Consider the following 113971-nt stretch of genomic DNA (forward strand, 5'->3'; position numbering starts at 1 on the left):
CCAGGAACAGGAGGAGCTGGACGCGATCCGGCCGGACCTGGACGGGAACGACATCATGCGGACGCTGGGGGTGGGCCCGGGGCCGGTGATCGGCAAGGCGTACCAGCATCTGCTGGAACTCCGGCTCGAGCACGGGCCGATGACGCGGGAGGCGGCCGTCGCCGAGCTGGAGAAGTGGTGGGCCGCCCAGCAGTAGACCGGGCCGCGGACGCAGAAGCGGGGTGGTGTTTCACGTGAAACACCACCCCGCCTCGCGCTGCGCCGGCGGACGACAGCGCGGGTACGGCGACTACGCCTTGTGCGGCGACAGGCACAGCGTGAAGAGGGTGTCGCTGCCCTTGGTCTCCGAGTACTCCGCGTACTTGTTGCGGTCGCACTTGCCCTGGCCGTCGTGCTTCTCCGCGACCTTGTACTCGGCCTCGGACGAGGTGCAGTCCACGACCTCGACGTCCGGCTTGAAGTCGGAGCCCTTGTTGACGACGCAGTCGCCCTTCTTGGCCTGGTCCGCGTCGTCCTGGCTGGATATGTATCCCACGATGCCGATGGTGACGGCGGCGACCGCGGCGATGCCGATGAAGATCTTCTTCATCTTCCCGCCACGCGCCGGGGCGGGCGCCGGCGGCACGGGGGCGCCGCCGCCCGGGTAGCCGTATCCACCGGGGCCCGGCTGGCCGGGACCGGGCTGGCCGGGGGGCTGCTGACCGTAGGGGTTCTGGCCCTGTGGCGGAGTGCTCATGGGGGTACCTCTGGTTCGGGTGGTTCGGATGAGTGGCACAAGTCGCACGGCGTACGACGTGACGCGAGTAAGCTATCGATAAAGGAGTGAACTTGAGAGGTCAGGGCGGGTCCTGTGGCAGCGATGTGACAGTTGTGACGTTCAGGCCACGGTTTACTTCCGCTGAAAACGGGTCATAGCGACGGCTACGGCGAGATAGACGCACGCCACGGTGGCTACGAGAGGGACCGAACGGCCGTCCGTCGGCAGTATCAGGGCCGCGACTCCGGCGGCGCCGACGAAGGCGACGTTGAAGAGCATGTCGTAGAGCGCGAACACCCGGCCGCGGTAGGCGTCGTCGACCGACGACTGCACGGCGGTGTCCGTCGCGATCTTCGAGCCCTGGGTGACCAGGCCCAGGACGAACGCGGCGATCAGCATCGGCACGGGGGCGAAGGTCAGCCCCAGCGCGGGCTCCAGCACGGCCGCCGCCCCCGCGCAGCAGGCGATCCAGCCCAGCTGCCCGGCCCGGCCCACCGCCCAGGGGGTGAGGACCGCGGCGGCCAGGAAGCCCACGGCCGAGACGCCCACCGCCAGTCCGAGCCACCGCAGCCCCTCCTCCGAGTCGCCCGCCGCGGCGCTGCCCGCGTCGCCGCCGCCCCAGGCGTACCGGCAGAGCATCAGCAGCATCACCGTCAGGGCCCCGTAGCAGAAGCGCATGAGTGCCATCGCCGTCAACGTCCGCGCGGCGGTGCGCCGTTCCGCGAGGTGGCGCAGTCCGGCGAGCAGCCCGCGTGCGGTGCCGGCCACGGCGGCGCCGAAGCGGGGCTGCACACGGGACGGTTCGGGGCCCAGTACGTCGCGGTGCATCCGCAGCGAGGCGAGGCCTGCCAGCAGGTAGATGACGGCACCGACCACCACGACGAGCGCGTCCGCGCCGTGCCCCGCGGGAGCGAGCAGCCGTACGAGGAAGGCGACCCCGCCCCCGGCGGTGGCGGCGATCGTTCCGGCCGTCGGTGACAGGGAGTTGGCCATCACGAGCCGCTCGTCGTCCACGACCCTGGGGAGGGAGGCCGAGAGGCCGGCCAGGATGAAGCGGTTGACCGCGGTGACCGAGAGGGCGGAGAGGTAGAAGAGCCAGTCCGGCACGGAGCCCAGGATCAGGGCCGCCGTGCAGAGCGCCATCCCGGCCCGCAGCAGATTGCCGAACAGCAGCACCTGGCGCCGGCGCCACCGGTCCAGCAGCACGCCCGCGAACGGGCCCAGCAGCGAGTACGGCAGCAGCAGCACCGCCATCGCACCGGCGATGGCGGCCGGTGACGTCTCCTTCTCGGGCGAGAAGACGACGTAGGTGGCCAGGGCCACCTGGAAGACGCCGTCGGCGAGCTGGGAGAGCAGCCGCACGGTGAGGAGCCGCCGGAAACCCGGGAAGCGCAGCAGCGTGCGAAGATCACCGACGAGTGGCATGGGGTCCACCCTCACACACGTTTCACGTGAAACACGTGCCGGGCCCGTACGCCGGATCTCATCCGCTCGGCGGCGTACCCCAGTGCACTTCGGGGGCCGGGTCGTCCTCCGGTACTGCGGCCCGTCCGCGGCGGGCAGCCCGGCCGAGCACGAAGCGGTCCGGTGCCTGGTCGAGGACCCCTCCCGCCGGGTCGTCGGAGCCGTCCTGCCGTACGACGTCCCGCTCGGGCATCAGCGCGTCCCGGACGATGACCGCGCACAGGTAGAGCGTCCCGGCCAGATGCACGAGGATCACCAGCTGGTAGCCCTCCTGCGGCAGCCCCTGGTGGTCGTCGCCGCTGCTGGTGTAGCCGAGGTACATCCAGATGCCGAGGAAGTACATCACCTCGCACGCCTGCCAGATCAGGAAGTCACGCCACTTGGGACGGGCCAGCGCGGCCAGGGGGATCAGCCAGAGCACGTACTGCGGCGAGTAGACCTTGTTGGTCACGATGAAGAGCGCGAGGACGAGGAAGGCCAGCTGGGGGAAGCGCGGGCGGCGCGGGGCGTACAGCGCCAGGGCGGCGATCCCCGCGCAGCCCAGCAGCATCAGCCCCGTCGCGTAGGTGTTGGCGTCCTCCAGCGGGTTGCCCGTGCGCTGGGAGATGACCAGCCAGAACGAGCCGAAGTCCACCGGCCGCTCCTGGCTGAAGGTGTAGAACTTCGCCCAGCCCTGCGGGGCCCACAGCATCACGGGAAGATTGACGCACGCCCAGGAGAACAGCGAGCCCAGCAGTGTGGCGCCGAACGCCCGCCAGCGTCCCGCCCGCCAGCACAGGAGCAGCAGCGGGCCCAGCAGGAGCAGCGGGTAGAGCTTGGCGGCGGTGGCGAACCCGATCAGCACACCGGCGGCGAGTGGCCGGCTGCGGGACCACAGGAGCATCGCGGCGGCGGTCAGGGCGACGGCCAGCAGGTCCCAGTTGATGGTCGCGGTGAGCGCGAAGGCGGGCGCGAGCGCGACCAGCAGCGCGTCCCAGGGCCGGTTGCGGTGGGTACGGGTGACGCAGACGGCGAGGACCGCCACACACACCATCAGCATGCCGCAGTTGACCAGCCAGTACGCCTGCTCCTGCTCGACGATGGAGCCGCCGCCGGGCGTCATCCAGGCGGCGACCTTCATGAACAGCCCGGTGAGGACCGGGTATTCGAGGTACTCCATGCCGCCGGAGGTCTCCTGCGGGATGCGGTCGAAGTACGGCACCAGGCCGTCGGCGAAGCCCCGCCCGGCGTACAGGTGCGGGATGTCCGAATAGCACGCGTGTGCGTATTGGGCGCCCTGTCCGAAGAACCAGCCGCCGTTGTAACAGGGCAGCTTCTGCACCATGCCCAGCGCGAACATCCCGAGCGACACCAGCACGATCACCCGCACCGGCGTCCACCAGCTGAGCCCGACCGCGGCGCGTCTGCCCGCCGGGCCGCCGATCAGCTCGCTGCCTGCTGCGGCGACCTCGTCCTGCTCGGTGGGACGGACGACCCCCAAGGATGCCCGCGCCGCCGACTGCCGCTTCGGGTGCACGCTCGTCATGGCTCACATCCTGCCGCATGGACGGGGGAAGCCCCGCACAGTGGCTGTGCGGGGCTTCCCCGGTATCCGCGGGCCTTCGGCGAGGTGTTCACCTCGCGCGGCGCCCAGCTCCTCGTTGCGCCTTGCGTGCGGCGTCTACTCCTTGCGCCGCTCGCCGGACGGGCCGCCGAAGATCGTGCCGTTGTCCGAGCCGCCGTCGGCGCCGCCCTGGTCGGCGCCGCCCTGGTCGCCGCCGCCGCCGTCCTGGCCCTGGTCCGTCCCCTGGTCGGTGCCTTCCAGGGTGCCCTGGTTGTCGCCGGTGCCGTTCGTCGTCCCCTCGTCCACGCAGCCCCAGTCGTAGCAGCTCTCCGACGGGTCGGGAGAGGGCGGCGGCTCGGAGGTGGGCGGCGGTTCCGTGGTGGGCGATTCCGAGGGCTCGGGCTCCTCCGTGGTCGGCTCCGGGTCCGGCTCGGGGGTCTCACTGGGCGAGGGGGAGGGCTCGGGGCAGGTGGAGTGGCTGCACACCTTCTTGCCGATCGGGCCGGGCTCCGGGAAGGGCAGCTTCTTCTTGCCCTTCATCGCCTTCTTCATGTAGTCCACCCACACGTCCGCGGGGAAGGACGCTCCGTGGATGGTTTCCTCGCCCGCGGTGCCGTACATGGGGAGGAACTCGGGCTTCTCCGCCTGGTCGTCCATCCGCCACATGCCGATGGAGGTGGACAGCTGCTTGGTGTAACCGGTGAACCAGGCGGTCTTGTTGTCGTCCGTGGTACCGGTCTTGACGGCCGCGGGGCGGTTCAGCGCCTCGGCCTTCGAACCGGTGCCGCCACGCTTGGCCACCGTCTCCAGCATGCTCGTCACGTTGTCGGCGACGTTCGCGTCGAAGGCCCGCGAGGTCGTCTTCTCGTGCTCGTAGATCGAGCGGCCCTTCTTCTTCACCTCGGTGACCGAGTACGCCTCGGCCCTCTCACCGCTCTGCGCGAAGGTCGCGTAGCTGTTGGCCATCTCGATGGCGCTGGGTGCCGAGATGCCGAGCGAGAAGGAGGGGGTGAGCGTCTTGTGCAGGCTGTCCTCGCTCACGCCCGCGTCCAGCGCCGCCTGCTTCACCTCGTCCAGGCCGACGTCCATGCCCAGTTGGATGAACGGGGTGTTCGCCGAGTGCTTCATCGCCTCGCGGAGGGTGATATCGCCGTAGCTCGCGCCCTGGTCGTTCTTCTGGTGCCACTCCTCGTTGTCCTCGTTGAGCCAGGTGTCGCCGTTGTACTTGAGGAGCTTCACCTTGTCGTCACCGTTGTACATGCTGCTCGGCGACACGAGGGTGCGGGTTTCGTCCTGCTCCTCCGGCCCGTCCGGGTCGCGTACGCCGTCCCGCATCGCCGCGGCCATCACGTACGGCTTGAAGGTGGACCCGACCGCGGCACCGGTCCGGCCGGCGTTGCTGGTGTAGTGCGTGATCGCCGACTCGCCGCCGTAGATCGCGACGATCGCGCCGTCCCCGGGCTTCACCGAAGCCCCGCCGAACTGCACGTACTTGTCCTTGTCCCGCTTCTTCGGGTCGAAGCTCTCCTTCTTGACCTTCTTGACGCTCTCCTCCAGCTGCCGCGTCTTCTTCTTGTCGAAGGTGGTGTGGATCTCGTAGCCGCCGCGGTCGAGCTCCTGCTTGGTGATGCCCGTCTTGTTGATGATGTCCGCGTTCGCGCGGTTCACCAGGTAGCCGATCTGGCCCTTGAGGTTGGTCGCGTTCCGGGGCCGGTCCGGCTCCGGGAAATCCTTGATCTTGTCCCGGTCGGCCTGGTCCAGCCGGCCGACCTCCACCTCGCGGTCCAGAATCCACTTCCAGCGGGCCTCCGCCCGCTTGCGGTTCTTCTCCGCCGACTGCAAGGAGCCGCCGCCCTCGCCGCCGTGCGGGTCGTAGAGGTTCGGCCCGTTCAGCACCGCCGCGAGCAGCGCGCTCTCGCTGTCGTTCAGCTTCGCGGCGTCCTTGTTGTAGTACGCATGCGCCGCCGCCTGGATGCCGTAGGCGCCGCGCCCGTAGTACGCGGTGTTCAGGTACCCCTCAAGGATGGTGTCCTTCTTCTGCTGGGCACCCACCTTTATGGAGATCAGCAGTTCCTTGGCCTTACGGGTCACCGTCTGGCTCTGGTCCAGATAGTTGTTCTTGACGTACTGCTGGGTGATGGTCGAGCCGGACTGGGTGTCGCCGCCCGTCGCCATCTTGAACATCGCGCGGGCGATGCCCATCGGGTCCACGCCCGCGTCCTTGTAGAACGACTCGTTCTCCGCGGCGATGACGGCGTCCTGCATCGACTTGTTGATCTGCGACAGTTCGACGATCTGGCGGTTCTGGTCGCCGCCGCCCGCCGTCACCATGTGCGTGCCGTCCGCCCAGTAGTAGACGTTCTTCTCGGCGCTGGCCGCCTTGTTCTGGTCCGGCACCTTGACCATCGAGTACGCGACGCCCACCAGCCCCATCAGCAGGGCGAGGAAGCCGACGCAGACGCCCAGCACCTGCTTCCAGGACGGCAGGAAGCGGCGCAGGCCGTCCTTGTCCGAACGCGGGTAGTCGATGAACCGCTTCTTGGCCCGCGCCTGCGTACGCCCGCGCCCGCGCGCGGCTGCGCGCCCACCGGTGCCGGACGCCGCCGAGGCCGTCGCCGCCCGCCGCCGGCCGCCGCCCGCCCCCTGCGGCGAAGCCGCCCCGCGCGACTCGGCGCGCGCCCCGGGGGGCCTGCCGGGGGGCGGCGGAGCCTGCCCGGACGAGCCGGCTGAGCTGGCGCTGGCGTCACGCGGCGGTGCGGCCCGGCGGCCGGACGGCGGCTGCTGCGCAGCGCGCCGGCCACGGCCTTGCGGCTGCTTACGACGGTGGTCGCTCATTGGAAACAGCTACTCCTCGGGCAGGCGACACGTGCGCCTGAAGGCGGCAGTTGATTTCTGGTCCCCCCCGGGGCGCGTTTCCCGACGACCGGAACACGCCCTAGTACGTCCCTCCGCAGATCCGCGTCGAGCCGCACTGCACCCAGGACGATGACGCATGGGAGAACCGTACGGTTCCCGCTGTGTGTCCCGTCTTGTGGTCTGCACAGCGGACACACTACGCATCTCCAAAACGCCCCTTAGTGAACATTCAACTCATCCAACGCAAGCCGCACAGGTGAATCAGTGATGTGAGTCCCTTCACTTCTCTCCCCTGCGGCCCCCACTTGTCGTCGGCGAGCAAAGCGTTCTATCGTCGGGATGTATCGCGCCGATACATCGACTCGGTACATCGAGTCGCTACATCGGCCCGATACAGCAGTAGCAGTCGTTCAGTTACCCGCGGTCCAGGGCAAGCACAGGAGGTGACGGCCGAGTATGAGCAGGCGTTCCGGCATTCTCGAATTCGCCGTCCTGGGCCTGCTCCGCGAGTCCCCCATGCATGGTTACGAGCTGCGCAAGCGGCTCAACACCTCACTGGGCGTCTTCCGTGCCTTCAGCTACGGCTCCCTGTATCCGTGCCTCAAGACGCTTGTCCAGCAAGGGTGGTTGATCGAGGAGCCGGGGAATCCGCCGGAGGAGCCGCTGGCGGCACCGCTGGCGGGACGCCGGGCCAAGATCGTCTACCGGCTGACGGCCGAGGGCAAGGAGCACTTCGAGGAGCTGCTCGCCCAGACCGGCCCGGACGCCTGGGAGGACGAGGACTTCGGCATCCGCTTCGCGTTCTTCGGGCAGACCTCGCGGGATGTCCGGGTGCGCGTGCTGGAGGGCCGCCGCAGCAGGCTCGAGGAACGGCTCGCGAAGATGCGCGCCTCCCTCGCCCGCACCCGGGAGCGGCTGGACGACTACACCCTCGAACTGCAGCGACACGGCATGGAGTCCGTGGAGCGCGAGGTCCGCTGGCTCAACGAGCTGATCGAGAGCGAGCGGGCAGGGCGCGACCGGCGCGACGACGCGTCACCGGAGCGCCGGTCACCAGACACGGGCGGTCTGCCCCGGCACCAGGGGGGCACCCCGCCGGATCCGTCCGACGACACCACATGAGACCCGCTTCCCGCGGGGCTCAACGAGTACACAGGGAGTAACCGGAATGGGTTCGGTTCGCGTAGCCATCGTCGGCGTGGGCAACTGCGCCGCCTCACTGGTCCAGGGCGTCGAGTACTACAAGGACGCCGACCCGGCCGCCAAGGTCCCGGGTCTGATGCACGTCCAGTTCGGCGACTACCACGTGCGTGACATCGAGTTCGTCGCCGCGTTCGACGTGGACGCCAAGAAGGTCGGGCTCGACCTCGCGGACGCCATCGGTGCCAGCGAGAACAACACCATCAAGATCTGCGACGTGCCCAGCACGGGCGTGCAGGTCAAGCGCGGCCACACCAACGACGGCCTCGGCAAGTACTACCGCGAGACCATCGAGGAGTCCACCGAGGAGCCGGTGGACATGGTCAAGGCGCTCAAGGACAGCGGCGCCGACGTCCTCGTGTGCTACCTGCCGGTCGGTTCGCAGACCGCCGTCGAGTACTACGCACAGGTGGCCATCGACGCCAAGGTCGCGTTCGTCAATGCGCTGCCGGTCTTCATCGCCGGCACCAAGGAGTGGGCGGACAAGTTCACCGAGGCGGGCGTGCCCATCGTCGGCGACGACATCAAGTCCCAGGTGGGCGCCACCATCACGCACCGCGTGATGGCCAAGCTGTTCGAGGACCGGGGCGTCGTCCTGGACCGCACGATGCAGCTGAACGTCGGCGGCAACATGGACTTCAAGAACATGCTGGAGCGGGAGCGCCTGGAGTCCAAGAAGATCTCCAAGACGCAGGCCGTCACCTCCCAGATCCCCGACCGCGACCTGGGTGCCGACAACGTGCACATCGGCCCGTCCGACTACGTCGCCTGGCTGGACGACCGCAAGTGGGCGTATGTCCGCCTGGAGGGGCGCGCGTTCGGCGACGTGCCGCTCAACCTCGAGTACAAGCTCGAGGTCTGGGACTCGCCGAACTCGGCGGGCGTCATCATCGACGCGCTGCGCGCCGCGAAGATCGCGAAGGACCGGGGGATCGGCGGCCCGATCCTCTCGGCCTCCTCGTACTTCATGAAGTCGCCGCCCGTGCAGTACTTCGACGACGAGGCGCGGCGCAACGTCGAGCTGTTCATCGAGGGCAAGGAAGCCGGCTGACGGTAGGGCGGCCACGGCCGTGACCATGCGCGAGGCCCCGGACAGCCTGACCGTCCGGGGCCTCGCGCGTGCTGCCCGTCCGGGCCGCCGCCTCAGCGGTCGACCGTGCGGTCCACCGTCGTCGTCGTGTGCCGCAGGTGCGCCACCAGCTCCTCGCCCACCTTCGGCTCCGGCGCGTCGTCCGGCACGAAGAGGATCGACACCTGCATGTGCGGCGGCTCCGCGAACCAGCGCTGCTTGCCGCCCCACACGAACGGCGAGAGGTTCCGGTTGACCGTCGCCAGGCCCGCCCGCGCGACGCCCTTGGCCCGCGAGGTCATGCCGTGCAGCGCCTTCGGCGCCTCCAACCCCACCCCGTGCGAGGTGCCGCCCGCGATCACGACCAGCCAGCCCTCACCCGCCGTACGCTGCTGCCGGTAGCCGAAGCGGTCGCCCTTGGCCACCCGCGTCACGTCCAGCACCGAGCCCCGGTACTCCGTCGCGTGGTGGTCGCCCAGCCACAGGTGGGTGCCGATCCGAGCGCGGAACTTCGTCCGCGGGAACTGCTGCTGGAGCCGCGCGAACTCGTTCGGCTTGAGGTGGCTGACGAACATGGTGTCCAGCGGCAGCCGGGCCGCCCGCAGCCGGTCCATCCAGCCGATCACCTCGTCCACCGCGTCCGAGCCGTCGGTGCGGTCCAGCGGCAGGTGGATCGCGAAGCCCTCCAGCCGCACCTCGTCGATGGCGGCGTGCAGCCGGCCCAGGTCCGCCTCGGTGACGCCGTGCCGCTTCATGCTGCTCATCACCTCGATCACCACCCGCGCGCCCCGCATCAGGCTCACGCCCTCGACCGAGGAGACCGAGCGGATCACCCGGTCCGGCAGCGGCACCGGCTCCTCGTCCCGCCGGTAGGGAGTGAGGACGAGCAGGTCGCCGCCGAAGAAGTCCTTGGTGCGGGCCGCCTCGTAGGTCGTGCCGACCGCCAGGATGTCCGAGCCGAAGCGGGTGACCTCCTCGGACAGCCGCTCGTGGCCGAAGCCGTAGCCGTTGCCCTTGCAGACCGGGACGATGCCGGGGAACTGCTGGATCACCGACTGCTGGTGCGCCCGCCAGCGGTCGGAGTCGACGTAGAGGGTGAGCGCCATGGTGGTCGGGTGCCTTTCGTTCCGTTGGGCGGAGGGGCGGAGGGGGACGTACGGGAGCGGCGGTGCGGGCGGGGCGGCGGTGCGGGGCGGCGGGCGCCGGACGGGCTCAACGCCGGGACATGTACATGTCCAGCGCCTTGTGGAGCAGCTTGTTGAGCGGGAAGTCCCACTCGCCGAGGTATTCGGCAGCCTGCCCGCCGGTGCCCACCTTGAACTGGATCAGGCCGAAGAGATGGTCCGTCTCGTCCAGCGAGTCGCTGATGCCGCGCAGGTCGTACACGCTGGCCCCCAGCGCGTACGCGTCCTGGAGCATCCGCCACTGCATGGCGTTGGACGGCCGCACCTCGCGCTTGTGGTTCGCCGAGGCGCCGTACGAGTACCAGACGTGCCCGCCCACGATCAGCATCGTCGCCGCGGCCACCGCCTCGCCCTCGTGCATCGCGAAGTAGAGCCGCATGCGGTTCGGGTCCTCGGCGTTGAGCGTCTGCCACATGCGCTGGAAGTAGCCCAGCGGGCGCGGGCGGAAGTGGTCCCGCTCGGCGGTGATCTCGTAGAGCCGCTGCCACTCGGCCAGGTGCTCGTAACCGCCCTGTACGACCTCGACGCCCGCCTTGTCGGCCTTCTTGATGTTGCGCCGCCACAGCTGGTTGAAGCCCTTGTGGACCTCCTCCAGCGTGCGGCTCTCCAGCGGGACCTGGTAGACGTAGCGCGGCTGTACGTCCCCGAAGCCCGCGCCGCCGTCCTCCCCCTGCTGCCAGCCCATCTTGCGCAGCCGGTCCGCCACCTCGAAGGCGCGCGGCTCGATGTGGGTCGCCTCCACCTCGCGCAGCCGCTTGACGTCCGGGTCCTGGATGCCGCGCTTGATGGCGGGCGCGTCCCAGCGCCGGATCACCACGGGCGGGCCCATCTTCACGGAGAACGCGCCGTGCTGCTTGAGGTGCGCCAGCATCGGCTTGAGCCAGTCCTCGAGGTTGGGCGCGTACCAGTTGATCACCGGGCCCTCGGGGAGGTACGCCAGGTACCGCTTCAGCTTGGGCAGCTGGCGGTAGAGCACCAGCCCGGTGCCGACCAGGCGGCCCTCCTTGTCGAACCAGCCCAGGTTCTCCGACCGCCACTCGCTCTTGACGTCCGCCCATGCCGGCACCTGACAGTGGCTTGCCGACCGCAGGCTCTGGATGTACGCCAGATGCTGCTCGCGACTGATGGTCCTCAGGGTCAGGCTCATGCGGGACGCTCCTCCGGCGACGGGGGTACCCCCAGGCCCAGCTCTGGGGGGATGCTCGCCGGGAAGCCTACTGCGCTGCGGGGCGCCCCGTTTCGGCGCAGGCCCGCGTGCGGGACCGCCACGGCCGCGCGCGGGGGGCGCGTACGGCGGCGGTCCGCACCGGGGCGGCACAGCGGCGGAGGCGCGGTGGAGGCGCGGCGCTCCGCGGCGGTCCGTCAGCCCACGAGGCCGCCGTACGCGACGCCGAGGAAGAACCCGACGCTCGCCGCGCCGAGTCCGATGACCAGCAGGAAGCGCTCGGCCGTCGTCGCCGAGATGAACTGCCCCCAGCCGCCGACGACGATGCCCACCAGGCCCGTCCAGGACGCGATCAGATGCAGGTTCGCCCACTCGCGCTCCGTGATGACGGCGGTCACGAACGCGACCGCCCCCAGCAGGACCGTCGCCGCCACGAAGCTGTTCTCGACCGGGTGCGCCTTGCCGTCGGTGTTGAGCCGGGCGGCGAGACCGTGCGAATTCCGTGCTGCCTGCGCCATGAGGCACCTCCGTAACCGCGGATCGGCGGCGGCCGGTATGGCGCCGCTCACACCGAGGAGCCTCCCGCCGGGGAGCCGGACGGCCGCTCCGGCGGGCGACACCTCCAGATTGCGGGCATACCCACCCGGATTTCAACCGGAAGGCACCGGGCGGGTACTCTGGACGGTCTGCACCGGTGCCGCCCGACTCGGGCCGGCCACCCGGTGCGGTACGCATCACGACCCTCCTGCCACGGATCGACCGTGGCCGCTGAGTCCAGAGGAGGTGGGTTCCACATGCGTCACTACGAGGTGATGGTCATCCTCGACCCCGATCTGGAGGAGCGCGCTGTCGCCCCGCTGATCGAGTCCTTCCTTTCCGTCGTCCGTGAGGCCGACGGCAAGGTCGAGAAGGTCGACACCTGGGGCCGTCGTCGTCTCTCCTACGAGATCAAGAAGAAGCCCGAGGGCATCTACTCGGTCATCGACCTGCAGGCCGAGCCCGCTGTCGTCAAGGAGCTCGACCGTCAGATGAATCTGAACGAGTCGGTTCTCCGGACCAAGGTCCTCCGTCCCGAGATGCACTGACCGCGCTTCCGCGCCGGTCGGTACTCGGGCATCTGAGTAGCAAGCAGCCAGCACCCCGCCGAGAGGTTCACCCATGGCAGGCGAGACCGTCATCACGGTCGTCGGCAATCTCGTCGACGACCCCGAGCTGCGCTTCACCCCCTCGGGTGCGGCGGTCGCGAAGTTCCGTGTCGCGTCCACACCCCGCACCTTCGACCGGCAGACCAACGAGTGGAAGGACGGCGAGAGCCTGTTCCTGACCTGCTCGGTCTGGCGGCAGGCGGCGGAGAACGTCGCCGAGTCCCTCACCAAGGGGACGCGCGTCGTCGTGCAGGGCCGCCTCAAGCAGCGGTCGTACGAGGACCGCGAGGGCATCAAGCGCACGGTCTACGAGCTGGACGTCGACGAGGTCGGCGCCAGCCTGCGCAACGCGACCGCCAAGATCACCCGGACCACCGGTCGCGGTGGCCAGGGCGGTGGCGGCGGCGGTGGCGGCTGGGGTGGCGGCCCCGGCGGTCAGCAGGGCGGCGGCGGTGCTCCGGCGGGCGACCCCTGGGCCACCAGCGCTCCGGCCGGCGGCGGCCAGCAGGGCGGCGGCCAGGGCGGTGGCGGCGGCTGGGGAGGCAACTCCTCGTCCGGCGGCTCCGGCGGCGGCTACTCGGACGAGCCCCCCTTCTGACAGGTGGGCTCTTCCCGCACCACTTCTTGAACACACTGGAGAAAGACAATGGCGAAGCCGCCTCCCCGCAAGCCTAAGAAGAAGGTTTGCGTGTTCTGCAAGGACAAGATCACCTACGTCGACTACAAGGACACGAACCTGCTGCGGAAGTTCATTTCCGACCGCGGCAAGATCCGTGCCCGCCGGGTCACCGGCAACTGCACCCAGCACCAGCGCGACGTCGCCACGGCCGTGAAGAACAGCCGTGAGGTCGCGCTCCTGCCCTACACCTCGACTGCGCGCTAAGGGAAGGGTGACCGGAAAATGAAGATCATCCTGACCAACGAGGTCTCCGGCCTCGGCACCGCGGGCGACGTCGTCGAGGTCCGCGCCGGATACGCCCGCAACTACCTGGTCCCGCGCGGTTTCGCGATCCGCTGGACCAAGGGCGGCGAGAAGGACGTGGCGCAGATCCGCCGCGGCCGTAAGATCCGCGAGATCGCCACCATCGAGCAGGCCAACGAGGTCAAGGCCAAGCTCGAGGGCGTCTCGGTGACGCTGAAAGTCCGTGCCGGTGAGGGCGGGCGGCTGTTCGGCTCGGTGACTCCGGCGGACATCGCCGGCGCCGTCAAGGACGCCGGGGGCCCCGACCTGGACAAGCGCCGGGTCGAGCTGGGTTCGCCGATCAAGACCCTGGGCGCGCACCAGGTGTCGGTGCGCCTGCACCCCGAGGTCGCCGCCAGCTTCGACATCGAGGTCCAGGCGGCGTAACGCCGCCTCGGCCCGTACGGCACGACACGGTAGGCAACGACCGGGGCCGCATCCCTCAGCAAGGGGTGCGGCCCCGGTCGCGTGCTGTGAGGGCGCGGTCGCGTGGCCGCCGGGCGCTCAGGCCCGGACCGCGCCGGTGACCAGCCAGCGGCCGGACCGCGCGCGCAGCCACAGCGTCGCGAGCCGTACGGTCATCATCAGCCCCGCGACCATCCACCACAGCGTGGTGAGGCCCCCGCCGAGCGTCGGCACCAGCAGCGCCGCGGGGGTGAAGAGGGCCAGCGTCACCAGCATCGCCCCCGCCAGGTACGGCCCGTCCCCCGCGCCCATCAGCACGCCGTCCAGCACGAAGACGACGCCCGCGATCGGCTGCGTCACGGCTACCACCAGCAGGACGGCCGACAGTTGCGTGTGCACGCTGGTGTCCGAGGTGAACAGCGGCATCAGCAGCGGCCGGGACGCAGCCACCGCCACACCCAGCACCACCCCCGACACGATGCCCCACTGCACCATCCGGCGGCAGACCGCCCGCGCTCCCTCCTTGTCGCCCGCTCCCAGGTAGCGGCCGATGATCGCCTGTCCCGCGATCGCAATCGCGTCCAGGGCGAAGGCGAGCAGCGACCAGACGGTGAGGGTGATCTGGTGCGCGGCGATGTCCGCGTCGCCGAGCCGGGCGGCGACGGCGGTGGCGATCAGCAGCACGGCGCGCAGCGAGAGCGTACGCACCAGCAGCGGCGCCCCGGCCTGTGCGCAGGCGCGGATTCCGGCGGCGTCGGGGCGCAGCGAAGCGCCGTGCCGCCGCGCGCCCCGCACGACCACGGCGAGGTAGGCGGCGGCCATCCCGAGCTGGGCGAGCACCGTGCCCCAGGCGGACCCGGCGATGCCGAAGCCGAGGCCGTAGACGAGGAAGACGTTCAGCGCGGCGTTCGCGGTGAAGCCGCCGACGGCGACGTAGAGCGGGGTGCGGGTGTCCTGGAGGCCGCGCAGGACGCCGGTGGCGGCCAGCACCACGAGCATGGGGGGTATGCCGAGCGCGCTGATCCGCAGGTAGGTGACGGCGTGCGGGGAGGCGGTGGCGGAGGCGCCGAAGAGGTCGACGAGCGCGGGGGCGGCGGGCAGCACGACGGCGATGACGGCGGCGCCGAGCAGCAGGGCGAGCCAGATGCCGTCCATGCCCTGCCGGATGGCGGCGGGCAGGTCGCCGGCGCCGACGCGGCGGGCGACGGCGGCGGTGGTGGCGTAGGCGAGGAAGACGAAGACGTGGACGGCGGTCTGGAGGAGGGCGGCGGCGACGCCCAGGCCGGCGAGCTGGGCGGTGCCGAGGTGGCCGACGACGGCGCTGTCCACCATCAGGAAGAGCGGTTCCGCGACGAGTGCGCCGAAGGCGGGGAGGGCGAGAGCAAGGATCTCCCGGTCATGTCTGCGGGCGCGTGCGCGGGTGCTGGTCACGGGTTCGATTCAAGCATCCACAGGTAATGGTTGCAATCCTCGGGTGTCTATTACCGACCGTCGCACGCAGTGAGATCGTCTGTGCTGTTTGTCGCGATCTTGGGCCAACTGGTGAAGTTTTTTTCCCGCACAGGCGGTGGACGGTGTTGTGCCAGGTCAGAGGGGGTGTGATCGCGACTTCGCCGACTCCTCCACAGGGTCGTCCACCGAGTCGTACACAGCTTGGGGCGAGTTCTCCACAGGAAGTCGCCCACTGCCCACAGCCCCCTGTGGATAACACGATTGGCCGGGCGCACCCCGCCCGCCTAACGTAGTCCGGCGCCTGCCTGTCGTTCCCCTCGTCTTCACCGCGGCCTCGACGTGCCGTAAGCGGAGCCGGGCGTCGTCGATTGTCAGAGCTGTGCCGTAGGAAAGAGGCACCGCGTAGGTGCGGTCCCGGCTCCGTCAGCGGGGGGAGGAGGTGGCGGGTGACCCAGCAACCGGAGCACGTCGAGGACCCCTGGGCGGTGGACGTCGCGCAGGGTGCCCGGGTCGCCGCGGTGTCCCCGCAGCGGCGCAACGGCACCTCCGGCGGTGGCGGCGGCGAGCAGCACGAGCGTGGCCGGGAGAGCGGCCCGTGGTCCGGTACGCCCTTCGAGCGCGTCCCGCCGCAGGACTTGGACGCCGAGCAGTCGGTGCTGGGTGGCATGCTGCTGTCCAAGGACGCCATCGCGGACGTCGTGGAGGTCCTCAAGGGCCACGACTTCTACCGCCCGGCGCACGAGACGGTCTTCCAGGCGATCCTCGACCTGTACGCCAAGGGCGAGCCCGCCGACCCGATCACCATCGCCGCCGAGCTGACCCGCAGGGGTGACATCAGCCGGGTCGGCGGCCCGGGTTACCTGCACTCCCTGGTCCAGTCGGTGCCGACGGCGGCCAACGCCGAGTACTACGCGGAGATCGTGCACGAGCGCGCCGTCCTCCGCCGCCTCGTCGAGGCGGGCACGCGCATCACGCAGATGGGATACGCGGCCGACGGCGACGTCGACGAGATCGTCAACTCCGCCCAGGCCGAGATCTACGCGGTCACCGAGGAGCGCACCAGCGAGGACTACCTGCCGCTGGCCGAGATCATGGAGGGCGCGCTCGACGAGATCGAGGCGATCGGCTCCCGCAGCGGCCAGATGACCGGCGTCCCCACGGGCTTCACCGACCTGGACGCCCTGACCAACGGCCTCCACCCCGGCCAGATGGTCGTGGTCGCGGCCCGCCCCGCGATGGGGAAGGCCCTCGCTCTCGACACCCCGTTGCCCACCCCCGCGGGCTGGACCACCATGGGCGAGGTGCGGGTGGGTGACTTCCTGCTCGACGCACAGGGCAAGCCGACCCGGGTCACCGCCGCTACGGACGTCATGACCGGTCGGCCCTGCTACGGAATCACGTTCGACGACGGCACCCGTGTGGTCGCTGATGCCGATCACCAGTGGCTCACCGAGACCCGTGCCTCCCGCCGCTCGGCCCAACAGGCCGCCACCGGACCACACGCATACCAGAACGAGCGCACGCTCGCCGCTGTCCGGACGACCCGGGAGATCGCCGGTAGCTTGCGCTGCGATACTGCCGACCAGCGCCTGAACCACTCCGTCAGGAACACCGCTCCGCTGGAACTCCCGGCGGCGGAACTGCCCGTGCCGCCGTACACGCTGGGCGCGTGGCTCGGAGACGGTCACAGCGCGGCGGCGCGCATCACCAGCGCCGACCCGGAGATCCTCTCGCATATCGAGAAGGATGGATTCGAGATTCGCCGGGTCGGCGGCACGACGACGACCTACGACCTGCGCTGGGCCGTCACTGAACCGCAGCGCTTCGAGCGTCGCTGCGTCGTGTGCGATCAGGTCTTCGTGCCCAAACCGGCACACGTACGCACGTGCGGCAGGTCGTGCGGCGGAAGGGTGCGTGGCCTGTCCGCACCAGTGCCGTACATGACGTGCACCGACTGTGGGAAGCGTTGCAGCTCGCCCTTCTCGCAGCCGCGGTGCAGCGCCTGCACGAGACGGCACGGGAGCCTTCTGGGGACGCTCAGCGCCATGGGCGTGCTCGGGCACAAGCACATTCCCCAGGAGTATCTGAGGGGCTCTGTCGCTCAACGGCGCGCGCTGCTGGCCGGCCTGCTGGACACCGACGGGACGGCGACCCGCACCGGCTCGGTCACCTTCGCGGTCACTGGTCGGCGGCTCGCCGACGACTTCCGTGAGCTGATCACCAGCCTCGGCCACCGGCACGGGGTATCCGAGAGGAGGGTCAACGGGCGCGCGCACGACTCGTCCACCTTGTACAGCATCACGTTCACCCCCGCCGAGGACGTCTTCCGGCTGGAGCGGAAGCGGCGCGCTCACGAGGAGCACCGGCGTCCGGGCACTCCGAGGCTCACACAGCGGTTCCTCACGGAAGTCCGGCAGACCGAGAGCGTTCCGGTCCGGTGCGTGCAGGTCGACAACGCAGATCACCTGTATCTCGCGACGAAGTCGATGGTGCCGACACACAACTCGACGCTGGCGCTGGACTTCGCGCGCGCCTGCTCGATCAGGAACAACCAGCCGAGCGTGATCTTCTCGCTGGAGATGGGGCGGAACGAGATCGCGATGCGGCTGCTGTCCGCCGAGGCGCGGGTGGCGCTGCACCACATGCGCTCGGGCAACATGACGGACGAGGACTGGACGCGGCTGGCCCGCCAGATGCCCGCCGTCACGGACGCCCCGCTCTACATCGACGACTCGCCCAACCTGTCGATGATGGAGATCCGCGCCAAGTGCCGTCGGCTCAAGCAGCGCAACGACCTCCAGCTCGTCGTCATCGACTACCTCCAGCTGATGCAGTCGGGCGGTTCGCGCCGCCCGGAGAGCCGCCAGCAGGAGGTCTCCGAGATGTCCCGGAACCTCAAGCTCCTCGCGAAGGAGCTGGAGGTCCCCGTCGTCGCGCTGTCCCAGCTCAACCGCGGCCCCGAGCAGCGTACGGACAAGAAGCCGATGGTCTCCGACCTGCGCGAGTCCGGGAGCATCGAGCAGGACGCGGACATGGTGATCCTGCTGCACCGCGAGGACGCGTACGAGAAGGAGTCGCCGCGCGCGGGCGAGGCGGACCTCATCGTCGCCAAGCACCGCAACGGCCCGACGGCCACGATCACCGTCGCCTTCCAGGGCCACTACTCCCGCTTCGTCGACATGGCGGGCGGCATGTGAGAGCCGAGCGACGGCCCCCGCGCTCGGCATCCACCCGGACCTATCCCAACGCGGAGGCGATGCGAGAGAACATCACGTCCCGAACATAGGTTTCCAGTCGTTGCTCCGCCGGTCTGTCCTGACCGAGGTCGGACAGCACGGCTGCAAACAACTGTTCCCGGTAGTCCTCAAATGATCCCTCAAACGTTTTGCTCATTCCAGGCTGCAATTTCCCTGAGAATAGACCCCCGGGGTGCCCGGGATCGTACAGAACATCGTGATCGGTAATCAGCTCTGGCAGAAGTTCGTGAACCTCCGCCTGCCCGTGCTGCGCGGACAGTTCGTGGGCAGCAGTGACCCAGATGGCGAGATCGGCTTCGGGGTGGCAGGCCCCTTCGGCCACCGTGAGATTCAGGAACATCGCAAGTTCCGACTCGGAGACGGCGCGCCAGGGTTCACCGGCGCACAATCGTTCCACAATGCTGATGAATACATCTGCCGGAAGAAAACGAGACGCGCCAATCACCGATGACAAGAACAGACGTTCCGGAGGAGTTTCCGTGGAGATGCACCATTTTCCGTCGAGCTCCCGCCAATAGCTGGGGTTTCCAGGCGTGACGATAACTCGACGCACCTGGTCGACGCGCATGTCCTTCCCCATGCAGTAGAAACCGGGAGGCTCCTCACTACTTGCCGTGACGAGCGCCCGGGAATATTCGTGACGAATCTCCTGGAGCCTGGTTTTGGCCAGATCCATCCAGTATTCTGCGTCCCCCACACCCATCCTTCACGAAAATCTCGTCTTTTCCCTCAAGAGCATGGGCAGATATTTCTCGTGGTCCGCCTGCTCGTTCTCCGAGAGCTTGTCCATTTCTACACGAGCCTCCCGTTCGTACCATACTCTAGATCGGTTACCTTCAGGGGAGGCTGAGGTTGTCCCTTTGGCCAGTTCTGTTGCAGGTCCTGGTCTCGTGGAGCGTCCTGGTTGTCCGAACCGCCGCGGGTCAGTCGGCGACTGTGAAGAGAACCTTTCCCGCGACCTTGGCATTCATCAGTCGACACTGGTGATCCAGATCAACCGTTTGAAGCCGACCTTGGACAGCCTCTCTTCGTTCGGGCCGAACGGGCGCGGTCATCAAGGTGACTCGATTCGGCAAGCGCGTCGTCGCGGCGGCTCGGCAGATCCCAGCTGAAGGGGCGCAAGGGCACGAGATGATCGAGTCATGACTGAGATCGTTCTGATGTCCGACCCGAAGGTCGCAGCCGTTCCTGTTCAGGAGTGCGGTGAACGGCTCGTGGATCTGCGACGAGAGGGTCGCCTGATGGTCGACGAGCGCAAGTGGCAGGACTCCGCCGGTGCCTTCGCCTACCTGCGCGAAGGAGTGCTCGATCGCCTCCTCAAGGCACAGACACAGCTTCCCCAAGGGGTGCGGCTGCTGTTCGTCGAGGGGTATCGCCCGCCGTCCCTTCAACGCCACTACTTCGACGAATACGCGGCTCAACTGCGTACGGAGCATCCGGGATGGGCCGCAGACCAGGTCCGTACGGCGGCCAGCCGCTACGTGTCCCCTCCTGAGATCGCACCGCACAGCGCCGGAGCAGCTGTTGACCTGACGCTTGCCGATGACGACGGGTGTGAACTCGACATGGGTACGCGTATGAACGCGACTCCGGAGGAGAGCGCGGGCGCCTGCTACACGCAGGCTTGCAACATCAGCGACCAGGCTCGTTCTCATCGGAACATCCTGAGCACCGCCCTCACCGCTGTCGGCATGGTCAACTACCCCACGGAGTGGTGGCACTGGTCATACGGAGACCGCTACTGGGCCTTGGAATCAGAGGCGGCAGTCGCCCGCTACGGGCCCAAGGAACTCGACCAACCGCAGATTTCGCGCCCGCACCAGAAGTAGCCCGCCACCGGGTGCCGGCCGACGGCCGCGGACGGCACCCGAGGAGCTGACATGTTCGTGAGACGAACTCGGCATGACATGGCGTGAGGCAGCCTGAAGAGCCGCAGATCGCAGCGAGTCCCTAAGGGCTGTCCCGTAATCCGCGGTGGATCAGCGCACGGCGTCAGATGCGGTGCCCTGCAAGGCGGAGGGTCGTCCTCATACCGGGCCGTATTCGGACGATCCGACAACGCGGCAGGGGACCGTAGCTGGCGTCGTGCGCCCGCCGGGGATTACGGGACGGCCCTTAGGTCATGGATCGCGAGATCCTGCGCGGGGGGCGGGTTCACCGGGTCAAGGCGGCCGCCTTCCTGGCGCGCCGGGCGAAGACGTCCGCACGGCGCTCCTCCATCTGCTGCAGCGCGTCCTTGCGGTCGCGCTGGGAGAGCCGGTCGAGATACGTGTGACCGAAGAGGTGGTCGGTCTCGTGCTGCAGACACCAGGCGAAGTAGCCCGTTCCCTCGATGACGAGAGGGCTGCCGTCCTTGTCGACTCCGCGGGCGACAGCACGATCGGTGCGGGGAACCGCCATGGCGGCACCGGGCACGGACAGGCAGCCCTCGAAGTCGTCGATGAGCCGGCGGCTTCCCGCATCGAGCAGGTCCAGAACGGGGTTGATGAGGTGGCCGACATGCCGGACTCCCTCGTCGTCCGGGCAGTCGTACACGAACAGACGCAGGTCGACGCCCACCTGGTTGGCGGCCAGACCGGCGCCGTCGGCCACGTGCATGGTCAGGAACATGTCGTCGATCAATGCCGACAGCTCCGGAGTCCCGAACTCGGTCACTTCCCGGCACGGACGGCTCAGCACCTCCTCACCCACCACCGTGACCCGGCGAACCGCACCCCGTCGCGCTGGCCCGCGGGCTGGAGGACGAGAGCTGGCAGCGATGGCTGACCCAGCGGGACGAGGCGCCGACCGAATGGCGCCACGACGAAGCCTTCAGCGCCGTCGCCTACCTGACACCCGAAGAGTTGAGCCGGGTCGCGGACGTGAGCCGACGGGCGCTCCGGCCCTACCAGGACCGCGAACAACGCTCCCCTGGCCCGGCCCGACGGCGCTCGACCGGTGGCCCTCAGCACCCGACTGTTCCCGATGCTTCCCCATACGGCAGATGGCTCGGACCAGGAGTGAGGAGTCGTCGGCCGCTCCGCGCTCACTTGGGGAATGACATGAGGCTGAGTCAGCAGGGCAGGCGACACCACGTGAGACAGCCTGAAACGTCCAGGTCACCGCGTCGCTACAGGACACAGCGGCTGAGAACCCACAGGGGCGGGTTCGCTGACCCGGTGCCCGGACGGCGCAGATCGGCCCCGGAATCGCTTGTCCCGTGCTCGGTGGAGAGATCATGATGGGGGAATGTCTGAGAACCAGGTCTCTGTGGAACCGGCTGTGGTGCGACTCCCCCGGTACACGGAGGCGGACCAGCAGGAGATCCTCGGCAGCGGCGGCGATCCTTTCGGTGTTGCCTCGACCGGTCTGACCTGGCTGCCGAAAGAAGAGCACTTCGGCATCAGACGTGACGACCGGCTTGTGGCACACGCCGGCCTGCGGCGGCTTCCTGTCGTCATCGGCGGCACCGAGACAGAGGTGGTGGGCGTCGGCGGGGTGGCTGTCGCGCCCGACCTGCAGGGTCAGGGGCTGGCGCGGCTCGTCGTCACAGCGGCACTGGAGCACGCCCGGACGATGGGTCCTCAGCACGCACTCCTGTTCTGCCGATCTCCCCTCGTCCCGCTCTACCAGCGCCTCGGGTGGCACCCGCTCGACAAGGAGGTGCTCGTCGAACAACCCGGAACCCGCCTGGTGACCATGCCGCTGCGGACGATGGTCACGCCCCTGCGCGACGACGCCCGCTGGCCCTGCGGGCCGGTGCGACTGCGCTCGCTCCCCATGTGACGGGCCCCTTGAGGGAGGACTGCCCGGCGCATTCCTCGAACTCCGGGCTGCGGAAATGACACGTTGCTGAGGCAGCGGCTCGGCGACATGACCTGAGACAACGAGAAAGCCTCAGTTCACAGTGCTGCCACCTGACTGCGAAGCTGAGAACCCACATTTTTTGCAGGGTCTCAAATTTCGCGACACAATCTCAGATCCGATAGCACATCGGTGGCACCTATGCCGTATTCGTGAGAATTGCCGGCCTGGGCTCTTATCCTTTCGGATGATGCAGGTTCTGGCTGTCCCGGGTGATCTCGAGTGGTGTGGCTCGCCGCCACGTCTTCGAGCACATTCTCGGAACCGCTGATGTGGGCGATCTTGGTGAACCACTCACTGCCTTGAGAAGGCAGGGCTCGCGGAGCTGGTCGAGGAGGTGGCCTCGGTGAGCCGGTGCCCCCACGCCCTCATGTAGTCGACAGCCTCGTCCGGTCCGTGCACGACGAACGGGGCACCGATCGCGACGAGGCAGAACGCCGCCCAGTCCAGCGACTCGGCGGCGATCTCCACCTGGCACGAGGTGTCGTCCTCGGACCGGACGGTTCCGTAGTGCACGATCTCCGCCCTGATCCGTTCGGCGGGTGCGTGCACTGTCGCCCGCACCCGGTAGCGCGACGGCAGGTCACCGATCCGCGTGCGCACGTAGGCGACCGGATCGTCGTCGGGCAGGCGGCGCGGCGCGAACCTGTTCCCCGTCCGGCGCGGCTCCGTGATGCGGTCGATCCGGAAGATGCGCCAGTCGGCACGGTCCACGTCCCAGGCCACGAGGTAGAGCCGGTTCTCGACGTTCACTATCCGGTGCGGTTGCACCGTGCGCCGGGACGGTTCTCCCGCGCCGGGCCGGTAGGCGAACATCACCGCCTCGGCGTCACGACAAGCGAGCGCGAGCGTCGTCAGTGCGGTGATGTCGCCGATGGCGGCTCGGTTCCTGGTCCCCTCGACAGGGACTGCCACGGCCCGCAGGCTGTCGATCCTGCCTCGGATGCGCGACGGCAGGACCTGCACGAGCTTCGCCATCGCGCTGACCGCCGCCTCCGCCGAGGCCGGGTGTGCACCCGTGGCGATCTCCTTCAGTCCGAGCACCGTCGCAGCGGCCTCGTCCTCGCTGAGGACCAGGGGAGGGAGGGCCGCTCCCGCGCTGAGCTGGTAGCCACCACCGGTTCCTCGTGTCGTGACGATCGGGTAGCCCAGTTGCTGCAGTCCGCCCACGTCCCGGCGGAGGGTCCGCTCGCTGATGTTCAGCCGGTGCGCGAGCTCGGCCCCTGACCAGTGGCGACGGCCCTGGAGGAGCCCGAGGATGTCCAGTGCTCTGGTGCTGGGCGACATGTTCCCCAGGTTAGTGGACTAGTGGCCAGATACTGACCGGAAGCCGAGCGAGGGTGGGGTCACCAGCCGAGCACCAAGAAGGAGAAGAACCATGTCCGTCTCTCAGCCCTCCGCCGTCCCCGCGGCTCCCGCGGGGTCCGCAACGGTGGACCCGTTCATCTGGACCGACGACGCGCCCGGTCTGATCAGCTTCCTGGCCGACGTGTTCGGCGCGACCGAGGTTCCCGAGGCCAGGACGTCCGATGCCGATGGCCTGGTCCTGCACTCCGAACTGCAGATCGGCGACTCCACCCTCACCATCGCCGACCGCAAGCCCGGCTGGCCCTACACGCCGGCGTTCGTACGCGTCTACGTCGAGGACCCGGCCGCGACCCTGAAGCGCGCCGTCGCAGGCGGTGCCCGGGTCGTCACCGAGCCGACGGACTTCTGGGGTGACGTGCTCGCGCGCTTCGCCGATCCGTTCGGGCACCTGTGGTGGGTCTACAAGCACAACCCGGGCGCTGCGACCTGGGACGAGGCCGGGAGCGACGCCGCAGCCGATGCTGGGGACTCCGCGGGCGAAGAGTCCTGGGAGTCGTTCGCGACGCCGGAGCTGACGTACCTCCACACCACCCTCATGGACGCGATGGCCTCGCTGCGCGACCCTCGCACACGCTGACCACCCCCGGAGAAAGGGCCTGACAGCATGCGCGTTCTGGTTACCGGCGCGACCGGACGGGTCGGTCGACACCTTGTCGCAGAACTTCTCCAGGGCGGGCACGAGGTTCGTGCCCTGACCCGCGATCCCGGCACAGCACACTTCCCCGAGGGCGTACAGGCAGTAGGCGGCGACCTCGCCAAGGTCGAGACCCTAGGCTCCGCCTTCGACGGCATCGACGCGATCCACTTCATCACCTTCGGCGGGGAGGACTACGCGGACCTGACCAACGGCGCAGACCTCGTCGACCTGGCCGAGCGGAGCGGAGCCCGTCGCGCGACGGTGCTCGGGAGCTGGTCCTCGACCAGCGTCGATACCGAGGTCCAGCGCAGCACCATGGGATGGACCCTGCTGCACCCCGTCGAGTTCATGGCCAACATGCTCGACTGGGCCGACGAACTCAAGGCCAGTGGCACGATGTCCGCCCTGGCCGGCTACCCGAGCGCGATGATTCACGAAGCCGACATCGCGGCAGTCGCGGCCCGCGCCCTGACCGAGACGGGACACACGGGACGGACCTATCCCCTGACCGGCCCCGAAGCGCTCACCCCACGGGAGCGCGTCCGCATTCTCGCGGAGGAGACCGGTCGGGACCTCTCCTTCGTCGAGCTGACCGTGGATCAGGAACGCACACGCCTGCGCGGGTACGGGTACGACGACGACTATGTGGAGTTCGGCATCCACCTGGCCACGAGTCCGCCCGCCGAAGCAGGAGAGGTCCTGCCGACCGTAGAGACGGTCACGGGCTGCCCTGCGCGCACTTTCGCCGAATGGGCGCACGAGAACGCGGCACGATTCCAGCCGGTCGACGGGATCGGCTCGGAGCCCCGGGACTGACAGCGCCCGGCACGGGTGTCGCCCCTCGGCCCTGTCCGAGGGCGACACCCGTGGAATCGGCTCCCTCCCCCTCCCCGCAGGCCGCAGTCCGGCGGTGGCGCTGACCCGTGCTGGTGAAATCTGCGCAGCCAGGGCTCGCGGGAATACCCCCTAGGGGTATATGGTTGTGATCGTTGTCCTGCACGGGCGACGACGCCGCAAGGCGCAGCACACCCAGGGAGACGTCATGACGAACCACTCCGGCCACGGCCCCAGCGACCACGGCAGCCACGGCGGCCACAGCGCCCACGGCGGCTCCCGCCCCGGCGGGCTGGCGGTCGCCGAGCACGGGTACGCCCTCGAACTGGACTCGCCCGTCCGCGCCGCCGGCGTGCAGCCGGTCAGCTTCCGGGTGACCGGCCCCGACGGGCAGGCGGTGACCGAGTTCACGCCCGAGCACGAGAAGGAGCTGCACTTCATCGCCGTCCGGCGCGACACGGCCGGTTTCCAGCACGTGCACCCGGTGCGGGACGAGAAGGGCACCTGGAGCGTCGAACTGGCCCTGGACCCGGGCGACTGGAGGTTCTTCGCCGACTTCCACCCGGCCGGCCACGACGGGACCCTGACGCTGGGGGCCGATGTCGCGGTCGCCGGGCCGTACGACCCCCGGCCGCTCCCCGAGGCCACCGGGCTCGCGCGGATCGGCGAGTACACCGTCGCGCTCGAGGGCGCGCTCCTGCCCGGCGAGGCGAGCGAGCTGACCCTCACCGTCAGCCGTGACGGCCGCCCCGTCACCGACCTCCAGCCCTACCTGGCCGCGTACGGGCACCTGGTGGCGCTGCGCGTCGGCGACCTGGGCTACCTGCACGTCCACCCGGAGGGCGAGCCCGGCGACGGCGTCACCGCGCCGGGGCCCGGGATCGCCTTCATGGCCGTCGCGCCCTCGGCCGGCACCTACCGCCTCTACCTGGACTTCCAGCACGACGACGTCGTCCGGACGGCCGAGTTCACGGTCCGGACCACGGCAGCCCCGCCCGCACCCGGGCACGCGGGCCACGACCACGGCGGCCACGGGCAGCACGGCGGCCCCGCACACCCCGCACACCCCGGCCCTCACGGCCACCACTGAGCAGCCCCCGTACCGGAAGGAAGGCGCGCCATGCCCCGCCTGACCCGACTCACGCCCGACACGGCCGTCGGCGCCTCCCGCGACCTCCTCGCCGACCTGGCCTCCCGCCACGGCCGGCCCGGCGACATGGTCTCCACGATGGCCCACTCGCCCGCCGTACTGGGCGGCTACCTCCAGCTCAGCCGCGCCATGGGACGCGCCAAGCTCCCCCGCGCGACCAGCGAGCGCATCTCGATCGCCGTCCAGGCCCGCCTGGGTTGCGGGCTGTGTCTCGACGCGCACGTCGGTGCCGCCCGCGCCCTGGGCGTGGACGAGGAGGAGATCGAACGGGCCCACGCGGGCACCTCCGCCGATCCCGCGATCGCGGCGATCCTCACCCTCGCCCTCCAGGTGCACCGCGAGCCCGCGTCGATCACCGACGCGCAGGTCAGCGCGGTGCGCGGGCACGGCTACAGCGACCGCGCGATAGCCGACGTCGTCGGCATCGTCGCACTCAACGTCCTCACCGGCGCTTTCAACCTGCTCGCCGGTCTCACACCGGGGAGCGACGCCGGTGCGTAGGAAGACCCCCGCCTGTGCGCGCGGGGCACGGCCGCCGCCCCGGGGCCGTGCCCCGCCGCAGGGACACGAAGGAACCCGCCATGCGCCTCTTCGCCCTCCGCGACTACCGCCGCCTCTTCGGTGCCCAGGTCATCGCCCTGTTCGGCACCGGGCTGACGACGGTGGCCCTCGGCCTCCTCGCCTACGACCTCGCCGGTCCGCGCGCCGGACTGGTCCTCGGCACCGCCCTGACCCTGAAGATGGTCATGTACGTGGTCATCGCCCCGCTGGCCGCCGCGTACGTCGACCGGCTCCCGAGGAGGATGTTCCTGGTCCTCCTCGACGTGGTGCGCGGTGCGGTCGTCCTGGCACTGCCGCTGATCACCGAGGTCTGGCACATCTACGTCCTGATCGCGCTGCTCCAGGCCGCGTCCGCGGCATTCACCCCGACCTTCCAGGCCGTCATCCCCGACATCGTCACCGACGAGGCCGACTACACGCGCGCCCTGTCCGCCTCCCAGGTCGCCTCCACCATGGAGAGCCTGCTCAGCCCCGTGCTGGCGGCCGTCGCCCTGACCTTCCTCAGCTTCAACTGGCTGTTCCTGGGCACCTCCGCCGGATTCCTCCTCTCCGCCCTGCTCGTCCTGGCGACGCGTATCCCCGACGCCCGCCCCAGCACCCGCACCGGGGCCTGGGCCAAGGCGACCTCGGGGATCAGGACCTTCCTGCGGACACCGCGGCTGCGCGGCGTCATGGCGCTCAACCTGGTGGTCGCCGCGGCGGGGTCGATCGTCGTCGTCAGCACCGTCAACTACGTCCGGGACGAACTGGGCGGCGGGCAGTCGGACGTCGCCTGGATGCTCGCCGCCTCCGGCACCGGTACGCTCCTCGCCGCCCTCGTACTGCCCCCGGTGCTGGACCGGATCGCCGCCCGTACCGTCATGACGACCGGCGCCGGAGTCCTCGTCGGCGGCGCGGCGGGCGCGGTGGCGCTCGTCGCGGCCGGAGCGGCCACCCGGACCGGTACGGCGCTCGTGTGGGCCGTGATCGGTGTCGGCATGGCGCTGGTCATCACCCCGACCGGCAAGGTCCTGCGCGCCTCCGCCGGTCGGCACGCGATCCCCGAGGTGTTCGCGGCGCAGTTCTCCCTGTCGCACCTGGCCTGGCTGCTCACCTACCCGATCGCGGGGTGGCTCGGCACCAGCGGGGGCTTCACCCTCACCTGGTCCGTGCTCGCGGCCCTCGCCGGGGCGGGCACCGTCGGCGCCCTCGCGCTGTGGCCGCGCCACGAGGGGGCGGAAGCCGTGACTGTCCCGGCGACGCCCCTGCGGCAGGCGTCGCCCGCGGACCGGTCCACCCTGTCCCGGGCCGCGTGAGGCGCGGGGCCGCGTGCAGCACCGCGCCGACGTGGTCAGCGGCAGGTACCTGCCAGGGGCCTTCTTGACTTGAAGTTAAGTTGAGCTTCTAGTGTTTCCCCCAGTTGGCCACCTGACGACGGGAGAAGGCGCTCATGATTCTTGTGACGGGAGCCACCGGGAACATAGGAAGTGCCCTGCTGAAGGAACTGCACGCGTACGGTGCCGGTCCGCTGCGGGGTCTCACCCGTGACGCTGCACGGGCCTCCTTCCCCGAGGGGGTCGAGGCAAGCGAGGGCGACTTCGCTGAGACAGCCTCGCTGAAGCCCGCGCTGGACGGCGTGCGCTCGCTGTTCCTCGTGTCGGGCATGGGCTCGGATGCGGACATCCTCGACGCTGCCCGGCAGGCAGGTGTGGAGCATGTGGTGCTGGTGTCGTCCATCACTGTCCAGACCCATCCGCATCTCGGCCCTGCCGGCGAGAACCTGGCGGTCGAGCGGCTGCTCAAGGACAGCGGCATGGCCTGGACGATTCTGCGGCCGACGCAGTTCGCCTCGAACGCCCTGTGGTGGGCGGAGTCGATCCGTGAGCGTCAGGCGGTCCGCGTGCCCTATGCGGACACCGGGCTCCCCACGATCCATCCCGCGGACATCGCGTCGGTGGCGCGCACCGCGCTGACCGAGGCCGGTCATCGGGGGCGGACCTACGCCCTGACCGGTCCGGAACGGGTGACCGCCCGCCAGCAGGTCGAGGCCATCGCGGCAGCCGTGGGCCGGGACGTGCCGTTCGCCGAGATCAGCCGTGCCGAGGCCCACCGTGACATGGCCGCGTTCCTGGGAGAGGAGTCCGCCGATGCGGTGCTCGATGTGACGGGCGGGGACGTCAACGACGAACTGCTGGCGGTGCGTGACACGGTTTCACAGATCACTGGAACCCCGGCCAGGCCATTCAGCCAGTGGGTGTCGGCGAACGTGGCCGCCTTCCGTTGAGCCGCCCGCCGCCGGTGCGGTCAGGAAGCGGAGTCCGTCACCGTGCCGCTCGCGGCGGAGACGGCGTCCCGCATCCTGACCGCATGACAAGACCACTGGACCGCGCCCTTCGTGCTCTTGACCGGTTCAACGCCGCGCACCCGTGGGACCACAACGCCCACTACCACCCCTGGATGCTGCGGCAGCTCCCGCGACGCGTCGGCAGCGCCCTGGACGTCGGCTGCGGCAGCGGTGACCTGGCCAGGCTGCTGGGCGGGCGCGCGGAGAGGGTGTGCGCCCTCGACTCCGACCCGGAGATCATCGCCCGGGCACGGGAGGCGACTCCCCCGGCGGCTCCCGTCGTGTTCACCACCGCGGACGCGCTGACGGGGATTCCCGCGGGCTCGTACGACGTCATTACGTGCGCCGCCACGATCCACCACCTGCCGTTCACCGACGCCCTCACCGTCCTCCGCCGGCACCTGGCGCCCGGCGGGACGCTCGTGGTCCTCGGGCTGGCCCGCCCCGCGACCCTGGGCGACCACCTGCTGGCGGGCGCGGCCAGCCCGCTCAACGCCGCCACGGGCTGGCTCAGGAACCGGGGCCGCACCGCGCCCCGCCCGGTCGCGATGACGGCCAGGACCCGGCCGGCGGAGATGAGTTTCCCCGAGATCGTGCGCGAGGCCCGCGCCGTCCTGCCCGGTGTCCGGCTGCGACGCCGGCTGTTCTGGCGCTACACGCTCGTGTGGCAGCACCGTTGAGCGGCCTCTCCGTCGGGCTCCGCGGGCCGGGGTGCCAGGATCGGGGCATGTCTGGGCCGGTGGAGCTGTGGGGGAGAGAGTCGGAGACGGACGCGATCGCGGCCCTGCTGGCCGGGGCGCGTCGCGGCGAGAGCGCGCTGCTGGTGGTGCGCGGGGAGCCCGGTATCGGCAAGACGGCGCTCCTCGACCACGCGGCGGGCACGGCCGTCGGGCTGCGGCTGATCCGCGGTACGGGCGTCGAGTCCGAGGCGGAACTGCCGTTCTCCGGACTGGAGTCGCTGCTGCGCCCGGCGCTCGGCCGCCTCCCGGCGCTGCCCGCTGCGCAGCGCGCGGCGCTGGAGGCGGCGTGCGGACTCGGCGCGGGTGTCGGGGCGGACCCGATGCTGGTCGGGCTCGCCGTACTGTCCCTGCTCACGGAGTACGCGGACGAGGACGGGCTGCTGTGCCTGGTCGACGACGCGCAGTGGCTGGACCGCGCCTCGCGGGACGCGCTGCTCTTCGCCGCCCGGCGGCTGCGCGCCGAGGGCATCGCCATGCTCTTCGCCGCGCGGGACGGCGAGGGCTCCTTCCTCGCCCCCGGCCTGCCGGAGCTGCGCCTGGCCGGCCTCCTCCCGGCGGCTGCCGCGGCCCTGCTGGACCGGCACCCGCTGCCGCCCGCGCTGCGCCTGCGGCTGCTGGCCGAGGCGCAGGGCAACCCGCTGGCCCTGCTGGAGCTGCCCGTCGCGCTGGGCGCCGAACCGGCCGGGGCGTCCGCCCCCGGGGCGCTGCCCCTGACCGGGCGGCTGCGGCTGGCCTTCCACGGCCAGATCGGCCGGATGCCCGAGGCGTCGCAGACCCTGCTGCTGGTCGCCGCAGCCGACGAGGCCGGTGAGCTGGCCACGGTCCTGCGGGCCGCCGAGTCCCTGGGCGCGGGCGTCGCCGACCTGCTGCCCGCCGAGCGGGCGGGCCTCCTCGTCCGCACCGGCCCCGCGGACGACCTCCGCTTCCGGCACCCCCTGCTCCGCGCCGCCGTCTACCAGCGCGCGCCGGTCGGCCACCGGCTGGCCGTCCACCGGGCGCTCGCCGAGGTGCTCGACACCGCCGAGTACGCGGACCGCCGGGCCTGGCACCTCGCGGCGGCGGCCACCGGGCCGGACGAGGAGGCGGCGGACGCGCTGGAGCGTGCCGCGTCCCGGGCCCGGGAACGCAGCGGTCACGAGGTCGCGGCGGCGGCGTACGAACGTGCGGCCCGCCTGAGCGCCGGGCCCGGGGCGCGGGCGCGGCGGGAGGCCCTGGCCGCCGAGGCGGCCCTGGAGGCGGGCGACCTGGCGCGGGCCGGGGACCTGGGGCGCCGCGCGGCGGCCCGGACGGGCGGGGTGCCCGCAGGCGGAGTTCCGGCGGGCGGTTCTCCGTCGGCGGGCGCCCCGGCAGGCGCCCCCGGAAGCCCGGCCGTGCGCGCGCGGCTGGCCCAGGTCCAGGCGCTCGCGGACTTCTGGCAGGGCGCCTACCCGGCCGCACACCGGCGGCTGCTGGAGGGGGCCGCGCTCCTGGGGTCCGCACCGGACGGCGCACCGCAGCAGGCCGCCGAACTGCTGATCCAGGCCGTGCACACCTCGTGGTACCTGGGCGAGCAGCACCTCGCGGCGACCCTGGAGCGGCTCGCGGCGCTGCCGCTGCCGGACGCCGACCCGCTGGCGCCCGTCGCCCGCTTCCTCGTACGGCTGCTGAACGTCGGCGCCGCCGCGCCGCCGCCGCCGCTGGGCGAGACGCTGGAGGCGGTGCGCCGGCGCGGCGAGGCGCCGGACCAGGCGCTGCTGATCCTGTGCGGCGCGGCGCTGGCCCGGGGCCAGGACGCCGACGCCTACCAGCTGGCCCGCACCCTCGCGGCGGCCCACCGGGAGAGGGGCGGGGCCGGGCGGCTGCCCACGGTGCTGTTCTTCACGGCCGAGGGTGAGCTCTTCACCGGACGCCACCTCGACGCGCTCACCACGGCGACCGAGGCGCTCGGCCTCGCGCGGGACACCGGCCAGCGGCAGTGGGTCAGCCAGTTCCACAGCGTGCTGGCCTACCTCGAAGCCGCCAAGGGCGCGGAGGACGCCTGCGGGCGGCACGCGGAGGCCGGGCTGGCGGGAGCGGCGCCCGGGGTGATCTCCCCGGGCGCGCCCTGGGCGTACTGGTCGCTCGGCCTGCTGGACCTGGGCCTGGGGCGCGCCGAAGCCGCCCTCGCCCGGTTCGAACGCCTCACCCGGGAGCCGGTGCGCCACCACCTGTGCGCGCTGCGGTCCACCCCCGACCTGGTGGAGTCGGCGGTACGGGTCGGGGCGCCGGAGCGCGCCGCCGAGCCGCTGGCCCGCTTCGCGCGGTGGGCGGAGTCGGTCCGGCAGCCGTGGGCGGACGCGCTGGTGCTGCGCTGCCGGGGCCTGCTCGGCACCGACGACCGGGCCGAGGAGGCGTACGCGGCGGCGCTGCGGGCGCACGACCAGGACGGCCGCCCGCTGGAGTACGCCAGGACGGCGCTGCTCTACGGCGAGTGGCTGCGCAGGGCGCGCCGCAAGACGGAGGCGCGGGGCCTGCTCGGCGGCGCGCTGGAGGTCTTCGACCGGCTGGGCATGGCGCCTTGGGCAGACCGGGCCCGCGGCGAACTGACCGCGACCGGCGCCCCGGACCAAGGCGCGCGCGCCGGGGAGGGCGCGGCGGCGGCGCTCACCCCGCAGGAGTTGCAGATCGCCCGGCTCGCCGCGCAGGGCCTCTCCAACCGGGATATCGCCGCACAGCTCTTCCTCAGCCACCGCACGGTCGGCTACCACCTCTACAAGACCTATCCCAAGCTCGGCGTCACCTCCCGCGGCGAACTGCGGGACCTTGCCGCCGGTCTGGGGCTGTGAGTACGTTGGCCCGGTGAGCACACCGGCCCAGGTCCTGCCGGGACAAGTACTCCCGGTGGACGTCGACGCGGTCCCCGCCGTCGAGATCGGCCCCGGCATCCAGGTGCGGCTGAGTGGCCGGGGCCGGATGTCCACGAGACGTACGGCGAGGCGTACTTCGTGGTCCGGGGCGAGCTGATCGAGGGCGACCGCACGCACGGCCCGGGGACGTATGTCGCCTTCGGGCCGGGGACCAGGGGCTGTCCGGTGGGTCTTTGAGGAGCAGCCCGCGGCGTCCGGTGCCGTGCATTGCGAGGCGGAGGATCGCCCTCGTACTGGGCGTACTCGGGCGGCTCCGACAACGTGGCAAGGTGCGGTGCTGGGCGTCGCGGGCCCGAAAAGACCCACCGGACAGCCCCTGGCCACCGTCCGCGTACGGAGACCGGAGTGCGCGCCTTCGGCTTCAACTACGACGTGTGAGCGGCCGGGGCGAGCGCGGCGGCCGTCGCGGCGGCGTCGTAGCCGGGGGCGACGCCCTCGAAGATGATCAGTTCCCCCTCCAGGTGGTCCGTGCGCAGCGGCAGGATCTCCTGGTAGGCAGCTGACCGGTAGAAGCCGCGGGCGTGCTCCATGGAGGGGAACTCCACCAGCACGACATCGCCCGGCCAGTCTCCCTCGCGGACCTCGACCGTGCCGCCGTGGACGAGGAAACGGCCGGAGAAGGGGTCCAGTGCGGACTGGATCTTCGCCATGTACTCCAGTACCTCGGGGTGGAGCGCCTCGGGCTTGCGCAGGTGGGCGAGCATGTACGCGGTCATCGTCCCTCCACGGTGCTTCGGGTTTCGGGTTTCGGGCTGCGGGCTGCGGGTGGGGAGCGGGCGGGGGCGGACGTGTCCGGGCGTCCGCCCCCGCCGGTGGGGGTCAGGCGCCGGCCGGCACCTTGTCGAGAAAGCCGAGCACCTGCGTGATCCGGCCGTCCTCCCCGACGACGGCGACGTCGAACCCGACGGCGACCGGCTCGGCCCCCTCCGGGCCCAGGTGCCAGGTGAACCGGGCGATGTCGTGGTGCGCGTCGACGGCACCGGCGAGGCTGAAGACCAGCCCGCCGAACTGCCCCTGGACGGCGGCGATCGTCGCGCCGAGCCCGTCCCGCCCCTGCACCGCCACCAGCGGATCGGTGTACGTGCCGTCCTCGGCGAAGACCTCAGCGAGGGTCGCGTTCCGGGCCTGTGCGTCGGTCTCGTTCCAGGCGGCCAGGTAGTTCCGGACCAGTTCGTCGATGTCGCTCATGTGCGTGCTCCTTCGCGGTCGTTCCCGGTCGTTCCCGGTCGTTCGTCCTGACCACAAAGCTAGGGAGCCGTCGGCGACGGGGAATCTGTCGTGCTTAGGTACTTCGCCCGCACGCGCGCCGCGCCATTGTGTCAGCGCTGTTATATTCGCGCTGTTACATTAGCGCTGTGACATCTCCCGACCCCACCACCGACCCCACCACCGTGCCCGACCCGTGGCAGGCGCTGTACGAGCTGCTGGCCGCCCTGGACGCCGAGATCGAGGAGGTGTACGCCTCGCGCGGCATCAAGGGCGTACGCCCCCGGTTCGCGTATCCGCTCATCCGCCTCGCCCACACCGGTCCGCTGACCATCCGCGCGCTCGCGGAGTCGCTCGGCCGCTCGCACTCCGCCGTCAGCCAGACCGTCGCCGCCCTGCGCCGCGAGGGCCTGGTCAGCTCCGTCCCGGGGCCCGACGCCCGTACCCGGCGGATCGAACTCACCGAGCGCGGCCGGTCGCTGGTGCCGTTCCTGGAAGCCGAGTGGCGCGCCACCCACGCGTCGATCGCCGAACTGGACGCCGAGACCCCGCACCCGCTGGCCGCCGTCGTCGAGGAGCTGCGGGGTGCGCTGGAGCGGCGCCCGATGCGGCAGCGGATACTCGACCACCTCGTCGAGCCACCTCGGTGAGGGCGCGCGTCCACTTCCTCGACACCCGTCCGCTGCGCGGCAGCCGCGCCTTCCGCGACCTGTGGATCGGCAACTCGTTCGCCGCGCTCGGCGGGCAGATGACCACCGTGGCGGTGCTGGCCCAGGTCTGGGAGCTGACCGGCAGCCCCGTGGGCACCGGCGCCATCGGGCTCGCCACCGGCCTGCCGATGCTGCTCTTCGGCCTCATCGGCGGCACCCTGGCCGACACCTTCGACCGCCGCGCGCTGGTACGGGCCACCACCGCGGGCCAACTGCTCGCTGCCGCCGGGCTGAGCGCCCAGGCCCTGGCGGGTAACCGGAACGTACTGCTCCTGTTCGCCCTGGTCGCCACCGGCAGCGCCTGCCTCGCCCTGGGCGCGCCCGCCCGGCGCACCTTCCCGGTCCGGCTGCTGCCGCCCGACCAGGTGGCCGCCGGGCTCGCGCTGACCAACATCTCCTTCCAGGCCGCGATGCTGGCCGGGCCCGCGCTGGCCGGGCTGGTCATCGCCCAGTACGGCCTCCCCGTCGCGTACGGGGCCCAGGCCGTGGCCGCCGCGGTCTCACTGCTCGCGGTGCTCCGCCTCCCGGCCATGCGGCCCGAGGGCTCCGGCACGGGGCGCGGGGCGCGGCGCCGGCCCGAGCGGGGCGGCTGGCGGATCGTCCTACGCCGGCCCACGCTGTGGGGCTCGATGGCCACCGACCTGGCCGCGACGCTGCTGGCCATGCCGATCGCGCTCTTCCCGCTGGTCAACGAGGTCCGCTTCGACGGCAATCCGCGCACCCTCGGACTCTTCCTCTCCGCCGTCGCGGTCGGCGGGATCACGGCCGGGCTGCTGTCGGGCACCGTGACGCGCTGGCGCCGCGGCGGCCTGGTCCAGCTGACCGCGGCGGGCGTCTGGGGCCTGGCGCTCGCGGGTTTCGGGCTGGCCGGGCCGCTGTGGCTGGCGCTCACCTGCCTGGCGGTGGCCGGAGCGGCCGACACGGTGTCGGTGGTCACCCGCAGCGCACTCGTGCAGCTGGAGACCCCGGACGCGTACCGGGGGCGGGTCTCGTCCGTGGAGCACGTGATCGGCGGGGCGGGGCCCGAACTCGGCAACTTCCGCGGGGGGTTGGTGGCATCGGCCACCTCCGCGCCCTTCTCCCTGGTGACCGGCGGCCTGACCGCCGCCCTGGCGGTCGCCGCCGTGGCCGCGTCCAACGGCCCGCTGCGCGCCTACCGCACACCGGCCCCGGCCCCCGCACCGCCACCGCCCGGCCCGCCCGTGCCCGGCCCGCCTGCGCCCGGGGCAGTCGGCATGGCGAAGAGCGCCGACCAGGTGTATTGATCACGATCGGAGCGCCGGCAAAGACTGACCCTCGCCCTTTCGCCCGAAAGACAGCATGACAGCGGGGCTGGCTACTCTTCGAACATGACTGACGGTTCTGGACAACTGTCCTTCGACGCAGGTGACGAGGCGCATACCGTCCTGGTGCCGGGACTGCGCTACATCGCCAACTGGCTCGACTCCGACGCGTGCCAGGAGACGCTTTCGCAGATCGAGGATGCGGAATGGTCAGCGGAGCTCAGACGGCGGGTCCAGCACTACGGCCACCGATACGACTACGGCCGGCGCAGCGTGACAGCTGGTCCTCAGACGACAGCCGGTGCCCCGCCACTGCCGCCGTGGGCACTCCAGCAGGCCGCACGTCTGGCCCGGGAAGGATTCATGGACCAGGAAGCGGACCAGGTCATCATCAACGAATACCAACCAGGCCAAGGCATCAGCCCCCACGTCGACTGTGTGCCCTGCTTCGGTCCGGTCGTCGCCGCGATCTCCCTGGGCTCCGGCTGTGTCATGGACTTCACCCACCCCAACAACGGCACGAAAGTCGAGGTCTATCTCGCTCCCGGCAGCCTGTGCGTGATGACCGGCCCAGCCCGGTACGACTGGCGGCACAGCATCGCCGCTCGCAAAAGTGACCCAGGACCTGGGGCCAGAATCCCCCGCAGCCGACGCGTATCACTGACGTTCCGCACCGTCCTCAGCCCTGCCTGACAACGAACCTCAACACACCGCCTCCACCACCCAGCCCCACAAGCCGTCGCTCAGGAGCGATGCGGGCATCCGCGGTGGTGTCAGTTCGCAGCGGCATTTTCCAGCCCTGCGATCGCCAAGCGCTGCCCGCTGCGCTCTCCTCAAGGGCTGCATACGTTCCCACTCGGCATCGGACAGCTCATGGCGACGTATCACGGCACCATGGTCCACGATCACGCTGGGCTTCCGGCCAACGCGGCGAAGCGGGGACTCCCCAGGCCCGCCAGGGCGGCTCGCGCGGTGAACCTTGCACCCGACGCGCCTCCGCCCGCCTCCGGCACCTCCGGAGGCGGGCGGGTGCGCGTGAGGCTCAGTAGCTCGGTTCGAGGTCCGGCAGGTCCGGCAGGTCCGGCAGCTCCGGCTCGGGAAGGTCGAGGTCGTAGTCCCCGAGGCCCTTCTCGATGACGAATCCGCACAGGGTGTAGGTGTAGTTGGGGTCGATGCGGGTCGAGTCGGTGCCCGGGCTGGTCGCGCCGGAGCCCTTCGAGCGCTGGAGGAAGTAGCTGGTGCCCGCAGGCAGGTTGAGCGTCTTGCGGGCGTAGCTCTTGCTGCTGTCCTTACACGCGCTGTCCTCCGCGTCGGCCCGGCTGGAGTAGGCCGTGCAGCCGTCGCACGCGGCGAGGGTGAAACGGCCGGTGACGGGGCCCGTGTAGAGGATCTCCATCTCGTACGGGCTGTCGTTGCTGACCGTCATCGGGATGCTGCCGCCGGAGGCCGTCGTCGGCACGCGCTTGCCCGCGGCCGGTTCCTCCTGGGCGATCTCCGCGGCTATGGCGATCTTCTTGGCGCGCGGGATCTTCTTGTCGCCCTCGTAGTCGCCGACGAAGTCGTCCATCGTCGACTTGGCGCTCTTGAAGTCGCCGTCCTTGTACTGGTCGAGGCCGCAGGCGTAGGTGCCGGAGCGCACCTTCCCCTTCGCCCGCCCGGCGGCGTCCTCCAGCGGATCGGCCACCTTCGGCTCGTCCTTGGGCAGGGTGCTCGCCTGGGTCTCCAGGAGGCGCAGGTCGTCGACGGCCGGGCAGGGGTCGCCGCCCCCCAGCTTCTCGCCCGCCTTGTCGATCGCGCTGCTGAAGGCCGGTGGGACCTTCGCCGCCTGCGCGGACTCGGGGAAGAGGGCCAGCAGTTCGTTGAGGTCCCCGCCGTCGGCGGTGACCTCCGCGTCCTCGCCGATCCGGGGGACGCCGCACTCGTAGAGCGAGGTGGCCAGCCGGTCGTCCGGCCAGGCCGCGAGCTTGCCGAGGTCCTTCCTGCCGAACGTGTCGGGCACCTCGCGCAGGAACTTCAGCGGCTCGATCGCCCCGCAGTAGTCCTCATCCGCGTAGGGCGCGCCGACCGCCTCGTAGTACGCGTCCAGCCGGCCGGGTACGCGTTTCGCGGCGCGCGAGCCCGGGTGGTCCTCATGGAGCGCGTGGTAGGCGGCCAGCGCGGTGCCGTAGTCCTTCTCGCCGGACTGGAACGAGGCCTTCCCGGCGCTCCGCACCAGGCTGTCGGCCTCCTCCAGGCGGTCGAGGAGCATCTGCTCGGTCGCCTCGTCCCGCGCTCCGTCGTACAGGACGGCGCTCCCGGCGGGCGCGGCGAGCAGCACCAGGCCCAGCAGCACGGCGACGGGCGCCCGCGGCGGCCAGGACAGGCGCGTGCGCAGCCCGCGCCAGGCGCCGTGCACCGCCGCGAGCCCCAGCACGGCCAGGTAGGCGACGAGCAGGCCGCCCGGTACGCCGTCGGGGTCGGCGGGCAGCGAGACCAGCAGCAGCACGGCGGTGGCCGTCAGGGCGGCGGCGAAGGCGAGCCAGCGGCGGATGAGGGCGTAACCGAGGCCGAGGCCGCTGAGGTTGAGCAGGGCGACGGCGGCGGCGCGCAGCGGGTCCGCGGGCGCTGGGGGCGCGGGAGGTGCGGCGGGCGGCGGAGGCGGCGGCCCGGCGGGGGCGCCGAAGGAGCCCAGGGCGTATGAGCTGGGCGGGAAGGCGCTGGGCGGTATGGGCCCGGTGACGGGTGGCGGCGTCGTCGGCAGCGGCGTTGTCGGCAGCGGTGTCGTCGGCCGGTCCGGCGGCACGGGCGGTGCGGGCGGCGCCGCTGGCACGGACGGTGACGGTGTTGTCGGCGGAGCGGGTGGCGCGGGCGGAGCGGCAGACGCCGCCGCGTCGATCTCCGCCTGGTCCCGTATCGGAGGCCGATCCTCCGGATCGTGCCCGTTCTGCTGGTCTTCGGTCATCGCGGTTCCCCCCAGAACACGGTAACGAATGTCTCACCCTATGTTACCGGCGGGCCGCGAACCAGCCTCGAACTCCCGCGAATCGGCCCCACGGCCCGCCGCTCGCGCGGCCCCACGGCATCGCCGCTCAAGCGTTTCGCGACGAACCGCCGCTCACACGGACAGACCGGCACGTTTCACAAGGCTGTTGAGCGTGGGATTGCTCCTCCGGTGGAGAGAAGTCAGAACGCGCAGGACTTCTTGGCTGTGAGGATGAACCCGTGCCATTTGCGGCGCTGCACCCCAAGCTTCCTGGAGTGAATCAAGTGCACCATCGCGGTCACCGAGAGCGAGCTTCGCCCTCGACGCATTCATGTGAAGTGGGCCGATCCGTGTGGCGGGAAGGTTCAGCGGAGTACGTTCTACGGCTTCCATGGTATCGAGCGCGCTCCTGTAGTCCTCCATATCCACCGCTGTTGCGATGACATGCGTGAGCGTGTTCTCTGGGCCGAAGTGAATTCCGTGACCGTTTACATCATGCGAAAAAGCTCCGGCAGCACGCCAAGCTGATTCCCTGTGTCGAGCTGCTTCGTTGCCTTCCTTCGCCCGTCCGGCCAGGGTCATGCCTCGCAAGTGCAGGAGACCCAGGCCAAACGCCCTGTCATGGCCTTCCAGGAGGCGCTCGGCGATAACGACGGCTCGATCGACGACAGCCAATCCGCCGGAGAAGTCTCCGGAGTTGAGAAAAGTACCGGCTTCGTCGCGGGCAGCAATCGTCGCGGCCAGCGGACCGGCACGCTCCCCTGCCATTCCCTGCTTCGTCACGGCAAGGTCGGCCAGGTCCATCCACCGGTGGCGGGCGGCGAGCCAGTAAACGGCACTGTACGCGTCCGCCACCATGGACCACTCTTGGGCTCCGCCTACGGCGTGTGCGTGATTCGTTGCATCGGAGAGGAGACTCGGTAGCTTTTCCAGCACGCCGGAAAGGTCGGCGTCTCCGCGCATGCGGATGACATCTTTGAGCGTGTCGGAAATCTCGTCCGGTTGCCGGAGAGGTTCACCCGGAAGCTCGAAGTGGCGGATCACGCCCCGCAGCTCCCTGGCCCTTGCCTCATCGGCGGGTTGTGATGATGCTTTGCCCAGAACTTCATCGAGCGTGTACCCGAGAGCGTCCGCGATGCAGGCGGCAACTCCTTGGCTGAGTGCCCGGTCACCAACTTCGATCTTGCTCAGCAGAGACACCGAAATGCCCGCCCTGCGGGCTAGCTTCACCTGTCCCATGCCGCGTGCCTTGCGGAGGCTGGCGACGTTCCGGCCTGGCCCTTGGACTCCTGTCGTTCCGGTCATGACTCTCAGTCTCTCGTCATCGACTGCCGTAATTCGATCCTGACACCAATGCCTGCCTGACGCACGCCGAAGTGTGCAAGAGCTGTGCAAGTGATGCCTTCCGCACCGTCGTTGGATGAATACAGGGGCGCGGCAACCATGCCAAACGGCCCCAGCGCGTGGCCGATCGCTTGAAGGGGTGGACCGACATGAAGCACCGCACGCGTCTCACTGTGATCCGAGTGAGGCAGATGTTCGCCTTATCTGCCGCCTGTCATCGAACTGACGCAGGTGAGGCACGGCCAGTGCTCATCGTCCTGAGCACGGAGGAGCGGGTCTGATGATGGTGCGTCGTCCTGTGGGTTGGCGTATTGACCGGATTCCGGGCAGGCCGGTGTTGCGGCAGGTGGAGTTCGGGAGGTGTCTGCTGCCGTTGTGGCTGGTGCACAACGGGCGGCCCGAGGCGGACGTCAACCTCCACCTCTCCTCCGCTGAGGCGGAGTTGGTGCATGCGCAGTTGTGCCGGGCGCTGCGGGATGCGCCGCTGCCGCCGCAGGCGCCGGATTGCCGACAGCCTGTTCAGGTCGCCCGCCCAGCCCTGCACAAGGAGGGCTGTTGATGCCTGTGGAGAGTTTCCAGGGCGGTCCTCATGTGACCGTGTGGTCGGTGCGGGTCGGCGATGTGGTGCATGTGCGGGGTGGCTGGCGCACGGTGCGGGAGATGCGTGCCTGCTCGGGCGGGGACCGCCTTTTGATGTTCGAGGGCGGCATCACCTACCGGCTGCTGAAAGACGCCTCGCTGCGGGTGCGCGCCCACACCAGCCCGGCGCCGTCGCCGGTGATGTGGCGTGCGGCTCCCGACCCGCGCCGGGACGCGGTGGCCCGGCAGGTGATGCAGTGCCTGGCCTGCAACCAGCAGTCCCACCCGGCCAACTGTCTGGACACGTTGCGGGAGTGGGTGACCTCCCATGCCCAGGCACACCCATCGCACCGCAGCTACCGCCACCTGACCGTCCAACCCTGGCACGCCACCCCCACCACGTCCGCCGGGGAGGCCGAGTGAGCGGCGGCAGTGGTCCGCGTGACAGCCGTCTGCGCAGCCTGCACTGCCCGCGCTGCAAACGCCACATCAAGATCAACGTCCCCGAGGCCCGCCTCGAAGCACACAACCGCCACGGCGACGTTCCGTGCACGCTCTCGGGTGCGCTGGTCGAGGACCGCACCGGCACACCGATATGGGCCTTCCCGCCCACCGACGACTGGACCCCCTGACACTGACACCGGCCTTTTGGAGAACCGCTGATGCTCCAGTGCACCGCCACCCACCACCACCCCGACACCACCCCACACCCCTGAACCACACCACCCCAGAATTTGCTGGCGCGTACGGAGTAACGGGGAGCTGGGCACGGCCCTTCAGGAGTATCATCCTCCTCCCGGAACCGCCCTGGTGCGACGCGAAGTTGGGTTCGTCGCGGTGCGCGTTCGCGGTGCTCCGGGCCGAGCATGTCGAAGGGGAGTTACTTGCGAATCAAAAGAGTTGTTCGCGCAGCTGCGGCCGTGGGGATACTGGCCGGACTCACCGCTGTCGCGGCGCCCGCCATCGCCGGGGAGGACACTCCGGCTCCGAAGGCACAGAAGGCCCAAAAGGCCGGTACGAACTCGACGAAGGCCGCAGCGGTCCCCGGCGCCTGGAAGCTGGAAGCCCTCGAGCCCACCACGGCGCGCAGCTACAAGCAGATCGAGACGACCAGCTCCGGCGACGTCGTGGCCCTCTACGAGGGCGAGGTGATCCGCTGCTGGAACGGCACCGCGTGGAAGAACCTGCCGGTCCCGAACGTCCCTGACGACGGGGGGAGGCTCTACGGCGCGGTCGGCGGCGTCTCGTGCACCAACCTCTACCTCTTCGACCGCCAGGACACCCCGCAGCGCTGGCACTGGAACGGCAAGACCTGGTCGAGCACCGCCACCGGTACCAAGTACGCGGTGGACACCTTCCGCGCCTTCGCCTCGAACGACATGTGGGCCTTCGACTCCATCACGAAGGGGGCCGTGCGCTACGACGGCACCAGCTGGAAGAAGGTGACCATGCCCGACGTCGTGCCCGACACCGTCGTGGGCACCTCCGGCAAGAACTTCTGGGTGCTGGGCAACGCCGCGAGCAGCTACGGCACCCAGGTCGCGTACCGCTGGAACGGCACCTCCTTCTCCAAGGGCACCCTCCCCGCCACGTACAAGGGCTACGTCAACGAGGGCGTGACGGTCTCCGCGAACCAGCTGTACGTCTTCGGCTCCAAGACCAAGGACGGCTACCTGTACTGGAACGGCACCTCCTGGCAGCACAAGAGCCTGCCCGCGTTCCCGAAGACGGAGTACGTGCACGGCGCGGCGTACGCGGCGGGCACCCTCTGGGTCGGCCTGTACGACGAGTTCCTCCGCCTGGACGCCGGCAAGTGGACGGTCGAGCAGTTCCCCGCGATCGACAACCCCGACGGTCAGAGCATCACCGACCTGACCACCGACACCCGCACGGACACCGTGCTGGCGAGCGGTTTCCAGGGGCACCCCGAGATGAACCGCAACCGCGCGGCGCTTATCTACCGCAACCACACGGCGGGCTGACCGCCCGTACGGTGGCTGCGCCCCCGACCGCATGACCGCGTGGCTGAAATGACCGCGTGACCGAATGACCGCCCGGCCGACCCCCCCCGTCGGCCGGGCACTCGGCTTTCCGGGGGCGGGGCGCGGTCAGGCGTGCGCGCCCACCGTGACGGGGCCGACCGTGACCTGGACGGTCCCCTCCATGATCTCGCCGAGCCGCGCGGCCTGTACGTCGAGCGCTTCGCGCCGGGCGCCGTCCAGCTCCGTCAGCGGCTCCACGGTCAGCCGGATCGTGCGTCCCGAGCGGCGCTGGTGCCAGACACCGGCGACCGTGCCGTCGATCAGGAGCACGGGGAAGTTGCCCGCCTGGCCCCGGGACAGGGCGCGTTCGGCGGCGCGGCCGGGGAAGACGCGCTCGCGCGGGTGGCTGCCGACCGCGTAGGCGTCGAAGTAGGGCAGCAGCCGCAGTCCGCCCGCGCCCTCGCCTGGTCCGCCCGGTCCGGGCTCCGGCGCGTTCCCGAACTCCGGCTCCGAGGCCAGCGCCCAGGCCGCCGTCCCCGCCAGGTCCACCGGCCGGATCTCGCCCCGCCGGGCGAGCGCGTCGAACACCCGCGCCGCCCAGTTGCGCGGCGCGGCCATCCACCGGGCGAAGTGCTGCGGCGCGGCCGGACCGTAGGCGTACAGGTAGCGCCGTACGACCTCGTCCGTCGCGGCGGGCCCGTCCTGAGGGGTGAAGCCGGGCAGCCAGCGGTGCGGGTTGGTGTAGGTGACGCGGCGGCCCCGGTCGGGGCCGAAGCACAGAGCGCCGCGGTGCGCGGCCACGGCGGTGGCGCCGCGCCAGCGCGGCCACTTGCCCTGGAAGGCCTCCACCACCGGGTCACCGGCCCAGGCGCCGATGCGCGCGACGACCGCCTCGGTCAGCTCGTCGGCGGTCAGTTCGGCGTCGGCCAGCGCGTCGGCCACGGCGTCGACGACCGCGTCCGTCTGCGCGTACGTCAGCACTCCGCCGGTCTGCGGGTGCGGTGCCCCGCCGTCCGCGGGGGCGGCGGTAGCGCCGGCGGGCGCCTGCAAGGCGCCGAGGGCCCCGGTCCACAGCGGCAGGTCGCGGCTGGGCAGCAGATGGACGGTGCCGCGCGGGCCGTATGTCTTGACCAGCGTCCGATCCGTCCACAGCGCGCGCCGGACGTCCGTACGGGTGGCGCCCGTCAGCCGTACGCACAGGGAGATCTCGGCCGCCGACAGGACCTGCGCGTGCGCCCCGCACAGCGCGCCCGCGACCGCGGCCGGGTCGCTGTCGCGAGCGGGGGCGTCCAGCGAGTGCCGGGCGAGCCGCCGGGCGCGGGCGGCGGGCCAGGAGACGCGCTCGGCGGGGGTGTGCGGCAGCTCGCTCATCGCGGGCGGGGCTCCTTCGGGGCGGGGGCAGGAGGCCGGGGGCGCCCGGCACTCGGAAGGAGCGTAGAAGGGGTTGAGGTCCGTCCCGGTCCTCAAGCGGCGGAGCCCTGCCTCCCGCTGTGCCTCCCGCCGTGCCGGGCGGTCGTCGGTGCGGGCGGGGTCTCACCCCTCCTGCAGGCGAACCCCGGCGTCGGCGGGGCGGAACGTGCGGTGCCGGTGCGGGTCGAAGCCGTCCTTGCCGCCGCGGAGTTCGATGAACAGGCCGCGGCGCTCGTCCATCAGGGGATCGAGGATGATCGCGTCCTCGTAGCCGTCGTTGTCGGTGTCGAGGAGGGCGAGGTGGTTGAAGGCGTTCCAGCCGTCGCGGTTGGGGGTGGGCGGAAGGCCGTCGGCGAGCGCGTCCATCTCCTGGAAGCGGGTCCAGTCGGGGCGGGAGCCGGGACCGCCGGGGACGAAGACGATCTTGCCGTTGCGGTGCTGGTAGCCGGGTGTGTCGAGGAGGAGGTCGGGACGGCCGTCGCCGTTGATCTCGCCGACGGTGGTGGGCTGGCCGAAGGTGAGGTGCCGGGTGCCGCCGATCAACTCGTCGGGGCGCCCCTTGCCGAGGCCCTCGCGGGAGCCGTGCCGGACGCGTACGCCGCCGGTGTTGGAGCGGCCGTGGTCGGCGACGGAGGTGATGAGGTCGTCGATGCCGTCCCCGTCGACGTCGCCGCTGTACGCGCTGCCGAGACCGTCGTGCGAGATCGAGTGCAGGTCGGCGGCGACCTTAGCGGCCGGGGCGGCCGGGTCGACGGCCATGCCCTGCGGGGAGCCCCGGTGGAAGCGGACGCTGGGCGGGCGCACGGGGGCGTCGTCGTCCTGCTCGTCCTCGGGGTGCAGGTCGTAGGTGAGGAGGGCGTCGTCGTGTCCGTCGCCGTCGAAGTCGCCGACGACGGAGCCGTCGGCGGGCGCGCTGCCGGAGGCGCCGGTGACGCGGGCCGGCTTCCCGCTCCGGCGGTCGAACGGGCCGTGCGCGACGGGGCCTGCCGGTGCCCGCGGGCCGGGCGTCCCGGTGGCGGCCGGGAGCGGTTCGCCCTCGCCCTCCTCCCGGGCAGCGGGGGTGAAGCGGAAGGACGGCGCGTACAGGTCGGCGTGCCCGTCGCCGTCGAAGTCCCCGAGGGAGAGAGCGGACGCGGTGAAGTCGGCCGGGAGGGAGGTGCGTCGGGGTGCGGAGACGCCGTCGGGGCCTCCGTACAGGACGACGGGCGCGGAGTCCCCGCCTTCGGTGCGGCGCGCGAGGAGGTCGGTGTAGCCGTCGCCGTCCAGGTCGGCGCGGTGGGCGGCGCCGTACTGCTCGACGTCCTTGAACCGCCGGGTGTGGCGCGGGTCCAGGCCGTCGGGGGAGCCGGGGACGACGATCAGGGTGCTCCGGCGGATCTGGGTGCCGGCCGTGCCGGGCTGGACGGTGAACGCGAAGTCGCCGTAGCCGTCGCCGTTGAAGTCGTCGGGGGAAGGGTGCTCGGAGGGCCTGCCCTCGGCGGGCGGGCGGCCGTCTCCGCCGCCATCCGTGGTGCAGCCGGTGAGCGGCACGGCCAGCGCGAGGACGGCAGCAGCGAGCGTACGGCCCCGCCGCCCGGCCCCCGCCCGCTCCGTCAGGCGCACGAATGCCACCGTGTCCTGCCGGTACGCGTCCGGGTACCGCTTCGTGTCCGTGACTGCCACCTGGTCGCCTCCTCTGAACGTCTCGGAGCACAGTCTCCAGCCGTGCACCACCGAGGGGAAGCGTCGCCGGGCGGGACTGGCGCAACCCGCCCGAGCCCGCGGGGTTCAGGGGACCGGACGCAGTGCAGGGGCAGGGCCCTCAGAGCGACATCTTGAACCCCAGGTGCGAGGCCTCGAAGCCGAGCCGCTCGTAGAAGCGGTGGGCGTCGATGCGGGTGGCGTCGGAGGTGAGCTGGACCAGGGCGCAGCCCTGGCGGCGGGCCTCGGCGACGGCCCACTCGATGAGCAGCGTGCCCAGGCCGCTGCCGCGCTCGTCGCCGTGCACGCGGACGGCCTCGATCAGGGCGCGGGTGGCGCCCCGCCGGGACAGTCCGGGGATGACCGTCAGGTGGAGGGTGCCGACGGTCCGCGCGGGATCTCCCCGCTCGGCGACCATGAGGTGCTGATGGGGATCGCCGCTGATCCGCTCGAACGCCCGCTCGTAGGGGGCGAGGTCGCCGGGGGTCTCGCGCTGCGCGCCCAGCGCGTCGTCGGCGAGCAGCGCGACGAGTGCGGGCAGGTCGGCCGCCTTCGCGTGCCGCATGACGAGTTCCGTGGCCGTGGCTTCGGGGGAGGGCCCCGGTGTTGACGCGATGTCCATGTCCCGCAGGCTACGCCCGGCTCCGTCGGCCGCCGCGGGCGCCCGGCCCCGCCCGGGGCGCGGCGGTGGGGCCGGGCCGTGCCGGTCACTCCGCCCAGGGCAGCGGGCGCGGCTCCTCGCCGGGCACGCTCACCCGCGCGTCGGCGAGCATCGTGACCAGCGCCTCGAAGCCCTGGTCACCGGCGTGGACGCGGCGTTCGACCCCGGCGGGCACGATCAGCGTGGAGCCCGCCGCGACGGTCTCCGTGCGGTCCCCGGCGGAGAGGGTGAACGAGCCCTCGGTGACCACGTGGACCTGCTCGCGGTCCATGGTGTGCGCCGGGCCGGAGCTGCCGGGCTCCATCCGCACCCGCCAGGTGCTCAGCCCCGCGCTGCCCAGTTGCGGGGTGGCCAGGCTGGTCAGCACGGCGTTGGGGGTGGCGGTCGTACGGGCCAGGTCGGGGGTGATGACGCGCATGGGGTCCTCCGTTGGGTCAAGGAGCTTTACCAAGGAGTGAGTAAAGCACGTTGACTCGCCTGTGTCACCATGGCTCCGTGGAACACGACGACCCCCTGCACCGCACCGAGCTGACCGTCCTGCTCGGCCTGGCCTTCCAGCTCCTGCTGGCCGAGTTCAACGGCCGGGTCGCCGAGGCCGGGTACGCGGACCTGCGGCCCGTACACGGCCTCGCCTTCCAGGCGCTCGGCTCGGCGGGCGCCACCGGCAGCGAACTCGCGGTGCGGCTGGGGGTGACCAAGCAGGCGGCGGGCCAGCTCGTCGACGACCTGGAGCGGCGCGGCTACGTACGGCGCGAACCGCACCCGGCGGGCGGACGGCGGAAGCTGGTGGTGCTCACGGACACCGCGCGCGCCCATCTGGACGTCGCGGGGCGGCTGCTGCGGGGGCTGGAGGCCGAACTCGCCGACCGGCTCGGCGGCGACGCGGCGGGCGGTGACGCGGCGGACGGCGATGCGGGCGGGAGCGCGGGCGGGAGCGCGGAACTCGGCCCCCTGCGCGCGGACCTCGTCCGCGTCATCCGGGCCCTCGCCGGTACGGAGGTGCCGCCGCTGCGCCCGGTGTGGTGACGGCGGAACGGCGGCGCCGGGCAGCGGCGGTGCCGCCCCCGCTCAGCCCAGCGCCGCCGCGTACGGGGCGAAGCGGCGGCTCAGGTCGCCGGGCACGTCCGGCAGGGCGTACGTCATCAGGCTGTGGACGTCCGCCGGAGCCAGGCCGTTGCCCCGCAGCCAGCGCTCCAGCGCGGCGTGCCGGGAGTCGACGTCGTAGCGCACGGGGCCGGTCGTGCCGGTGGCGAGGTCGGTGATCAGCGCCTGCGCGGTGTGGGGGTCCTCGGCGACGACGGGACCCAGCACGGTGGCCGAGGGGGAGGGCCAGCAGGCGGCGAAGCCGGTGAGCGTACCGGCGGAGGCGCCGTCGGCAGGCTCCGCGACCACGAGGCGGTCGGCGAACGCGGGGAGCCGGGCGAGCAGTCCGGTGCGGTCCGCGCCGAACGCCCCGGCGTCCAGGGCGATGACGGCCCGCAGGTCGGCCACCGTGGCGGTGCGTACCCGCGCGTCCGCGGGCCCCGGGGGCAGTGCGCCGGTGAAGGTGCCGCGCAGCACGGTGGTGCGGGCGACGGAGGTGAAGCCGAGCTGCTCGTAGAGCGGCTGCCCGGCCTGCGTCGCGGCGAGGAGGAGTCCGGAGCCGCCGGCCTCGGCGAGGGCGTGCCGCACCAGGCGGCGGCCGAGCCCCCGCCGCGCGCAGCGGCGGGCCACCAGCACCATGCTCAGCCAGCCGAACGCGCCGCCACCGGGCGGGCGTTCGCCCGCCGCGGGGTCCTCCGCCGCGCCCCCGCCCGCGTACGAGGTGAGGACGTACGCGCCGAGCAGCTCGCCCGGCCGGTCCGGGGCGTCCACGCCCCACCCCCGCCCCGCCGTCAGCAGCAGCCGCCACTTGCGGTCCTCGTGCTCCCAGCCGCGGTCCACCGCGAGCCGGAGGCAGGCGGCCAGGTCGCCGGGCCTGAGCGGGCGTACCGGCAGGTCCACCAGGGAGGCGGCGGGGCCGGGGGACGGGGGCGGAGCGGGTGTGGGTGACGGCACAACTGGTCAGGCTGCCGGATCACCGGTGAGCGAGGCCACCCGATTTCCGGCCGTAGGCGTGCCGCGTTCCTCCGCCAGCTTCCTGCGTCCGCGCTTCGTGCGGCCCCACGGTTTGAGCAGCGAGATCGTGATGATCAGCGCGAAGGAGGCGACGGAGACGATCGGCCCGTACAGCATCTGTTCGGCGGGCACCGGCTTTCCGGCGGCCACCAGGTCCGCCGAGTGCTCCAGGTCGACCCGGAAGGCGAAGAGGGAGAGGGTGGCGAGGGTCACGGTCATCCAGAACTTGACGTAGACCCAGCGGTGCCGGGCCAGCCGCCAGTGGGTGCCCAGGGCGAGGAGGAGCCCGGTGGCCGGGGCGAGCAGGGCGACGGGTACGAGCAGCCAGTTGCCGAGGGTCTTCATCGCCCGGTAGGCGACCTCGTCGGTGGCGGGCACGTCGCTGGTCGCGCCCATCAGGGAGAGCGTGAGCATGCACAGCGAGAGCCCGAACCAGCTGACGGAGACCACCACATGGACCACCAGGCAGAGCCGCCGGACCGACCGCGGGAGGACCGGGCCGGGGCGCCGCGGTTGTTCTGCCGTTGAGTTCGTCATGGGCACTACATTCGCTTGCCCGCGCTCACGGGTCGTCCCGTCCGGGGAGTATCCGGCCGTACTCGGCGTCGAGTACGGCCGGCGGCGGAGGCCGCGGCGGGTACGGCACCGCCCGGCGCCGCGCCCGCTTCGCAGCCGGGCGGGGTTCTGTCATCCCCTGCGAAGGTGAAGATCCGGTGTGAGACGTGTGCCTGGTTCGCGCTGATCGTGACCGCCCCATGGCGGAGCGTCATAGGACGACACGTCCGCCCTCCCCGCTTCGCCGCACGCCCCTGCCGGGCCGGGTACGCCGATGACCTTCTGCGGGATCTGCGCCCCGCCGGGCCGGGGGAAGGTGATTTGCGCCCGCTGGCCGTGGTTGCGCGGTTCAGGCTTTTCCTCCACTTCGCGGGGGTTAATCAGGGACATCTGCCCACCTGTGCACGGGGCTTGTGGATCGATGCCATAACGGTATGGTCGACTCCGCATCGCCGGGCTGTGATTCGCGGCCGATGCCTCAGGGGGTCGCACATTGCAGGCACTTCCGGCTTCGGGACACGCGCGGTCCGACCGGAAGACGTTCGAGGCGAGGCAGATCATGACGACCACGTCGGCCGGCAACGGCCCTTCGGCTGCTGACGGCGACGGCGGCAGCGCCGGTGACGGCGCCGAGTGGAGCTGGTTCGCCTCGGCGAAGAAGGACGGCTCCCCGGCCGCCCCGGCGGCGGCGCGGGAGCGCGAGTCCGCGACGGGGGAGATACCCAGCCGCCCCGTGACGCCGATACGGCCGGTCGGCTCCGGCGCGGTACGGCGGGCCACCGCCGAGGCGGAGGCCGCCCCCGGGGCCCGCGGTGCGCCCGCCGCGTCCGGTGCCGCGGAGGCCGCCGCCGAGCCCCTCTCGCGCCCCAGACCGCCGGCGCGGCCCGTACGGGACGAGCCGCGCGTACGCCCCGAGCCGGCCGCCGCGGCGCCATCCGCCGTGCCCGCCGTGCGCGCCGCCAGCGAGGAACACCAGCGCGCCACCGACACCGCGCGCCCCGCCCCCGAACCGGCGGCCCGTACCGAGGTGTCCGAGGTGCAGGAGCCGCCGACGGACGCCGGGCTCATCCGCCGGACCCTGGAGGAGGTCGAGCCCGTCGCGGACTCGGCCACCGCGTACTTCTACGCCATGCTCTTCGTGCAGCATCCGCAGCTGCGCGACCTGTTCCCCGCCTCCATGGACACCCAGCGGGACCGCATCTTCAAGGCGCTGCTGACCGCCGCCCGGCTCGCGAACGACCCCGTCGTCCTGGCGGACTACCTCTCCGGCCTGGGGCGCGGCCACCGCAAGTACGGCACCCTGCCGGAGCACTACCCGGCCGTCGGCGAGTGCCTCATCGGCGCCCTCACCCGCTACGCCGTGACCACCTGGAGCGATGCGGCCGAGGACGCCTGGGTGCGCGCGTACACCAACATCTCGCAGATCATGATCGACGCGGCGGCCGAGGACGAGAAGCAGGCACCGGCCTGGTGGAACGCGGAGGTCGTCGGGCACGAGGCGCGTACGCCCGGCATCGCCGTGGTGACCGTGCGCCCGGACCAGCCGTACCCGTTCCGGGCGGGGCAGTACACCAGCCTGGAGACGCCGTGGTGGCCGCGCGTGTGGCGGCACTACTCCTTCGCCTCCGCGCCGCGCTCCGACGGGCTGCTCAGCTTCCACGTCAAGGCGGTGCCCGCCGGGTGGGTCTCCAGCGCGCTCGTGCACCGGGCGCGGCCGGGCGACGTCGTCCGGCTCGGGCCGCCCGCAGGCTCGATGACGGTCGACCACACCACCGACAGCGGCCTGCTGTGCCTCGGCGGCGGCACCGGGATCGCGCCGATCAAGGCGCTGGTCGAGGACGTCGCCGAGCACGGCCGGTCCCGCCCCGTCGAGGTCTTCTACGGGGCGCGCAGCGATCACGACCTCTACGACCTGGACACCATGATGGGGCTCCAGAGCCGCCACCCCTGGCTGTCCGTACGCCCGGTGGTCTCCGACCGCTCGCGGTCCGCGGACTCTCGCAGCCGGCTGCCCGCCGGCACGGAGCCGCCGCTCGCGGGCCAACTCCCGGACGTGGTGCGGCGGTACGGGCCCTGGGGTGCGTACGACGGCTACCTCTCCGGGCCGCCGGGCATGATCCGCAGCGCGCTGGACGCCCTGCGCGGCGCGGGCATCCCCGCACACCGCATACGGCACGACTCCCTCGAAGCGCTGGTCGCCGCCGCTGAGTAGGGCAGCTCAGCAGGGCAGCCGCACCGTCCGCGCGCGGGGCCGCCCGCCGGACGGGCACGGGGAGGAACGACACACAGACGGACACAGGGAGCGGTAGAGGTGGCAGACGCCGAGGGAGCACCCGGCTGGCACGGTGACGGGCAGGGCCGCGGGCACGAGTACGAGCACGACCGCGAGCAGGGGTCCGACCGCGAGCAGGGGCACGGGCACCGCCGGCACGGACAGGTCAACGGGCGCGAGCACTCCCGGGCCGCCGACGCCGCCCCCCGGCCGGGCAGCGACGGCGAGCACGCGCTCCAGCGCCGGCTGGGCACCCAGACCCGCGCCGACCGGTTCTACGACGACCAGGTGCTCGACCATCTCAACGCGCGCATGCGGGAGTTCATCGGCTGGCAGGAGATGTTCTTCCTCGCCACCGCAGACCGGCGCGGCGAGTGCGACAACAGCTTCCGCGCCGGGCCGCCCGGCTTCCTCCAGGTGCTCGGCGAACGGACCCTGGTCTACCCGGAGTACCGGGGCAACGGCGTGCACGCCAGCCTCGGCAACATCCAGGAGAACCCCCGACTGGGCATCCTCATGGTGGACTTCGTCCGCGCCCGCATCGGCCTGCACGTCAACGGCCGCGCCGAGCTGGTGGAGGACGCCGAGATCCGCGCCACGCACCCGGACCTGCCGCAGGACCCGGTGCCGGGGCGCCGGGCCCAGCTGTGGGTACGGGTGTCGGTGGAGGAGGCGTACATCCACTGCGCCAAGCACATACCGCACCTGCAGAAGGCCCCCAAGCGCACCCGGCGCGACTGGGGCACGGACGACGACCGGCGCAAGGGCGGCGACTTCTTCGGCGCCGCCCGGGACGCGCGCGAGCGGGGCCCGGTGGAGCGGGCGCCGCGGCGCGAGCACGCGTCGGAGGGCACGGGGGCGCCCGTACCGGCCCCGGCGGCAGCTCCGGTGGCGCCCGCGCCTGCCCCCGCGCCCGGTCCGCTGCCTGGCTCCGCGCCGGTGCCCGTGCCCCCGCCCGCGCCGGTGCTGTCGCCGGTCGCGTCCGCGCAGCCGCCCGCAGCGGCCCCCCTCCCCCCGCAGGCGCCGCCGCCCGTGCCGCCGATGCCCGCGACGCGGCCCGCGGTCATCCCCGCCGTGCCCACGCTGCCCCCCGAGCCGGAGCCCGCCGCCTGGCGTGCGGAGGCCGAACGCGCGCTGGCCGAGGCCCGGCGCCGGGCCTCGGCGGGCGCCTCGGAGGGCGGACCGTCGCCCTTCCAGAGCTGGTTCGGCTGACACGGGGCCCGGCTCAGCGCGGGGCCCGGCTCAGCGCGGGGTCGGGCTCAGCGCAGGTCGGGCGCCAGCAGCGCCCGTACGCCCTCGATGTTGGCGTCCAGATAGGCGCGCAGCGACGGCGGTACGACCTCCACGGAGGTGATCCCCGGGCGCGTGAAGGGCAGCCGGACGACCTCGTACTCCCCGCACGGCTCGTCCACCTCCGGGCCGTGCCGCCGGGAGAGGTCCATGGACAGCAGGCGGCAGACGAAGAAGTGCTGCACCTTCACCCCGTGCGCGCTGTGGTGCGTGGAGTGGTGCACCGTGTCCACGAACGCGGGCACCACGTCCGTCACCCGCGCCCCCAACTCCTCGTCCACCTCGCGGTGCAGGGCGTCGACCACGGTGGCGTCCACACCGGGCTCCACGCCGCCGCCGGGGGTGATCCAGTAGGGCTCCAGGCCGGGTTTGGTGCGTTTGATCACGATCATCTCCGGGCCATCGAGGAGGATGGCCCGGGCGGTGCGCTTGACGACGGGGCGCTCAGCAGGCATGCAGGACATCTCGCCCGTGTCGGCGGGCCCGAAACCCCCGCTCTCACCAGGCCGCCGCCGCGCGCAGCAGCCAGTCGTGCGTGCGGGCGACATGCGGGAGCGCCAGCGTCCCGGCCCGTACGGACAGGAAGTACGTGCGCAGCGGCGGCACCGGCGGGTCCAGCAGGGCGATCACCTCGCCCGCGTCCAGCGCGGCGGTGCACAGATAGCGCGGCAGCACGGCCATCCCGGCGCCCACCGCCACGCACTCCAGCACTGCCCGCAGGTCGCCCGCCACCACGGCCGCCGACTGGGTGAGCGGCGCGTCGAAGACCGCCGCCCAGTAGCGGCTCATCAGCGGCAGGCTCTCGTGCACGGACAGCGCGGGCACCCGGTCGAGCGCGCGCGCCCCCTGCGCCCGTACGACGGCCGGGCCGCCCAGCCGCGCGGCCCAGCGCGGGCTCGCGACCAGGACCAGCTCCTCGTCGCACAGCGGTGCCGTGGTGAGCAGTTCGCCGCGCGGACGTGCGGTGGTCAGAGCGAGGTCGCAGTGTCCGGCGGCCAGCCCCTCCAGACTCTGCTGTGCGTCGCCGAAGGCGGCGCGCAGCGTCAGCCCGTGCTCCACCAGTAAGGCCAGCGCGGGCAGCACCCGCAGCGCGGTGAACTCCGGTGGCCCGGCCAGGTGTACGGTCCGGCCGCCCGGCTCCTCGTCGAGGCCGCCCTCGGTGATCTCCAGCAGGGCGTCGAGGTGCGGGGCGACCCTGCGCGCCAGTTCGTCCCCGGCGGTGGTCGGCGAGACGCCCCGGGCCTGCCGTACGAACAGGGGGCGGTCCAACTGGCGCTCCAGGGAGCGGATCTGCCCCGTCACCGCGGGCTGCGAAACCCCGAGCAGCGCCCCGGCGCGGGTGAACGAACCGGCGCGGTGCACCGCCAGGAAGGTGCGCAGCAGGGCCAGGTCCATGGCCCTCCTAGGTGTTCGTGTGGGCGAGGTGCTCGGGCACGGCTGGCGTCTTAGCGATAAATATATCGATGGGTGCTTGTCGGTTCAGTAATTGGACAACAACGGGGAGTCAATTAGCCTTGTCCATGCGGTTCTTCGCGCGTTGAGCGAGGCCGTGAGCGGTTCGAGGCACGAGGGGGGAGCCTCGAGCCGCTCTTTGCCGCGCGGAGCCCCCGCGGCGGATGCCTCTCGGACGATCCGCCCATCACAACACGGGCGGTACCTCCACCGGGTGCGTTCGGGCTCATCCACCCGCCGTCGGCTCGGGCACGGTCCGCCGCCGGACACCAGGCGGTGATCACCGGCGGGGCGGCGGGAACTATCCTCGGCGGAGGGCGGCGCGGTACATGCCGCCCGGCGGGTTTCCGGCAGGCCCGAAGGCCGCCGCAACGAGGGAGTGGCCGTTGCCCATCCAGCCAGGAGAGCATGCGGGGCAGCGCGACGTGGACGGACTCCTGGAGCTGCTCCGCGCAGCCGGGGACCGTGGTGCGCGTGCGGCGGCGGCCCGGGCGCTGATCGCGAGCGGCGACGCGAGGGCGTTCGCGGGCCTGCTGTTCTCAGCGAGGCGGCCGTGGTACCGGACGGGTCCCCAGGTGGTCCTGGACGAGGCCCCCGTCACGGCGATCCGGGGCCTGGCCCTGCGCGGCAGGCAGGACGGCATCGCGTTCCCCGCCGACAACGCCTGGCGCATCCCGCCGGACGCCGACGTCGAGGACGTCATCCGCCACGTCTGGGAGCCGGTGGTGCCGTACGTCCCGCGCCTGGTGGACCGGCTCGTCGAACGGGTCTTCGCGGTGTGCCTGGTACACGACTCCGACGGCGAGCATCTCGCCTACCTGCACGGCCATGCGAGGAGGGGGCGGCCGGCCGACTGGCGGGCACCGGTGGGGGAACAGCTGGCGCACGAGAGCGTCGGCGTCGAACTGTGCTGGGCGTCCCGGCCGCTGACCGTGCCCGCCGACCGGATCGTGGAGCACGTGGGCGGCCCGCTGCCCGCGCCGCTGCGCGAGCTGGCGCGCGTGCACGGGTCGTTGCGGTTCAGCGGGGCCGATGCCCAGCTCGACTGGGAGAACCTCACCTTCTACGACCGGGATGACGAGGACGAGGATCAGGAGGAGGACGAGGACGCCGAGGTCCGAACTCGTGGGCGATACCTCTGCTTCGGCGGGTACGCCGACGGTGCCGCCGTTCTCGACCTGGACCAACTCGACCCGCAGGGCCACCCGTTCGTCGTCCACCACGACCCCCAGGACGGGATCGACGTGTACGACACGACCGCCTTCTGGGACTGGACCGACAGCATGCTCGGGTTCTTCGTGACCGGTGCCCGCGGCTGACGCCCCCCCCGGCTGTTCCTTTCCGCTCCTTTCCGCTCCTTTCCGCGCGGCGATCCGAGCCCTGGGCGGCTCCCTGTCAGCTCGCCTGCTTCAGCACAGGTTGCCCTCCTATCGAGTGAATTCAGGTTTATCCACCTGTTGTTCGGACTAACGCCTTGGTTGCGTGCGAGGCGGAGGTGACGCTCATGTACGAGCGGAACGCGCCGCGGCGCGAGCAGGCGGCCCGGCAGGATGCCATCGACATCAACGACTTCGTCTACGCGGCGACGGGCGCCCGCGTACGGAGGCTCACGACACCGGACGGCGAGCACTGGTTCCCGGCGGTGGACGTCTGCGCCCGGCTGGGGCACAGCAACTCGCGCAAGGCGCTCGACGATCACGTCCCAGAGGGCGGTTCGGAGACGCTGGAGACCGTAACCACACGTTACGGTCTCGGCGTTCCCGCAGGTCGGGAGTGGCGCCGAGACTTGCGCATGGTCAATCTGCACGGGCTCATCCGGCTGGTCGGCGCCTGCACCACCAAGGGGGCCGAGCCTTTCAAACGCTGGATGACCGAGGTCATCGTGCACGTTCAGCAAGAGGGCGGGTACGCACTCGACCCAGTCGAGGTGCCCCCTGGTGCGGACAACGCCACCACCGGCTACGTGCTGCCCGACCCGGTGCTCGCCCTCATCGTCCGGCTCGAAGAGCGCAACATGCGGCTGGACGAGGAGGCGCTGGCGGACCGCCGGGCCGAGGCGGCGGACCAGCGGGAGCTGGCCGAGGCGGTGCGCACCGATCTGGTGGCGGCGGTCCGGGGGGAGTCCGTCCGCGCGGCGGAGTGGCAGCACCAGATGCTGGCGGCGCAGCAGGACCTCGCCCGCTCCCTGGCGAAGATCGCGGACGTGCTGGCGGGCGGAGAGCGGCGCCTGCCGCCGCCGCTCTCACCCCGCGACTCGCGGTCCCGGGAGGGTTCCGGAGCCGGGTCCGGGTACGGCTCCGCCTCCCGGACCCGGCCGCAGCCCACGGCGGACGCCGTACTCGCCGCGTGGCGGGAGCGGTTGTCGATCACGGACGACGTGTGGGCGGTGGCGGTCGTCCTCGTTCCCTCGCTGGTGGCCGAGGGAAGGTCGGGCCACTCGCCGGAGGCGCTCGCCGCCCGCACCGGCCTGACGGCGGGCCGGGTGCACGACTGCCTGCGCTTCCTCCAGAAGCGCCGCTGCATCCGGCAGGTGGACGCCACCGGGGACGGCGCCCCGGTGTACGTACTCCTGCACCCGTAGCGCAACGCAGCACCGGAGACCCGGCTTCGCTGTCGGCAGAGCGGCGGGCCCGCGCCTGGCCGGGCGCGCCCGCAAGCGGCAGGGTGGGCGGATGGTCTCGATCTCCCTCCAGGCGCAGCCCACGGACGCCCGGTCCTGGACCGCGCTCGCACGGCACTGCGAAGCGGTGGGCTTCGACGCCCTGCTCGCCGCGGATCATCCGGGCACCGCGGCCTCGCCGTTCGTCGCGCTGGCCGCCGCCGCGGCGGTGACCGAGCGGATCGGCCTGGGGTCGTACGTGTCGCACGCCGGCGTCCGCGAGCCGCTGCTGCTCGCCTCCGACGTGGCGACCCTGGACGTCGTCTCCGGCGGGCGGGCCCGGCTGGCGCTGGGCGCCGGGCACACCCCCGTCGAATGGGAGATGCTCGGCTCCACCCGTCCCGATGTCGCGGGGCGGGTACGGCGCTTCGTCGCGGTGGCGGAGGCGTGCCGCGCGCTGCTGGCGGGCGCGGAAGTGCGGCTGGATGGGCCGGACGTGGCCGCGTACGGTGCCCGGCTGACGGAGCCCCGCCCGGTGCAGGAGGCGGTGCCCTTCACCTTCGGCGGCGGCAACGCGGAACTGCTGCGCTGGGCCGGGGAGCACGCCGACGTGGTCGCGCTGAGCGGGCTCGGGCGGACCCTCGCCGACGGGCACAGCCACCTCACGCGCTGGCGGACCCCCGACATCGACCGCCAGGTGGAGCAGATCGAGCGGGGTTCGGCCGGGCGTACGGTGCCGCCGCAGCGGGAGGCGTTCGTTCAGCGGGTGGAGATCACGGACGATGCGCAGGCGGTCGCTCACCGCCTGGCCGCCGAACTGGGCACGACCGAGCGCGAGGTGCTGGCCGCGCCGTACGTCTGGATCGGCACGGAGGAGGAGATCCGCAGCGCCCTGGCCCGGCACGCGGCTCGCTGGGGCCTCACCCGCTATGTCGTGCGCGAGCCCGCGCTGGAGGACGCCGGACGGCTGATCGCCGGGCTCCGCGCGGGGTGTTGAGGTGTCGGCGCCGCCCGGGCCGTCAGTCCGGCAGCGCGTCGCAGCCCGGGTTCTCCGCCGGTTCGGCCTCGGGCGCACCGGGGGGCAGGAAGTCCGTCACATAGAGCACGAGCGGTTCGTCGCCCAGGTTGACGTTGATGTGCGGATCGCGGTGGTCGGCGGGCTCGACGAACGCCGTGCCCGCGCGGTAGACGCGTGGCTCGCAGGACGCGTCGTAGCGGCCGAGGGTGCCGGACTCGACGACGGCCACCTGCTCGCCCGAGTGCCGGTGCCAGCGGCTGGCCGCGCCCGGCTGGACGGTGATCCGGCGCTGGAACAGCTCCCGCCGGTCCTTGGCCCTGATCCTGAACGGCGCCGAGGTGGTGCCCTCGGCCAGCGTCTCGGCGGTGATCGGCGGGGGCTCGGTGCCCGCACCCGTGCCGGTGGCGGTCGGTGCGGCGGCGGTGAGCGGGAGCACCAGGGCGGCGCAGAGCATCGCGGGCGCCGACTTCCGTGCACGTGCAGAGGACATGGGACCGTCCTTCCGAAGGGCCGGGCGCGGCGCTCGGCGTATCAGGAGTGCGAAGCCGCCCCGTCGGCGGCTCCCTCGCGGACGGTACTGACGCGTCCGTGGCCGCCGCTTCGTACCTGAGGACACACCTCGCCCTCCGCCCCAGGAGGGAGCGGAGGGGCGTCGGCGGCCGGGCGGGGACCGCGCGCCCCCGCCCGGCCGCCGGTCCTCAGTCCGTCACGGGCAGGTAGACGCGGTTGCCCGCGTCCGCGAACTCCTTGGACTTCTCCGCCATGCCCGCCTCGATGTCCTCGGCGCCCAGATCCCCGCCGTGCTTGCGGCGGATATCCTGGCTGATTTTCATCGAACAAAATTTCGGCCCGCACATGGAGCAGAAGTGCGCCGTCTTCGCCGGTTCCGCCGGGAGTGTCGCGTCGTGGAACTCCCGTGCCGTGTCCGGGTCCAGCGCCAGGTTGAACTGGTCCTCCCAGCGGAACTCGAACCGCGCGTCCGAGAGCGCGTCGTCCCAGTCCTGCGCCCCTGGATGGCCCTTGGCCAGGTCAGCCGCGTGCGCCGCGATCTTGTACGTGATCACGCCCGTCTTCACGTCGTCCCGGTCCGGCAGCCCCAGGTGCTCCTTGGGCGTGACGTAGCAGAGCATCGCCGTGCCCCACCAGCCGATCATCGCCGCGCCGATGCCCGAGGTGATGTGGTCGTACGCGGGTGCGATGTCGGTCGTGAGCGGGCCCAGCGTGTAGAACGGGGCCTCCTCGCAGATCTCCTGCTGGAGGTCGATGTTCTCCTTGATCTTGTGCATCGGGACGTGGCCCGGTCCCTCGATCATGGTCTGCACGTCGTGCGCCTTGGCGATCCGGTTCAGCTCGCCCAGCGTGCGCAGCTCCGCGAACTGCGCCTCGTCGTTGGCGTCCGCGATGGAGCCCGGACGCAGCCCGTCGCCGAGCGAGAAGGTGACGTCGTACGTCTTCAGGATGTCGCACAGCTCCTCGAAGTGCGTGTAGAGGAAGCTCTCCTGATGGTGTGCCAGGCACCAGGCGGCCATGATCGAGCCGCCCCGCGAGACGATGCCCGTCTTGCGCCGCGCGGTCAGCGGCACGTAGCGCAGCAGGACACCCGCGTGCACGGTGACGTAGTCCACGCCCTGCTCGCACTGTTCGATGATGGTGTCCTTGTACACCTCCCAGGACAGCTCCTCCGCCTTGCCGTCGACCTTCTCCAGCGCCTGGTAGAGCGGCACGGTGCCGATGGGCACCGGGGAGTTGCGCAGCACCCACTCACGAGTGGTGTGGATGTTGCGGCCGGTGGAGAGGTCCATCACGGTGTCGGTGCCCCACCGGGTCGCCCAGGTCATCTTCTCCACCTCCTCCTCGATCGAGGAGGTGACGGCGGAGTTGCCGATGTTGGCGTTCACCTTCACCAGGAAGTTCTTGCCGATGATCATCGGCTCGATCTCCGGGTGGTTCACGTTCGCGGGCAGTACGGCGCGGCCCGCCGCGATCTCGTCGCGTACGAACTCGGGCGCGCAGCGCTCGCGGACGGCGACGTACTCCATCTCGGGGGTGACCTCGCCGCGCTTGGCGTAGGCGAGCTGGGTCACCGCGACGCGCGTGCCGTCGGCACCCTCCCGGCCGCGCCGGGGCTGGCGGGGGCGGCCGGGGAAGACCGCGTCCAGCCCGGCCAGGTCCGCCGCCGTGCCCCGTACGAGGCCGCCGCGGGGCGCGGTGTGCTTGATGCCGTCGTCCTCGGGCCGCAGCTCCCGGCCCGCGTACTCCTCGGTGTCCCCCCTCGCGATGATCCAGTTCTCGCGCAGCGGGGCCAGCCCGCGGCGTACGTCGGTCTCGATCTGCGGATCGGTGTACGGACCGGAGGTGTCGTACAGCGTCACGTCGTTGCCGTTGGTGAGGTGCACCTGGCGGACCGGTACCCGGATGTCCGGGCGGGACCCGCTCACATAGCCCTTGTGCCAGCCCGGCTTGCGCGGTGCGGACACGTCGGCGCGCGTGTGTGCGTCCTGCGTGGTCATGAGACCCAACTCCCTACGCCGGCATTACCCGGTAACAGGTTCGGCGGTCGGCGCAGCTTCTCCAGCGCCCTCTCAGCCCCGTGCTCGGAGCTCCCGCGATGTGCAAAAGGTGGCCCCACGCTAACGGCACACCCGTGGTGCTGGCCAGGGTGCCCCCGGGTACTTGCGATGATCTGCCGGTGACCCCGACACCGCAGCCACCGCCACCCCGCGATCCGCCGCGGCGCCCGCGCCCGGGCGCACCGCCGCCGCAGCACGCCCCGGGGGCCGTCCCGGACCCCTCCGGCCGCCCCGCCCCGGGGCCCGGCCCGGCGCCTGGGCAGGCACCCGCGCAGGCGCACGGCCACAGTCATGGCCACAGCCACGCGCACGCCCACGGCCCCGCCGCGCCCGTCTCCGCGCGGCTGCGCAAGGTCATCGCGGTGGTGCTGATCCCGTTCGCCTCCGCGGTCGCCATCGGGCTGATCGTGCTGTGGCCGGGCGGCACCTCGGACCAGAGCGGGCCCGGCGGGGTCGGTTTCGACCGGCCCACCTTCGACGCGCGCGTGACCTCCGTCCAGGAGGTGAACTGCGCGGACGTGAACGCCCAGCCGCAGCCGCCCGCCGGCGAGCAGCCCCCGCCGCCCCCGCAGGGCAAGGAGGGCCAGGGCGGGCCGGGCGCGCAGCCGGGGCCGAAGGAGGACGGCTCCGCCGACCTGTGCCAGAAGGCGACCGTGGAGGTGACCGGCGGCAAGGACAAGGGCCGCAAGTTCACCGAGATCATCACCCCGGACGCGACCCGCACCCTCAGCACCGGCCAGCAGGTGGTCGTCGCGTACGCGGAGAAGGCGCCGCGCGAACTCCAGTACAGCGTGATCGACGTGGACCGCACGTTCCCGATGGCGCTGCTCGCCGGGATCTTCGCCCTGGTGGTGGTGCTGGTGGGGCGGCTGCGCGGGGTGCTGGCGCTGGTCGGCCTGGTGGTGAGCTTCGCGGTGCTGACGCTCTTCATCCTGCCCGCGATACTCGACGGCTCGAACCCGCTGGTGGTGGCTGTCGTCGGGGGCAGCGCGATCATGCTGGTGACGCTCTACCTGTGCCACGGCGTCTCGGCCCGTACGTCGGTCGCCGTGCTGGGCACGCTGGTCTCACTGCTGCTGATCGGGCTGCTCGGCTCGCTGTTCATCGGCTGGGCGCACCTGACCGGCAACACAGACGACCAGACCGGCCTCGTGCACGGCCTCTACCCGGACATCGAGATCCAGGGCCTGCTGCTGGCGGGCGTGCTGATCGGCTCGCTCGGCGTCCTGGACGACGTGACCGTCACCCAGACGTCCGCCGTGTGGGAACTGCGCCAGGCGGACCCCGCGGCGAGCAGGCGCAAGCTCTACGCCGCCGCCATGCGCATCGGCCGGGACCACATCGCCTCGGTGGTGAACACGCTCGTGCTGGCGTACGCGGGCGCCGCGCTGCCGCTGCTGCTGCTCTTCACGATCGCCGAGTCCAGCGTCGGCACGGTCGCGGGCAGCGAACTAGTCGCGCAGGAGATCGTGCGGACGCTCGTGGGCTCGATCGGGCTGGTGGTCTCCGTGCCGCTGACCACGCTGCTGGCGGCGCTGGTGGTCTCCGCCGACCGCCCCTCGCCCCAAGGCGGCCCGGTGCCGGGCGCGGTGTCCGCCCCTCCCGGCAGCCCGGTCACCGGCCGCCGCGGGAGGAGGAGGAAGCCGAAGTGAACCAGCGCACCGCGTAGATCAGACCGCCGACCAGGGCGACGAACAGCAGGATCTTGAAGAGCAGCCCGACCACGAAGCTGATCACCGAGGCGATCAGACCACCGAAGACGACGAGCGCGACCACCGGTATCGCGACCCACTTGACCCACCAGGGCAGTGTGTCCAACGCTTCCTTCACGGCCATGAGACTCTCCTGGTGGGCTCGGGTGCCGGCACGCCCGGCACGTACGCACTGCGTCACCCTCGATGCTAGGCGCCCCGGGTGCCTGGCGGGCGGCGCCCTGCCCCGGTTCGTCCCTGACCCGACCCCTACGGAACCCGGACGCCGCCCCGCTGCCCAAGGAGGAGGCCGCGGGGCGCCCGTGCCGTCAGCCCTCCGGCGGGGCGAAGACGACCATCACCCGCAGGTCCTCGCTGATGTGGCTGAAACGATGCGGCACGCCCGCCGGGACGTACACCACGCTGCCCCGCGCGACCTGGGTCGACTCGGCGCCGACGGTGAGCGTGCCGCGCCCGCTGACCACGAAGTACACCTCGTCCTGCGCGTGCGGCTGCTGCGGATCGGCGGCGCCCTTGTCGAGCGCGTAGAGGCCGACCGACATGTGCCGCTCCCGCAGGAAGCGCAGGTACGCGCCGTCGTTCGCCGCCCGCTCGGCCTCCAGCTCCTCCAGCCGGAACGCCTTCATCGGTGACCCGCGGGCATCCGCGCCCCTCCGGTCTCCGCCGATCTCTGGAACCATCGACCCATGACGAACTTCCTCATCAAGACGCTGGCCAACGCCGGAGCACTGGCGGTGGCCATCTGGCTGCTCAACGACATCACCCTCACCGGTGACAACACCGGCCGCAAGACCGTCACGCTCATTGTCGTCGCTCTGATCTTCGGCCTGGTGAACTTCTTGGTCAAGCCGGTCGTGCAGCTGTTCTCGCTGCCGCTGCTGATCCTCACCCTCGGCCTGTTCACCCTGGTGATCAACGCCCTGATGCTGCAGCTGACCTCCTGGCTGGCCGACACCGTGGAGCTGAGCTTCCACGTGGACGGCTTCGGCACGGCCCTGATAGGCGGCCTGATCATCTCCATCGTGTCCTGGGCGCTGAACATGCTGCTGCCCGAGGGCGACTGAACGCCCCCGAACGAAAGCCGAGGAGCCCATGTCCGAAGGTCCCTACCGCGTGTGCTTCGTGTGCACGGGCAACATCTGCCGCTCCCCCATGGCGGAGGCCGTCTTCCGCGCCCGCGCCCAGGAGGCCGGCCTGGCCGACGCCGTGTGCGCCGACAGCGCCGGTACGGGCGGCTGGCACGCGGGCGAGCCCGCCGACCCCCGTACGGTCGCGGTGCTCGCGGCGGCGGGCTACGGACACGAGCACCGCGCGCGGCAGTTCACCGCCGACTGGTTCACCCGCCGCGAACTGGTCGTCGCCCTGGACCAGGGGCACCGGCGCGCGCTGCGGGCCATGGCGCCCTCGGCGGCCGACGCGGCGAAGGTGCGGCTGCTGCGCGCCTACGACCCGCAGGCGGTGGCGGACGGCGAACTGGACGTACCGGACCCCTACTTCGGCGGCGCGCAGGGCTTCGACGCCTGCCTGGAGCTGATCACGTCGGCGATGCCCGGCCTCGTGGCGGCGGTGGCGTCCGCGGTCGGCCCGGCCGCGCACGGGGCGCCTGAGCGCTGACGGGCATCAGGGGGCGGGGTGCCGGGGCGCCCTTCGCGGGCGCGTGCCGCCCCGTACGGTTCCGGCTACCGTGCACAGTGCGGAGCGGCGGCACCGGCCGCCCCCGCCCGACCTGCCGGAAGGGGCTCGCATGGGCACCAGTGACCGCGACGGCACCCGCGTCGTACGAGCCGGACTGCCGGCGGAGGTGCCGTACGGGCCGCCGCTGCCGGGCCCCGTCTTCGCGGCGCACTACCACCTGCCCGGCGATCCGGCCGGGGCGCCGTACGCGTACGGCCGGGACGCCAACCCGACCTGGACCGCGCTGGAGAGCGCCATCGGCGAGCTGGAGGCGCCCGGCGCGGTGCCCGGCGCGGGCAGCGGAGGCACCTCGCCCGGCAGCGAAGGCAGCGAAGGCAGCGACGGGCCGGAGACGGTCGTCTTCGCCTCCGGCATGGGCGCGATCACGGCGGTGCTCTTCTCCCAGCTGCGCCCCGGTGACGTCGCGGTGCTCCCGGAGGACGGCTACAACCTGCTGGTCCCCGTGCGCGAGCGGCTGGAGGGCTGGGGTGTGGAGGTGCGTACGGCGCCCACCGCCGGGAACGGGCAGCTCGCCGCGCTGGACGGCGCCCGGCTGCTGTGGCTCGAGACCCCCTGCAACCCCGGGCTGGACGTCTGCGACATCCGGCTGCTCGCCGAGGCCGCGCACGCGCAGGGCGCCGTGGTCGCGGTGGACAACACGCTGGCCACCCCGCTGGGCCAGCGCCCCCTGGAGCTCGGCGCGGACTTCGCCGTCGCCAGCGGCACCAAGGCGCTCACCGGGCACGGCGATGTGCTGCTCGGCTACGTCGTGTGCCGCGACCCGGAGTCGGCGGCGGACGTGCGGCAGTGGCGCAAGACGGTCGGTGCGATCCCCGGCCCCATGGAGGCGTGGCTCGCGCACCGCTCGCTGGCCACGCTGGAGGTGCGGACGCAGCGCCAGGCGGCCGGGGCGCTCGCCGTCGCGGAGGCGCTCCTCGCGCGCCCGGAGGCGGCCGGCGTACGGCACCCGGGCCTGCCCGGCGATCCGGCGCACGCGGTGGCCGTGCGGCAGATGCGCCGGTTCGGCTGCGTCGTCTCCTGCACCCTGCCCGACCGGGGGTTCGCCGAGCGCTTCCTCGCGGCGCTGCGGCTGGTGGACGACGCCACCAGCTTCGGCGGTGTACGCAGCACGGCCGAGCGGCGCGGGCGCTGGGGCGGCGACGCGGTGCCGGAGGGCTTCGTGCGGCTGTCGGTGGGCCTGGAGGACCCGGCGGACCTGATCGCGGACCTCGGCCAGGCGCTGGACCGGGCGGCGGCGGGCTGAGGGGACGGCGGGTTGAGGGGACGGCGGGTTGAGGGGACGGCGGGTTGAGGGGACGGCGGGTTGAGGGGACGGCGGGTTGAGGGGACGCCGCCCGGGTCACTCCGGCCGGTGCTCGGGGCCGCCGTAGTCGGGGCTGGTGAAGTCCGGGCTGGAGAAGCGCGGCCGGGTCGCGGTGTCGCCGGGCTCGCGCGGGGTGGCCGGGCTGGAGAAGTCCGGGTGCGAGTAGCCCAGGCGCGGTGTGCGCTGGTGGTCGTCCGGCAGCTGCGGCTCGGCCACCGGCTCGACCGCCGTCACGGCGCCCTGCCGTTCGGCCAGCGCCTCCTGGAGGAACGGCACGACGCCCCGCTCCAGCAGTGCTTCGCGCCAGTCCTCCCGTGCCTCGGCCACCGCCCCCGCGAGCCCGCCCGACGGCTTCGCAGGCCCGCCCGTACGGCCAGGCGGCACCCGCGTACCGGACGAGCGGCCCGTACCGCCGGTACCGCCCGTACGTCCCGCCGCGCCGGACGGGCCGCCCCGCGGCCCGGTGTGCGAGCTGTTGCGCACGGCCGCGAACAGCAGCCCCGCCATGCCCGCGAGCCCCGTCGCCGCGGCCAGGACGGCGAACGCCCAGCCCGCGCTGCGCATCGACCCGGCCAGCGCCGGTTCCGGTGACAGCAGGTGCATCGCGTAGCCCGCGAGCAGGAAGATGACGGCCGCCGCACCCGCGAGCAGCGGCGCGAGTACGGACACGACGGCGACGGCACCCGCCCCGGCGGTGTCCCCGAGCCCGGCGCTCACCGCGCCCGCGAGCCCGAGCCCGGCGGCGCCCTCCCGCCGCACCCGGACGTCGGAACCCTCGGCTGCGGACCCCTGTGAAGCGGCACCCTCCGTGCCGGAACTCCCGCCCCCGGGGCCCTCGGGCGTGTCGCCGCCCTCCGACGGGCCCGCGTCAGCCGGGACGGGCGGCGGAGCGGCCGGGTCCGGCGCCGCCGGGGTGCGCCGCAGCTCTCCGCGCAGGGACACGAGGCGCTGGTACTCGGCGGCGGCGCAGGACGCGATGGGCACGGCGGCGGCCATCGCCATGGCGCGCAGCGCCTCGCGGCGGTGGCGGTGCTCCAGCTCGGCCAGGCCGGGACGCTGGTGTGCCGTACGCAGTGCTTCGTCGAGGACCCTCTCGAACTCGGGCCGGTCCTCGGCCAGCAGGTGCGGAGCGGTGTTCATGGACATCCCCCGATGCTCCGTAAGGCCGTAACGGCCGCGCTGTCGGTTGTCGACGCGGAAACGGAGGGGAACTCGCTACGGCAGAACCGATGGTAGAGCGCCATCGGCACGGGGTGACAGGGTGTTTGCGGAAATCACCCCGGGCCGATACGTCGGTCAGACGCCTCCCTGCTACATCTTCCCGGCAACTGGCTGTTCAGCCAGGGGGAGTTGAGTGACCAACAGCTTTCCGGCCATGGTCACTCCGCCGTCCATCGCGATCGCGAGTCCGTCGGCGTACACGTGCGGCCCGGTGACGTCCGGCGGGGCGGACTCGTCGTCCTCGCTGCCGACCTCGCCCAGCAGGTACGGGATCGGGCTGTGCCCGTGGACGATCCGCTCGCCGCCGAAGGTGTCGAGCAGCTCGCGCGCCGCCAGCGCGCCCGCCCCCTCGTCCCGGAAGGCGAAGCGCTTGGTGAACTTGCGGAACAAGTCCCAGGTCTCGTCCGCGTCGTTGCGCTGGAGGGCCACGGTCACCGCGTCGTTGACCGAGTCGATGGTGTCGCCGTAGTCCAGGTAGCAGGTGGCGTCCGAGTGCACCAGCAGATGGCGGTCGGCGAGAGACATCGCGTCCAGCCGGGACATCCACTGGATGTGGTGCTCCTGGAGGCGCTCCATGTCGCTGCGCTGACCGCCGTTGAGCAGCCAGGCGGCCTGGAAGGAGGCGGTGCCCGCACCGGAGTTGACCGGCGTCTCACCGAACCGCTTGGCGCCGATCAGCAGCAGTTCGTGGTTGCCCATGAGGGCCTTGCAGTAGCCGCCGGCCGCCGCCGCCTCCGCCGAGAGGTTCATCACCAGGTCGATGACGCCGATGCCGTCCGGACCGCGGTCGGTGAAGTCGCCGAGGAACCACAGCCGGGCGTTGCCCGCCGTCCAGTGGTCCTGGCCGTCGATGAGTCCGGCGGCCAGCAGCGCGGCCCGCAGTTCGTCGAGATAGCCGTGCACGTCGCCGACGACGTACAGCGGGCTCTCGCCGGAGGGATGCCGGTCGGCGGCGGCCGCGGGCGAGGGGGAGTCCACCAGGGTGGGCTCGCGGACGACGGAGGTCGCGCCCGGGCCGACGACCGGCAGGTCGCGCTGCGTGGGCGTGTAGCCGTCGGAGCGTGGGAGGGGCTCCGGCTCGACGGCGCCCACGGCCCGGCCGTGCGGCGGGGCGGCCGGGGGCACCGCCGTCGGGACCGGGCCGGTGACCGGGCTCCCAGGCGGACCCGCGCCGGGACTCCCGACGGGACTCGCGCCGACCGGACCCGCGCTGCGCAGGCGCGTGGTTTCGCCGCCCGCGCCCACGTGGCCGCCCGTCTGCGCGTCCGCGCCCGCGTCGCCGCCCTCGCCCGGGCGCGCGACCGGCGCCGGGGGAGGGGTCGCGGGCGGTTGCACACGCTGCGGAGCGGCGCCTGCGCCATGCCAAACGTCGGGTCCCTGACCGGCCCCCTGAGTCATAGACCCCTCCACCATCCTGCGCTCCGTGCACCTGCCGGACCTGCCCTGGTCGCGAGACCGTCCCGGTGTCGTCGACCCATCATAGGAATGCTGGTCGCGGCTTGTGACGCACCTGGGGGGTGGCAATTGACGCGAGCGCCGGCGAGGTGGCCCTTTTGTTCCCTTTTATCCGCCTACGAGCGCCCGCGGCGCTCCTACGGGGTCGCCGGTCCGCGCGGCGCGCTGACCGTGGTCCGCGACGGGCGGCGCTGCGAGCTGGTGCGCACGATGAGGTCCGTCGGCATCACCTGCTCGACGGGACGCCCGCCGCCGCTGCCCTCGATGGCGTCGATGAGCAACTGGATGACGGTGTTGCCGATCCGCCCCGGCTTCAGGGACAGGGTGGTGATCGGCGGTTCCGTCGTCTCGTACACGGTGGACTCGCTGCAGCAGACCAGCAGCAGGTCGTCGGGGACGCGCAGGCCGTACCGGCGGGCGGCGGCGAGCAGGTCGGTGCCGTTCGGGTCGAACAGGCCGTACACCGCGTCGGGCCGGTCGGGCCGGGCGAGCAGCCGGTCGGCGGCGACGGCGCCCGCGCACGGGTCGTGCGCCGGGTACGCCTCGACCACCGGGTCCTGGCCGACCCGCTCGCACCAGTCGAGATAGGCGCTGGTGGAGAGCCGGGTATAGGTGTCGGTACTGGTGCCGGTCAGCAGCCCGATGCGGCGGGCGCCCGACTCGGCGAGGTGGTCCAGCAGGCCGCGTACGGCGGCCTCGTGGTCGTTGTCGACCCAGGCGGTGACCGGGAGGGAACCGGCCGGGCGGCCGTCGGAGACGACGGGGATGCCCGAGCGCATCAGCTCGGTCACCACGGGGTCGTGGTCGGAGGGGTCGATGACGACGGTGCCGTCGAGGGCGACGTTCGACCAGATGTCGAAGGCGCTGTGCCGGGAGGTCGCGGGCAGGATGACCAGCGCGTAGCCGCGCGCCAGCGCCGCCGAGGTGGCGGCGCGCGCCATCTCGGCGAAGTAGGCGAACTCGGTGAAGGTGAACGGTTCTTCGCCGTAGGTGGTCACCGTCAGGCCGATGAGGCCGGACTTCCCGGTGCGCAGCGTGCGGGCGGCGGCCGAGGGGCGGTAGCCCAGCCGCTCCGCGACGGAGCGGACGTGGCTGCGGGTCGCGTCGGGCAGTCTGCCCTTGCCGTTGAGCGCGTCGGAAACCGTCGTGATGGAGACTCCCGCGGCGGCTGCCACATCGCGGATTCCCGCGCGACCGTTCAGCCTGCTCCCCGATCGGGGAGTGGCTGTCCGGCTCACCTGATGCTTTTCTGCTGCTGTCATGGCGACCCGATCGTAGGCCCGCAGGAGTGTGTTCGCGGGGACGTACAAGCAAAGGTGGGCAGGCACGATTCTGCATCACAGACCTGCCCTAACGGCCTTGTGAATTCCGGCAGTTGCCCGGTAGGTAGAGCGGATCATCCCAGATAGGACCCGTTGCTCCAGCAGAATCAGCCAGATTGCGAACCGTTCGCAACTCACCTTCACGGGCGACGCGCGCCACCGCGCTCGCCACCGGCGCACGGGTGTGGCCGAGCGCACCCCCCGGGGAATCCCGAATCCTCTTAGGGTGTGCAGTATTCGCATCAGAGGAGGCCGCTCATGCCCGAGAAAACCCCGAAACTGCGGACCGCGCTGGACGGCGTACCCGCCTATGTGCCCGGCAAGCGGGACACCGCCGGAGGGCCGGTGTCGTACAAACTCTCCTCCAACGAGAATCCCTATCCGCCGCTGCCCGGGGTCATGGAGGCGGTGACGGGCGCGGCGGCCTCCTTCAACCGCTACCCGGACATGGCCTGCGCGGGGCTGCTGGCCGAGCTGTCCGAGCGCTTCGGCGTGCCGGTCGAGCGGCTGGCCACCGGCACCGGATCGGTGGGCGTGGCACAGCAGTTGTTGCAGGCCACAGCCGGTCCGGGCGACGAGGTGATCTACGCCTGGCGGTCCTTCGAGGCGTACCCGATCATCACGCAGGTCTCCGGCGCGACCTCGGTACGGGTGCCGCTGACGGCCGGCGAGGAGCACGACCTCGACGCGATGGCGGACGCGATCACCGACCGCACCCGGCTGATCTTCGTCTGCAACCCCAACAACCCCACCGGTGTCGCCATCCCGCGCGCCGACCTGGAGCGCTTCTTGGACCGGGTGCCCGGGGACGTGCTGGTGGTGCTGGACGAGGCGTACCGCGAGTTCGTCCGCGACGAGCGGGTGGCCGACGGGCTGGAGCTGTACCGCGACCGCCCCCACGTGTGCGTGCTGCGCACCTTCTCCAAGGCGTACGGCCTGGCCGGGCTGCGGGTCGGCTTCGCGGTGGCGCACGAGCCGGTGGCCGCCGCGCTGCGCAAGACGGCGGTGCCGTTCGGCGTCAGCCAGCTCGCCCAGGACGCGGCGGTGGCCTCGCTGCGCAGCGAGGACGCGCTGCTGGAGCGGGTCGAGGCGCTGGTGGCCGAACGGTCCCGGGTGCTGGCCGCGCTGGCGGGCCAGGGCTGGCCCCCCTTGGATTCCCAGGCGAACTTCGTCTGGCTGCGGCTCGGCGAGCGCACGCTGGACTTCGCGGCGGCCTGCGAGCGGGCGGGGGTGATCGTCCGGCCGTTCGCGGGCGAGGGGGTCCGGGTGACGGTCGGCGAGACCGAGGCGAACGACCTGTTCCTACAGGTGGCTGAAAACCTTCGCAAGGAGTACTAGACAGAGCCTGCGAGGGAACCGATCCGGGCCGCCGTCATCCGCTGACGGCGGCCCGTCCGCGTCCGGAACCCGTGGGGCGCCTGGTCCGGGAGCGGCGTGGGGACCCCGCTGAAGCGGTCTCGAACACTTCGGGCATAATCGTCTTGTGAATGTGAACTCATTCACAAGCTGACGGCTGCGCGTGGCATCCTCCCTGTTCGGGGCGACGCGCCGACCCGAAGGAGAGACAGCGACGTGGACCTCGCCCTGGCGCCGGAGACCCTGGCGCGCTGGCAGTTCGGCATCACGACCGTCTACCACTTCCTGTTCGTCCCGCTGACGATCTCGCTGGCCGCGCTCACCGCCGGACTCCAGACGGCGTGGGTGCGTACCGGCAAGGAGAAGTACCTCCAGGCCACCAAGTTCTGGGGCAAGCTCTTCCTGATCAACATCGCGATGGGGGTCGTCACCGGCATCGTGCAGGAGTTCCAGTTCGGCATGAACTGGTCCGACTACTCCCGTTTCGTCGGTGACGTCTTCGGTGCCCCGCTCGCCTTCGAGGCGCTGATCGCGTTCTTCTTCGAGTCGACGTTCATCGGCCTGTGGATCTTCGGCTGGGACCGGCTGCCGCAGAAGATCCACCTCGCCTGCATCTGGATGGTCGCCGTCGGCACCCTGCTCTCCTCGTACTTCATCCTCGCCGCCAACTCCTGGATGCAGCACCCCGTCGGCTACCAGCTCAACGAGGAGACCGGCCGCGCCGAGCTGACCGACTTCGTCGCCGTGCTCACCCAGGAGACCACCCTGGTCGTGGTCTTCCACACGCTCACCGCCGCGTTCGTCGCCGGTGGCGCGTTCATGGCGGGCATCTCCGCCTACCACCTGCTGCGCGGCAAGCACGTGCCCGTGATGCGCACCTCGCTGCGGCTGGGCCTGGTCACCCTGGTCGCCGCCGGGGCGCTCACCGCCGTCAGCGGCGACCAGCTCTCGAAGGTCATGTTCCAGCAGCAGCCGATGAAGATGGCCGCCGCCGAGGCGCTGTGGGAGTCCGAGTCGCCCGCGCCGTTCTCCCTCTTCGCCTACGGCGACGTGGACAAGGGCCACAACACCGTCGCCGTCGAGATCCCCCGGCTGCTCTCCTTCCTCGCCAACGGCGACCTGTCCTCCGAGGTCCCGGGCATCAACGACGTCAACGCCGCCCAGGAGGAGCGGTTCGGGCCGGGCGACTACCGCCCCAACATCCCCGTCGCCTACTGGAGCTTCCGGTGGATGATCGGCTTCGGCATGACGTCGGTGACCCTCGGCGCCGCCGGCCTGTGGCTCACCCGCAGGCGGTTCTGGCTCGCCGAGCGGCTCCGTACGCCGGAGACCGAGGTCCCCCGCCTCGCGCTCACCCGCAACCGCACGCTGGGCACCACCCTGACCCGCTGGTACTGGCGGCTCACCGTCCTCACGCTCGGCTTCCCGCTCATCGCCAGCTCCTGGGGCTGGATCTTCACCGAGATGGGCCGCCAGCCCTGGGTCGTCTACGGCGTGCTGCGCACCCGCGACGCCGTCTCCCCCAGCGTCTCGCAGGCCGAGGTGCTGATCTCGATGAGCGTCTTCACCCTGCTCTACGCCATCCTCGCCGTCGTCGAGGTCCGGCTGCTGGCGAAGTACGTCAAGGCGGGGCCGCCCGAACTGACCGACGCCGACCTCCGCCCGCCCACCCGCATCGGCGGCCCCCCGGGACCGAGGCGGGGCGAGAGCCCGGACGGCCCCGGCGGTCCGGACGACCCCGACGGCACCGGTGGCACCGACGGCGGCGCAGCGGAGGCCGACGACGACGCCGACCGCCCGATGGCCTTCTCCTACTGAGACCGAGGAGCGAGTGATGGAACTCCACGACGTCTGGTTCGTCCTCATCGCGGTCCTGTGGACCGGCTACTTCTTCCTGGAGGGCTTCGACTTCGGAGTCGGCGTCCTGACCAAGGTGCTGGCCCGGAACCGCCCCGAGCGCCGCGTCCTGATCAACACCATCGGCCCGGTCTGGGACGGCAACGAGGTCTGGCTGCTCAGCGCGGGCGGCGCCACCTTCGCCGCCTTCCCCGAGTGGTACGCCACCCTCTTCTCCGGCTTCTACCTGCCGCTGCTGCTGGTGCTGGTCTGCCTGATCGTGCGCGGCGTCGCCTTCGAGTACCGCGCCAAGCGCCCCGAGGAGCGCTGGCAGCGCAACTGGGAACACGCGATCTTCTGGTGCTCGCTGCTGCCCGCCTTCCTGTGGGGCGTCGCGTTCGGCAACATCGTGCACGGGGTCCCGATCGACCAGGACATGGAGTACACCGGGACGGTCCTCGACCTGCTCAACCCGTACGCGCTGCTGGGCGGGCTGGTCACGCTGACCCTCTTCACCTTCCACGGCGCCGTGTTCACCGCGCTCAAGACCGTCGGCGACATCCGGGTACGCGCGCGCAGGCTGGCCACCGTGCTCGGCGGCGCCACCGCGCTGCTGGCGTCGGCCTTCCTGGCGTGGACCCAGGCCGACCGGGGCGACGGCACGAGCCTGGTCGCGGCGGCGGTGGCGGTGCTGGCCCTGCTGGGCGCCGTCGGGGCCAACCTGCGGGGGCGCGAGGGCTGGTCGTTCGCGCTGTCCGGGGTGACCGTCGCCGCCGTCACCGCGACGCTCTTCCTCGCCCTCTTCCCGGCCGTCATGCCCTCCACGACGGACCCGGCCTGGAGCCTGACCGTCAGCAACGCCTCCTCGACCCCGTACACGCTGGAGATCATGACCTGGTGCGCCGGGATCGCGGCGCCGCTGGTCGTGCTCTACCAGAGCTGGACGTACTGGGTCTTCCGTAAGCGGATCGGCACGCAGCACATCGCGGACGCCGCACCGCACGGCGTCGGGGAGCCCCCGGCGGCGGACCCCGCCGGGGGCGCCGCTGCGGGTTCCGCCGCCGAGAACCGCTGAGGGAGGGTTTCACGTGAAACCAGTCGACCCCCGACTGCTCCGGTACGCGCACGCCACCCGGGGCTTCCTGCTGGCGTCCGTGGCGTTGGGCCTGGCCGGGGCGGGCCTGGTCATCGCCCAGGCGATGCTGATCGCCGAGGTCGTCGTCCGCGCGTTCCAGGGCGGTGACGGCGGCAGCGGTGGCTCCGGCGGCGGTTCCGGTGCCGAGCTGACGCTTCCGCTGCTGCTGCTCGCCGGGGTCTCGCTGGGCCGGGCACTGGTCTCCTGGCTCACGGAGCTGGCCGCCCACCGGGCCGGTGCCGCCGTCAAGTCGGAGCTGCGGCTCCGCCTGCTGCGCCACGCCGCCGCGCTGGGGCCCGCCCGGCTCGGCGACCAGCGGACGGGCGAGCTGACCGCGCTCGCCACCCGCGGCGTCGACGCGCTGGACGACTACTTCGCCCGCTACCTGCCCCAGCTCGGGCTGGCCGTCGTGGTGCCCGCCGCCGTACTCGCGCGCATCGTGTGGTCCGACTGGATCGCGGCGCTCACCATCGCGCTCACGCTGCCGCTGATCCCCGTCTTCATGATCCTCATCGGCTGGGCGACGCAGTCCCGGATGGACCGCCAGTGGCGGCTGCTCGCCCGGCTCTCCGGACACTTCCTCGATGTGGTCGCCGGGCTGCCCACGCTCAAGGTGTTCGGCCGCGCCAAGGCCCAGGCCGAGAACATCCGCGCCATCACCGCCGACTACCGGCGGGCCACCCTGCGCACCCTGCGCCTCGCCTTCCTCTCCTCCTTCGCCCTCGAACTGCTCGCCACGATCTCCGTGGCGCTCGTCGCGGTCGGCATCGGCATGCGGCTGGTGCACGGCGAACTCGACCTCTACACCGGGCTCGTGGTGCTGGTGCTCGCGCCGGAGGCGTACCTGCCGCTGCGCCAGGTCGGGGCCCACTACCACGCGGCGGCGGAGGGACTGGCCGCCGCCGAGCACGTCTTCGACGTCCTGGAGACCCCGCTGCCGCCCGTGGGCGACCGGCCCGCACCCGACGCCCGTACGGCCACCCTCACCCTGGACCGGGTCGTCGTACGGCACGCGGGCCGGGCGCGGGACTCGCTGCCCGAGACGAGCCTCACCGTCCGCCCGGGGGAGACGGTCGCCCTGGTCGGCCCGTCCGGGGCGGGCAAGACGACGCTGCTGAACACGGTGCTCGGCTTCACCCGCCCCACCTCGGGGCGGGTCCTGCTCAGCGGGCCCGGCGCCGGGCCGGACAGCGGGCCGGACAGCGGGCCGGACGGGGTGGAGCTGGCCGCGTTCGACCCCGTCGGCTGGCACGCGCAGATCGCCTGGGTCTCCCAGCATCCGCACCTCTTCGCCGGGACGCTCGCGGACAACGTACGGCTCGCCCGCCCCGCAGCCACCGACGCGGACGTACGCGCCGCGCTGCGCCAGGCCAGTGCCGCCGACCTCGACCCGGCCGCCGCCCTCGGCGAACACGGCGCCGGACTCTCGGCGGGCCAGCGGCAGCGTGTCGCACTGGCCCGCGCCTTCCTCGCCGACCGGCCGCTGCTGCTGCTCGACGAGCCGACCGCTGCCCTCGACGGCGGTACGGAGGCCGAGGTTGTCGACGCGATCCGCCGCCTGGCGGCCGGACGTACGGTCCTGCTGGTCGTCCACCGGCCCGCGCTGCTGGCCGTCGCCGACCGCGTCGTGACCCTGCCCGCGCCGGACGGGGCGCCGAACGGGCCGGACGCCGCACCGGCCGCAGCCCCGGGAGCCGCCCCGTACGCCGCGCACCGGGCCGCGGCGGCCACCGCGCACGGGGAGGCACCGGCGCCGGACGCCCGCGCTCCCGGCGCGGCCCTCGACCACGCCGCTGCCGACCGCGCGCGGAAGCAGCGCGCCACCGGCCACCCCTTCGCCTGGCTGCGCGCCGTCGCCCGCCCGCTGACCGGCCGCTTCGCGCTCGCCCTGCTGCTCGGCGCTCTCGCCCTGGGCAGCGGCGTGGGCCTGATGTCCACCTCCGGCTGGCTCATCTCGCGCGCCTCCGAACAGCCCCCCGTGCTCTACCTGATGGTCGCCGTCACCGCCACCCGCGCCTTCGGGATCGGCCGGGCCGTCTTCCGCTACGCCGAGCGCCTCGTCTCGCACGACGCGGTGCTGCGCGTCCTGGCCGATCTGCGGGTCACCGTCTACCGGCGGCTGGAGCGGCTGGCGCCCGCCGGACTGCGCCGCACCCGGCGCGGCGACCTGCTCTCCCGCCTCGTCTCGGACGTCGACGCGCTCCAGGACTACTTCCTGCGCTGGCTGCTGCCCGTCGCCACCGCGCTGACCGTCTCCGCCGCCGCGGTGGCCTTCACCGCCGCGCTGGTGCCCGCGGCCGGGGCCGTGCTGGCGGCCGGCCTGGCCGTCGCGGGCATCGGGGTCCCCGCGCTGGCCGCCGCGGTCTCCCGGCGCACCGAACGCGGGCTGGCCCCTGCCCGGGGCGTCCTCGCCACCCGTACCGTCGACCTGCTCAGCGGCACCGGCGAACTGACCGTCGCCGGGGCGCTGCCCTCCCGTGCCGACGCGGTGCGCGCCGCCGACGCCGAGCTGACCCGGCTCGCCGCGCGCAGCGCCTCCCGTACGGCGCTCGGCTCCGGGCTGACGGCGCTGGTCACCGGGCTCACCGTGACGGCCGCCGGCTGGGTCGGGGCGCAGGCGGTGGCGGACGGGCGGCTGGCGGGGGTGTGGCTGGCGGTGGTGGTGCTCACGCCGCTGGCCGCGTTCGAGGCGGTGGCGGGGCTGCCGCAGGCCGTGCAGCACCGGCAGCGCAGCAGGCGCGCGGCCGAGCGGGTGCGCGAGGTGCTGGACGCCCCGGCGCCCGTACGCGAGCCGGGGGCGGACGCGTCCTCCGGCGCGCTTCCCGGCGCGGCGGGCGTGCCGGTACTGCCCGCGCCCGATCCGGCGCGCCCGCCCCGGCTCTCCCTGCGCGGCGTCACTGCCCGCTACCCCGGCAGCCGCACCCCCGCGCTCAGCGGCTTCGACCTGGACCTGGCGCCCGGCCGCCGGGTGGCCGTGGTCGGCGCCTCGGGCTCGGGCAAGTCCACCCTCGCGCAGGTGCTGCTGCGCTTCCTGGACCCGGACTCCGGCACGTACATGCTGGCGGACGGCCTCGACGCGACGGCCGCCGACTCCGACGCCGTACGCCGCCTCGTCGGGCTGTGCGCCCAGGACGCGCACCACTTCGACAGCTCGCTGCGGGAGAACCTGCGGCTGGCGCGCCCCGGCGCCACCGACGGGGAGCTGCGCGCGGCGCTCGCCGCCGCCCGCCTCGACGGCTGGGCCGACGCCCTGCCCGCCGGGCTGGACACCCACGTGGGCGAGCACGGTGCCCGCCTCTCCGGCGGCCAGCGGCAGCGGCTGGCGCTGGCCCGTACGCTGCTGGCGGACTTCCCCGTCCTCGTCCTGGACGAGCCCGCCGAGCATCTCGACCTGCCCACGGCCGACGCGCTCACCGATGACCTGCTGGCCGTCACGGAGGGCCGTACGACGGTGCTGATCACCCACCGGCTGTACGGCCTGGCGGCGGTGGACGAGGTGATCGTGCTGGACGGTGGCCGCGCCGTCGAGCGTGGCACGTACGCGGAGCTGGCGGCGGCGGACGGACCGTTCCGGCGGCTGCTGGAGCGGGAGGCGGCGGCCGAGGGGGCCCTCGCGGGCGCGGGCGCGCGGTGAGTGGAGCGGGGACCTCAGCCGGGTGCCCGTCGCACAAAGTGCGTGAATCCGACTTTCCACCCGTAACCGTGCTCACTAGGCTCGCGGTATGTCCGCGCCCCGAGACCGGCCCGGCCCGGCCGGCCGGCACGCTCCCGCCGACCGGCCGGGGCCGCCCACGCACCGGGCCACCGCCGCCGCCGTGCTGGCCACCAGCGGCCTGGAGTCCCTCCCCCACGACCACGCCGCCCGCCTCCCCCCGCTGCTGGAGGCGATGAACGACCTCGGCACCGGCCCGGAGCTGCACAGCACCCTCGACCGCATGGTGCGTACGGCGGCCCGGATCGCCGACTGCCGGTACGCCGCCATCGGCGTCCTGTCCCGCAGCCGCAAGGGCCTCCAGCACTTCGTGACCCACGGCCTGAGCGACGAGGAGCGCGCGGCCATCACGCAGGAGCCCGACCTGACGCACGGCCTGCTCGGCTCCGTCCTGCGGTACGAGGAGCCGCTGCGGCTGGCCGAGGTGAGCGAGGACCCGGAGTTCGCCGGTTTCCCCGAGGGGCATCCGGTCATGCACACCTTCCTCGGCTTCCCCGTCCGGGTGGACGGCAGGCACGTCGGCAACCTCTACCTGGCGGGCAAGCGCGGCGGCGGCGAGTTCACCGAGAACGACGCGCTGCTCATCAAGCTGCTGGCCACCGAGGCGGGCATCGCTGTCCGAAACGCCCGGCTCTACGAAGCCGCCCGCCAGCGCGAACGCTGGATCGAGGGCAGCGCCGCCGTGACCACCTCGCTGCTCTCCGGCGACGTGGACAACGCGCTCACGGTCGTGGCCGAGCAGGCCCGCAGACTCGCGGACGCCGCCGCCGGGATGGTCCTGCTGCCCACCCCCGAACGCGGCCTGGAGGTCGTCGCCGCCTCGGCGGACGACGCACGCGGCCTGCTCGGCACCGTGATGCGCCCCGGCACCCAGGCGGTGGAACAACTGCTGGCCGGGGAGGCGGTGTTCGTCGACGACTCGGCGACCGACCCGCGCATGCTCACCCCGATCGCCAAGCGCTTCGGGCCGAGCATGATGCTGCCGCTGGAGAGCGGCGACCGGATCATCGGCAGCCTCGCGGTACCCCGGGTGCGCGGCGCGGAACCGTTCACCGACGTGGAGAAGGACCTCGCCGGACGGTTCGCCGCCCAGGCCGCGCTGACCCTCGTCCTGGCCGACGTACAGCGCGACCGGGAGCGGCTCGCGGTCTACGAGGACCGCGACCGGATCGCCCGCGACCTGCACGACCTGGTCATCCAGCGGATCTTCTCGGCGGGCATGACCCTCCAGGGCACGCAGCGCCGGGCCACCGACCCGGCGGTCACGCGCGGGATCGAGGCCGCGATCGACCAGCTGGACGCGACCATCGCGGAGATCCGTACCGCGATCTTCGCGCTCCAGCAGGACCCGGGCCGGGCACGGGCGGGGCTGCGTACGCGCGTACTGCGGGAGACCGGCCTCGCCGCCGAGTCGCTCCGGTTCCGTCCCGCGCTGCGCTTCGTCGGGCCGGTCGACTCGCAGGTCAGCGAGCCGACCACGCGGGAACTGGTGGCCGCGCTGCGCGAAGCGCTCTCCAACGCGGTGCGGCACGCGTCCGCCACCCGGGTCGAGGTGCTGGTGGACGCGACCGTCACGCTGACAGACAGCTCACCCGGGGTGCGCCTGACCGTCGCGGACGACGGGGTGGGCACCCCGGCCCAGGGCCGCCGCAGCGGCCTGGCCAACCTCGCCCGCCGCGCGGAGAACCTCGGCGGCAGGGCGTGGCTGACGGAGGGGCTCGACACCGGCGGCGCCGGGGGCTCGGGCGATGCCGGGAGCCCCGGCGGCCCCGGCCGGGGGACCGCGGCCGTGCCGCACCCCGGCACCACGCTCCACTGGGAGGCCCGCCGCTGAGCGGCCCGGCTCAGAGACCGCCCGACAGCCTCTCAGCGCGCGGACAGCAGCAGCTGCTCGATGACCGCCGCGACGCCGTCTTCCTCGTTCGTCCCGGTGTGCCGGTCGGTCGCCGCCAGCACCGCCGGATGCGCGTTGGCCATCGCGTACGAGGTGCCCGCCCAGTTCAGCATCGCCAGGTCGTTCGGCATGTCGCCGAAGGCGACCACCTCCTCCGCGCTGACGCCGCGCTCCGTACAGCACCGTTCGAGCGTGCTGGCCTTGCTCACCCCGAGGCCGCTGACCTCCAGCAGCGCGGTCGGGCTGGACCGGGTGAACTCCGCGTGCGCGCCCGCGTGTTCGAGCGCCAGCGCGAGGAACTCGTCCGGGTCCCGCTCCGGGTGGTGCGCCAGCAGCTTCAGCACCGGCTGGTCGGCGAAGAGCTTGCCCTCGGCGTCGGCCGCCACCTCGGAGAGCAGCTTCTCCACCGGGGCGACCAGCGCGGCCGGGTCGAGGTGGAACGGCGGGTACGCGGGCTCGTAGTGGATGCTGTGCGTCCGCTCCACCGCGAAGCTCACCCCCGGCGCGACCCGGCGCAGCGCCTCGACGACCGCCAGCGCGTCGGTCCGCTCCAGCGGCCGTACCTCGACGATCCGCCCGCCTTGGTGCAGATCCACCACGGCGGCGCCGTTCGCGCAGATGGCCAGGCCGTGGCCGTGCACGTGCTCGACTACGACGTCCATCCAGCGGGCCGGGCGCCCGGTGACGAAGAAGACCGCGATCCCGGCCTTCTCGGCGGCGGCCAGCGCCTCGATGGTGCGCGGCGAGACGGTCTTGTCGTCGTGCAGCAGCGTGCCGTCGAGGTCGGTGGCGATCAGCCTGGCCGGCGGCCCCGGGACGGAGGCGGGGAGCGAAGCCGGGACGGCTGCGGGGGTGTGGGCGGGGCGCGCGGAGGGGGACGTCACGCCCCCATCTTCCCGCACACCCTCGCACAGGCGTGCACGGGGGCGCGCGTATGAGCTGCGGCCAGGAGGGGGACCGCGGGCGCGGATCGTGCCGGGCCCGGGGCGTACGCGCGCCGCGCTGGTGCGGGGCTGGTCGGAGCCTGTGCCAGGGGCGTTCGCGTGCACCCGGGTGCCGCGCGGCGCCGCCGTAGGCTCTCGCCATGAGCCTGCGCCTGAGCACCGTGATCCTCCCGTACCGCCGCTGGCACGAGGGCGGCCGTGCCGCGTGGCAGCGCGCGGAGGAACTCGGCTTCCACACCGCCTACACCTACGACCACCTCTCCTGGCGGAGCTTCCGCGACGGCCCCTGGTTCGGCGCCGTCCCGACCCTGACCGCCGCCGCGACCCTCACCGAGCACCTGCGCCTGGGCACCCTGGTGACCTCGCCCAACTTCCGCCACCCCGTGACCCTCGCCAAGGAGCTGATCACCCTCGACGACGTCTCCCAGGGGCGGATCACGCTGGGCATCGGTGCGGGCGGCACCGGATTCGACGCCACCGCGCTCGGGCAGGAGCCCTGGACGCCACGCGAACGCGCGGACCGGCTCGCGGAGTTCGTACCGCTCCTCGATCGGCTGCTCACCGAGGACTCCGTCACCTACGAGGGCGACTTCTACTCGGCGCACGAGGCGCGTGGCATCCCCGGCTGCGTCCAGCGCCCCCGGCTGCCCTTCGCGGTGGCCGCCACCGGGCCGCGCGGACTGCGCCTCGCCGCCCGCCACGGGCAGGCGTGGGTGACCACCGGCGACCCCAAGCTGAAGGAGACCGGTACGCCCGAGCAGTCCCGCGCCGCGCTCGGGCGGCAGATCGACGCCCTCGGCAGGGCGTGCGCGGACCTCGGCCGGGACGTCGACGGGATCGGGAAGGTACTGCTCACCGGCTTCACCCCGGAGGGGGTCGGCCCGCTGGAGTCCCTCGACGCGTTCGTCGACTTCGCGGGTCGGCACGCGGCGCTGGGTTTCACCGAGATCGTCCTCCACTGGCCCATCCCGGACTCGGGCTTCGCGGCCGACCAGAAGGTCTTCGAACGCATCGCCACCGAGGGGCCCGCACAGCTGCGGTGACGAGTGTCGCTCCTGTCGGCTCCGGCAAGTTGTCCACAGTCTGAGCACGCGGTACGCCTGCCCGAACGGACCTCCTGTGGGGAAGTGTTGGAGTTTCTCCATAGTCAACTCTTGGTGAGTCGGCGGCTGCTGACGGGCCGCCGAAGTGTCGGACGTGGTGCAAGGGGCTAGCGATACGTGTAAGGGATCTGTATCAATGGTCTAGACATTCGTGGGTGGCGCGGCCCCTGTCCGGCCGTGCCCGTGTCCGTCGCTCCCGGCGTGTGCGTCGTACCGGCTCACTGACGACAGCGTTCGCGAGGATGGTGTTCTGCGGTGCAGGTTCCGGACCACGTCACCGAGGGGGCGCGAAAGGACGAAGGCCGAAGCGGACGCCATCCCGGACGCCGCCCCGGACGGCGGGGCTTCTTCGACTGGCGTGCGCTGGGGGCCGACCTGCGGGCTGCCGTGCCCGACGCCGCCGCCGCGCTGGTCATCACCGGCCTGATCTTCGTCTGGCTGTACGTGCGGGTGGCGAACGGCACCTCCGACACCGTCGAAGTGATGCCCATGATGGCCGACGAGCAGCGCTACTGGATGTACTGGCTGTGCCAGGCGTTCGGCTGGTCCGGGCTGCTGTGGGCGTGGATCACCCTCGTGCTCGGCTTCTCCCGGTCGAGCGCGAGGCCCGGCTGGCTGCGGCTCTCCGTGGCGCGGCACGAGCGCTGGCACCGCACGACCAGCCTGACCACCATCGGCCTGATCTTCGCGCACGCGTTCATGTTCTTCGCCGAACTCGTCTACGACAACGGCGAGAAGCTCGGCTGGGGCGGACGGCTGTGGAGCGCCTTCTCGGAGACCTTCGTGCCGGGGGCGTACGCGTCGGGCACCGGACAGGTGGCCATCCTCATCGGCCTGCTCGCCTTCTACCTCGCCATCCCGCTGGCCCTCGCGTACTACCTGCGGCGCGGTACCGGGCCGAGGCTGTGGCGGGCGCTGCACCGCTTCATCCTCGTCGTCTACGTCCTCAGCGTGTGGCACACGCTGCTGTACGGCACCAACGTCTGGTACGGAAGCTGGTTCCGCACCCTGGTGTGGGCGCTCCAGGTGCCGGTCACCGTGCTGTTCCTGGCCCGGCTGACGGCGCCCGCGCGGCGCAGCGAGCGGCTGGCGCGCTCCGGGGGGATGGCGGTGGCCACCCGGCTCGCGGGGCGGGTGCTGGTCGCCGCCGGGCTGATCGTGCTGCTCGCGGTGACGGTCTCCGGGCGGGACGGCGGTCGGCCGCACGGGGGTGAGACGGCCGAACCGTTCGTCACCCAGGAGGCGTTGTGGATCGGCTTCGGGGCACTGGTCGTGGTACTCGCGATCGTCACCTACCGGCTGCGGCCGACGGCCCGCCCCCCGTCCGGCCGGGCACCGAGGCCGGGTGTGGGGCCGGGTGTGGGGCCGGGGGCGGATTCGGGGTCGGGGCCGGACTCGGGTGCAGGTGCAGGTGCGGGAGCCGGGGAGTCGCGCTCGGAGACTCCCGGGTGACCCCGCAGGGCCACCCGGGAACCCCTCAGGCGTAGCGCTCGATACGGAGTTGGGCGGGCGGACTGGTGGAGTAGCGGGAGTCGGTGGCGACGGCCCAGACGGTGCCGGTGCCGGGGACGGCCGTGAGGTCGCGCAGCATCGGGGTCTCGCGGCCGGCGGCTTCGGGGCCGCGCTCACTCGCCCAGGCGTCGCCGCTGCGCCGCAGGTAGTGGGCGCGGGAGCCCGCCCAGAAGTCCCAGCCCGAGATCAGGGCGGGGTAGCCGTCCGAGTCGGCGAGGATCGAGTACAGCGCGCCCACGCTGAACGGCAGTCCGCCCGGGGCGGTCCACTCGGTGCCGTTCCAGCGCCGCAGGACCACGCTCGTCGGTTTGTCGGGCGGTCCGCCGACGCCGAACGCGGCGCCCACCGCCCACACGTCGTCGGCCGCCACCGGCAGCAGGTCGCTGATGCCCAGCCGGATGCCGCCGGGGAAGGGCAGGACGGTCCACGCGCGATGGTCCCAGCGGGCGATCACTCCACCGCTGAGCCAGACCGAGCCGTCCCGCGAGAGGCGGATGGTGAACGGGGTGGCGGTGCCGACGGGCAGCGGCGGCAGCCAGCGCCACGCGCGGCCGTCCCAGTGCAGCAGCCGGATTCGGCCACCCAGGCTGCCCGCGATCCAGGCGCGGCCGTCGTCGGCGACGGTGACGGCGTACAGCCTGGTGGCCGGGTCGGCGCTGCCCGGGAACGGGGCGTCCTGCCAGGTCCCGCCGTCCCAACGCAGCAGCCTGCGTGCGCCGTCGCCGGTGTCGCCCGCCACGGCCCAGGCTGCGTCGGGGGAGAGGGCGGCGACTTCGCTGATCGCGCCGGTGAGACCGAGGTGGGTCAGGTCGGTGTGGGTCCAGGCGGAGCCGTCCCAGCGGAGCGCCAGCGGCAGGCCGACGGTGCCGCTCTCGCGGGCCTGCTCGCCGACCGCCCACGCGAGATCGGGCCCTGCGGCGGCGGCCTTGAGCAGTCGGGCCGCCGGGACGCCCGGCGGCGCGGTGGACCGCTGCCACGCCAGGGCCGCAACGCCCGCGGTGGGCCGTGCGGGCCGGGCCGGAGCCGCCATGGAATTCGTGGCGCCGGCGGGCAGTACGCCGAGGCCGAGCCCGGTTGTCGCACCCGCTAATCCCGTGACAAAGTGCCGTCTTCGCATGGAACGGTCTCCTCCGCGCTGGTGTCACCCGAGTCGGTACTCGGCCAGGCGATCCTCGGTCAGGCGGTAGGAGAGGGCAATACGCGCACTTGAGTCATCCGGGCACCGTTGCACCCCTTCCGTACTCACCTGTGTCAGCATCCGGCAGGGCACAGGCACAGGCACAGGCACAGGCACGGGCACGGGCGTCCGGGCCCGTACCAGCAGAGGCGGAGACGTCTGCGAAGACGCACGGGTGTTAGTTTCCTCCCCGTGTCCAGACACCAGGAAGTGACCAGGGCGGGCTACGACGGGGTCGTCGAGCTGTATGCGTCGATGTTCGCCAATCGCTTGGAGACGCAGCCGTTCGCACGGAACATGATCGGTACCTTCGCCGAGCTCGTACGTGCCACGGGGAACACGCGGACAGCCGACGTCGGATGCGGACCTGGTCATCTGACCGCCCTGATGCATGACTTGGGGCTGGACGCCTTCGGGCTCGACCTCTCCCCGGCCATGGTCGACCACGCGCGGCGGGCCCATCCGGCGCTGCGGTTCGACGAAGCGCGCATGGAGGCCCTGCCCGTCGAGGACGGCGCGCTCGGCGGAGTGCTGGCCCACTACTCGATGATCCATACCCCGCCCGAAGAAGTGCCGACGCTGCTCGCCGAGCAGGTGCGTGTCCTGGCGCCAGGGGGTCTGCTCCTGGCGTCCTTGTTCGGAACCGAGGGACCGGAGCCGGTCCGCTTCGACCACAAGGTGGCGCCCGCCTACAGCTGGCCTGCTCAGCGGTTCGTTGAGTTGCTGGAGGGGTCCGGATTCGTCACCTTCGCCAGGCTGCTCCACGACCCGGCGTCCGAGCGGGGCTTCCTCGACACGCACCTGCTGGCCCGCCGCCCGTAGCGCGCGCCGCCTGGCCGGTGCCCGGTCACGCGGCGTGCACGGACGTGCTCTACCTGGACGTGCTGTGCACGGATGTGCTGTGCAGGGAACGGGGTGAGCTTCTCCTTCGCGCTGACCAGGCCGACGCTTCCGCTTCGGTGCTTCGGGCGCCCGCCGCGGGCGGCACGCTCACAGCGGAGGTCTGATCCGCGCCAGCCCGCGCACCGCGCGCGGGAAGAGGCGGGAGAGCAACCGCGCGCCGTGCGCCTCCGGGGTCACCGGCACGACGGCCAGGTCCCGGACGACGGCGCGCAGCACCGCGTCGGCCACCTTGGACGCCGGGTAGTTCCGCCTGCCGTACAGCCGGGCGGCCTTGGCCTGGTGCTGTCTCTCCTGCTGCTCGCCCAGGCCCGCGAACCGGGCCGTGGCCGTGATGTTGGTGTTGACCAGGCCGGGGCAGACGGCGGAGACGCCGATGCTCTGCCCGGCCAGCTCCGCCCGCAGGCACTCGCTCAGCATCAGGACGGCGGCCTTGGAGGTGCCGTACGCGGGCAGCGCGCGGGAGGGGAGGAAGGCGGCGGCCGACGCGATGTTGACGATGTGGCCGCCCTGGCCGCGCTCGCTCATCTGCCTGCCGAACGTCCGGCAGCCGTGGATGACGCCCCACAGGTTGGTGTCCAGGGTGTGCTTCCAGTCCTCGACGCTGGTGCTCATGAAGTCACCGGCCACTCCTATACCCGCGTTGTTCACCAGTACGTCGGCGATGCCGTGCTCGGCGGCGACCTTGGCGGCCAGCTTCTCCATCGCCGCCCCGTCACCGACATCGACCGTCTCGGCCCAGGCGCCCGCGGCGCCCGCCAGCCGGGCCGCCTCCGCCGTGCGCGCGGCGCCGACCGCGTCCCGGTCGGCGCCGACGACCTTCGCCCCGGCTGCGGCGAAGGCGAGCGCGGTGGCCCGCCCGATCCCGCTGGCCGCGCCGGTGACGACCACCAGCCGGCCGCCGAACCGCTGGGCGTACGGCCCGGCGGCGGGGCGGCGGGGCGCTGGCTGCCGTGCCTCCCGGGGGCCGTGCGTACGGGCGAACTCGCCGATCCAGTCCGCCAGCTGGTCGGGCCGGGTACGCGGCACCCAGTGCTTGGCGGCCACTGTCCGCCTGGTGAGCCGGGGCGCCCACCGCTCCAGCCCTTCGGACAGGCTGGGGCTCAGGTAGGCGTCGCCGGTGGGGGTGATCAGCTGGACCGGGATCTGTGTCGTGCAGTCCTGCCGCGGGTGGCGCAGCCGCGCACGGACGTTGTCCCGGTAGAGCCAGGCGCCGTGCGCCGCGTCCGCGGGCAGGGAGTCCGTCGGGTAGCCGGTGTCGCCGGGGACCTTCTCCAGGCGCTCCAGGAGGCGCGTCAAGCCCTTGCCGAGCGGCCCCTTCCAGGCCAGCTCGGGCAGCAGCGGGGTGTGCAGCGCGTACACGTACCAGGACTTGGCGCCCTGGCCGAGCAGTTGGCCCACGCGGCGCGGAGTCGGCCGCCGCAGACGCTTCTTGATCCAGTGGCCGAAGTGGTCAAGGGAGGGGCCGGACAGGGAGGTGAAGGAGGCGATCCGGTCCCGGGCGGAGTCGACGGTCACGAACTCCCAGCCCTGGACGGACCCCCAGTCGTGCCCGACCATATGCACCGGCTCCCGCGGGCTGACCGCGTCGACGACGGCACGGAAGTCGGCCGTCAGCTTCTCCAGCGTGAAGCCGCCGCGCAGCGGCTCGGGCGCGGTGGAGCGGCCATGGCCCCGCACGTCGTAGAGCACCACGTGGAAGTCGCGCCGCAGTCGCTCCGCGACCTGGGACCAGACTTCCTTGCTGTCCGGATAGCCGTGCAGCAGCACCACCGTCGGCCGGGCCGGGTCGCCCAGTTCGGCGACGCACAGCTCGACTCCCTCCGGCCGCCTCACCCAGCGCTCCCGCACCCCTGCCCGCTCCGTCAGCTCCGCCGCGCCGCCCCGCTCCGGCCCGCCCCGCTCCGGCCCGCCCTGCTCCCCGCCCACGCCCATGCGCCCTCTCTTCCCGCTCCCCGCGCCCGATCCCCCGCACCAGCCGCAACCCGCGCACCGGCCCGTGTACGTAACGTGACACCCCTCACTGTGACCATGCCCGATGACCTCGTCAAGGCACGTGCACAGCTTGTGGATACCCTGGGTAACAGTACGAGCGGTTCCGTGCCCCTAGGGGCCCGTCCCTCTCCGGTACGACACGCATCCACTCCCCCCGGGGGACGTGTCCCGGTACACAAACGCACTAGCGTTCCTCGTGTGACTGTGATCGCGACCCAGAGCCTGACCATGCGGTTCCCCCGGGTGACCGCTCTCGACCGGCTGACCGTCGACATCACACCGGGCGTGACCGGCCTGGTGGGTGCCAACGGCGCAGGCAAATCAACCCTGATCAAGATTCTGCTCGGGCTCTCCCCCGCCACCGAGGGCACCGCCTCCGTCCTCGGCATGGACGTGTCCAAGGACGGCAGCGCCATTCGCGAGCGCGTCGGATACATGCCGGAGCACGACTGCCTGCCCCCGGACGTCTCGGCGACCGAGTTCGTCGTCCACATGGCCCGCATGTCCGGCCTGCCGCCCACCGCGGCCCGCGAGCGTACGGCCGACACCCTGCGCCACGTCGGCCTGTACGAGGAGCGCTACCGCGCCATGGGCGGCTACTCGACGGGCATGAAGCAGCGGGTGAAGCTGGCCCAGGCCCTCGTCCACGACCCGCAGCTGGTCCTGCTGGACGAGCCGACCAACGGGCTGGACCCGGTCGGCCGGGACGACATGCTCGACCTGATCCGCCGCGTCCACACCGACTTCGGCATCTCGGTCCTGGTCACCTCGCACCTGCTGGGCGAGCTGGAGCGCACCTGCGACCACGTCGTCGTCATCGACGGCGGAAAGCTGCTGCGCGCCTCCACCACCGCGGAGTTCACCCAGGACGCCGCGCTGCTCGCCGTGGAGGTGACGGACACCGACGCCCACCCCGACGGTACGGCGGCCCTGCGCGCCGCGCTCACCGGAGCCGGGCTCACCCTGCGGACGTCGACCGAGCTGGGCGCTCCCGGTAGCGGCCATCTGCTCCTCGTGGAGGTGGCCGCCACCGAGGGCGCCGAGGGGACCGCCGCCGCCCGGAGCACCCAGGCCACCGCGGACGTGCACGACACGGTCCGGGACGCCGTCGCCGATCTCGGGCTCGGCCTGATCCGGATGGAGCACCGCAGGCACCACATCTCCGAGGTCTTCACGGACACCGCCGCCCCACACACCGCCGCCCCAGGCACCGCGGGCACCCCGGGCACCGCCACCGCACCGCGCGAACTCGCGGGAACCCACCCGCAGGAAGGGGGCAGCGGCGATGTCGCCTGAGCCCAGCCCGCCGGCCGTCGCCGCACGCGCCACGGACGTCATCCACAACATCGGCTACCGCAGCTACGACGGCCCCCGCCTCGGCCGCGCCTACGCGCGCCGTTCGCTCTACCTCCAGTCGCTGCGCGGCGCGTACGGGCTCGGCCGTTCGGCCAAGTCCAAGGTCCTGCCGATGATCCTGTTCGCCGTGATGTGCGTGCCCGCCGCGATCATCGTGGCCGTGGCCGTGACCACCGGGCTGGACGAACTGCCGGTGGACTACACGGCGTACGCGAGTTTCCTGCTGCCGGTCATCAGCATCTTCATCGCGGCCGTCGCCCCGCAGTCCGTCTCCCTCGACCTGCGGTTCAAGACCGTCCCGCTCTACTTCTCCCGCCCCATCGAGCGCGCCGACTACGTGAGTGCGAAGTTCACGGCCCTCACCTCGGCCCTCTTCGTCTTCACCGCCGTGCCCGTCACGATCCTCTACGCGGGCGCCCTGCTCGGGAAGCTCGACTTCGTCGACCAGACCAAGGGCTTCGCGCAGGGCCTGCTCTCCGCCGCCGCCTTCTCCCTGCTGTACGCGGGCCTCGGCCTGGCGGTCGCCGCCCTCACGCCCCGGCGCGGGTTCGGCGTCGCCGCCATCATCGCCGTCTTCACCATCCCCTACACCCTGGTGTCCGCGCTCCAGGCGATCGCCGAGGAGCAGGACAGCATCGACTCCACCGGCTGGCTCGGCCTGGCCTCGCCCGGCACCCTGCTGGACGGCATCCAGGGCAAGTTCCTCGGCGGGACGACGGAGTTCCCCGGCGGGCGCCAGCTGACCGGCGGCGAGGGCGTCGTCTACCTGCTGGTCTTCGCCGCCATGGTCGCCGGTTCGTATGCCCTCCTCCTGCGCCGCTACCGAAAGGCCGGGCTGTGACCGCCCACCCGTCACCCGCCACCACCCCGCGAAGGAATGGGCCGCGCCCATGAGCACTCTCCAGATCGACCACACCTCCCGCTGGTTCGGGAACGTCGTCGCCGTCAACGACATCTCCATGAACATCAGCCCCGGCGTCACCGGGCTCCTCGGCCCCAACGGCGCGGGGAAGTCCACGCTCATCCACATGATGGGCGGCTTCCTCGCCCCCTCGACCGGCGCCGTCACCCTCGACGGCGAGCAGATCTGGCGCAACGAGCGCGCCTACCGCGAGATCGGCCTCGTCCCCGAGCGCGAGGGCATGTACGACTTCCTCAACGGCGCCGAGTTCGTGCTGGCCAACGCCGAGCTGCACGGCCTGCCCGACCCGGGCGCCGCCGCCCAGCGCGCGCTGGCCACCGTGGAGATGGAGTACGCACAGGACCGCCGCATCTCGACGTACAGCAAGGGCATGCGCCAGCGCGTCAAGATGGCCTCCGCGCTGGTGCACGATCCGTCCGTGCTGCTGCTGGACGAGCCGTTCAACGGCATGGACCCGCGCCAGCGCATGCATCTGATGGACCTGCTGCGCAGGATGGGGGAGGAGGGGCGCACCGTCCTCTTCTCCTCGCACATCCTGGAGGAGGTCGAGCAGCTCGCCTCCCACATCGAGGTGGTCGTCGCCGGCCGGCACGCCGCCAGCGGCAACTTCCGCAAGATCCGCCGCCTGATGACGGACCGGCCGCACCGCTACCTCGTGCGCTCCAGCGACGACCGGGCGCTCGCCGCCGCGCTCATCGCCGACCCGTCCACCGCGGGCATCGAGCTGGACGCGACCGAGCAGGCGCTGCGCATCCAGGCCGTCGACTTCAACCGCTTCACCGAACTCCTGCCGCGCGTCGCCCGCGAGCACGGCATCCGTCTCCTGACCGTCTCGCCCTCGGACGAGTCCCTGGAGAGCGTCTTCTCGTACCTCGTCGCGGCCTGACGGCCTGAAAGGAGACTGAGCGATGTACAACCCCACTGTCGCCCGGCTCACTTACCGGGCACTGCTGGGCCGCCGCCGCGCACTGCTGCTGTGCGTGCTGCCGGTGCTGCTGCTCATCGTCGCCGGTGTCGTCCGCTTCATGGTCGGCGCGGACGACACGGTGACCGCGGAGCTGCTCGGCGGTTTCGCGCTGGCCACCATGGTCCCGCTGATCGGCGTCATCGCCGGTACGGGCGCGATCGGCCCGGAGATCGACGACGGCTCGGTCGTCTACCTGCTCTCCAAACCGCTGAAGCGGCAGACGATCATCCTCACCAAGCTCTACGTCGCGGTCGGGGTCAGCATCGCCTTCTCGGCGATCCCGACCTTCCTGGCGGGCTTCATCCTGAACGGCAACAGCCAGCAGCTCGCCGTCGCCTACACCTTCGCCGCGGTGGCCGCCTCCTTCGCGTACAGCGCGCTGTTCCTGCTGCTGGGCACGGTCAGCAGGCACGCCGTCGTCATCGGCCTGGTGTACGCGCTGATCTGGGAGACGCTGTTCGGCAGCCTGGTGTCGGGAGCGCGGACGCTCTCGGTGCAGCAGTGGGCTCTCTCGCTGGCGGAGGAGATCGCCGGGGAGGGGCTGGTCACCTCCGACGTGGGGCTGCCGGTGGCGGTCGTGCTGCTCGCCGTGGTGACCGCGGGCGGCACCTGGTGGGCCGGGCAGAAGCTGCGCTCGCTGACGCTGGCGGCGGAGGGCTGACGAGGGCTGACCGGCCCGGCCGGCCCGGCCGGGATTGCCGCCGGGGGTTGTCAGCCGCGGGCCGTGATGCGTAGATCGCGGCCCGCGCCCAGCCCCAGCAGGGCCAGCGCCGCGCAGACCAGCAGCATCACGGCGATGGGGAGCGTCCAGCCGCCGGTCAGCTGGTGGACGGCGCCCAGGGCCAACGGCCCTACCGCCGCCAGCAGATACCCCCAGGTCTGCGCCATCCCGGAGAGCCGGGCCGCGAGATGGGCATCGCCCGTCCGCAGCACCATCATGGTCAGCGCCAGCCCCAGCGAACCGCCCTGCCCCACCCCCAGCAGCGCCGCCCACACCCACGCCCCGGTCACGGGGGCCACCAGCAGCCCGCCGATGCCGGACGCCATCAGGGCCACCACGGCGAGGGCGAGTACCCGCTGGTCCCGCAGCCGCCCGGCCAGCGTCGGCACGACGAACGAACCGACCATCTGCATCAGCGTGCTGAACGCGAAGACGAGTCCGGCGGTCGCCCGGTCCATCCCGTGATCCGTGAAGATCGTCGGCATCCAGGCGATGGCGACGTACGCGATCAGCGACTGCGCGCCCATGAACAGCGTGACCTGCCACGCCAGCGGGGACCGGCTCAGCCGTACGGCCGCAGCGGGCGTGCCGGTGTGCGGAGCTGTGGGGCGTGGAGCTGTGGTGTGCGGAGCTGTGGTGTGCGGAGCGCCGGGTGTCGCGGGCGTCGTCAGCGCCGCTGCCCCGCGCGGGATTGAGGCACGCCGTACTCCTCGCCGTACCAGCACCGCCTGCGGCAGCCAGACGGCCACCGCCAGCGCGGCCAGCACCGCCCAGGCCGCCAGCGAGCCCCGCCAGCCGCCGAGCGCCTCCTCCAGCGGGACCGCCGAGGCCGCCGAGACCGTCGCGCCGAGCACCATGGCGGTGGAGTAGAGCGCCGTCATGCCCGCCGCCCGGTCCGGGAAGTCGCGCTTGACCAGCCCCGGCATCAGCACGTTCAGCAGCGCGATCGCCGTGCCCACCACCGCGCAGCCGCCGAAGAGCGCCACCACCGGCGGCGCCACCCGCAGCACGATGCCCCCGCAGAGCAGCAGCAGCGCCGCGCACAGTACGGCCTCGGTGCCCCAGCGCTTCGCCAGTCCGGGCGCGAACGGTGCGGCGAGGCCCATGAAGACCAGCGGGATCGTGGTCACCAGGCTGGTCGTCGTCGCCGTCAGGCCGAAGTCGTCGCCTATCTCGCCGAGTACGGGGGAGACACCGGCCAGCGCCGCCCGCATGTTGAGCGAGGCCAGCACGATCCCGGCGAGCAGCAGGGCGGGGTGTGTCCGCAGCCGCCGCGCCGCCGCGACGGGCGGGGCAGGCGTAGCGGGCGCGACGGGCGCCGAGTCCTCCTCGGCGTCGATGACACTCCCGCCGTGCGGGGGCGGTGGGGTCCTGCTGGACATGGGGTGCTGCCGCCTCTCCGGTGGGTTCGGTCTCGGGCGCGGTCCACGGTGAACGGTCAGCCGGCGAGCAGCGCCTCGACCTCCCGGCGCGGTCTGTCCAGCAGCGCCCGCGCCGCGCGCTCCGCCGCCGCCGGGTCCCCCGACGCGATCGCGTCCACGACCGCGTGGTGGTCGCCCGGCACGATGCGCGGCATCTGCGCGTCCCGCAGCGACGCGAGCAGCGCCTCCCGTACGGAGCTGCTGAACCAGCGGTACGTCGCGCTGAGCGCGGCGTTGTGCGCGGCGTCCACGACCGCGATGTGGAAGTCGACGTCGTGCGCGGCGTGCAGTTCGTGGCGGTCGTACGCGGGCCGGTCGTCCGCGGGCCCGTCGTACGGGCCGCCTGCCCCCGCCGCCGTCATCTCCGCCACCGCCGCCTGTGCCGTGAGGGCGTCCCGCATCCGGGCCAGGTCGGCCGCCGTGTGCCGGGTCGCGGCCAGCCGCGCGCCCTCCGCCTCCAGCGCGATCCGCACCTCCAGCACGTCCAGGATGCCGGCCTTCCGTACGCCCCGTACGGTCTCCCCCGGGTCGTGCAGCGAAACCACGAAGGTGCCGTTGCCCTGCCGGGACTCCAGCTGCCCGGCGTGTACGAGCACCCGGACCGCCTCGCGCACGGTGTTCCGCCCGACGCCCAGCTGCTCGGCCAGCGCGTGCTCGGTCGGGATGCGTTCCCCGACCCGCCAGTGGCCGTCGGCCAGCTGCGCGCGCAGCTCGTCCACGACGGTGTCCACCAGGGACTGCCGCCCCGCCACCCGCAGCGCCATTCGCGTCTCTCCCGTCCCTGGCAGATTCATCCGGTTGCCCAGTCATCCTACAACCGCCACGTCGAGCTGGACCTGCTCGCCGAACAGACCCATGTGGTGCTGTTCAACGGCGGCGGCTTCGACGGCCCCCAGTGGTCCCTACGGGCCTCGCTCGCCAACCTGGACGTCCTGGACTACCTGCGGATCGGGCACCACCTGCGGCGGATCTTCGACGACTGCGTGAGCGAGTGGCGGGCGCGCCGGGCAGGCGCGTGAGCCCGCGTGCGAGCCGCCGAGCCCTCCGCCCGGGCGAGCCCTCCCGCCCGCGCGAGCCCCTCAGCGGGCCAGCAGCTTCTCCAGCACCACCGCGATGCCGTCCGCGTCGTGCGAGGCCGTCACCTCGTCGGCCACCGCCAGCAGCTCCGGGTGCGCGTTGCCCATCGCGACCCCGTGCGCCGCCCACGCGAACATCGGCACGTCGTTCGGCATGTCTCCGAAGGCGATGGTCTCGGCCGCGTGCACTCCCAGGCGCCGGGCCGCCAGCGACAGCCCCTTCGCCTTGCTGAGCCCCAGCGGCAGCAGCTCGACCACTCCGGCGCCGGACATCATCACGCCCACCAGAGTGCCCGCCGCCTCCCGCGCCGCGGCGGCCAGCTCGTCGTCACCGAGCCGCGGGTGCTGGAGGTAGAGCTTGTTCAGCGGCGCCGTCCACAGCGCGGCCCGGTCCTCGTACGGGATGCTGGGCAGAGGGCCCTCCTGCTGCCGGAAGCCCGGCCCGACGAGCACCTCGCCGTCCACGCCGTCGCGCGAGGCGGCCAGCGCCAGCGGGCCGACCGCCTCCTCGATCCGCGCCAGCGCGACCTGGGCCAGCTGCCGGTCCAGGGTGACGGAGGTCAGCAGCCGCCGCTCGCCCGCGTGGTAGAGCTGCGCCCCCTGTCCGCAGACGGCCAGCCCGGTGTGGCCCAGCTCGGCCAGCACGTGCTTCGTCCACGGCACCGCCCGCCCGGTCACCACCAGGTGCGCGGCGCCGCGCGCGCACGCGGCGTCCAGAGCGTCCGTCGTACGCGCCGAGAGGGTGTCGTCGGAGCGCAGCAGCGTGCCGTCCAGGTCGGTGGCTATCAGCTTGTACGGGAACGGGCGCGGCGCGCTGCCGGGACCGGGGCCGCTGGCGGGCCCGGCGCCGAGGTCGGAGGTCACTTGGCGATCGGCTCCAGCACCTCGCGACCGCCCAGGTACGGCCGCAGCACCTCCGGCACCCGCACCGAGCCGTCGGCCTGCTGGTGGTTCTCCAGCAGCGCCACGATCGTGCGCGGTACGGCGCACAGCGTCCCGTTCAGCGTCGCCAGCGGCCGGACGGGCCCGCCCGCCCGCTCCCGCATCCGCACCGAGAGGCGGCGGGCCTGGAACTCGTCGCAGTTGGAGGCGGAGGTCAGCTCGCGGAACTTGCCCTGCGTCGGAATCCACGCCTCGCAGTCGAACTTGCGGGAGGCCGAGGCGCCCAGGTCGCCCGTCGCCACGTCGATCACCTGGAAGGGCAGCCCGAGGCCGGTCAGCCACTGCTTCTCCCACTCCAGCAGCCGCCGGTGCTCCGCCGCCGCCTCCTCCGGGGCGACGAACGAGAACATCTCCACCTTGTCGAACTGGTGCACGCGGAAGATGCCCCGGGTGTCCTTGCCGTACGTGCCCGCCTCGCGGCGGAAGCAGGGCGAGAACCCGGCGTACCGCAGCGGCAGGCGGTCCGCGTCGATGATCTCGTCCGCGTGGTACGCGGCGAGCGCCACCTCGGAGGTGCCGACGAGGTAGAGGTCGTCCTGCTCCAGGTGGTAGACGTTCTCCGCCGCCTGGCCCAGGAAGCCGGTGCCCTCCATGGCGTGCGGCTTGACCAGCGCGGGGGTGAGCATCGGGGTCAGCCCGGCCGCCGTCGCCTGCGCGATGGCGGCGTTGACCAGGGCCAGCTCCAGCAGGGCGCCGACGCCGGTGAGGTAGTAGAAGCGCGAGCCCGATACCTTCGCGCCGCGCTCCACGTCGATGGCGCCGAGCAGCTGGCCCAGCTCCAGGTGGTCTTTGGGGGTGAAGCCCTCGGCCGCGAAGTCGCGCGGCTCGCCGATCGTCTCCAGGACGGCGAAGTCCTCCTCGCCGCCGACCGGGACGTCGGGGTGGACCAGATTGCCCAGCGCGCGCAGCAGCCGCTGGGCTTCGGCCGCCGCCGTGTCCTGCTCGGCGTCGGCGGCCTTGACGGCGGCGGAGAGCACGCCTGCCTCGCGCAGCAGCTCGGCCTTCTCCTCCCCGGCCGCCTTGGGGATGCGCTTGCCCAGCTGCTTCTGCTCGGAGCGCAGCTGGTCGAAGCGGACGCTCGACGACCGGCGCCGCTCGTCGGCGGAGATCAGCGCGTCGACGAGGCCGACGTCCTCTCCACGGGCCCGCTGCGAGGCACGTACACGGTCGGGGTCGTCACGGAGGAGGCGAAGGTCAATCACCGGGCCAGGGTACCGGTGCGGCTCCGGCCTATCGACCTGATATCCCATTCCCTCCGGATATGCCCCTTTTATGAAGCTGCCTTGCTGTACGGAAATCCAGAACCCGGCCGGAACCCCCCGGAGCCGGGCCGGAACGCGGCGGAATCGCGGCGAATGGTGGGCCGGGCGCCTGCCGCCGGGGCGGGCGCGGGGCAGGCGGACGGGCTGCGCCGCGCCGCGGCGGGCTGCCGTTATCCACAGGCTGTCGACTGTCCCCAAAGTTTTCCACAGGCTGCGAGCGGGGGCTGTGGAAAGCGGGAAAGATCATTCTGCGGGAATGTCTGCTGGCGCAGAATTCCCGGCTCGCGCTCGGAATACACCCTCTTTCGAGGGGAATTGCCTCACTCCAACGAGTTGAACAAGTGAATTGGGGTGACACCGACTGATCCCGGACGCTGTGCCCCTCTCTGGGGTCTCCATGCCGTTTTGTCGACTCTGCCCGATTCACCTGTCGACTTATGCACAGCAGCGCCCGTCACCCTGTGGATAACTTTGCGGAGACAATCCGACTCCGGCCGGACACCCGCAGGTCAGCGACGGTCCAGCCGTCGGCCACCCGCCCCGGACGCGTCAGACCCGCCCGTCCAGGCACCGGGTCAGCCAGTCCGCCGCCGCCACGAACTCCCCGTCCGTGGTGCCCGGCGTCAGCTCCGCCCGCACCTCGTCCGCCCGCGGATACGACCCCAGGAACCGCACCCGCTGGCACGACCGCTTCAGCCCCATCAGCACGTCCCCCACCCGCCGGTCCGAGACGTGCCCCTCGCAGTCGACCGAGAAGCAGTAGCGGCCGATGCCCTCACCCGTGGGCCGCGACTCGATGCGCATCATGCTGACCCCCCGCGACGCGTACTCCTGGAGCAGCTCCAGCAGCGCGCCGGGGTGGTCCTCGCGCAGCCACATCACGACCGAGGTCTTGTCCGCCCCCGTACGGGCGGCGGGCCGGGCCGGACGGCCGGCGAGCACGAAGCGGGTCGTCGCGTTCTCCGCGTCGTGGATGTCGGTGACCAGCGCCTCCAGCCCGTACGGCCCGGCGGCGAACTCGCCCGCGAACGCGGCGTCGTAGCGCCCCTCCTGCACCAGCCGGGCACCGTCCGCGTTGGAGGCGGCCGACTCCCAGACGGCGTCGGGCAGCCGCGCCGCCAGCCAGTTGCGCACCTGCGGCTGCGCGACGGGATGCCCGGTGACCGTCTTCACGCTCTCCAGCGGCGTGCCCGGACGCACCAGCAGCGCGAACGCGATCGGCAGCAGCACCTCGCGGTAGATCATCAAAGGCTCGCCGCTCGCCAGCTCGTCCAGGGTGGCGGTGACCCCGCCCTCGACCGAGTTCTCGATCGGCACCAGCGCCGCGGCGGCCTCCCCCGCCCGCACGGCGTCCAGCGCGGCCGGCACCGAGACCATCGGCACCAGCTCGCGGGTGGCCGCCTCGGGCAGCGTGCGGAGCGCGGCTTCGGTGAAGGTGCCCTCGGGGCCGAGGTAGGTGTAGCGACTCGCGGGTGACATGCCGCCACAGTAGCCGCGTACGGCGCGCGCCCGCCCGCGCTTCTCAGCCTTCGAGCAGCGCCTGCCCCACGTACTCGCCCTCGCCCGGCCCGCCCGGCACGGCGAACAGCGCGCTCGCCTCGTGCCGCAGGAAACGCGAGAGCGCGTCGCCGCTGTCCAGCTTGCGCTGCACCGGGACGAAGCCCCGCAGCGGATCGGCCTGCCAGGCGACGAAGAGCAGTCCCGCGTCGGGGGCGCCGTCCGCGCGGAAGCCATCGTGGAAGGAGAAGGAGCGGCGGAGCATGGCGGCGCCGCCGTTGGTCTCCGGCGCGCTCACCCGTACGTGGGCGTCGGCGGCGATGACCAGGGCGTCACCCGAGCGCTTCTCCAGATCGACGGCACTCGTCTCGCCGCCGCCGGTGAGCGGGGCGCCGTCGGACTTGCGGCGCCCGATCACCTTCTCCTGGGCGCCGGGCGGGAGCGCGTCCCAGGGGTCGAGCAGCATCCGGATGCGGCGGAAGACCGCGTACGAGCCGCCCGCCATCCAGCCGGGCGAACCGTCGGCGGGCAGGAAGACGCGCTCGTCGAAGTCGTCGTCGGAGGGCTTGGGGTTGTTGGTGCCGTCCACCTGGCCCATCAGGTTGCGCTGGGTCATGGGGGCGGCGGTGGCCCCGGCGGAGCGGTTGAATCCGGTCATCTGCCAGCGCAGGCGTGCGGTGTCCGCCGCCGCCCGCTGGAGCGCGCGCAGCGCGTGGAAGGCGACGAGCCCGTCGTCGGCGCCGATCTGCACCCACAGGTCGCCGTCCGAGCGCTTCGCGTCGAGCGCGTCGGCGGTGAAGCGGGGGAGCGGCGCGAGGGCGTCGGGGAGCCGCGCGGTCAGCCCCGTACGGGCGAAGAAGCGGCGGCCGAAGCCGAACGTGACGGTGAGCGAGCACGGGCCCGCGTCCCGGGCCACGTCCGCGGCGGCACCGTCGGCCGCGCCCTCCGTCTCGCCCGCCATCAGCGCGGAGGCGGTTCGCGACCAGCGCCGCAGCAGGGCCGCGGCCTGCTTGCGCCGGGCGCCGGGCGCGAGGTCGAAGGCGACGAGATGGCAGTGCGCCTGCAACGGGGTGGTGATCCCGGCCTGGTGCGCGCCGTGGAAGGGCACGCGGGTCGTACCGACGCTGGCGAGCGCCGTCGGCGGCTCGGCACGGGCGGCCCGCTGGCCGAGGGCGCCGCCGCCCGCGCCCAGCGCCAGCCCCGTCGCGCCGGCGGCGCCGACGCTGCCGAGGAGGCGGCGCCGGGAGAGGGTGAGGTCGTGGTCGTTCATGGCGCGGATCGGAGTTCCTGTTCGTGTGCCGGTCTCTGTGCGTGGTGCGGGTGGTGCGCGGGTGCGGGTGGTGCGCGGGTGCGGTCAGCCGATGCGCAGCGTCTTGGTCTCGGTCACCTGATCGATGTCCGAGGTGCGGACGGTGATCGCCACCCGCCAGCTGCCGCCCACCGGAAGCCGCAGGCCGGCATCCTTCCAGCGGCCCGCGCCCGTCCGCTCGGGGGTGCTGCGCAGCGGGCCGAGGTCCTTGGCGGGCAGGGTGAGGGCGACCCGCACCTCCGGGGCGTCGAGCGGCTCCCCGTCCGCGCCGGTGGTCCGTACGGTCAGCGTGTTCTGGCCCGTACGGCCCGGGTCGAGGGTGATCTCGGCGGTGCCCTTCCCGTCCGTACCGCCCGTGTCGAAGGGGATCTCCAGGCTGGCGGGCCCGTCCGAGGCCGCCGCGGACGACCCGCCGGAGCCCTGCTCCGCCTCCTCGGCACGGCCCGGCTCGGTGCCGCTGAGCAGCGTGGCGACGGCGAGGATCACGACGGCGACACCGGCCTCGCAGAGCACGGAGCGGCGCAGTCCGGCGCGCGGCAGGTCGGCGTCCAGCGCGCGCTTGCGGCGGACGGTCGCGGTGGCCGCGCGCTGACGGCTCAGCTGCGCGGCGCGCACCGGGTCCTCGTCCGGGTCCGGCGCGGCCGGGGAGGCGGTCCTGGCTTTGGCCTTGACGCCGGCACCGGCCCGGGCACCGGCCTTGGCCTTCGGCTTCTCCTTGGCCGCCGCCACCGGCTCCTTCCCCGCCTGAGCGGGTGCGGAGTCGACCAGCCGCCCCGTCCACCGCCGGGAGAACCAGCCCAGGCTGACCAGCGCGCTGACCAGCCCCGCCTTGAGGAGGAGCAGCAGCCCGTAGTCGGTCCCCGTCAGCGCGCTCACCGAGCCGACCTGGCGCCAGGACTGGTAGAGGCCGGTGACCGCCAGGACGACGACGCTGCTGAAGGCGAGCCGCGAGAAGCGGCGGGTCGCGGCGGCGCTCGGCGGATCGCTCCGGTAGAGCGCGGTGAGCAGGCTGGTGAGGCCGCCGAGCCAGCAGGCGACGGCGAGCAGGTGGACGACGGCGACGGGCATGGCGAGCGAGGTCTGGATGCCGGTGGACGCGTGCTCGGCCATCGCCCACGTCGCGGCGAGCCCGGCGGCGACGACACCGCCGCCGAGGGTGAGGCCGAAGAAGAGGTCACGCCGCTCGGGGGGCGTACGGGCTCCGGGCGTCTTGTCCGCGTGACCGTCCTCCTCCCTGGCGTACGTGCCGAAGAGCACCGAGAGGAAGACCGCCGCAGCCGCCAGCAGCAGCAGCCGGGAGACGAGAGCGGTGCCGATCTTCGTGTCCAGGGTCGTCTGGAGCACCGTCAGGTCGAACGCGTCCGTGAGGCCGCCCGAACCGGTGTACGGCCCGCGCAGCAGCAGCGTCGCCACGGTCGCGCCGGTCAGGACGGCCCAGCCGCCGGAGACCAGGCGCTGCAACGGCACCGACCGCGCGCCCGGCCGCCAGCAGGCCAGCATGAAGGTGGCGCCGCCGACGAGGATGACGAAGCCGCCGTAGGAGAAGTAGCGCGCGGTGTCGTAGAGGAAGCCGGTGGTGCCGCCGCCCGCCTCGGTGTCCGAGAGGCCGACGGAGGTCTTGGAGGGCGCGCCGATGGAGAAGGTGAAGGCGCCCGCGATGGGGTGGCTGTCCGCCGAGACGGCCTTCCAGGCGACGGTGTACGTGCCGTCGGAGAGGCTGGCGCCGGTCTTCATGGCGGTGCCGTACTTGACGGTGCCGCCGCCGGACATGTCCTTCAGCTCGCCCGCGTCGACCCGTTCGCCGTCGGGGGCGAGCACGCGTATGGAGTCGTCGGACATGGCGACGTTCTCGGAGAAGGTCAGCGTGACCTCGTGCGGCGCGCTGCTCACCACCGACCCCGCGGCCGGACTGCTGCCGGTGAGCGCGGCGTGTGCCGCGGCCGGGCTTGCCGTGCCCAGCAGGATCGCGGCGAGTGCCGCCAGCACTCCGAGGGTGCTGAGCAGGGCGGTGACCCGTTGCCGGGGTGAGGTGGTGGGCAGCACGCTTCAGTTCCTCACTGCTCGGGGGTGTGGTTGGTCGCCTCGACAGGAACGGACAACTTGATCGGGTCGGACTTCTCGAAGCGCAGTTCGAGGGAGACCTGGTCCCCCTCCGCGGGCTTGCGGCGGAGGTCGACCAGCATGAGGTGGTTGCCGCCCCGTGCGAAGTCCAGCTTCCCGCCCGCCGGTACGGGCATCGACTTCACCTGGTGCATCTGCTGGTCGACCGTCTTGTGCAGTTCCACCTTCTTGGCCAGGTCGCTGGTCACGGAGGTCAGCCGGTCGTCCTTGCCGCCCTCGTTCGCGATGACCACGAAGGCGCTCGCCATGTCGGTCATGAGCGGCTGCGGCACGTAGGCGCCGGAGGCCTTCAGTGCGGGCCCGCCCTTGCCGGTGCTCTTGCCGGAATCCGAGCCCGAGTCCGAGCCCGAGTCCGAGGAGCAGCCCCCCAGCGCGAGGGACCCGGCCAGCGCGAGGGCCGTCGCGGTGAGCGTCGTACGCCGCCGGGTCACGGGTTCTCCCCCTTCACGATCGCGGGGAGTTCCTTCTCCAGGATCTCGGCGGTCGAGGTCCGCTCGGTGTACAGGACGTGGCCCTTGTCGTCCTTGGGCGAGAAGGCGACGATCTGCGCACCGTGCGTGGAGACCACGTCGCCGTTCTTCTTCTTGTACGACGGCTCGATGTGGACGCCGACGCTGCGCGCCCCCGCCTGGATGGTGTCGAAGTCGCCGGTCAGCCCGATGAAGGACGGGTCCTGCATGCGCAGCCACTTGCCCAGCCGCTTCGGGGTGTCCCGCTCGGGGTCGGAGGTGACGAAGACGACCCGGAGCTTCTGCTGCTCGGCCTTGCTGAGCTTCGACTTCGCCACGGCGATGTTGCTCATCGTCAGCGGGCAGACGTCCGGGCAGTGGGTGTAGCCGAAGAAGAGGAGCGTCGGGCTGCCCTTGGTCTCCTCGATCAGGTCGTACTCCTTTCCGCTGGTGTCGGTCAGGGTGAGGTCGGGCTTGGCGAAGGGGGTGTCGAGCACGGCACCGCCCTCCTTCTGGTCGCTTTCGACGCTGGCGGCGGCGGAGTCGGTCTTGTCGCCGGAGGCGTCGTCGCCGTCACCGCCGCACGCGGTCAGGGCGAGTGCCGCCGCGCAGAACGCGGCGGCGAGGGTGAGGGTCTTGCGCTGGGGCATCGGTGGTTCCTGGTGTTCGTGTTTCTGCGGTGCTGGAGGGTACTGAGGCACTGGGCCTGGGGTGCTGGCTCCGAGGTGCTGGGCCTTTCGCGCTGGGCCTGCCGCGGTACCGCCCGGCGACGCCGCGCCGGGCGGTACCGCGCCGGCTCACGCCGAGCGGCGGCGCACGGCGAGGGCGCCGAAGGCCACCCCGGCGACGCCGACGGCGATGCCGACGCCGCCGAGGACGCGCGCGGTGGTGTCCGAACTGTCCGAGCTGTCCGCGGCGGCCTTCGCGTCGGCGCCCGCGCCGTTCTCGGCGTCGCCGCCCTTCGCGCTGTCGGCGCCGTCAGTGTTGTCGGCTGCGGCCTCCTCGGTGCCGCCCTCCGGCGCGGGGGCGGTGAGCTTGAGGACGGGCGCCGGGTACTCCGGCTCCTTCCCGCCCTCCTTCGGCTCCTCGATCCACCGCACCACCTCCTTGCTGTCGTACGTCTGGAGCGCCTTGAACACCATCTGCTCGCCTTCCCCGGGCAGCTCGCCCATGGAGAGCGGGAACTGCTGGAACTGGCCGGGCTCGATCTCCCCGCCCGTCCAGGTGACCTTGGTGACCGCCTCGTTGATCGTCTCGCCGTGCATCTCGATCGGCTTGTCCAGCTTGGACTTGGTGACCTTGACGTCCCAGCCCGGCACCGGCTGCGGCATCACGGAGGCCAGCGGCGTCTCCTTGGGCAGGTTGACCTCGAGCTTCACGGTCGAGGCGTCGTCGCGCTCGTTGGGGACCTTGAAGGTGACGGTGCCGTAGCCGCCCGCCTCCGCCTCGTCCGGGTTGACGGAGACGTGCGCGGAGGCGGCACCGGCGCCGAGCAGGAGGGCGGAGACGGCGAGGACACCGGTGGTCGCGAAGCGGCGCTGCGAGATCTTCATGTGTCGGACTTCCTCTGTCAGGTGTGTGGCTCACCGCTGCCGCAGCGCCGTGCGCAGGCACGACGCCGTGCCGGAGCACGGCGCCGCACGGAGGCCGTACGGGCGCCGGGGCGGTGGGCGCGGACTGGGGGGCGCGACGCGGCCGGGCTGCACCGGCTGCCTACGCCGGCTGCCGGGGCAGGCGGCGCGGTCCGGCGGGGTCACCCGCTGCGTCGCGAGGCGGTGGAAGCCCCCGGCCCGGCCACGTGCCGCGTACGGGCCCCGGCACAGCAGGGCACGGACGTCGGCGTCACGCCGCGAGCGCGAGGCTTCCCGCGTCCTGCGGCGGCCCACGCCTGCTCACCGCGTGGTGCAGGAGCACGGGAGGGGGCGCGGCGGTGTCCCGCGCGCGCTCCACGACGCGGGGCGCGGGAGCGTCGTCAAGCAACAGCCCGGCGCGCAGCGCGCGCAGGAGGAACAGGGCCGTGCGCAGGTCGCGGACCGTCATCAGCGCCTCGGCGGCGGAAGCCACCAGGACCGAGAGCCGGAGCAGCCGCCACAGTGCGGCCTCGCCCCGGCGCAGCAGCCAGCCCGCCGCGAGGGCGGCGAGCAGGTGGCCGAGCAGCATGACGGGGGTGAGCTGGCCGAGCGCGTCGGCGACGACGCCGCGCAGGCAGTCGACGGTGCTGTACGACGCGTCCTGCGCGCCGGGGGCCAGGTCGGACGCGTAGGCGGTGGGGGCGCCGGAGAGGCCCGCGTCGGAGACGACCTGCCGGGCCTGGGCGTCGGTCAGCGCGCCGGCCGCGTGGTCGTTGCAGAGCAGCTGCCCGGCCAGCTCCCGCAGCCCGCTGCTGCTGCCGCCGTCGGCCGCCGTGCCGCCGGCCGCTCCGGCTCCGGCCGTGCGCGACGCCGTACCGTGCGTGCCGTGCATGCCGCCGGAGAAGAGGGTGTGCAGCGCGACCTGGCCCAGCACCAGCAGCGCGGCGATGCCGTGCAGCGAGCGCTCCCGCCCGGCCAGGGGCGCGGCGAGCGCGAAGACCAGCGCGCAGGCGACCCCGACCGTCCACAGGGGGACGGCGGCCCCTGCGGCGACGGTGTGACCTGCCATGGACAGTGCGACGCAGGCCGCGGTGAACACCGCGGCCCGCGAGAGTCTGAGATCCGCACCGGCAGTCATGGCGGCGCCATCATCTCACCGCGACGCGCGCCTGTCTGCGGCAGGGGAGCCGCCGGAACCCGTCGGCGCGCGGGGCGGGGACGGCTCGGTCGCCGCAGCAAAGGCGTTACACGCAGAAGGGCGTACTCCGCTTCCGCCGAATGAGGGGAGTCACACGCCTGGCACGCTTACCGCCCGCTCCCGCAGGCAATACGTATCCCTATGGCCGGGCGGTCCTTGTGGCCCCACTCCGAGCCGCAGCCTGGAGGGTGAGCATGAGTATCTGGTGGTCTCTCCATCTGCGCCGCGAGGCGGCCAGCGTGCCGCTCGCGCGCCGGTTGCTGTTGGGCACGATGGAGACGGCCGGGGTGGACCCGGAAATCTCCTTCGAACTGGCGATCGCTCTCTCCGAGGCGTGCGCCAACGCGGTCGAGCACGGGGTGAACGAGCGGAGCGACGCGTACCGGGTGACCGCGTGCATCGACGGCGACATGTGCCACATCGAGGTCACCGACCCCGGGCCGGGCTTCCCGCAGTCCGGGCCCCGGGCCGGCCCGCCCGGGCCGGCCCGCCCCGGGGGCGACGCCCCGCCGGGGCCCTCCGCGGCCGACTCGGCCGCCGACTCGGCCGCTGTCCAGGAGGACGGCCGCGGCCTCTGCCTGATCGAGACCCTTGCCGACCACGTTCGCTTCCACAACCGCCCCAACAGCGGCGGCGCGGTGGTCAGCTTCGACAAGATCCTCAAATGGCGCGACGACGCCCTCCTGAAGGCGGGCTGAGCGGACACTCGTCCGGTCCTGCGTCGGGGGCGGCCGGTGATCCGGCGGGCGAAGGCTGTCGAGGCCGCCAGAGGGAAGGCGGGACGGCCGGTACCGGTCCGGGGGAGACCGGGCTCCGCGAAGGGGGTGTCGAGCACGGCACCGCCGGAGGTGACGCGGTCGGCGGGGCCGCGGAGGGGGTGACCCGCACCGTCGCGTTGCGCAGTCCCGACAGCTCCGCGCTCTTCCCGTACGGTCGCCGCATGGCACCGCCGTCGCCGCCGATGTTCCGCCGCGCGCCCTCGTCCAGGAGGCAGACGGCTCGGCCGCATGTGCCGCACTCCCGGCCCGGAGTCAGCCGCCGTCAGGTAGCCGGGCGCAGCCGGTCCAACTCGTCCCCGATGGCTTTGCGTAGCGGGTCGTGCTGCGGGCCGAGTGCGAACCGTTCGTCGGTCCAGTTGCCGCCTGGGTAGAGCCACACGGGCTTGCCGACCAAGTGGGCCGCTTCCCACTCGAAGCGCGGCCACACGTGCGCATGCAGGAACCCGTCAGTGTTGCCCAGGATCTCCAGGTTGATCCTCCGGAAGGCTGTGTCCAAGCGCCGGGACGCGCGCTCGACCGCCTCGCCGAGTCTGTCCATGTCGGACAGGAACGACAGCCGCCTGGCCTTGTGGAGATCCGAGAGTCTCTGCACCTTCGGATCGTCCACCAGGAGCACCGAGTAGCCAGGCAGGAACTGGACATCGCCGATGACCGCGAAGCCTGTGTCCAGGCGCCGCAGCACGCCCGGGTTCTCGCCCCGCAGCGCACTCCCGATCCGGTCCGATCGCCAGTCGTCAACCATGGCCAAAACCCTATGCGCTCGCGCTCGCCGGAACCTCGGTCGGTGCGTCGGTGCGTCGGTGCGTCGGTGCGGCGCGTCGTCCGGGCTGCGGGTCGAACGCGGCGCCGGCGCGTCAGGGCTCCGCCCCCTCCGCTGCCGTGCGGGTGCCCGGAGGCTTCGCCGGGGTGCCGCGCGCCTGCCAGCTGGTCAGGATGCGCAGGCTCTGCTCGTCCGCCGACCCGGGTGTGGCCGTGTAGACGGTCAGGAACTGGTCGGATTCGTCCGGCAGCCGCAGCGTCTCGTACTGGAGCGTCATGGCGCCGACCACCGGATGCGCGAAGCGCTTGCAGCCGTGCGACTTGCGCCGGACGGTGTGGATCGACCAGTGCCTGCGGAACTCCTCGCTCTTCAGGGACAGTTCGCCGACCAGCGCGGCCAGCTCCGGATCGTCCGGGTTGCGTCCGGCGTCGAGGCGCAGGTGCCCCACGGTGTCCCGGGCCACGAACTCACGGTCCGGATAGAGCCGGACGACCCGTTCGTCCAGCAACACGAGCCGCGCGAGGTTGCGTTGGTGCGGTGCCAGTGCGTCGAAGTCGGTGATCAGGGCGCCGGCGAGCGGGTTCCAAGCGAGGATGTCCATCCGCCGTCCGAAGACGAACGCCGGGGTGTCGCCGATGGCCAGGAGCAGTTGCCGCAGGCCCGGTCTGGCCTGCTGGGGCCGTTCGCGGCGCGGTCGTGCGGCCGGCCGGTGCGCGGCGGCGGTCCGGGCGATGCGGTGCAGGTGGCTGCGCTCGTCCGCGTCCAGGCGCAGCACGCGGGCGACCGAGTCCAGTACGGCGTCCGAGACACCCGGGTTGCGCCCCTGCTCCAGCCGTACGTAGTACTCGACGCTGATCCCCGCCAGGTACGCCAGCTCCTCGCGGCGCAGGCCGGGCACCCGCCGGGGGCCGCCGCCGGGGGCGAGGCCGACGTCCCCGGGGGTGAGCAGGGCGCGGCGGGAGCGCAGGAAGTCCCCGATGTCGGTACGCCGGTTCATAGGGCCATCCTGCTCCCTCGCGCGCCTGCCAGGGTGGTCCTGCCGGTACCAGGGAACGCCCGTACCCCGGCACGGCGGAGCGATCGCAGGGCGGGTCCTGCCGGTTGAGCATGGTGCCCGAAGCAACCGCCCGGACCCGCACCACTGGCGAGGAGCCCACGATGACGCAACGACCCCTGTCCCGGCGCGCGGTGCTGGCCGCCACGGCCGCCACGGCCGTCACCGCTGCCGCCGCCGTCACGGCCGCCCCCGCCGCGGCCCGGTCCGCCTCGGCCGCGGCGCGCGGGGGCACCGCGCCGGGACCGCTGGACCACTACGTCGTCCCCGGCGACCGCGCGTTCCCCACCGGCAGCGTCCACGACCCGCGCACCGGCCACCTCTACGTCGGCAGCGCCGACGACGGCACCCTCTTCCGCGGCCACCTCACCGAGCCCGAACTGCGCCCCTGGTCACCGGACGGCACCGACGGCCGCAGCGTCACCTCCGGCCTGGCCGTCGACCGCATGGGCCGCCTGTACGTGGGCGGCGCGAGCACCGGCACCTTGCGCGTGTACGACACCGCCACCGGCGCCCGGATCGCCCAACTGAAAGGTGTGGAGGGCGGGTTCATCAACGAGATCAGCGTCGCCCCGGAGGGCACCGCCTACGCCACCGACTCCTTCCGGCCCGTCATCTACCGGCTCTCCCGCCCCGGCCCGCACGCGACGCTGGAGCGCTGGCTCGATCTGACGACCACGCCAGTCGACTGGGTGGAGGGCCAGCACAACCTCAACGGCATTCTGTGCGTGGGGCGTTACCTGCTGACCGTCAACAGCAACACCGGTCAGCTGTGGCGCATCAACCGCTTCAACGGCACGGTGCGCGAGGTCGACCTGGGCGGGCACCTGCTGCACAACGGAGACGGGCTCGTCTGGTACCAGGACCGGCTGCACGTGGTGCAGGGCAACATCAACGAGACGCCGGGCCTCACGCCGCAGGTCGCGGTGCTCAGCATGTCCGCCGACCTGTCCCGGGGCCGCTACACCGCCCGGATCATCCCGCCCGGCGGCTTCCGCCATCCCAGCTCGGCGTCGGTCGCGGGCGACCGCATCGTCGTCGTCAACAGCCAGTACAACCGCTGGGTGGCGGGTCTGCCGCCGGAGGCGCTCCCCTTCACGCTCTCCAGCATCCCCTTCCGGGACGCCGTCCCGGTCGGCTGACCGCCGGGCGGCCCTCCGTACGCCGGACGGGGGGCCGCCCAGGCGAAGGCGTGCATTCCGCATGCCCCTTTCATGACAAGCACGACTGTTTCCCCCTCCCTCCGCGTGACAGCGTCATGGCGTCACACGTCCGAGGGAGTGGAGTGGGAGTGGACAAGGGATACGCCGTCTTCTGCGACGCCGACCGGCAGTTCTACGACGCGCCCCACCGGCGCTCCCCGAACGGCGACGGCGCGAACGGCGACGGCCCGGGCAGCAGCGACGGCACCGCTCACTGGCCCACGCTCTCCCGCGAGTTGCCGCAGGGATGGCAGCGCCACACCTCTGGCGACTGGCTGGCCTTCCGCCCCCTCGACCGCGAACTCCCCAGTCAGGGCTGGAAGATCCACGTCTCCGCCTGCCTGGACAACGCGGAGAAGATCCTCGCCCGCGTCTGGGACCACTGCGTGCCGCGCGGCGTCGCCTTCAAGTGCATGCCGAGCCGCTACCTGCTGCACACCCGCAACGCCAAGTACGCGGACCGCGCCGCCAGCGGGAAGTTCCTCACCGTCTACCCGGAGAACGAGGAGCAGTGCGGCGTCCTCGCCCGGGAGCTGGACGAACTGCTGCGCGGCGAGCCCGGCCCGTACATCCTGAGCGACCTGCGCTGGGGCGAGGGCCCGGTCTACCTGCGGTACGGCAGCTTCACCGAACGCCACTGCCACGACGAGCGCGGCGAGCTGTGCCCCGCCGTCGAGGACGCGGCCGGAAAGCTGGTCCCCGACCGGCGGGAGCCCGCCTTCCACCTGCCCGAGTGGGTCACCCTCCCCGACTTCCTCGCACCCCACCTGGCCGCGCGCGCCGCCACCACCGTCGCCGACCTCCCGTACCGGATCGAACAGGCGCTGCACTTCTCCAACGGCGGCGGCGTCTACACCGGCCGGGATCTGCGTACGGACACCCGCGTGGTGCTGAAGGAGGCCCGGCCGCACGCCGGGCTCGGGGCGGACGGGGCCGACGCCGTGACCCGGCTGACCCGCGAACGGGACGCGCTGCGGCGGCTGTCGGGGCTGGGATGCACGCCCGAGGTGCACGACTGGTTCACCGTCGGCGAGCACAGCTTCCTGGCCCTGGAGTTCATCGAGGGCCGCCCGCTGAACAGCTTCTTCGCGCACCGCCACCCGCTGATCGAGGCCGATCCCACCCCGGAGCAGCTGGCCGACTACACGGCCTGGGCGCTCCGCGTGCACGGGCTGGTCGAGGAGGCCGTCGCGGCGGTTCACGCGCGGGGGGTGGTCTTCCACGACCTGCACCTGTTCAACATCATGATGACCGAGGACGAGTCCGCGGTGGTGCTGCTCGACTTCGAGGCCGCCTCGGTGGACGAGCCCGGCAGCCGCCAGGTGATCGCCAATCCGGGGTTTGTCGCCCCGGCCGACCGCCGTGGCGCCGACGTCGACCGGTACGCGCTCGCCTGCCTGCGGCTGGCCCTCTTCCTGCCGCTGACCAGCCTGTTCGCGGTGGACCGTGCGAAGGCCGTGCATCTGGCCGCGCTCGCCGCCGAGCAGTTCCCCGTACCGCCCGCGTTCCTCGCGGAGGCCGTCGACGAGATCCTCCGGGCGGGTGCTGGTGCTGGTGCCGGTGCCGGTGCCGGTTCGGGTGACAGCGCCGGCGCCGGTGCGGCGCCGGGTGCCGAGGCCCGCTCCGTGCCGGGACGCCCGGTGGACGGCTACCTCCCCGTGCGGCTGGCCGACTGGCCCGCGAGCCGCGACTCGATGGCCCGCGCCCTGCTGGCCTCCGCGACACCGCAGCGCGAGGACCGGTTCTTCCCCGGCGACATCGCCGCCTTCGGCGTCGTCGGCGGCGGCACCAGCCTCGCGTACGGCGCGGCCGGGGTGCTGTACGCGCTGGAGGAGACCGGTGCACCGCGCTGCTACGCGGCCGAGGAGTGGCTGCTGTTGCGCACCAAGTCCCCCGGCTCCGGCAGCCCTTCGGGTCTGTACGACGGCCTCTCCGGCGTCGCCTGGGTGCTGGAGCGTCTCGGCCACCGTGAACGGGCCCTCGAACTAGCCGAGTTGGTCGTCTCGCAGAGCTGGCACGAGATCTCCTCCGAGCTGCACGCAGGACTCGCCGGGATCGGCCTGGCTCTCGATTCGCTGGCCGCCACCACCGGTGAACGGGCCCTGCACGACGCTGCGCTGCGCTGCGCCCGGATCGTGGCGGACCGGGCGCACGCGGCAGGCGAGGACGCCGGAACCCCGGCGGTCGGACACCGCACCCGCCGGACCGGACTGCTCCACGGCGCCACCGGTACGGCACTGCTCTTCCTGCGCCTGTACGAGCGCACGGGCGACGCGGCCCTGCTGGACCTCGCCGCCGACGCCCTCCGCCGTGACCTGGCCCGCTGCGTGCGCGGAGTCGGCGGCGCCCTTCAGGTGGACGAGGGGTGGCGGACGATGCCCTACCTCGGCGCGGGCAGCGTCGGCATCGGCATGCTGCTCGACGACTACCTCGCACACCGCCCGGACGAGGAGTTCGAACGGGCGCGGGGCGAGATCGTACGGGCCGCGCAGGCGCGGTTCTACGCGCAGCCCGGACTCTTCCGGGGCGCGGCGGGCATGGTGCTGCACCTGAGCCGCACCACGGCCGGCGGCCCCGGCACGTACGCGGCCGACGTCCGCCGCCAGATCGACTCGCTCTCCTGGGGGGCCGTGCCCTACCGGGGCGAACTGGCCTTCGCGGGCGAGCAGATGATGCGTCTCTCCATGGACCTGAGCACCGGTACCGCCGGGTGCCTGCTCGCACTGGGCAGCGCGCTGCACACCAGCCCCGAGGGGCGGCCCGCGCAGCTGCCCTTCCTCCCGCCGCCGCCACGGCGGCGGCCCTGAAGCCGGTCCCCTCGCGGGGGCCGAACGAGAAACACCGAAGAAGAACAGCACGAAACAGTCCCCATCAGATGGAAGGAAACCACCATGACTCTTCTCGACCTGCAGACGATGGAAACCCCGAAGACCGAGGTCTCTGGCGAGCTGACCGGCGGCGGCGGTAGCCGCGCGAGCCTGCTGCTCTGCGGTGACAGCAGCCTGAGCATCACCACCTGTAACTGATTGTGCGGTAGCGGCGGCCCCGGGCAGACGACTCGGTCCGGGGCCGCCGCACCGGCGCACCGCACCGCACCGCCGCACCGCACCGCACCGCCGAGGGAGGGGGACCACGACCGCATGGCCGAGGAGTCCGCCCCCGGCCCCGACTCCGCCCCCGACGCCCGCCGGGTGCTGACCGGGGCCCTCCGCCACAGCCGCGCCCGCACCGCGGCCCTCTGCCTGCTGAACACCGCCTCCGCCGTGGCCGCCGTGCTGCTGCCCGCCGCGCTCGGCCACGCCCTCGACCTGGTCCTCGCCGACGCCGGAGGCACCGGAGGCACCGGAGGCACCGGAGGCGCCGGGCACACCGGCCCCGCCACCGGCCTGGCCGCCGCCGTCACCCTGTGCGCCGTCCTGCTCTGCGCCGAAGTCGCCCTCGACGCCCTGGTCGCGCTGACCGGCGGCACCACCACCGCCCGTACCACCGCCTGGCTGCGCCGTCGCGGCATCGAACACCTGCTGGCCACCGCGCCGCACCGCGCCGCCGACCGCTTCACCCCGGGCGACCTGGTGACCCGGCTGACCGGCAACGCCGCCGAGACCGGCACCGCCCCGACCACCGCCGCCACCGGCCTCGCCGCGCTGCTGACCCCGCTCGGCGGACTGGTCGCCCTCGCGCTGACCGACCTGTGGCTGGCCCTGGTCTTCGTCACCGGACTCCCCCTGCTGGCACTCCTGTTGCGCGCCTTCGCACGCGGCTCCGCGGACAGCGTCTCCCGCTACCAGCAGGTCCAGGCGGAGATCGCGACCCGGCTCGTCGAGGCCCTGGGCGGCGCCCGCACCATCGCCGCCGCCGGCAGCGCGGCCCGCGAACGCCGCCGCGTGCTGGAGCCGCTCCCCGAACTCGACGCCCAGGGACGGCGGATGTGGCACGTCTACGGCCGCGCCGTCGTCGGCAGCACCATCCTGGTGCCGCTGCTGACCACCGCCGTGCTCGCCGTGGGCGGCGTACGGCTGGCGAGCGGCGGCCTGTCCGTCGGCGAACTGCTCGCCGCCTCCCGCTACGCGGCGCTCGCGGCCGGTCTCGGCGGCGTGCTCGGCGTCCTCAACTCCCTGGTACGCAGCCGCTCCGCCGCCCGCCGCGGTGCCGAACTCCTCGCCCTGCCGAGGGTCGGGCACGGCGCCCGCACCCTCCCCGCCGACGGCCCCGGACGGCTGGAGCTGCGCGCGGTGACGGTGCGCAGAGGCGGCGAGACCGCGCTGCACGGCATCGACCTGGTGGTCCCCGGCGGTACGACGATGGCGGTGGTGGGGCGCTCCGGCGCGGGCAAGTCGCTGCTCGCCGCCGTCGCCGGACGCCTGACCGACCCCGACGAGGGCTGCGTCCTGCTGGACGGCGTGCCGCTGCCGGACCTGGACGCGGCCGAACTGCGCCGCGAGGTCGGCTACGCCTTCGAACGCCCGGCCCTCTTCGGGGACACCGTCGGCGCGGCCATGGCCTTCGGACCGTACGCGCCCACCGGCCGGGAGGTGGGCGCCGCCGCACACGCGGCCGGGGCGGACACCTTCGTCGCGCTGCTGCCCCAGGGTCCGCGGACCCCGCTCGCCGACGCGCCGCTCTCCGGCGGCGAGTTGCAACGCCTCGGCCTGGCACGGGCGTTCGCGCACGCGGGCCGGCTGCTCGTACTCGACGACGCCACCTCCAGCCTGGACAGCGTCACCGAACTGCACGTCGGCCGCGCGCTGGCGCACGACGTACGCCCCGGCACCCGGCTGCTGATCGCCCACCGCGTCTCCGCCGCCGCCCGCGCCGACCTCGTCGCGTGGCTGGACGGCGGACGGGTGCGCGCGGTCGGGCCGCACGCGCTGCTGTGGGAGGACCCGGCGTACCGGGCGGTGTTCGACCACGAGGGGACGGCGGGCGCCCCGTGGCGATGACCGGCGACCGTCTGCTGCCCTCGGCGCTGCGCTTCCTGGGCCGCCGCCGACGGGTGCTGCTCGCGCTCGGCGGCTGGTCGCTGCTGGAGTCCGCGCACACCTTCCTGGGCGGCTACGGCGTCGCGATGGCCCTGGACCGCGGCTTCCTGGCGGGTCGTACGGGCACCGGGCTGGCGTGGCTGGGCGTGGCCGCGCTGGCGGTCGTGGTCGGCGGGTTCGCGGGGGGCGGCGTCTTCCGGGGGCTGGCCGGGCTGGTCGAACCGCTGCGGGACGGCCTGGTGCGCAGGGTCGTCTCGCGCGCGCTGGCCGACGCGGTGGCCGACCCGGCGCGGGCGGCGGACAGTGCCGTCGTCTCCCGGCTGACCCACCAGACCGAGATCGCCAGGGACAGCTTCGCCGGACTCGTCCTGGTCGCCCGTTCGTTCGTCTTCACCTCCGCCGGTGCGCTGCTGGGACTCACCGCGCTGGCGCCGCAGTTGCTGCTGATCGTGGTGCCGCCGCTGGTGCTCGGACTGCTGCTCTTCCTGGCCACGCTGGTGCCGATGGCGGCCCGCCAGCGCGAGTTCCTGGCCGCCGACGAGGCGTTGGCGGCGCACTTCGGCGCGGTGGCCGAGGGCCTGCGGGACGTGGTCGCCTGCGGCGCGCAGCAGCGTACGGCGGCGCAGGCGCACGCCCTGATCGAGGAGGAGACGCGGGCGGCCCGCGCGCTGGCCCGGTGGGCGGCGGCCCGTACCGTGGCGCTCGGTGTCGCGGGCCAACTGCCGGTGCTTCTGCTGCTGTTGCTGGCACCCTGGCTGCTGCGCCAGGGCGTCACGGCCGGGGTGCTGCTGGGCGCGCTGACCTATCTGACGCAGTCGCTGCTGCCCGCGCTGCACGCGCTGATGAATGCGCTGGGGGCGGCGGGCACGCGGCTGCTCGTGGTGCTCGACCGGCTGCTGGCGGGACCGGACCCGGCGCCGGCGTTCGCGGCAGAGCCCGCCCCTGCGGCCGTCGCACGGCGGGAACCCGCAGGCGCGCGGGTCGAGTTGCGTGCGGTGACCTTCGCCTACGGGCCGGCCGCCCGTCCGGTGCTGGACGGTCTCGACCTCGTCGTCGAGCCCGGTGAGCACCTCGTCGTGGCGGGCCCGAGCGGCATCGGCAAGTCCACCCTGACAAGCCTGGTCGCGGGCCTCCTCGAACCCGTACGCGGCGAGGTGCGGGTGGACGGTGCACGGGTGCGGGTGTCTCCGGAGGCATCCCGGCAGCGGGTGCTCATCCCGCAGCAGGCGTACGTCTTCTCCGGCACGCTGCGCGAGAACCTGCTCTACCTGTGCCCGGACGGGGCGGCGACGGCTGCCGTGGAGGCGTCGGCGGAGGCGGTGGGCCTGTCCCGGCTGGCGTACGCGCTGGGCGGCCTCGACATGCCGGTGGACCCCGCGTCCCTGTCGCACGGCGAACGCCAACTCGTCGCGCTCTGCCGGGCGCACCTCTCGCCCGCGCGGCTGGTGCTGCTGGATGAGGCGACCTGCCATCTCGACCCGGCGGCCGAGGCCCGTGCGGAGCGGGCCTTCGCCGAACGGCCGGGGACGCTGGTCGTGGTGGCACACCGGATCAGTTCGGCACGCCGTGCGGACCGGATTCTCGTACTGGACGGCGCGCGTGCCGCCTGCGGCACCCATGAGGAACTGCTCGAGTCCTCCGCGC

The 113971-nt window shown here is 72.6% G+C and carries 100 protein-coding genes, 2 pseudogenes and 1 riboswitch (2 of these 103 running past the window's edge); of the genes and pseudogenes, 56 read left to right on the forward strand and 46 right to left on the reverse strand.

Annotated features, from left to right (window positions below):
- A protein-coding gene (locus H299_RS0114525) for a CCA tRNA nucleotidyltransferase (RefSeq protein WP_051262479.1) crosses the window boundary here: on the forward strand, window positions 1–196 show its 3' end. The gene continues 1331 nt to the left of window position 1, outside the view; 196 of the gene's 1527 nt are visible here — the last part of the coding sequence; the start codon falls outside the window, past its left edge; the stop codon is at window positions 194–196.
- A 93-nt stretch (window positions 197–289) separates the two neighbouring features.
- Here the strand turns inward: H299_RS0114525 and H299_RS34205 are convergent, their stop codons facing one another.
- The 4 genes from H299_RS34205 to H299_RS0114545 form a co-directional block, all read right to left on the reverse strand.
- Window positions 290–736, reverse strand: a complete 447-nt coding sequence (locus tag H299_RS34205) for an LppU/SCO3897 family protein (RefSeq protein ID WP_027748997.1) — start codon at window positions 734–736, stop codon at window positions 290–292.
- 153 nt (window positions 737–889) lie between these two features.
- Window positions 890–2182 carry an MFS transporter gene (locus H299_RS0114535; RefSeq protein WP_027748998.1) on the reverse strand — a complete coding sequence of 431 codons (1293 nt, stop codon included), beginning with the start codon at window positions 2180–2182 and terminating at the stop codon, window positions 890–892.
- A gap of 58 nt (window positions 2183–2240) precedes the next feature.
- Window positions 2241–3746, reverse strand: a complete 1506-nt coding sequence (locus tag H299_RS34210; protein WP_037759050.1) for a glycosyltransferase 87 family protein — start codon at window positions 3744–3746, stop codon at window positions 2241–2243.
- Between the two features lie 135 nt (window positions 3747–3881).
- Entirely contained in the window at window positions 3882–6599 is a 2718-nt protein-coding gene (locus H299_RS0114545) for a transglycosylase domain-containing protein (RefSeq protein ID WP_027748999.1), read from the reverse strand.
- A 477-nt stretch (window positions 6600–7076) separates the two neighbouring features.
- Between H299_RS0114545 and H299_RS0114550 the strand changes: the two genes are divergently transcribed.
- Together H299_RS0114550 and H299_RS0114555 are read left to right on the forward strand one after the other, a co-directional pair.
- Window positions 7077–7742, forward strand: a complete 666-nt coding sequence (locus H299_RS0114550) for a PadR family transcriptional regulator (protein ID WP_027749000.1) — start codon at window positions 7077–7079, stop codon at window positions 7740–7742.
- A gap of 46 nt (window positions 7743–7788) precedes the next feature.
- Window positions 7789–8871 (forward strand): inositol-3-phosphate synthase, encoded by a 1083-nt coding sequence (locus H299_RS0114555; protein WP_027749001.1) that lies wholly within the window; start codon window positions 7789–7791, stop codon window positions 8869–8871.
- Window positions 8872–8963: 92 nt separating this feature from the next.
- On the opposite strand, the gene H299_RS0114560 is transcribed toward H299_RS0114555, so the two are convergent.
- From H299_RS0114560 to H299_RS0114570, 3 genes are all read right to left on the reverse strand, one after another.
- Window positions 8964–9995 carry an alanine racemase gene (locus H299_RS0114560; RefSeq protein ID WP_027749002.1) on the reverse strand — a complete coding sequence of 344 codons (1032 nt, stop codon included), beginning with the start codon at window positions 9993–9995 and terminating at the stop codon, window positions 8964–8966.
- 106 nt (window positions 9996–10101) lie between these two features.
- Entirely contained in the window at window positions 10102–11220 is a 1119-nt protein-coding gene (locus H299_RS0114565) for a peptidoglycan bridge formation glycyltransferase FemA/FemB family protein (RefSeq protein WP_027749003.1), read from the reverse strand.
- A gap of 215 nt (window positions 11221–11435) precedes the next feature.
- Window positions 11436–11756: a hypothetical protein gene (locus H299_RS0114570; protein ID WP_027749004.1), complete on the reverse strand. Its 321-nt coding sequence runs from the start codon at window positions 11754–11756 to the stop codon at window positions 11436–11438.
- Window positions 11757–12032: 276 nt separating this feature from the next.
- Here H299_RS0114570 and rpsF point away from each other — a divergent pair, with 276 nt between their 5' ends.
- From rpsF to rplI, 4 genes are all read left to right on the forward strand, one after another.
- Window positions 12033–12323 (forward strand): 30S ribosomal protein S6, encoded by a 291-nt coding sequence (rpsF, locus tag H299_RS0114575; RefSeq protein ID WP_027749005.1) that lies wholly within the window; start codon window positions 12033–12035, stop codon window positions 12321–12323.
- 73 nt (window positions 12324–12396) lie between these two features.
- Complete coding sequence (locus tag H299_RS0114580) at window positions 12397–12981, forward strand: single-stranded DNA-binding protein (RefSeq protein WP_027749006.1); 585 nt, start codon at window positions 12397–12399, stop codon at window positions 12979–12981.
- A gap of 48 nt (window positions 12982–13029) precedes the next feature.
- Window positions 13030–13266 (forward strand): 30S ribosomal protein S18, encoded by a 237-nt coding sequence (gene rpsR / locus H299_RS0114585; protein ID WP_027749007.1) that lies wholly within the window; start codon window positions 13030–13032, stop codon window positions 13264–13266.
- A gap of 18 nt (window positions 13267–13284) precedes the next feature.
- Window positions 13285–13731: a 50S ribosomal protein L9 gene (rplI, locus tag H299_RS0114590; protein ID WP_027749008.1), complete on the forward strand. Its 447-nt coding sequence runs from the start codon at window positions 13285–13287 to the stop codon at window positions 13729–13731.
- Window positions 13732–13848: 117 nt separating this feature from the next.
- Here the strand turns inward: rplI and H299_RS0114595 are convergent, their stop codons facing one another.
- The gene (locus H299_RS0114595; RefSeq protein ID WP_486587272.1) at window positions 13849–15180 is read right to left on the reverse strand and encodes an MATE family efflux transporter; all 1332 of its coding nucleotides are present in this window, start codon (window positions 15178–15180) and stop codon (window positions 13849–13851) included.
- Window positions 15181–15866: 686 nt separating this feature from the next.
- Between H299_RS0114595 and dnaB the strand changes: the two genes are divergently transcribed.
- Window positions 15867–18398 (forward strand): replicative DNA helicase, encoded by a 2532-nt coding sequence (gene dnaB / locus H299_RS0114600; RefSeq protein ID WP_486587278.1) that lies wholly within the window; start codon window positions 15867–15869, stop codon window positions 18396–18398.
- A 40-nt stretch (window positions 18399–18438) separates the two neighbouring features.
- Here dnaB and H299_RS39620 read toward each other — a convergent pair whose 3' ends face one another.
- Window positions 18439–19155, reverse strand: coding sequence for a hypothetical protein (locus tag H299_RS39620; protein WP_158692333.1), 717 nt, complete (start codon window positions 19153–19155; stop codon window positions 18439–18441).
- Between the two features lie 445 nt (window positions 19156–19600).
- On the opposite strand from H299_RS39620, the gene H299_RS0114615 reads away from it, so the two are divergent.
- Window positions 19601–20287, forward strand: a complete 687-nt coding sequence (locus tag H299_RS0114615) for a M15 family metallopeptidase (RefSeq protein WP_027749012.1) — start codon at window positions 19601–19603, stop codon at window positions 20285–20287.
- Between the two features lie 325 nt (window positions 20288–20612).
- On the opposite strand, the gene def is transcribed toward H299_RS0114615, so the two are convergent.
- A complete protein-coding gene (gene def / locus H299_RS34215; protein ID WP_051262480.1) occupies window positions 20613–21218 on the reverse strand; it encodes a peptide deformylase in 606 nt (201 codons plus the stop codon).
- Here def and H299_RS40435 point away from each other — a divergent pair.
- Both H299_RS40435 and H299_RS0114625 read left to right on the forward strand, forming a co-directional pair.
- A pseudogene (locus tag H299_RS40435) lies at window positions 21182–21461 on the forward strand (ArsR family transcriptional regulator); the annotation flags it as partial. The gene def and the pseudogene H299_RS40435 sit on opposite strands and share 37 nt — an antisense overlap.
- 225 nt (window positions 21462–21686) lie before the next feature.
- On the forward strand, window positions 21687–22223 hold the full coding sequence (locus H299_RS0114625) for a GNAT family N-acetyltransferase (protein WP_027749013.1): 537 nt from the start codon (window positions 21687–21689) through the stop codon (window positions 22221–22223).
- 372 nt (window positions 22224–22595) lie between these two features.
- Here the strand turns inward: H299_RS0114625 and H299_RS34220 are convergent, their stop codons facing one another.
- On the reverse strand, window positions 22596–23588 hold the full coding sequence (locus H299_RS34220; protein WP_051262481.1) for a helix-turn-helix transcriptional regulator: 993 nt from the start codon (window positions 23586–23588) through the stop codon (window positions 22596–22598).
- A gap of 91 nt (window positions 23589–23679) precedes the next feature.
- Between H299_RS34220 and H299_RS0114635 the strand changes: the two genes are divergently transcribed.
- The 9 genes from H299_RS0114635 (at window position 23680) to H299_RS39625 (ending at window position 32896) form a co-directional block, all read left to right on the forward strand.
- Window positions 23680–24246: a VOC family protein gene (locus tag H299_RS0114635; protein WP_027749014.1), complete on the forward strand. Its 567-nt coding sequence runs from the start codon at window positions 23680–23682 to the stop codon at window positions 24244–24246.
- 27 nt (window positions 24247–24273) lie between these two features.
- Window positions 24274–25122, forward strand: coding sequence for an NAD(P)H-binding protein (locus H299_RS0114640; protein ID WP_027749015.1), 849 nt, complete (start codon window positions 24274–24276; stop codon window positions 25120–25122).
- Between the two features lie 226 nt (window positions 25123–25348).
- Complete coding sequence (locus H299_RS34225; RefSeq protein ID WP_037759053.1) at window positions 25349–26230, forward strand: hypothetical protein; 882 nt, start codon at window positions 25349–25351, stop codon at window positions 26228–26230.
- Window positions 26231–26260: 30 nt separating this feature from the next.
- Window positions 26261–26791, forward strand: coding sequence for a carboxymuconolactone decarboxylase family protein (locus H299_RS0114650; protein ID WP_027749016.1), 531 nt, complete (start codon window positions 26261–26263; stop codon window positions 26789–26791).
- A gap of 80 nt (window positions 26792–26871) precedes the next feature.
- Window positions 26872–28146: an MFS transporter gene (locus tag H299_RS0114655; protein WP_027749017.1), complete on the forward strand. Its 1275-nt coding sequence runs from the start codon at window positions 26872–26874 to the stop codon at window positions 28144–28146.
- A gap of 134 nt (window positions 28147–28280) precedes the next feature.
- Window positions 28281–29114, forward strand: a complete 834-nt coding sequence (locus H299_RS0114660; protein ID WP_027749018.1) for an NAD(P)H-binding protein — start codon at window positions 28281–28283, stop codon at window positions 29112–29114.
- A gap of 83 nt (window positions 29115–29197) precedes the next feature.
- Window positions 29198–29854 carry a class I SAM-dependent methyltransferase gene (locus H299_RS0114665; protein ID WP_027749019.1) on the forward strand — a complete coding sequence of 219 codons (657 nt, stop codon included), beginning with the start codon at window positions 29198–29200 and terminating at the stop codon, window positions 29852–29854.
- Between the two features lie 47 nt (window positions 29855–29901).
- Entirely contained in the window at window positions 29902–32718 is a 2817-nt protein-coding gene (locus tag H299_RS0114670) for a helix-turn-helix transcriptional regulator (protein ID WP_027749020.1), read from the forward strand.
- 13 nt (window positions 32719–32731) lie between these two features.
- Complete coding sequence (locus tag H299_RS39625; protein ID WP_158692334.1) at window positions 32732–32896, forward strand: hypothetical protein; 165 nt, start codon at window positions 32732–32734, stop codon at window positions 32894–32896.
- Window positions 32897–33164: 268 nt separating this feature from the next.
- Here H299_RS39625 and H299_RS0114675 read toward each other — a convergent pair whose 3' ends face one another.
- Entirely contained in the window at window positions 33165–33515 is a 351-nt protein-coding gene (locus H299_RS0114675) for a DUF1330 domain-containing protein (RefSeq protein ID WP_027749021.1), read from the reverse strand.
- A gap of 103 nt (window positions 33516–33618) precedes the next feature.
- A complete protein-coding gene (locus tag H299_RS0114680; RefSeq protein WP_027749022.1) occupies window positions 33619–33987 on the reverse strand; it encodes a nuclear transport factor 2 family protein in 369 nt (122 codons plus the stop codon).
- Between the two features lie 167 nt (window positions 33988–34154).
- Here H299_RS0114680 and H299_RS0114685 point away from each other — a divergent pair, with 167 nt between their 5' ends.
- The 3 genes from H299_RS0114685 to H299_RS0114695 all read left to right on the forward strand — a co-directional run bounded on the left by H299_RS0114685 (window position 34155) and on the right by H299_RS0114695 (window position 36691).
- Entirely contained in the window at window positions 34155–34655 is a 501-nt protein-coding gene (locus tag H299_RS0114685) for a MarR family transcriptional regulator (protein ID WP_027749023.1), read from the forward strand.
- Window positions 34652–35980 (forward strand): MFS transporter, encoded by a 1329-nt coding sequence (locus tag H299_RS34230; protein ID WP_051262482.1) that lies wholly within the window; start codon window positions 34652–34654, stop codon window positions 35978–35980. Before H299_RS0114685 ends, H299_RS34230 begins: the two co-directional genes overlap by 4 nt.
- An 84-nt stretch (window positions 35981–36064) precedes the next feature.
- Window positions 36065–36691, forward strand: a complete 627-nt coding sequence (locus tag H299_RS0114695) for an alpha-ketoglutarate-dependent dioxygenase AlkB (RefSeq protein ID WP_027749024.1) — start codon at window positions 36065–36067, stop codon at window positions 36689–36691.
- A 349-nt stretch (window positions 36692–37040) separates the two neighbouring features.
- Here the strand turns inward: H299_RS0114695 and H299_RS34235 are convergent, their stop codons facing one another.
- A complete protein-coding gene (locus H299_RS34235) occupies window positions 37041–38807 on the reverse strand; it encodes a hypothetical protein (protein ID WP_486587273.1) in 1767 nt (588 codons plus the stop codon).
- A 285-nt stretch (window positions 38808–39092) separates the two neighbouring features.
- Window positions 39093–40265, reverse strand: a complete 1173-nt coding sequence (locus H299_RS38355; protein ID WP_078512740.1) for a helix-turn-helix domain-containing protein — start codon at window positions 40263–40265, stop codon at window positions 39093–39095.
- 319 nt (window positions 40266–40584) lie between these two features.
- Here H299_RS38355 and H299_RS34240 point away from each other — a divergent pair, with 319 nt between their 5' ends.
- The 4 genes from H299_RS34240 (at window position 40585) to H299_RS0114725 (ending at window position 42865) form a co-directional block, all read left to right on the forward strand.
- On the forward strand, window positions 40585–40863 hold the full coding sequence (locus H299_RS34240) for a hypothetical protein (RefSeq protein WP_486587274.1): 279 nt from the start codon (window positions 40585–40587) through the stop codon (window positions 40861–40863).
- On the forward strand, window positions 40863–41306 hold the full coding sequence (locus tag H299_RS0114715; protein ID WP_027749026.1) for a DUF7848 domain-containing protein: 444 nt from the start codon (window positions 40863–40865) through the stop codon (window positions 41304–41306). Before H299_RS34240 ends, H299_RS0114715 begins: the two co-directional genes overlap by 1 nt.
- Entirely contained in the window at window positions 41303–41515 is a 213-nt protein-coding gene (locus H299_RS0114720; protein ID WP_027749027.1) for a hypothetical protein, read from the forward strand. Before H299_RS0114715 ends, H299_RS0114720 begins: the two co-directional genes overlap by 4 nt.
- Window positions 41516–41803: 288 nt before the next feature.
- On the forward strand, window positions 41804–42865 hold the full coding sequence (locus H299_RS0114725; protein WP_027749028.1) for a hypothetical protein: 1062 nt from the start codon (window positions 41804–41806) through the stop codon (window positions 42863–42865).
- 126 nt (window positions 42866–42991) lie between these two features.
- On the opposite strand, the gene H299_RS0114730 is transcribed toward H299_RS0114725, so the two are convergent.
- From H299_RS0114730 to H299_RS0114745, 4 genes are all read right to left on the reverse strand, one after another.
- On the reverse strand, window positions 42992–44236 hold the full coding sequence (locus tag H299_RS0114730) for a winged helix DNA-binding domain-containing protein (protein ID WP_027749029.1): 1245 nt from the start codon (window positions 44234–44236) through the stop codon (window positions 42992–42994).
- A 162-nt stretch (window positions 44237–44398) separates the two neighbouring features.
- The gene (locus H299_RS0114735) at window positions 44399–45937 is read right to left on the reverse strand and encodes an FG-GAP repeat domain-containing protein (RefSeq protein WP_027749030.1); all 1539 of its coding nucleotides are present in this window, start codon (window positions 45935–45937) and stop codon (window positions 44399–44401) included.
- 139 nt (window positions 45938–46076) lie between these two features.
- The gene (locus tag H299_RS0114740) at window positions 46077–46520 is read right to left on the reverse strand and encodes a GNAT family N-acetyltransferase (protein ID WP_027749031.1); all 444 of its coding nucleotides are present in this window, start codon (window positions 46518–46520) and stop codon (window positions 46077–46079) included.
- A 142-nt stretch (window positions 46521–46662) separates the two neighbouring features.
- Window positions 46663–47034 carry a cupin domain-containing protein gene (locus H299_RS0114745; protein ID WP_027749032.1) on the reverse strand — a complete coding sequence of 124 codons (372 nt, stop codon included), beginning with the start codon at window positions 47032–47034 and terminating at the stop codon, window positions 46663–46665.
- Window positions 47035–47111: 77 nt separating this feature from the next.
- Here H299_RS0114745 and H299_RS0114750 point away from each other — a divergent pair, with 77 nt between their 5' ends.
- Window positions 47112–47642 carry a MarR family transcriptional regulator gene (locus tag H299_RS0114750; protein WP_027749033.1) on the forward strand — a complete coding sequence of 177 codons (531 nt, stop codon included), beginning with the start codon at window positions 47112–47114 and terminating at the stop codon, window positions 47640–47642.
- A gap of 42 nt (window positions 47643–47684) precedes the next feature.
- On the opposite strand, the gene H299_RS0114755 is transcribed toward H299_RS0114750, so the two are convergent.
- Window positions 47685–48653, reverse strand: coding sequence for a GNAT family N-acetyltransferase (locus tag H299_RS0114755; protein ID WP_051262484.1), 969 nt, complete (start codon window positions 48651–48653; stop codon window positions 47685–47687).
- A 6-nt stretch (window positions 48654–48659) separates the two neighbouring features.
- Window positions 48660–49250, reverse strand: coding sequence for a hypothetical protein (locus H299_RS34245; RefSeq protein WP_078512742.1), 591 nt, complete (start codon window positions 49248–49250; stop codon window positions 48660–48662).
- A 577-nt stretch (window positions 49251–49827) separates the two neighbouring features.
- Here H299_RS34245 and H299_RS0114765 point away from each other — a divergent pair.
- Both H299_RS0114765 and H299_RS34250 read left to right on the forward strand, forming a co-directional pair.
- Window positions 49828–51480 (forward strand): globin domain-containing protein, encoded by a 1653-nt coding sequence (locus H299_RS0114765; protein WP_037759057.1) that lies wholly within the window; start codon window positions 49828–49830, stop codon window positions 51478–51480.
- Between the two features lie 99 nt (window positions 51481–51579).
- Window positions 51580–52752 (forward strand): pyridoxamine 5'-phosphate oxidase family protein, encoded by a 1173-nt coding sequence (locus H299_RS34250; RefSeq protein ID WP_078512743.1) that lies wholly within the window; start codon window positions 51580–51582, stop codon window positions 52750–52752.
- Between the two features lie 47 nt (window positions 52753–52799).
- On the opposite strand, the gene H299_RS0114775 is transcribed toward H299_RS34250, so the two are convergent.
- Complete coding sequence (locus H299_RS0114775) at window positions 52800–53294, reverse strand: NUDIX domain-containing protein (protein ID WP_486587275.1); 495 nt, start codon at window positions 53292–53294, stop codon at window positions 52800–52802.
- 34 nt (window positions 53295–53328) lie between these two features.
- The gene (locus tag H299_RS0114780; RefSeq protein ID WP_027749037.1) at window positions 53329–54225 is read right to left on the reverse strand and encodes a LysR family transcriptional regulator; all 897 of its coding nucleotides are present in this window, start codon (window positions 54223–54225) and stop codon (window positions 53329–53331) included.
- 443 nt (window positions 54226–54668) lie between these two features.
- On the opposite strand from H299_RS0114780, the gene H299_RS0114785 reads away from it, so the two are divergent.
- The 3 genes from H299_RS0114785 to H299_RS0114795 all read left to right on the forward strand — a co-directional run bounded on the left by H299_RS0114785 (window position 54669) and on the right by H299_RS0114795 (window position 57878).
- Entirely contained in the window at window positions 54669–55601 is a 933-nt protein-coding gene (locus H299_RS0114785; RefSeq protein WP_158692335.1) for a hypothetical protein, read from the forward strand.
- A 185-nt stretch (window positions 55602–55786) separates the two neighbouring features.
- Window positions 55787–56863 carry a BRO-N domain-containing protein gene (locus H299_RS0114790; RefSeq protein ID WP_027749039.1) on the forward strand — a complete coding sequence of 359 codons (1077 nt, stop codon included), beginning with the start codon at window positions 55787–55789 and terminating at the stop codon, window positions 56861–56863.
- 91 nt (window positions 56864–56954) lie between these two features.
- Window positions 56955–57878, forward strand: a complete 924-nt coding sequence (locus H299_RS0114795; protein WP_027749040.1) for an LLM class flavin-dependent oxidoreductase — start codon at window positions 56955–56957, stop codon at window positions 57876–57878.
- A gap of 22 nt (window positions 57879–57900) precedes the next feature.
- On the opposite strand, the gene H299_RS34255 is transcribed toward H299_RS0114795, so the two are convergent.
- Both H299_RS34255 and thiC read right to left on the reverse strand, forming a co-directional pair.
- Window positions 57901–58389: a cupin domain-containing protein gene (locus H299_RS34255; protein WP_037759059.1), complete on the reverse strand. Its 489-nt coding sequence runs from the start codon at window positions 58387–58389 to the stop codon at window positions 57901–57903.
- A gap of 208 nt (window positions 58390–58597) precedes the next feature.
- Window positions 58598–60409, reverse strand: a complete 1812-nt coding sequence (thiC, locus tag H299_RS0114805) for a phosphomethylpyrimidine synthase ThiC (RefSeq protein WP_027749041.1) — start codon at window positions 60407–60409, stop codon at window positions 58598–58600.
- A riboswitch (TPP riboswitch) is annotated at window positions 60403–60516 on the reverse strand. It overlaps the preceding gene by 7 nt.
- Window positions 60517–60588: 72 nt before the next feature.
- Between thiC and H299_RS0114810 the strand changes: the two genes are divergently transcribed.
- Window positions 60589–62121 (forward strand): YibE/F family protein, encoded by a 1533-nt coding sequence (locus H299_RS0114810; RefSeq protein WP_078512744.1) that lies wholly within the window; start codon window positions 60589–60591, stop codon window positions 62119–62121.
- Here the strand turns inward: H299_RS0114810 and H299_RS0114815 are convergent.
- Together H299_RS0114815 and H299_RS0114820 are read right to left on the reverse strand one after the other, a co-directional pair.
- A complete protein-coding gene (locus H299_RS0114815) occupies window positions 62084–62305 on the reverse strand; it encodes a DUF5326 family protein (protein WP_027749043.1) in 222 nt (73 codons plus the stop codon). The two genes, H299_RS0114810 and H299_RS0114815, sit on opposite strands and share 38 nt — an antisense overlap.
- Window positions 62306–62489: 184 nt before the next feature.
- A complete protein-coding gene (locus tag H299_RS0114820; RefSeq protein ID WP_027749044.1) occupies window positions 62490–62807 on the reverse strand; it encodes a cupin domain-containing protein in 318 nt (105 codons plus the stop codon).
- A 60-nt stretch (window positions 62808–62867) separates the two neighbouring features.
- On the opposite strand from H299_RS0114820, the gene H299_RS0114825 reads away from it, so the two are divergent.
- From H299_RS0114825 to H299_RS0114835, 3 genes are all read left to right on the forward strand, one after another.
- Complete coding sequence (locus tag H299_RS0114825; protein WP_027749045.1) at window positions 62868–63245, forward strand: phage holin family protein; 378 nt, start codon at window positions 62868–62870, stop codon at window positions 63243–63245.
- 28 nt (window positions 63246–63273) lie between these two features.
- Window positions 63274–63795, forward strand: coding sequence for a low molecular weight protein-tyrosine-phosphatase (locus H299_RS0114830; protein ID WP_027749046.1), 522 nt, complete (start codon window positions 63274–63276; stop codon window positions 63793–63795).
- 130 nt (window positions 63796–63925) lie between these two features.
- Window positions 63926–65119 (forward strand): cystathionine gamma-lyase, encoded by a 1194-nt coding sequence (locus tag H299_RS0114835; RefSeq protein ID WP_037759061.1) that lies wholly within the window; start codon window positions 63926–63928, stop codon window positions 65117–65119.
- Window positions 65120–65215: 96 nt separating this feature from the next.
- Here H299_RS0114835 and H299_RS0114840 read toward each other — a convergent pair whose 3' ends face one another.
- The 3 genes from H299_RS0114840 to H299_RS0114850 all read right to left on the reverse strand — a co-directional run bounded on the left by H299_RS0114840 (window position 65216) and on the right by H299_RS0114850 (window position 69117).
- The gene (locus H299_RS0114840; protein WP_027749048.1) at window positions 65216–66325 is read right to left on the reverse strand and encodes a hypothetical protein; all 1110 of its coding nucleotides are present in this window, start codon (window positions 66323–66325) and stop codon (window positions 65216–65218) included.
- Between the two features lie 165 nt (window positions 66326–66490).
- Window positions 66491–67813 carry a metallophosphoesterase gene (locus H299_RS0114845; protein WP_027749049.1) on the reverse strand — a complete coding sequence of 441 codons (1323 nt, stop codon included), beginning with the start codon at window positions 67811–67813 and terminating at the stop codon, window positions 66491–66493.
- Between the two features lie 179 nt (window positions 67814–67992).
- Complete coding sequence (locus H299_RS0114850) at window positions 67993–69117, reverse strand: LacI family DNA-binding transcriptional regulator (RefSeq protein ID WP_027749050.1); 1125 nt, start codon at window positions 69115–69117, stop codon at window positions 67993–67995.
- A 318-nt stretch (window positions 69118–69435) separates the two neighbouring features.
- Here H299_RS0114850 and hisC point away from each other — a divergent pair, with 318 nt between their 5' ends.
- From hisC to H299_RS34270, 5 genes are all read left to right on the forward strand, one after another.
- Window positions 69436–70515: a histidinol-phosphate transaminase gene (gene hisC, locus H299_RS0114855; RefSeq protein ID WP_027749051.1), complete on the forward strand. Its 1080-nt coding sequence runs from the start codon at window positions 69436–69438 to the stop codon at window positions 70513–70515.
- 234 nt (window positions 70516–70749) lie between these two features.
- The gene (locus tag H299_RS34260) at window positions 70750–72351 is read left to right on the forward strand and encodes a cytochrome ubiquinol oxidase subunit I (protein WP_078512745.1); all 1602 of its coding nucleotides are present in this window, start codon (window positions 70750–70752) and stop codon (window positions 72349–72351) included.
- A 16-nt stretch (window positions 72352–72367) separates the two neighbouring features.
- Complete coding sequence (gene cydB, locus H299_RS34265; protein ID WP_078512746.1) at window positions 72368–73444, forward strand: cytochrome d ubiquinol oxidase subunit II; 1077 nt, start codon at window positions 72368–72370, stop codon at window positions 73442–73444.
- 13 nt (window positions 73445–73457) lie between these two features.
- The gene (gene cydD / locus H299_RS0114870; RefSeq protein WP_027749052.1) at window positions 73458–77138 is read left to right on the forward strand and encodes a thiol reductant ABC exporter subunit CydD; all 3681 of its coding nucleotides are present in this window, start codon (window positions 73458–73460) and stop codon (window positions 77136–77138) included.
- 88 nt (window positions 77139–77226) lie between these two features.
- The gene (locus H299_RS34270; protein WP_078512747.1) at window positions 77227–79050 is read left to right on the forward strand and encodes a GAF domain-containing protein; all 1824 of its coding nucleotides are present in this window, start codon (window positions 77227–77229) and stop codon (window positions 79048–79050) included.
- Window positions 79051–79082: 32 nt separating this feature from the next.
- On the opposite strand, the gene H299_RS0114880 is transcribed toward H299_RS34270, so the two are convergent.
- Window positions 79083–79994 carry a Cof-type HAD-IIB family hydrolase gene (locus H299_RS0114880; RefSeq protein ID WP_027749053.1) on the reverse strand — a complete coding sequence of 304 codons (912 nt, stop codon included), beginning with the start codon at window positions 79992–79994 and terminating at the stop codon, window positions 79083–79085.
- 200 nt (window positions 79995–80194) lie between these two features.
- Between H299_RS0114880 and H299_RS0114885 the strand changes: the two genes are divergently transcribed.
- Both H299_RS0114885 and H299_RS34275 read left to right on the forward strand, forming a co-directional pair.
- Window positions 80195–81097: an LLM class flavin-dependent oxidoreductase gene (locus tag H299_RS0114885; protein WP_027749054.1), complete on the forward strand. Its 903-nt coding sequence runs from the start codon at window positions 80195–80197 to the stop codon at window positions 81095–81097.
- Window positions 81098–81412: 315 nt separating this feature from the next.
- Window positions 81413–82609 carry a ferric reductase-like transmembrane domain-containing protein gene (locus tag H299_RS34275; RefSeq protein ID WP_078512749.1) on the forward strand — a complete coding sequence of 399 codons (1197 nt, stop codon included), beginning with the start codon at window positions 81413–81415 and terminating at the stop codon, window positions 82607–82609.
- Between the two features lie 25 nt (window positions 82610–82634).
- Here the strand turns inward: H299_RS34275 and H299_RS0114895 are convergent, their stop codons facing one another.
- Window positions 82635–83699: a hypothetical protein gene (locus H299_RS0114895; RefSeq protein ID WP_051262486.1), complete on the reverse strand. Its 1065-nt coding sequence runs from the start codon at window positions 83697–83699 to the stop codon at window positions 82635–82637.
- A 339-nt stretch (window positions 83700–84038) separates the two neighbouring features.
- Here H299_RS0114895 and H299_RS0114900 point away from each other — a divergent pair, with 339 nt between their 5' ends.
- Entirely contained in the window at window positions 84039–84668 is a 630-nt protein-coding gene (locus H299_RS0114900) for a class I SAM-dependent methyltransferase (RefSeq protein WP_027749056.1), read from the forward strand.
- A gap of 168 nt (window positions 84669–84836) precedes the next feature.
- Here the strand turns inward: H299_RS0114900 and H299_RS0114910 are convergent, their stop codons facing one another.
- On the reverse strand, window positions 84837–86681 hold the full coding sequence (locus H299_RS0114910; RefSeq protein ID WP_078512750.1) for an SDR family oxidoreductase: 1845 nt from the start codon (window positions 86679–86681) through the stop codon (window positions 84837–84839).
- A gap of 288 nt (window positions 86682–86969) precedes the next feature.
- Here H299_RS0114910 and H299_RS0114915 point away from each other — a divergent pair, with 288 nt between their 5' ends.
- The 4 genes from H299_RS0114915 to H299_RS0114930 are packed head-to-tail and all read left to right on the forward strand — an operon-like array spanning window position 86970 to window position 90647.
- A complete protein-coding gene (locus H299_RS0114915) occupies window positions 86970–88037 on the forward strand; it encodes an ABC transporter ATP-binding protein (RefSeq protein ID WP_078512757.1) in 1068 nt (355 codons plus the stop codon).
- Window positions 88027–88938: an ABC transporter permease subunit gene (locus tag H299_RS0114920; RefSeq protein WP_027749059.1), complete on the forward strand. Its 912-nt coding sequence runs from the start codon at window positions 88027–88029 to the stop codon at window positions 88936–88938. Before H299_RS0114915 ends, H299_RS0114920 begins: the two co-directional genes overlap by 11 nt.
- Before the next feature lie 49 nt (window positions 88939–88987).
- On the forward strand, window positions 88988–89905 hold the full coding sequence (locus H299_RS0114925; protein WP_027749060.1) for an ABC transporter ATP-binding protein: 918 nt from the start codon (window positions 88988–88990) through the stop codon (window positions 89903–89905).
- 22 nt (window positions 89906–89927) lie between these two features.
- Window positions 89928–90647 carry an ABC transporter permease subunit gene (locus H299_RS0114930; RefSeq protein ID WP_027749061.1) on the forward strand — a complete coding sequence of 240 codons (720 nt, stop codon included), beginning with the start codon at window positions 89928–89930 and terminating at the stop codon, window positions 90645–90647.
- A 50-nt stretch (window positions 90648–90697) separates the two neighbouring features.
- Here the strand turns inward: H299_RS0114930 and H299_RS34280 are convergent, their stop codons facing one another.
- Both H299_RS34280 and H299_RS0114940 read right to left on the reverse strand, forming a co-directional pair.
- Window positions 90698–92089, reverse strand: coding sequence for a CynX/NimT family MFS transporter (locus H299_RS34280; protein WP_037759065.1), 1392 nt, complete (start codon window positions 92087–92089; stop codon window positions 90698–90700).
- Window positions 92090–92145: 56 nt separating this feature from the next.
- The gene (locus tag H299_RS0114940) at window positions 92146–92892 is read right to left on the reverse strand and encodes a FadR/GntR family transcriptional regulator (protein WP_027749062.1); all 747 of its coding nucleotides are present in this window, start codon (window positions 92890–92892) and stop codon (window positions 92146–92148) included.
- 66 nt (window positions 92893–92958) lie between these two features.
- Here H299_RS0114940 and H299_RS38360 point away from each other — a divergent pair.
- Window positions 92959–93147 (forward strand): annotated as a pseudogene (locus tag H299_RS38360) (aspartate 4-decarboxylase); the annotation flags it as partial.
- Between the two features lie 60 nt (window positions 93148–93207).
- On the opposite strand, the gene H299_RS0114950 reads toward H299_RS38360, so the two are convergent.
- The 9 genes from H299_RS0114950 to H299_RS0114990 form a co-directional block, all read right to left on the reverse strand.
- Window positions 93208–94068: an HAD family hydrolase gene (locus tag H299_RS0114950; RefSeq protein WP_027749064.1), complete on the reverse strand. Its 861-nt coding sequence runs from the start codon at window positions 94066–94068 to the stop codon at window positions 93208–93210.
- The gene (serS, locus tag H299_RS0114955; protein ID WP_027749065.1) at window positions 94065–95348 is read right to left on the reverse strand and encodes a serine--tRNA ligase; all 1284 of its coding nucleotides are present in this window, start codon (window positions 95346–95348) and stop codon (window positions 94065–94067) included. The genes H299_RS0114950 and serS overlap by 4 nt, the downstream gene beginning before the upstream one ends.
- A 609-nt stretch (window positions 95349–95957) precedes the next feature.
- Window positions 95958–96887, reverse strand: coding sequence for a prephenate dehydratase (gene pheA / locus H299_RS0114960; RefSeq protein WP_027749066.1), 930 nt, complete (start codon window positions 96885–96887; stop codon window positions 95958–95960).
- Window positions 96888–96930: 43 nt separating this feature from the next.
- Window positions 96931–98175, reverse strand: a complete 1245-nt coding sequence (gene efeB / locus H299_RS0114965) for an iron uptake transporter deferrochelatase/peroxidase subunit (RefSeq protein ID WP_027749067.1) — start codon at window positions 98173–98175, stop codon at window positions 96931–96933.
- Window positions 98176–98259: 84 nt separating this feature from the next.
- Window positions 98260–100257 carry a copper resistance CopC/CopD family protein gene (locus H299_RS0114970; RefSeq protein ID WP_486587276.1) on the reverse strand — a complete coding sequence of 666 codons (1998 nt, stop codon included), beginning with the start codon at window positions 100255–100257 and terminating at the stop codon, window positions 98260–98262.
- Window positions 100258–100268: 11 nt separating this feature from the next.
- The gene (locus H299_RS0114975; RefSeq protein WP_027749069.1) at window positions 100269–100766 is read right to left on the reverse strand and encodes a copper chaperone PCu(A)C; all 498 of its coding nucleotides are present in this window, start codon (window positions 100764–100766) and stop codon (window positions 100269–100271) included.
- Complete coding sequence (locus H299_RS0114980) at window positions 100763–101434, reverse strand: SCO family protein (protein WP_027749070.1); 672 nt, start codon at window positions 101432–101434, stop codon at window positions 100763–100765. The genes H299_RS0114975 and H299_RS0114980 overlap by 4 nt, the downstream gene beginning before the upstream one ends.
- A gap of 147 nt (window positions 101435–101581) precedes the next feature.
- On the reverse strand, window positions 101582–102337 hold the full coding sequence (locus H299_RS0114985) for a YcnI family protein (RefSeq protein ID WP_027749071.1): 756 nt from the start codon (window positions 102335–102337) through the stop codon (window positions 101582–101584).
- Between the two features lie 289 nt (window positions 102338–102626).
- Window positions 102627–103493: a hypothetical protein gene (locus H299_RS0114990; RefSeq protein WP_027749072.1), complete on the reverse strand. Its 867-nt coding sequence runs from the start codon at window positions 103491–103493 to the stop codon at window positions 102627–102629.
- A 254-nt stretch (window positions 103494–103747) separates the two neighbouring features.
- Here H299_RS0114990 and H299_RS0114995 point away from each other — a divergent pair, with 254 nt between their 5' ends.
- Window positions 103748–104251, forward strand: coding sequence for an ATP-binding protein (locus H299_RS0114995; RefSeq protein ID WP_027749073.1), 504 nt, complete (start codon window positions 103748–103750; stop codon window positions 104249–104251).
- Between the two features lie 343 nt (window positions 104252–104594).
- On the opposite strand, the gene H299_RS0115000 is transcribed toward H299_RS0114995, so the two are convergent.
- Window positions 104595–105074, reverse strand: a complete 480-nt coding sequence (locus H299_RS0115000) for a diadenosine tetraphosphate hydrolase (RefSeq protein ID WP_027749074.1) — start codon at window positions 105072–105074, stop codon at window positions 104595–104597.
- Between the two features lie 112 nt (window positions 105075–105186).
- Window positions 105187–106089, reverse strand: coding sequence for an MmyB family transcriptional regulator (locus H299_RS34285; RefSeq protein ID WP_051262487.1), 903 nt, complete (start codon window positions 106087–106089; stop codon window positions 105187–105189).
- Window positions 106090–106250: 161 nt separating this feature from the next.
- Between H299_RS34285 and H299_RS34290 the strand changes: the two genes are divergently transcribed.
- From H299_RS34290 to H299_RS0115030, 5 genes are all read left to right on the forward strand, one after another.
- Complete coding sequence (locus H299_RS34290) at window positions 106251–107288, forward strand: hypothetical protein (RefSeq protein WP_051262488.1); 1038 nt, start codon at window positions 106251–106253, stop codon at window positions 107286–107288.
- Window positions 107289–107437: 149 nt separating this feature from the next.
- A complete protein-coding gene (gene lanKC, locus H299_RS0115015) occupies window positions 107438–110155 on the forward strand; it encodes a class III lanthionine synthetase LanKC (protein ID WP_027749075.1) in 2718 nt (905 codons plus the stop codon).
- 84 nt (window positions 110156–110239) lie between these two features.
- Window positions 110240–110374, forward strand: a complete 135-nt coding sequence (locus tag H299_RS0115020; protein WP_027749076.1) for a SapB/AmfS family lanthipeptide — start codon at window positions 110240–110242, stop codon at window positions 110372–110374.
- Window positions 110375–110488: 114 nt separating this feature from the next.
- Window positions 110489–112288, forward strand: coding sequence for an ABC transporter ATP-binding protein (locus tag H299_RS0115025; protein WP_027749077.1), 1800 nt, complete (start codon window positions 110489–110491; stop codon window positions 112286–112288).
- Window positions 112285–113971 carry the 5' portion of an ATP-binding cassette domain-containing protein gene (locus H299_RS0115030; protein ID WP_051262498.1) on the forward strand. 44 nt of this gene lie beyond the right edge of the window, so 1687 of the gene's 1731 nt are visible here — the first part of the coding sequence; it begins with the start codon at window positions 112285–112287; its stop codon lies off the right edge, out of view. The genes H299_RS0115025 and H299_RS0115030 overlap by 4 nt, the downstream gene beginning before the upstream one ends.

Source organism: Streptomyces sp. CNH287, assembly GCF_000424825.1.

Coding starts and splice junctions, on each gene's coding strand:
- H299_RS34205 (WP_027748997.1), bottom strand. CDS start 736: ATGAGCACTCCGCCACAGGGCCAGAACCCCTACGGTCAGCAGCCCCCC.
- H299_RS0114535 (WP_027748998.1), bottom strand. CDS start 2,182: ATGCCACTCGTCGGTGATCTTCGCACGCTGCTGCGCTTCCCGGGTTTC.
- H299_RS34210 (WP_037759050.1), bottom strand. CDS start 3,746: ATGACGAGCGTGCACCCGAAGCGGCAGTCGGCGGCGCGGGCATCCTTG.
- H299_RS0114545 (WP_027748999.1), bottom strand. CDS start 6,599: ATGAGCGACCACCGTCGTAAGCAGCCGCAAGGCCGTGGCCGGCGCGCT.
- H299_RS0114550 (WP_027749000.1), top strand. CDS start 7,077: ATGAGCAGGCGTTCCGGCATTCTCGAATTCGCCGTCCTGGGCCTGCTC.
- H299_RS0114555 (WP_027749001.1), top strand. CDS start 7,789: ATGGGTTCGGTTCGCGTAGCCATCGTCGGCGTGGGCAACTGCGCCGCC.
- H299_RS0114560 (WP_027749002.1), bottom strand. CDS start 9,995: ATGGCGCTCACCCTCTACGTCGACTCCGACCGCTGGCGGGCGCACCAG.
- H299_RS0114565 (WP_027749003.1), bottom strand. CDS start 11,220: ATGAGCCTGACCCTGAGGACCATCAGTCGCGAGCAGCATCTGGCGTAC.
- H299_RS0114570 (WP_027749004.1), bottom strand. CDS start 11,756: ATGGCGCAGGCAGCACGGAATTCGCACGGTCTCGCCGCCCGGCTCAAC.
- rpsF (WP_027749005.1), top strand. CDS start 12,033: ATGCGTCACTACGAGGTGATGGTCATCCTCGACCCCGATCTGGAGGAG.
- H299_RS0114580 (WP_027749006.1), top strand. CDS start 12,397: ATGGCAGGCGAGACCGTCATCACGGTCGTCGGCAATCTCGTCGACGAC.
- rpsR (WP_027749007.1), top strand. CDS start 13,030: ATGGCGAAGCCGCCTCCCCGCAAGCCTAAGAAGAAGGTTTGCGTGTTC.
- rplI (WP_027749008.1), top strand. CDS start 13,285: ATGAAGATCATCCTGACCAACGAGGTCTCCGGCCTCGGCACCGCGGGC.
- dnaB (WP_486587278.1), top strand. CDS start 15,867: ATGCTGCTGTCCAAGGACGCCATCGCGGACGTCGTGGAGGTCCTCAAG.
- H299_RS0114615 (WP_027749012.1), top strand. CDS start 19,601: ATGACTGAGATCGTTCTGATGTCCGACCCGAAGGTCGCAGCCGTTCCT.
- H299_RS0114625 (WP_027749013.1), top strand. CDS start 21,687: ATGTCTGAGAACCAGGTCTCTGTGGAACCGGCTGTGGTGCGACTCCCC.
- H299_RS34220 (WP_051262481.1), bottom strand. CDS start 23,588: ATGTCGCCCAGCACCAGAGCACTGGACATCCTCGGGCTCCTCCAGGGC.
- H299_RS0114635 (WP_027749014.1), top strand. CDS start 23,680: ATGTCCGTCTCTCAGCCCTCCGCCGTCCCCGCGGCTCCCGCGGGGTCC.
- H299_RS0114640 (WP_027749015.1), top strand. CDS start 24,274: ATGCGCGTTCTGGTTACCGGCGCGACCGGACGGGTCGGTCGACACCTT.
- H299_RS34225 (WP_037759053.1), top strand. CDS start 25,349: ATGACGAACCACTCCGGCCACGGCCCCAGCGACCACGGCAGCCACGGC.
- H299_RS0114650 (WP_027749016.1), top strand. CDS start 26,261: ATGCCCCGCCTGACCCGACTCACGCCCGACACGGCCGTCGGCGCCTCC.
- H299_RS0114655 (WP_027749017.1), top strand. CDS start 26,872: ATGCGCCTCTTCGCCCTCCGCGACTACCGCCGCCTCTTCGGTGCCCAG.
- H299_RS0114660 (WP_027749018.1), top strand. CDS start 28,281: ATGATTCTTGTGACGGGAGCCACCGGGAACATAGGAAGTGCCCTGCTG.
- H299_RS0114665 (WP_027749019.1), top strand. CDS start 29,198: ATGACAAGACCACTGGACCGCGCCCTTCGTGCTCTTGACCGGTTCAAC.
- H299_RS0114670 (WP_027749020.1), top strand. CDS start 29,902: ATGTCTGGGCCGGTGGAGCTGTGGGGGAGAGAGTCGGAGACGGACGCG.
- H299_RS0114675 (WP_027749021.1), bottom strand. CDS start 33,515: ATGACCGCGTACATGCTCGCCCACCTGCGCAAGCCCGAGGCGCTCCAC.
- H299_RS0114680 (WP_027749022.1), bottom strand. CDS start 33,987: ATGAGCGACATCGACGAACTGGTCCGGAACTACCTGGCCGCCTGGAAC.
- H299_RS0114695 (WP_027749024.1), top strand. CDS start 36,065: ATGACTGACGGTTCTGGACAACTGTCCTTCGACGCAGGTGACGAGGCG.
- H299_RS38355 (WP_078512740.1), bottom strand. CDS start 40,265: ATGACCGGAACGACAGGAGTCCAAGGGCCAGGCCGGAACGTCGCCAGC.
- H299_RS34240 (WP_486587274.1), top strand. CDS start 40,585: ATGATGGTGCGTCGTCCTGTGGGTTGGCGTATTGACCGGATTCCGGGC.
- H299_RS0114715 (WP_027749026.1), top strand. CDS start 40,863: ATGCCTGTGGAGAGTTTCCAGGGCGGTCCTCATGTGACCGTGTGGTCG.
- H299_RS0114730 (WP_027749029.1), bottom strand. CDS start 44,236: ATGAGCGAGCTGCCGCACACCCCCGCCGAGCGCGTCTCCTGGCCCGCC.
- H299_RS0114740 (WP_027749031.1), bottom strand. CDS start 46,520: ATGCGGCACGCGAAGGCGGCCGACCTGCCCGCACTCGTCGCGCTGCTC.
- H299_RS0114745 (WP_027749032.1), bottom strand. CDS start 47,034: ATGCGCGTCATCACCCCCGACCTGGCCCGTACGACCGCCACCCCCAAC.
- H299_RS34245 (WP_078512742.1), bottom strand. CDS start 49,250: ATGACGAACTCAACGGCAGAACAACCGCGGCGCCCCGGCCCGGTCCTC.
- H299_RS0114765 (WP_037759057.1), top strand. CDS start 49,828: ATGACGACCACGTCGGCCGGCAACGGCCCTTCGGCTGCTGACGGCGAC.
- H299_RS0114775 (WP_486587275.1), bottom strand. CDS start 53,294: ATGTCCTGCATGCCTGCTGAGCGCCCCGTCGTCAAGCGCACCGCCCGG.
- H299_RS0114780 (WP_027749037.1), bottom strand. CDS start 54,225: ATGGACCTGGCCCTGCTGCGCACCTTCCTGGCGGTGCACCGCGCCGGT.
- H299_RS0114790 (WP_027749039.1), top strand. CDS start 55,787: ATGTACGAGCGGAACGCGCCGCGGCGCGAGCAGGCGGCCCGGCAGGAT.
- H299_RS0114795 (WP_027749040.1), top strand. CDS start 56,955: ATGGTCTCGATCTCCCTCCAGGCGCAGCCCACGGACGCCCGGTCCTGG.
- H299_RS34255 (WP_037759059.1), bottom strand. CDS start 58,389: ATGTCCTCTGCACGTGCACGGAAGTCGGCGCCCGCGATGCTCTGCGCC.
- thiC (WP_027749041.1), bottom strand. CDS start 60,409: ATGACCACGCAGGACGCACACACGCGCGCCGACGTGTCCGCACCGCGC.
- H299_RS0114815 (WP_027749043.1), bottom strand. CDS start 62,305: ATGGCCGTGAAGGAAGCGTTGGACACACTGCCCTGGTGGGTCAAGTGG.
- H299_RS0114820 (WP_027749044.1), bottom strand. CDS start 62,807: ATGAAGGCGTTCCGGCTGGAGGAGCTGGAGGCCGAGCGGGCGGCGAAC.
- H299_RS0114825 (WP_027749045.1), top strand. CDS start 62,868: ATGACGAACTTCCTCATCAAGACGCTGGCCAACGCCGGAGCACTGGCG.
- H299_RS0114830 (WP_027749046.1), top strand. CDS start 63,274: ATGTCCGAAGGTCCCTACCGCGTGTGCTTCGTGTGCACGGGCAACATC.
- H299_RS0114835 (WP_037759061.1), top strand. CDS start 63,926: ATGGGCACCAGTGACCGCGACGGCACCCGCGTCGTACGAGCCGGACTG.
- H299_RS0114840 (WP_027749048.1), bottom strand. CDS start 66,325: ATGTCCATGAACACCGCTCCGCACCTGCTGGCCGAGGACCGGCCCGAG.
- H299_RS0114845 (WP_027749049.1), bottom strand. CDS start 67,813: ATGGTGGAGGGGTCTATGACTCAGGGGGCCGGTCAGGGACCCGACGTT.
- H299_RS0114850 (WP_027749050.1), bottom strand. CDS start 69,117: ATGACAGCAGCAGAAAAGCATCAGGTGAGCCGGACAGCCACTCCCCGA.
- hisC (WP_027749051.1), top strand. CDS start 69,436: ATGCCCGAGAAAACCCCGAAACTGCGGACCGCGCTGGACGGCGTACCC.
- cydB (WP_078512746.1), top strand. CDS start 72,368: ATGGAACTCCACGACGTCTGGTTCGTCCTCATCGCGGTCCTGTGGACC.
- H299_RS34270 (WP_078512747.1), top strand. CDS start 77,227: ATGTCCGCGCCCCGAGACCGGCCCGGCCCGGCCGGCCGGCACGCTCCC.
- H299_RS0114885 (WP_027749054.1), top strand. CDS start 80,195: ATGAGCCTGCGCCTGAGCACCGTGATCCTCCCGTACCGCCGCTGGCAC.
- H299_RS0114895 (WP_051262486.1), bottom strand. CDS start 83,699: ATGGCGGCTCCGGCCCGGCCCGCACGGCCCACCGCGGGCGTTGCGGCC.
- H299_RS0114910 (WP_078512750.1), bottom strand. CDS start 86,681: ATGGGCGTGGGCGGGGAGCAGGGCGGGCCGGAGCGGGGCGGGCCGGAG.
- H299_RS0114915 (WP_078512757.1), top strand. CDS start 86,970: ATGCGGTTCCCCCGGGTGACCGCTCTCGACCGGCTGACCGTCGACATC.
- H299_RS0114920 (WP_027749059.1), top strand. CDS start 88,027: ATGTCGCCTGAGCCCAGCCCGCCGGCCGTCGCCGCACGCGCCACGGAC.
- H299_RS0114925 (WP_027749060.1), top strand. CDS start 88,988: ATGAGCACTCTCCAGATCGACCACACCTCCCGCTGGTTCGGGAACGTC.
- H299_RS0114930 (WP_027749061.1), top strand. CDS start 89,928: ATGTACAACCCCACTGTCGCCCGGCTCACTTACCGGGCACTGCTGGGC.
- H299_RS34280 (WP_037759065.1), bottom strand. CDS start 92,089: ATGTCCAGCAGGACCCCACCGCCCCCGCACGGCGGGAGTGTCATCGAC.
- H299_RS0114940 (WP_027749062.1), bottom strand. CDS start 92,892: ATGGCGCTGCGGGTGGCGGGGCGGCAGTCCCTGGTGGACACCGTCGTG.
- pheA (WP_027749066.1), bottom strand. CDS start 96,887: ATGTCACCCGCGAGTCGCTACACCTACCTCGGCCCCGAGGGCACCTTC.
- efeB (WP_027749067.1), bottom strand. CDS start 98,175: ATGAACGACCACGACCTCACCCTCTCCCGGCGCCGCCTCCTCGGCAGC.
- H299_RS0114980 (WP_027749070.1), bottom strand. CDS start 101,434: ATGCCCCAGCGCAAGACCCTCACCCTCGCCGCCGCGTTCTGCGCGGCG.
- H299_RS0114985 (WP_027749071.1), bottom strand. CDS start 102,337: ATGAAGATCTCGCAGCGCCGCTTCGCGACCACCGGTGTCCTCGCCGTC.
- H299_RS0114990 (WP_027749072.1), bottom strand. CDS start 103,493: ATGACTGCCGGTGCGGATCTCAGACTCTCGCGGGCCGCGGTGTTCACC.
- H299_RS0114995 (WP_027749073.1), top strand. CDS start 103,748: ATGAGTATCTGGTGGTCTCTCCATCTGCGCCGCGAGGCGGCCAGCGTG.
- H299_RS0115000 (WP_027749074.1), bottom strand. CDS start 105,074: ATGGTTGACGACTGGCGATCGGACCGGATCGGGAGTGCGCTGCGGGGC.
- H299_RS34285 (WP_051262487.1), bottom strand. CDS start 106,089: ATGAACCGGCGTACCGACATCGGGGACTTCCTGCGCTCCCGCCGCGCC.
- H299_RS34290 (WP_051262488.1), top strand. CDS start 106,251: ATGACGCAACGACCCCTGTCCCGGCGCGCGGTGCTGGCCGCCACGGCC.
- H299_RS0115020 (WP_027749076.1), top strand. CDS start 110,240: ATGACTCTTCTCGACCTGCAGACGATGGAAACCCCGAAGACCGAGGTC.
- H299_RS0115025 (WP_027749077.1), top strand. CDS start 110,489: ATGGCCGAGGAGTCCGCCCCCGGCCCCGACTCCGCCCCCGACGCCCGC.